108 protein-coding genes, 5 tRNA genes, 2 rRNA genes and 2 riboswitches (1 of these 117 running past the window's edge) are annotated in these 115,343 nt (G+C 46.0%); of the genes, 44 read left to right on the top strand and 71 right to left on the bottom strand.

Going from position 1 to position 115,343, the window contains the following annotated elements:
• Positions 1-38, top strand: the end of a protein-coding gene (locus AC6R00_RS11500) for a PglL family O-oligosaccharyltransferase (RefSeq protein WP_500640489.1). Its footprint begins 1,738 nt before the window's first position; the window shows 38 of its 1,776 coding nt (coding positions 1,739-1,776); its start codon lies off the left edge, out of view; the stop codon is at positions 36-38.
• 65 nt (positions 39-103) lie between these two features.
• On the opposite strand, the gene AC6R00_RS11495 is transcribed toward AC6R00_RS11500, so the two are convergent.
• Entirely contained in the window at positions 104-1,225 is a 1,122-nt protein-coding gene (locus AC6R00_RS11495; RefSeq protein WP_500640488.1) for a pyridoxal-phosphate-dependent aminotransferase family protein, read from the bottom strand.
• Between the two features lie 231 nt (positions 1,226-1,456).
• Positions 1,457-1,634, top strand: a riboswitch (Lysine riboswitch).
• 117 nt (positions 1,635-1,751) lie between these two features.
• On the opposite strand from AC6R00_RS11495, the gene lysC reads away from it, so the two are divergent.
• Positions 1,752-3,104 carry a lysine-sensitive aspartokinase 3 gene (lysC, locus tag AC6R00_RS11490; RefSeq protein WP_500640487.1) on the top strand — a complete coding sequence of 451 codons (1,353 nt, stop codon included), beginning with the start codon at positions 1,752-1,754 and terminating at the stop codon, positions 3,102-3,104.
• Between the two features lie 190 nt (positions 3,105-3,294).
• On the opposite strand, the gene pmbA is transcribed toward lysC, so the two are convergent.
• Positions 3,295-4,638, bottom strand: a complete 1,344-nt coding sequence (gene pmbA, locus AC6R00_RS11485) for a metalloprotease PmbA (protein WP_500640486.1) — start codon at positions 4,636-4,638, stop codon at positions 3,295-3,297.
• Positions 4,639-4,747: 109 nt separating this feature from the next.
• Between pmbA and yjgA the strand changes: the two genes are divergently transcribed.
• A complete protein-coding gene (gene yjgA, locus AC6R00_RS11480) occupies positions 4,748-5,275 on the top strand; it encodes a ribosome biogenesis factor YjgA (protein WP_486787228.1) in 528 nt (175 codons plus the stop codon).
• A gap of 243 nt (positions 5,276-5,518) precedes the next feature.
• On the opposite strand, the gene thiQ is transcribed toward yjgA, so the two are convergent.
• The 5 genes from thiQ to mpl all read right to left on the bottom strand — a co-directional run bounded on the left by thiQ (position 5,519) and on the right by mpl (position 11,038).
• Entirely contained in the window at positions 5,519-6,223 is a 705-nt protein-coding gene (gene thiQ, locus AC6R00_RS11475) for a thiamine ABC transporter ATP-binding protein (protein WP_500640485.1), read from the bottom strand.
• A complete protein-coding gene (gene thiP, locus AC6R00_RS11470; RefSeq protein ID WP_500640484.1) occupies positions 6,207-7,811 on the bottom strand; it encodes a thiamine/thiamine pyrophosphate ABC transporter permease ThiP in 1,605 nt (534 codons plus the stop codon). Before thiP ends, thiQ begins: the two co-directional genes overlap by 17 nt.
• A 9-nt stretch (positions 7,812-7,820) precedes the next feature.
• Positions 7,821-8,807: a thiamine ABC transporter substrate binding subunit gene (gene thiB, locus AC6R00_RS11465; RefSeq protein ID WP_500640540.1), complete on the bottom strand. Its 987-nt coding sequence runs from the start codon at positions 8,805-8,807 to the stop codon at positions 7,821-7,823.
• 67 nt (positions 8,808-8,874) lie between these two features.
• Positions 8,875-8,996, bottom strand: a riboswitch (TPP riboswitch).
• A gap of 48 nt (positions 8,997-9,044) precedes the next feature.
• Complete coding sequence (locus AC6R00_RS11460) at positions 9,045-9,671, bottom strand: flavin prenyltransferase UbiX (RefSeq protein WP_500640483.1); 627 nt, start codon at positions 9,669-9,671, stop codon at positions 9,045-9,047.
• Between the two features lie 14 nt (positions 9,672-9,685).
• The gene (gene mpl / locus AC6R00_RS11455; RefSeq protein WP_500640482.1) at positions 9,686-11,038 is read right to left on the bottom strand and encodes a UDP-N-acetylmuramate:L-alanyl-gamma-D-glutamyl-meso-diaminopimelate ligase; all 1,353 of its coding nucleotides are present in this window, start codon (positions 11,036-11,038) and stop codon (positions 9,686-9,688) included.
• A 305-nt stretch (positions 11,039-11,343) separates the two neighbouring features.
• Here mpl and fbp point away from each other — a divergent pair, with 305 nt between their 5' ends.
• Positions 11,344-12,360: a class 1 fructose-bisphosphatase gene (gene fbp, locus AC6R00_RS11450; protein ID WP_500640481.1), complete on the top strand. Its 1,017-nt coding sequence runs from the start codon at positions 11,344-11,346 to the stop codon at positions 12,358-12,360.
• A 50-nt stretch (positions 12,361-12,410) separates the two neighbouring features.
• Here fbp and AC6R00_RS11445 read toward each other — a convergent pair whose 3' ends face one another.
• Genes AC6R00_RS11445 through tamA form a run of 4 tightly spaced genes read right to left on the bottom strand, consistent with a single transcriptional unit; the run spans position 12,411 to position 18,671 of the window.
• Positions 12,411-12,770 carry a DUF2799 domain-containing protein gene (locus tag AC6R00_RS11445; protein WP_500640480.1) on the bottom strand — a complete coding sequence of 120 codons (360 nt, stop codon included), beginning with the start codon at positions 12,768-12,770 and terminating at the stop codon, positions 12,411-12,413.
• Between the two features lie 43 nt (positions 12,771-12,813).
• The gene (locus AC6R00_RS11440) at positions 12,814-13,161 is read right to left on the bottom strand and encodes a gamma-glutamylcyclotransferase family protein (RefSeq protein ID WP_500640479.1); all 348 of its coding nucleotides are present in this window, start codon (positions 13,159-13,161) and stop codon (positions 12,814-12,816) included.
• A gap of 30 nt (positions 13,162-13,191) precedes the next feature.
• Complete coding sequence (gene tamB, locus AC6R00_RS11435) at positions 13,192-16,959, bottom strand: autotransporter assembly complex protein TamB (RefSeq protein ID WP_500640478.1); 3,768 nt, start codon at positions 16,957-16,959, stop codon at positions 13,192-13,194.
• Positions 16,956-18,671 carry an autotransporter assembly complex protein TamA gene (gene tamA, locus AC6R00_RS11430; protein ID WP_500640477.1) on the bottom strand — a complete coding sequence of 572 codons (1,716 nt, stop codon included), beginning with the start codon at positions 18,669-18,671 and terminating at the stop codon, positions 16,956-16,958. Before tamA ends, tamB begins: the two co-directional genes overlap by 4 nt.
• A 117-nt stretch (positions 18,672-18,788) precedes the next feature.
• On the opposite strand from tamA, the gene msrA reads away from it, so the two are divergent.
• Positions 18,789-19,415, top strand: a complete 627-nt coding sequence (msrA, locus tag AC6R00_RS11425; protein ID WP_500640476.1) for a peptide-methionine (S)-S-oxide reductase MsrA — start codon at positions 18,789-18,791, stop codon at positions 19,413-19,415.
• Between the two features lie 24 nt (positions 19,416-19,439).
• Here msrA and AC6R00_RS11420 read toward each other — a convergent pair whose 3' ends face one another.
• The 3 genes from AC6R00_RS11420 to AC6R00_RS11410 form a co-directional block, all read right to left on the bottom strand.
• The gene (locus AC6R00_RS11420; RefSeq protein WP_500640475.1) at positions 19,440-20,720 is read right to left on the bottom strand and encodes an HD domain-containing phosphohydrolase; all 1,281 of its coding nucleotides are present in this window, start codon (positions 20,718-20,720) and stop codon (positions 19,440-19,442) included.
• Positions 20,721-20,734: 14 nt separating this feature from the next.
• Entirely contained in the window at positions 20,735-22,924 is a 2,190-nt protein-coding gene (gene amt, locus AC6R00_RS11415) for an ammonium transporter (RefSeq protein WP_500640474.1), read from the bottom strand.
• 226 nt (positions 22,925-23,150) lie between these two features.
• Positions 23,151-23,351, bottom strand: a complete 201-nt coding sequence (locus AC6R00_RS11410) for a DUF1107 family protein (RefSeq protein WP_500640473.1) — start codon at positions 23,349-23,351, stop codon at positions 23,151-23,153.
• A gap of 207 nt (positions 23,352-23,558) precedes the next feature.
• Here AC6R00_RS11410 and AC6R00_RS11405 point away from each other — a divergent pair, with 207 nt between their 5' ends.
• The 7 genes from AC6R00_RS11405 to AC6R00_RS11375 all read left to right on the top strand — a co-directional run bounded on the left by AC6R00_RS11405 (position 23,559) and on the right by AC6R00_RS11375 (position 28,995).
• Positions 23,559-24,110 (top strand): YtfJ family protein, encoded by a 552-nt coding sequence (locus AC6R00_RS11405; RefSeq protein WP_500640472.1) that lies wholly within the window; start codon positions 23,559-23,561, stop codon positions 24,108-24,110.
• Between the two features lie 79 nt (positions 24,111-24,189).
• Positions 24,190-24,480 carry a DUF2607 family protein gene (locus AC6R00_RS11400; RefSeq protein WP_500640471.1) on the top strand — a complete coding sequence of 97 codons (291 nt, stop codon included), beginning with the start codon at positions 24,190-24,192 and terminating at the stop codon, positions 24,478-24,480.
• Between the two features lie 82 nt (positions 24,481-24,562).
• Positions 24,563-25,276 carry a zinc uptake protein ZrgA gene (gene zrgA / locus AC6R00_RS11395; protein ID WP_500640470.1) on the top strand — a complete coding sequence of 238 codons (714 nt, stop codon included), beginning with the start codon at positions 24,563-24,565 and terminating at the stop codon, positions 25,274-25,276.
• A 57-nt stretch (positions 25,277-25,333) separates the two neighbouring features.
• The gene (locus AC6R00_RS11390) at positions 25,334-26,041 is read left to right on the top strand and encodes an ABC transporter ATP-binding protein (RefSeq protein WP_500640469.1); all 708 of its coding nucleotides are present in this window, start codon (positions 25,334-25,336) and stop codon (positions 26,039-26,041) included.
• Entirely contained in the window at positions 26,038-27,297 is a 1,260-nt protein-coding gene (locus tag AC6R00_RS11385; RefSeq protein ID WP_500640468.1) for an ABC transporter permease, read from the top strand. The genes AC6R00_RS11390 and AC6R00_RS11385 overlap by 4 nt, the downstream gene beginning before the upstream one ends.
• A 27-nt stretch (positions 27,298-27,324) precedes the next feature.
• On the top strand, positions 27,325-27,798 hold the full coding sequence (locus AC6R00_RS11380; protein WP_500640539.1) for a DUF3299 domain-containing protein: 474 nt from the start codon (positions 27,325-27,327) through the stop codon (positions 27,796-27,798).
• 300 nt (positions 27,799-28,098) lie between these two features.
• On the top strand, positions 28,099-28,995 hold the full coding sequence (locus tag AC6R00_RS11375; protein WP_500640467.1) for a TIGR03899 family protein: 897 nt from the start codon (positions 28,099-28,101) through the stop codon (positions 28,993-28,995).
• A 285-nt stretch (positions 28,996-29,280) separates the two neighbouring features.
• On the opposite strand, the gene pgi is transcribed toward AC6R00_RS11375, so the two are convergent.
• A complete protein-coding gene (pgi, locus tag AC6R00_RS11370) occupies positions 29,281-30,933 on the bottom strand; it encodes a glucose-6-phosphate isomerase (RefSeq protein ID WP_500640466.1) in 1,653 nt (550 codons plus the stop codon).
• A gap of 297 nt (positions 30,934-31,230) precedes the next feature.
• Between pgi and AC6R00_RS11365 the strand changes: the two genes are divergently transcribed.
• A complete protein-coding gene (locus AC6R00_RS11365; protein ID WP_500640465.1) occupies positions 31,231-31,656 on the top strand; it encodes a secondary thiamine-phosphate synthase enzyme YjbQ in 426 nt (141 codons plus the stop codon).
• Between the two features lie 43 nt (positions 31,657-31,699).
• Here the strand turns inward: AC6R00_RS11365 and AC6R00_RS11360 are convergent, their stop codons facing one another.
• From AC6R00_RS11360 to AC6R00_RS11350, 3 genes are read right to left on the bottom strand one after another with little or no spacing between them, the layout of a single operon-like run.
• Entirely contained in the window at positions 31,700-32,875 is a 1,176-nt protein-coding gene (locus tag AC6R00_RS11360) for a BamA/TamA family outer membrane protein (protein WP_500640464.1), read from the bottom strand.
• Positions 32,876-32,877: 2 nt separating this feature from the next.
• Complete coding sequence (gene alr / locus AC6R00_RS11355; protein ID WP_500640463.1) at positions 32,878-33,963, bottom strand: alanine racemase; 1,086 nt, start codon at positions 33,961-33,963, stop codon at positions 32,878-32,880.
• 3 nt (positions 33,964-33,966) lie between these two features.
• On the bottom strand, positions 33,967-35,379 hold the full coding sequence (locus tag AC6R00_RS11350; RefSeq protein ID WP_004747112.1) for a replicative DNA helicase: 1,413 nt from the start codon (positions 35,377-35,379) through the stop codon (positions 33,967-33,969).
• A gap of 215 nt (positions 35,380-35,594) precedes the next feature.
• On the opposite strand from AC6R00_RS11350, the gene AC6R00_RS11345 reads away from it, so the two are divergent.
• Positions 35,595-36,317, top strand: a complete 723-nt coding sequence (locus AC6R00_RS11345) for a DUF481 domain-containing protein (protein WP_050809771.1) — start codon at positions 35,595-35,597, stop codon at positions 36,315-36,317.
• Between the two features lie 84 nt (positions 36,318-36,401).
• Here the strand turns inward: AC6R00_RS11345 and rplI are convergent, their stop codons facing one another.
• From rplI to rpsF, 4 genes are read right to left on the bottom strand one after another with little or no spacing between them, the layout of a single operon-like run.
• Positions 36,402-36,854, bottom strand: a complete 453-nt coding sequence (gene rplI, locus AC6R00_RS11340; protein ID WP_004747108.1) for a 50S ribosomal protein L9 — start codon at positions 36,852-36,854, stop codon at positions 36,402-36,404.
• Positions 36,855-36,884: 30 nt separating this feature from the next.
• A complete protein-coding gene (gene rpsR, locus AC6R00_RS11335; protein ID WP_000090472.1) occupies positions 36,885-37,112 on the bottom strand; it encodes a 30S ribosomal protein S18 in 228 nt (75 codons plus the stop codon).
• 16 nt (positions 37,113-37,128) lie between these two features.
• Positions 37,129-37,431 carry a primosomal replication protein N gene (gene priB, locus AC6R00_RS11330; RefSeq protein WP_049844443.1) on the bottom strand — a complete coding sequence of 101 codons (303 nt, stop codon included), beginning with the start codon at positions 37,429-37,431 and terminating at the stop codon, positions 37,129-37,131.
• An 8-nt stretch (positions 37,432-37,439) separates the two neighbouring features.
• Entirely contained in the window at positions 37,440-37,820 is a 381-nt protein-coding gene (gene rpsF, locus AC6R00_RS11325) for a 30S ribosomal protein S6 (RefSeq protein ID WP_004747103.1), read from the bottom strand.
• A 407-nt stretch (positions 37,821-38,227) separates the two neighbouring features.
• On the opposite strand from rpsF, the gene AC6R00_RS11320 reads away from it, so the two are divergent.
• Both AC6R00_RS11320 and AC6R00_RS11315 read left to right on the top strand, forming a co-directional pair.
• Positions 38,228-39,847: a phosphoethanolamine transferase gene (locus AC6R00_RS11320; protein ID WP_500640462.1), complete on the top strand. Its 1,620-nt coding sequence runs from the start codon at positions 38,228-38,230 to the stop codon at positions 39,845-39,847.
• Positions 39,844-40,203, top strand: coding sequence for a diacylglycerol kinase (locus AC6R00_RS11315; protein ID WP_425666127.1), 360 nt, complete (start codon positions 39,844-39,846; stop codon positions 40,201-40,203). The genes AC6R00_RS11320 and AC6R00_RS11315 overlap by 4 nt, the downstream gene beginning before the upstream one ends.
• A gap of 56 nt (positions 40,204-40,259) precedes the next feature.
• Here the strand turns inward: AC6R00_RS11315 and bfr are convergent, their stop codons facing one another.
• The 7 genes from bfr to AC6R00_RS11280 all read right to left on the bottom strand — a co-directional run bounded on the left by bfr (position 40,260) and on the right by AC6R00_RS11280 (position 43,026).
• Complete coding sequence (gene bfr / locus AC6R00_RS11310; RefSeq protein WP_069667385.1) at positions 40,260-40,742, bottom strand: bacterioferritin; 483 nt, start codon at positions 40,740-40,742, stop codon at positions 40,260-40,262.
• A gap of 74 nt (positions 40,743-40,816) precedes the next feature.
• Positions 40,817-41,005: a (2Fe-2S)-binding protein gene (locus AC6R00_RS11305; RefSeq protein WP_004747097.1), complete on the bottom strand. Its 189-nt coding sequence runs from the start codon at positions 41,003-41,005 to the stop codon at positions 40,817-40,819.
• Between the two features lie 308 nt (positions 41,006-41,313).
• Entirely contained in the window at positions 41,314-42,498 is a 1,185-nt protein-coding gene (tuf, locus tag AC6R00_RS11300; protein WP_038550586.1) for an elongation factor Tu, read from the bottom strand.
• A 134-nt stretch (positions 42,499-42,632) separates the two neighbouring features.
• A tRNA-Thr gene (locus AC6R00_RS11295) sits at positions 42,633-42,708 on the bottom strand.
• Positions 42,709-42,721: 13 nt separating this feature from the next.
• Positions 42,722-42,796: transfer RNA gene (locus AC6R00_RS11290), tRNA-Gly, on the bottom strand.
• A 35-nt stretch (positions 42,797-42,831) separates the two neighbouring features.
• Positions 42,832-42,916, bottom strand: a tRNA-Tyr gene (locus AC6R00_RS11285).
• Between the two features lie 34 nt (positions 42,917-42,950).
• Positions 42,951-43,026 (bottom strand) — tRNA-Thr (locus AC6R00_RS11280).
• A 206-nt stretch (positions 43,027-43,232) separates the two neighbouring features.
• On the opposite strand from AC6R00_RS11280, the gene coaA reads away from it, so the two are divergent.
• The gene (coaA, locus tag AC6R00_RS11275; protein WP_004743326.1) at positions 43,233-44,156 is read left to right on the top strand and encodes a type I pantothenate kinase; all 924 of its coding nucleotides are present in this window, start codon (positions 43,233-43,235) and stop codon (positions 44,154-44,156) included.
• 269 nt (positions 44,157-44,425) lie between these two features.
• On the opposite strand, the gene AC6R00_RS11270 is transcribed toward coaA, so the two are convergent.
• On the bottom strand, positions 44,426-44,851 hold the full coding sequence (locus AC6R00_RS11270) for a DUF805 domain-containing protein (RefSeq protein ID WP_500640461.1): 426 nt from the start codon (positions 44,849-44,851) through the stop codon (positions 44,426-44,428).
• Positions 44,852-44,900: 49 nt separating this feature from the next.
• Positions 44,901-45,248: a 5-carboxymethyl-2-hydroxymuconate Delta-isomerase gene (locus tag AC6R00_RS11265; RefSeq protein WP_004743324.1), complete on the bottom strand. Its 348-nt coding sequence runs from the start codon at positions 45,246-45,248 to the stop codon at positions 44,901-44,903.
• A gap of 270 nt (positions 45,249-45,518) precedes the next feature.
• On the opposite strand from AC6R00_RS11265, the gene tpiA reads away from it, so the two are divergent.
• Together tpiA and AC6R00_RS11255 are read left to right on the top strand one after the other, a co-directional pair.
• A complete protein-coding gene (gene tpiA, locus AC6R00_RS11260) occupies positions 45,519-46,289 on the top strand; it encodes a triose-phosphate isomerase (protein ID WP_239852855.1) in 771 nt (256 codons plus the stop codon).
• 114 nt (positions 46,290-46,403) lie between these two features.
• Positions 46,404-47,747: an MATE family efflux transporter gene (locus tag AC6R00_RS11255; RefSeq protein WP_500640460.1), complete on the top strand. Its 1,344-nt coding sequence runs from the start codon at positions 46,404-46,406 to the stop codon at positions 47,745-47,747.
• 51 nt (positions 47,748-47,798) lie between these two features.
• Here the strand turns inward: AC6R00_RS11255 and rraA are convergent, their stop codons facing one another.
• The 3 genes from rraA to efp all read right to left on the bottom strand — a co-directional run bounded on the left by rraA (position 47,799) and on the right by efp (position 49,995).
• Complete coding sequence (rraA, locus tag AC6R00_RS11250; RefSeq protein WP_500640459.1) at positions 47,799-48,317, bottom strand: ribonuclease E activity regulator RraA; 519 nt, start codon at positions 48,315-48,317, stop codon at positions 47,799-47,801.
• Between the two features lie 76 nt (positions 48,318-48,393).
• Positions 48,394-49,311 carry a 1,4-dihydroxy-2-naphthoate polyprenyltransferase gene (locus AC6R00_RS11245; RefSeq protein ID WP_004743320.1) on the bottom strand — a complete coding sequence of 306 codons (918 nt, stop codon included), beginning with the start codon at positions 49,309-49,311 and terminating at the stop codon, positions 48,394-48,396.
• A gap of 117 nt (positions 49,312-49,428) precedes the next feature.
• Positions 49,429-49,995, bottom strand: a complete 567-nt coding sequence (gene efp, locus AC6R00_RS11240) for an elongation factor P (protein ID WP_004743319.1) — start codon at positions 49,993-49,995, stop codon at positions 49,429-49,431.
• Between the two features lie 32 nt (positions 49,996-50,027).
• On the opposite strand from efp, the gene epmB reads away from it, so the two are divergent.
• From epmB to AC6R00_RS11220, 4 genes are all read left to right on the top strand, one after another.
• Positions 50,028-51,050, top strand: coding sequence for an EF-P beta-lysylation protein EpmB (gene epmB, locus AC6R00_RS11235; protein ID WP_500640458.1), 1,023 nt, complete (start codon positions 50,028-50,030; stop codon positions 51,048-51,050).
• Positions 51,050-51,544, top strand: coding sequence for a type II secretion system protein (locus tag AC6R00_RS11230; protein ID WP_004743317.1), 495 nt, complete (start codon positions 51,050-51,052; stop codon positions 51,542-51,544). The genes epmB and AC6R00_RS11230 overlap by 1 nt, the downstream gene beginning before the upstream one ends.
• An 89-nt stretch (positions 51,545-51,633) precedes the next feature.
• Complete coding sequence (locus tag AC6R00_RS11225) at positions 51,634-52,128, top strand: MgtC/SapB family protein (protein WP_500640538.1); 495 nt, start codon at positions 51,634-51,636, stop codon at positions 52,126-52,128.
• A gap of 171 nt (positions 52,129-52,299) precedes the next feature.
• Positions 52,300-53,625, top strand: a complete 1,326-nt coding sequence (locus AC6R00_RS11220; protein ID WP_004743315.1) for an anaerobic C4-dicarboxylate transporter — start codon at positions 52,300-52,302, stop codon at positions 53,623-53,625.
• A 68-nt stretch (positions 53,626-53,693) separates the two neighbouring features.
• On the opposite strand, the gene pfkA is transcribed toward AC6R00_RS11220, so the two are convergent.
• From pfkA to AC6R00_RS11205, 3 genes are all read right to left on the bottom strand, one after another.
• A complete protein-coding gene (pfkA, locus tag AC6R00_RS11215) occupies positions 53,694-54,656 on the bottom strand; it encodes a 6-phosphofructokinase (protein ID WP_500640457.1) in 963 nt (320 codons plus the stop codon).
• A 258-nt stretch (positions 54,657-54,914) separates the two neighbouring features.
• Entirely contained in the window at positions 54,915-55,823 is a 909-nt protein-coding gene (fieF, locus tag AC6R00_RS11210) for a CDF family cation-efflux transporter FieF (protein WP_500640456.1), read from the bottom strand.
• A 107-nt stretch (positions 55,824-55,930) separates the two neighbouring features.
• Positions 55,931-56,431: a CpxP family protein gene (locus AC6R00_RS11205; RefSeq protein ID WP_004743312.1), complete on the bottom strand. Its 501-nt coding sequence runs from the start codon at positions 56,429-56,431 to the stop codon at positions 55,931-55,933.
• Positions 56,432-56,615: 184 nt separating this feature from the next.
• Between AC6R00_RS11205 and AC6R00_RS11200 the strand changes: the two genes are divergently transcribed.
• From AC6R00_RS11200 to trmL, 4 genes are all read left to right on the top strand, one after another.
• Positions 56,616-57,311 (top strand): response regulator, encoded by a 696-nt coding sequence (locus AC6R00_RS11200; RefSeq protein WP_239852846.1) that lies wholly within the window; start codon positions 56,616-56,618, stop codon positions 57,309-57,311.
• Positions 57,311-58,696, top strand: coding sequence for an envelope stress sensor histidine kinase CpxA (gene cpxA / locus AC6R00_RS11195; protein WP_500640455.1), 1,386 nt, complete (start codon positions 57,311-57,313; stop codon positions 58,694-58,696). Before AC6R00_RS11200 ends, cpxA begins: the two co-directional genes overlap by 1 nt.
• Positions 58,697-58,770: 74 nt before the next feature.
• Positions 58,771-59,379 (top strand): superoxide dismutase, encoded by a 609-nt coding sequence (locus AC6R00_RS11190; protein ID WP_500640454.1) that lies wholly within the window; start codon positions 58,771-58,773, stop codon positions 59,377-59,379.
• A 103-nt stretch (positions 59,380-59,482) separates the two neighbouring features.
• Complete coding sequence (gene trmL, locus AC6R00_RS11185; RefSeq protein WP_004743308.1) at positions 59,483-59,959, top strand: tRNA (uridine(34)/cytosine(34)/5-carboxymethylaminomethyluridine(34)-2'-O)-methyltransferase TrmL; 477 nt, start codon at positions 59,483-59,485, stop codon at positions 59,957-59,959.
• A 188-nt stretch (positions 59,960-60,147) separates the two neighbouring features.
• On the opposite strand, the gene trpS is transcribed toward trmL, so the two are convergent.
• From trpS to pilM, 12 genes are all read right to left on the bottom strand, one after another.
• Positions 60,148-61,185 (bottom strand): tryptophan--tRNA ligase, encoded by a 1,038-nt coding sequence (gene trpS, locus AC6R00_RS11180; RefSeq protein ID WP_500640453.1) that lies wholly within the window; start codon positions 61,183-61,185, stop codon positions 60,148-60,150.
• Positions 61,186-61,301: 116 nt separating this feature from the next.
• Entirely contained in the window at positions 61,302-61,982 is a 681-nt protein-coding gene (locus AC6R00_RS11175) for a phosphoglycolate phosphatase (protein WP_500640452.1), read from the bottom strand.
• A gap of 4 nt (positions 61,983-61,986) precedes the next feature.
• Entirely contained in the window at positions 61,987-62,658 is a 672-nt protein-coding gene (rpe, locus tag AC6R00_RS11170) for a ribulose-phosphate 3-epimerase (protein WP_500640451.1), read from the bottom strand.
• Positions 62,659-62,764: 106 nt separating this feature from the next.
• Entirely contained in the window at positions 62,765-63,592 is an 828-nt protein-coding gene (locus AC6R00_RS11165; protein WP_500640450.1) for a Dam family site-specific DNA-(adenine-N6)-methyltransferase, read from the bottom strand.
• 93 nt (positions 63,593-63,685) lie between these two features.
• Positions 63,686-65,206 (bottom strand): SPOR domain-containing protein, encoded by a 1,521-nt coding sequence (locus AC6R00_RS11160; protein WP_500640449.1) that lies wholly within the window; start codon positions 65,204-65,206, stop codon positions 63,686-63,688.
• Positions 65,207-65,298: 92 nt separating this feature from the next.
• Positions 65,299-66,387 carry a 3-dehydroquinate synthase gene (gene aroB / locus AC6R00_RS11155; protein ID WP_500640448.1) on the bottom strand — a complete coding sequence of 363 codons (1,089 nt, stop codon included), beginning with the start codon at positions 66,385-66,387 and terminating at the stop codon, positions 65,299-65,301.
• A gap of 28 nt (positions 66,388-66,415) precedes the next feature.
• Positions 66,416-66,934 (bottom strand): shikimate kinase AroK, encoded by a 519-nt coding sequence (gene aroK / locus AC6R00_RS11150; RefSeq protein ID WP_004743301.1) that lies wholly within the window; start codon positions 66,932-66,934, stop codon positions 66,416-66,418.
• 176 nt (positions 66,935-67,110) lie between these two features.
• Complete coding sequence (locus AC6R00_RS11145) at positions 67,111-68,808, bottom strand: type IV pilus secretin PilQ (RefSeq protein ID WP_500640447.1); 1,698 nt, start codon at positions 68,806-68,808, stop codon at positions 67,111-67,113.
• 13 nt (positions 68,809-68,821) lie between these two features.
• Entirely contained in the window at positions 68,822-69,325 is a 504-nt protein-coding gene (locus AC6R00_RS11140; protein ID WP_500640446.1) for a pilus assembly protein PilP, read from the bottom strand.
• Positions 69,315-69,902 carry a type IV pilus inner membrane component PilO gene (locus tag AC6R00_RS11135; RefSeq protein WP_500640445.1) on the bottom strand — a complete coding sequence of 196 codons (588 nt, stop codon included), beginning with the start codon at positions 69,900-69,902 and terminating at the stop codon, positions 69,315-69,317. Before AC6R00_RS11135 ends, AC6R00_RS11140 begins: the two co-directional genes overlap by 11 nt.
• Positions 69,883-70,452 (bottom strand): PilN domain-containing protein, encoded by a 570-nt coding sequence (locus tag AC6R00_RS11130; protein WP_500640444.1) that lies wholly within the window; start codon positions 70,450-70,452, stop codon positions 69,883-69,885. Before AC6R00_RS11130 ends, AC6R00_RS11135 begins: the two co-directional genes overlap by 20 nt.
• Entirely contained in the window at positions 70,442-71,437 is a 996-nt protein-coding gene (gene pilM, locus AC6R00_RS11125) for a type IV pilus assembly protein PilM (protein ID WP_500640443.1), read from the bottom strand. Before pilM ends, AC6R00_RS11130 begins: the two co-directional genes overlap by 11 nt.
• Positions 71,438-71,577: 140 nt before the next feature.
• Between pilM and AC6R00_RS11120 the strand changes: the two genes are divergently transcribed.
• On the top strand, positions 71,578-74,097 hold the full coding sequence (locus AC6R00_RS11120; RefSeq protein WP_500640442.1) for a penicillin-binding protein 1A: 2,520 nt from the start codon (positions 71,578-71,580) through the stop codon (positions 74,095-74,097).
• A 68-nt stretch (positions 74,098-74,165) separates the two neighbouring features.
• Here the strand turns inward: AC6R00_RS11120 and oxyR are convergent, their stop codons facing one another.
• Positions 74,166-75,056 carry a DNA-binding transcriptional regulator OxyR gene (oxyR, locus tag AC6R00_RS11115; RefSeq protein ID WP_500640441.1) on the bottom strand — a complete coding sequence of 297 codons (891 nt, stop codon included), beginning with the start codon at positions 75,054-75,056 and terminating at the stop codon, positions 74,166-74,168.
• 172 nt (positions 75,057-75,228) lie between these two features.
• Between oxyR and AC6R00_RS11110 the strand changes: the two genes are divergently transcribed.
• Entirely contained in the window at positions 75,229-75,960 is a 732-nt protein-coding gene (locus tag AC6R00_RS11110) for a glutathione peroxidase (RefSeq protein WP_500640440.1), read from the top strand.
• 66 nt (positions 75,961-76,026) lie between these two features.
• Here the strand turns inward: AC6R00_RS11110 and AC6R00_RS11105 are convergent, their stop codons facing one another.
• Positions 76,027-76,374 carry a RidA family protein gene (locus AC6R00_RS11105; RefSeq protein WP_500640439.1) on the bottom strand — a complete coding sequence of 116 codons (348 nt, stop codon included), beginning with the start codon at positions 76,372-76,374 and terminating at the stop codon, positions 76,027-76,029.
• Positions 76,375-76,439: 65 nt separating this feature from the next.
• Between AC6R00_RS11105 and AC6R00_RS11100 the strand changes: the two genes are divergently transcribed.
• A complete protein-coding gene (locus tag AC6R00_RS11100; RefSeq protein ID WP_239827332.1) occupies positions 76,440-76,700 on the top strand; it encodes a DUF3624 domain-containing protein in 261 nt (86 codons plus the stop codon).
• Positions 76,701-76,990: 290 nt separating this feature from the next.
• Here the strand turns inward: AC6R00_RS11100 and argH are convergent, their stop codons facing one another.
• The 4 genes from argH to argC all read right to left on the bottom strand — a co-directional run bounded on the left by argH (position 76,991) and on the right by argC (position 82,261).
• Entirely contained in the window at positions 76,991-78,865 is a 1,875-nt protein-coding gene (argH, locus tag AC6R00_RS11095) for an argininosuccinate lyase (RefSeq protein WP_004743289.1), read from the bottom strand.
• Positions 78,866-79,110: 245 nt separating this feature from the next.
• Positions 79,111-80,325, bottom strand: coding sequence for an argininosuccinate synthase (locus tag AC6R00_RS11090; protein WP_171325614.1), 1,215 nt, complete (start codon positions 80,323-80,325; stop codon positions 79,111-79,113).
• A 118-nt stretch (positions 80,326-80,443) separates the two neighbouring features.
• Complete coding sequence (gene argB / locus AC6R00_RS11085; protein WP_069667319.1) at positions 80,444-81,235, bottom strand: acetylglutamate kinase; 792 nt, start codon at positions 81,233-81,235, stop codon at positions 80,444-80,446.
• Positions 81,236-81,256: 21 nt separating this feature from the next.
• Entirely contained in the window at positions 81,257-82,261 is a 1,005-nt protein-coding gene (argC, locus tag AC6R00_RS11080) for an N-acetyl-gamma-glutamyl-phosphate reductase (RefSeq protein ID WP_500640438.1), read from the bottom strand.
• 153 nt (positions 82,262-82,414) lie between these two features.
• Between argC and argE the strand changes: the two genes are divergently transcribed.
• The 3 genes from argE (at position 82,415) to AC6R00_RS11065 (ending at position 87,644) form a co-directional block, all read left to right on the top strand.
• Entirely contained in the window at positions 82,415-83,551 is a 1,137-nt protein-coding gene (gene argE, locus AC6R00_RS11075) for an acetylornithine deacetylase (protein ID WP_500640437.1), read from the top strand.
• A 496-nt stretch (positions 83,552-84,047) separates the two neighbouring features.
• Complete coding sequence (gene ppc / locus AC6R00_RS11070) at positions 84,048-86,681, top strand: phosphoenolpyruvate carboxylase (protein ID WP_500640436.1); 2,634 nt, start codon at positions 84,048-84,050, stop codon at positions 86,679-86,681.
• Between the two features lie 423 nt (positions 86,682-87,104).
• Complete coding sequence (locus tag AC6R00_RS11065; RefSeq protein ID WP_004743283.1) at positions 87,105-87,644, top strand: PadR family transcriptional regulator; 540 nt, start codon at positions 87,105-87,107, stop codon at positions 87,642-87,644.
• Between the two features lie 223 nt (positions 87,645-87,867).
• On the opposite strand, the gene cysE is transcribed toward AC6R00_RS11065, so the two are convergent.
• From cysE to epmA, 5 genes are all read right to left on the bottom strand, one after another.
• Entirely contained in the window at positions 87,868-88,689 is an 822-nt protein-coding gene (gene cysE, locus AC6R00_RS11060; RefSeq protein WP_004743282.1) for a serine O-acetyltransferase, read from the bottom strand.
• Positions 88,690-88,750: 61 nt separating this feature from the next.
• Entirely contained in the window at positions 88,751-89,782 is a 1,032-nt protein-coding gene (gpsA, locus tag AC6R00_RS11055; protein ID WP_004743281.1) for an NAD(P)H-dependent glycerol-3-phosphate dehydrogenase, read from the bottom strand.
• Positions 89,783-89,954: 172 nt separating this feature from the next.
• Positions 89,955-90,422 carry a protein-export chaperone SecB gene (secB, locus tag AC6R00_RS11050; protein WP_004743280.1) on the bottom strand — a complete coding sequence of 156 codons (468 nt, stop codon included), beginning with the start codon at positions 90,420-90,422 and terminating at the stop codon, positions 89,955-89,957.
• Positions 90,423-90,580: 158 nt separating this feature from the next.
• On the bottom strand, positions 90,581-91,015 hold the full coding sequence (locus AC6R00_RS11045) for a rhodanese-like domain-containing protein (protein WP_049842983.1): 435 nt from the start codon (positions 91,013-91,015) through the stop codon (positions 90,581-90,583).
• Positions 91,016-91,162: 147 nt separating this feature from the next.
• A complete protein-coding gene (epmA, locus tag AC6R00_RS11040) occupies positions 91,163-92,134 on the bottom strand; it encodes an elongation factor P--(R)-beta-lysine ligase (protein ID WP_500640435.1) in 972 nt (323 codons plus the stop codon).
• Between the two features lie 403 nt (positions 92,135-92,537).
• Here epmA and frdA point away from each other — a divergent pair, with 403 nt between their 5' ends.
• The 4 genes from frdA to frdD are packed head-to-tail and all read left to right on the top strand — an operon-like array spanning position 92,538 to position 95,886.
• Positions 92,538-94,355, top strand: a complete 1,818-nt coding sequence (frdA, locus tag AC6R00_RS11035) for a fumarate reductase (quinol) flavoprotein subunit (protein WP_239827318.1) — start codon at positions 92,538-92,540, stop codon at positions 94,353-94,355.
• Positions 94,355-95,110 carry a succinate dehydrogenase/fumarate reductase iron-sulfur subunit gene (locus AC6R00_RS11030; RefSeq protein WP_239827319.1) on the top strand — a complete coding sequence of 252 codons (756 nt, stop codon included), beginning with the start codon at positions 94,355-94,357 and terminating at the stop codon, positions 95,108-95,110. Before frdA ends, AC6R00_RS11030 begins: the two co-directional genes overlap by 1 nt.
• Positions 95,111-95,112: 2 nt before the next feature.
• A complete protein-coding gene (gene frdC / locus AC6R00_RS11025; protein ID WP_239827320.1) occupies positions 95,113-95,496 on the top strand; it encodes a fumarate reductase subunit FrdC in 384 nt (127 codons plus the stop codon).
• A 12-nt stretch (positions 95,497-95,508) separates the two neighbouring features.
• Entirely contained in the window at positions 95,509-95,886 is a 378-nt protein-coding gene (gene frdD / locus AC6R00_RS11020) for a fumarate reductase subunit FrdD (RefSeq protein WP_069667309.1), read from the top strand.
• A gap of 82 nt (positions 95,887-95,968) precedes the next feature.
• On the opposite strand, the gene AC6R00_RS11015 is transcribed toward frdD, so the two are convergent.
• The 6 genes from AC6R00_RS11015 to priA form a co-directional block, all read right to left on the bottom strand.
• Positions 95,969-97,567 (bottom strand): BCCT family transporter, encoded by a 1,599-nt coding sequence (locus tag AC6R00_RS11015; RefSeq protein ID WP_239827321.1) that lies wholly within the window; start codon positions 97,565-97,567, stop codon positions 95,969-95,971.
• 277 nt (positions 97,568-97,844) lie between these two features.
• On the bottom strand, positions 97,845-99,179 hold the full coding sequence (gene hslU, locus AC6R00_RS11010) for an ATP-dependent protease ATPase subunit HslU (RefSeq protein ID WP_004743264.1): 1,335 nt from the start codon (positions 99,177-99,179) through the stop codon (positions 97,845-97,847).
• Positions 99,180-99,229: 50 nt separating this feature from the next.
• Positions 99,230-99,772, bottom strand: a complete 543-nt coding sequence (gene hslV / locus AC6R00_RS11005; protein ID WP_239827322.1) for an ATP-dependent protease subunit HslV — start codon at positions 99,770-99,772, stop codon at positions 99,230-99,232.
• Between the two features lie 355 nt (positions 99,773-100,127).
• Positions 100,128-100,676, bottom strand: coding sequence for a cell division protein FtsN (gene ftsN / locus AC6R00_RS11000; protein WP_239852797.1), 549 nt, complete (start codon positions 100,674-100,676; stop codon positions 100,128-100,130).
• A 118-nt stretch (positions 100,677-100,794) separates the two neighbouring features.
• Positions 100,795-101,802, bottom strand: a complete 1,008-nt coding sequence (gene cytR, locus AC6R00_RS10995) for a DNA-binding transcriptional regulator CytR (protein WP_239852794.1) — start codon at positions 101,800-101,802, stop codon at positions 100,795-100,797.
• Positions 101,803-102,158: 356 nt separating this feature from the next.
• On the bottom strand, positions 102,159-104,360 hold the full coding sequence (gene priA / locus AC6R00_RS10990) for a primosomal protein N' (protein ID WP_500640434.1): 2,202 nt from the start codon (positions 104,358-104,360) through the stop codon (positions 102,159-102,161).
• 283 nt (positions 104,361-104,643) lie between these two features.
• Between priA and rpmE the strand changes: the two genes are divergently transcribed.
• Positions 104,644-104,862, top strand: coding sequence for a 50S ribosomal protein L31 (gene rpmE / locus AC6R00_RS10985; RefSeq protein ID WP_004743259.1), 219 nt, complete (start codon positions 104,644-104,646; stop codon positions 104,860-104,862).
• Between the two features lie 256 nt (positions 104,863-105,118).
• The gene (locus AC6R00_RS10980; RefSeq protein WP_500640433.1) at positions 105,119-106,396 is read left to right on the top strand and encodes a malic enzyme-like NAD(P)-binding protein; all 1,278 of its coding nucleotides are present in this window, start codon (positions 105,119-105,121) and stop codon (positions 106,394-106,396) included.
• Between the two features lie 103 nt (positions 106,397-106,499).
• On the opposite strand, the gene metJ is transcribed toward AC6R00_RS10980, so the two are convergent.
• Positions 106,500-106,817, bottom strand: coding sequence for a met regulon transcriptional regulator MetJ (metJ, locus tag AC6R00_RS10975; protein ID WP_004743257.1), 318 nt, complete (start codon positions 106,815-106,817; stop codon positions 106,500-106,502).
• A gap of 219 nt (positions 106,818-107,036) precedes the next feature.
• Here metJ and AC6R00_RS10970 point away from each other — a divergent pair, with 219 nt between their 5' ends.
• From AC6R00_RS10970 to metF, 3 genes are all read left to right on the top strand, one after another.
• Positions 107,037-108,203: an O-succinylhomoserine (thiol)-lyase gene (locus AC6R00_RS10970; RefSeq protein ID WP_486795146.1), complete on the top strand. Its 1,167-nt coding sequence runs from the start codon at positions 107,037-107,039 to the stop codon at positions 108,201-108,203.
• Positions 108,203-110,614 (top strand): bifunctional aspartate kinase/homoserine dehydrogenase II, encoded by a 2,412-nt coding sequence (locus tag AC6R00_RS10965; protein WP_500640432.1) that lies wholly within the window; start codon positions 108,203-108,205, stop codon positions 110,612-110,614. The genes AC6R00_RS10970 and AC6R00_RS10965 overlap by 1 nt, the downstream gene beginning before the upstream one ends.
• 230 nt (positions 110,615-110,844) lie before the next feature.
• On the top strand, positions 110,845-111,735 hold the full coding sequence (gene metF, locus AC6R00_RS10960; RefSeq protein WP_500640431.1) for a methylenetetrahydrofolate reductase: 891 nt from the start codon (positions 110,845-110,847) through the stop codon (positions 111,733-111,735).
• 97 nt (positions 111,736-111,832) lie between these two features.
• On the opposite strand, the gene zapB is transcribed toward metF, so the two are convergent.
• Entirely contained in the window at positions 111,833-112,075 is a 243-nt protein-coding gene (gene zapB, locus AC6R00_RS10955) for a cell division protein ZapB (protein WP_171325587.1), read from the bottom strand.
• Between the two features lie 313 nt (positions 112,076-112,388).
• Here zapB and glpX point away from each other — a divergent pair, with 313 nt between their 5' ends.
• Positions 112,389-113,396 carry a class II fructose-bisphosphatase gene (gene glpX, locus AC6R00_RS10950; protein ID WP_500640430.1) on the top strand — a complete coding sequence of 336 codons (1,008 nt, stop codon included), beginning with the start codon at positions 112,389-112,391 and terminating at the stop codon, positions 113,394-113,396.
• A 46-nt stretch (positions 113,397-113,442) separates the two neighbouring features.
• Positions 113,443-113,745 carry a hypothetical protein gene (locus AC6R00_RS10945; RefSeq protein ID WP_500640429.1) on the top strand — a complete coding sequence of 101 codons (303 nt, stop codon included), beginning with the start codon at positions 113,443-113,445 and terminating at the stop codon, positions 113,743-113,745.
• Positions 113,746-114,022: 277 nt separating this feature from the next.
• Here AC6R00_RS10945 and AC6R00_RS10940 read toward each other — a convergent pair.
• From AC6R00_RS10940 to AC6R00_RS10930, 3 genes are all read right to left on the bottom strand, one after another.
• Positions 114,023-114,099 (bottom strand) — tRNA-Asp (locus AC6R00_RS10940).
• Positions 114,100-114,130: 31 nt separating this feature from the next.
• Positions 114,131-114,246, bottom strand: a 5S ribosomal RNA gene (gene rrf / locus AC6R00_RS10935).
• Positions 114,247-114,338: 92 nt separating this feature from the next.
• Positions 114,339-115,343: ribosomal RNA gene (locus tag AC6R00_RS10930) — 23S ribosomal RNA — on the bottom strand; the annotation flags it as partial.

The following is a 115,343-nucleotide window of genomic DNA, read 5'->3' as shown; positions in this document are numbered from 1 at the left end:
ATGCCTTAAAGGCGGACAGTGAAAAAGAGACTAACTAGAGTCTGTTGAAAATAATTAAGGCGACCACCTGGTCGCCTTATTAATTGATATGTTATTGAGACTGCTATTGCGTCAATGCCTCTTCGAGCGCTCGTAAGCACAACGCGACATTCTCGGCGCGGGCACCGTAACCCATCAAGCCAATACGCCACGCTTTACCTGCTAACGCGCCTAAGCCAGCACCAATTTCTAGGTTGTAAGTCTCTAGTAGGTGAGTTCTCACTTTAGCTTCATCAATACCTTGCGGAACAAAAATAGCGTTGAGCTGAGGTAAGCGCGAGTCTTGCTCGACAACGAACTCAAAGCCTAGCTTCTCTAAGCCTTGTTTAAGTTTTTCATGCATGTCTCGATGTCGCTGCCATGCATTTTCTAACCCTTCATTCTTAAGAATCAACAAAGACTCATGCAGAGCATATAAGCTGTTCACAGGCGCAGTATGGTGATAACTACGCTTTCCTTCACCGCTCCAATAGCCAAGCACTAAACTCTGATCTAGAAACCAACTTTGAACTGGCGTGATACGCGCTTGAATTTTCTCAATCGCAGCTGGAGAAAAGGTCACCGGAGAAAGACCCGGAACACAAGAAAGACACTTCTGACTGCCTGAATAAACCGCATCTAGTTGCCATTCATCGACCTTAAGCGGTACGCCACCAAGCGAGGTCACAGCATCTACAATGGTCAGCAAGCCATATTGCTTAGCCAACTTACCCAAGGCCTCTGCGTCACTGCACGCACCAGTCGACGTTTCAGCGTGAACAAAAGCTAGGATTTTCGCGTCAGGGTTATCTTTTAACGCTTGCTCGACTTTATCGACAGAGACGGGTGCACCCCACTCATCATCGACAACTTCAGCTACGCCCCCTGCACGTACAACATTTTCACGCATACGCTCGCCAAACACGCCATTGCGACAAACGATCACCTTTTCACCCGGCTCAATCAGGTTGACGAAACAAGTCTCCATCCCTGCACTCCCTGGCGCAGAAACGGCAATGGTAAACTCATTGTCAGTTTGGAAAGCGTACTTGAGCAGCGATTTAAGCTCATCCATCATGCCAACAAATAATGGATCTAAGTGACCAACCGTCGGGCGACTCAAAGCTTGCAACACTTGAGGAGATATATCTGAAGGCCCAGGTCCCATAAGAATACGATGAGGGGGGATAAAACTTTGAATCGTCATTGGCAGCTCCTTTTTAATATCAATATAATTTTTGTTCTATCTTTACTTCCTTAAACCCACCTTAATTCAATTCTTTGTTGGCAGCAATTAGCCCAAAGTATTGAGGTCAAACCAGTGTCACAAGTTTGTTAATTATAAAAAGGCATAAAGTTACAAATTCTCATTGACATAGTTCACAGAAAAACGTTCAATGCGGATATGTGGCGAATATTTATGCCACATAGCAAATTATTTTGCAGAAGAGGAGCACTGCCCAGGTAGACGTGTTGTGGAGCCACAAATCCGATACAACACATTGAGGGGGAGTAGTGCCGAGGTAGATCCGAAGTGTCGGTTTGGATCTGTCGGTTGCTAGGGTTGAATCCCTACAACTGTCATCAGCCCAGTCTGATGATGAGCTTCTGAGGAAAGTCATACATATAAAAGACCCCCTCTCTTTCGCTCAACTCTCTTCATCAAAGCAAAACACTGGATGTTGGTATAGCTACCAAAAGTTTTTATTTTAGGAAGTCGTGGGAGAAATGCTGTGAGCAGTTTTAATGTAGCTAAATTTGGTGGAACAAGCGTTGCTAACTTTGAGGCAATGAGCCGTTGTGCTGCAATTATTGAAAGTAATCCAAATACAAAACTCGTTGTGAGTAGCGCTTGCTCAGGTGTCACTAACCTTCTGGTCGAGCTCGCTAATGGCGTACAAGATCAAGTTCGTCGTAGTGAGATTCTGACTAAACTGGCGCAAATTCATGATGCGGTACTCGAACAGCTTGAAGATGGAACCCAAGCAGCGAACGATGTTTACGAGATTCTCGACACAGTGACTAGCCTTGCGGAAGCGGCATCGATCCAAGCAAGCCACAAACTGACAGACCACTTAGTCGCGTGTGGTGAGTTGATGTCGACTCACCTACTTACCCAATTGATGAAAGAGCGCGGTATCAATGCAGTGCGTTTTGATATTCGTGACATTCTACGCACCGATAGCAATTTCGGTAAAGCAGAGCCACAACTAGACCAGATCAGCGAGCTTGCTCAGCAATCACTGGTGCCACTCTGCCAAGATGCAGTAGTGATTACTCAAGGCTTTATCGGTTCTGACGCCAAAGGCAACACCACTACTTTAGGTCGTGGTGGTAGTGATTACAGTGCAGCCCTAATCGCCGAAGCCGTTGAAGCTTCTGGACTTGAGATTTGGACAGACGTTCCTGGTATTTACACCACTGATCCACGCATTGCGCCTAAAGCTTCTCCAATTCCTGAAATTAGTTTTAGTGAAGCGTCTGAAATGGCGAACTTTGGCGCTAAAATTCTCCACCCATCGACGCTTCTTCCTGCACTACGCCACGATATTCCTGTGTTTGTCGGCTCATCGAAAGAACCACAGAAGGGCGGAACTTGGATTCGCCATCAGGTAGAAAGCTCACCGCTATTCCGTGCTCTGGCTCTGCGTTGTAACCAAACCATGGTTACACTGCGCAGCGCCAACATGTTCCATGCCTATGGTTTCCTAGCTAAAGTGTTTGAGATCCTTGCTAAACACAAAATCTCGGTCGACTTGATTACCACTTCAGAGATCAGTGTATCTCTCACTTTAGACCAAACAGATACTGCTGGCGGTGCACCACAACTTCCAGAAGCCGCACGTGTTGAGCTAGAAGAGTTATGTACGGTCGAGGTAGAACACAACCTATGCTTGGTTGCTCTGATTGGTAACAATATGAGTGAGAGTAAAGGCTATGCAAAGCAAGTATTCAGCACTTTAGAAGATTTCAACCTGCGTATGATCTGCTACGGCGCGAGCCCACACAACCTTTGTTTCTTAGTTGATGAGTCAGTCTCAAAACAAGCGATTCAGAAACTGCATACAGAGTTGTTTGAGGAATAAAAGGGATTCGGGATTCGGGATTCGGCTGATATTTTAAAGGGTTGGCATTTTTGCCAACCCTTTCGTTTTGGAGAGCTGGAGAGCTGGAGAGCTGGAGAGCTAAAGCTTCAAGACATTGATAAATGAGTCAAGTCTAGTTCTCCAGCAGCGAAGCGGTCTAGCTATCCTTAGGACGTAGTCCGCTCCTTGTTTACTCCCCCGCAACCTTCATTGATTCAAGCAGGATTGAGCCTGTTTGGATCTGCGAGCGAGTCTCTACATCGTTGCCTACTGCAACAATCTGATTAAACATATCTTTGAGGTTACTTGCGATGGTAATTTCAGACACTGGGAACTGAATTTCACCGTTCTCTACCCAAAAACCTGCAGCACCACGAGAGTAATCGCCAGTCACGACATTAACGCCTTGGCCCATCACTTCTGTCACAAGCAAGCCAGTACCTAGCTCTTTCAGCATTTGCTCAAAGTTCTGACCTGTCGATTTCACAAACCAGTTATGAATACCACCCGCGTGACCTGTTGGCGTCATATCCATTTTACGCGCCGCGTAGCTAGTAAGCAGGTAAGTAGCAAGAACACCATCAGTAATGATCTCGCGATCTTGGGTAAAGACCCCTTCACTATCAAATGGGCTTGATGCAAGACCACGCAACACATGCGGGCGTTCAGAGACGTTAAACCACTCAGGCAGCACTTGCTTACCTAAGTGATCAAGCAAGAAAGAAGATTTACGGTAAAGGTTACCACCACTGATCGCCATCACTAGGTGACCAAGTAGGCCAGTTGCTACATCAGCAGCAAACATCACTGGATATTGACCTGTTTTTAGCTTTTGCGCATCAAGACGGCAAACGGTCTTCTCAGCAGCTTTCTGACCGACAGTTTCTTGCGTCCAAAGTTCATCTTTATGGCGCGCTACTGTGTAGCTGTAATCACGCTCCATTTCACCATTGTTGCCCTGGCCAATCACACAGCAACTCGTGCTATGGCGGCTAGAAGCATAGCTAGCGAGCAATCCATGGCTATTGCCATAGACTTTCAAACCATAGTGGCTATCGTAGCTCGCGCCATCACTTTGTTTGATCTTATCGCTGTAAGAAAGGGCCTGTTGCTCGGCTGCAATCGCTACTTTCGCGGCATAATCTGGATCTGGCGTATCAGGGTGGAATAGGTCGAGATCAGGCACCTCTTGCACCATTAGCTCTTTTGGAGCAGGACCAGCATAAGGATCTTCAGAGGTGTATTGCGCAATATCGAGTGCCGCAAGAACAGTTTGTTGGATCGCTTTATCACTCAGATCGGAAGTGGATGCACTGCCTTTACGCTGATTACGGTAAACGGTAATCCCAAGCGCGCCATCACTGTTAAATTCAACGTTCTCCACTTCGCACATACGAGTCGAAACGCTCAGGCCCGTGGTCTTGCTGATCGCGACTTCGGCGGCATCTGACTTCTCTGCTGCCATCTCTAGAGCTTTAGCTACTGCTGCTTCTAACTCAACTCGCTGTTGAGCAACTTGCTGTCTTACGTCCATATTTTCTTTATTTCTTAAGATCAATTGCCTTTAGAATAACAAGAATTTCGCTTTCTCCCCACGATTCTTGTTAAAATAGAGAAATAGATGTTCAAATTAAGGCAGAAAAATGGCACGTAAGAATCAAAAAGCGCCATGGGAAGAGGAAGAAGAGATCATTTGGGTCAGTAAGACCGAATTGAAACGCGACATGGAAGAGCTACAAAAGCTAGGTGAAGAACTCGCGAGCTTGAAGCCGTCCGTGCTAGAAAAATTTCCCTTAAGCGAAGACCTTGCAGAGGCAATTAAAGACGCGCAACGCTTCAAGAACGAAGCTCGTCGCCGTCAACTTCAGTACATCGGCAAGCTAATGCGTTTTGAAGATCCTGAGCCACTACAAGCAGCTCTGGATAAAGTGCGTAACAAACACTCACAAGCTACTGCCGAACTTCATAAGCTTGAGCAGCTTCGTGACCGAGTGGTAGAAGAAGGCGATAGCGCAATCGGTGATGTTATGGAACTTTACCCAGCTGCCGATCGTCAACGCTTACGCCAGCTCGCTCGTCAGGCAGCAAAAGAGAAAAAAGCAGGCAAGCCTGCAAAAGCCTTCCGCGAAATCTTCCAAGTGCTGAAAGAGCTAAACGAAGAAGAGATTTAAGCGAGAAGCGAGAAGCGAGAAGCGAGAAGCGAGAAGCGAGAAGCGAGAAGCGAGAAGCGAGAAAACTTTGAAGGGTTGGTACAATGTATCAACCCTTTCCTTTTATATTCAGGTAATTAACTCCAAAAAGAAATACCACTACCTGCGACTTTCTAGTTACTGACCACGAATACCTCTCGAAGGGCGAAGCCCGATCTCGACTCTCTAGCGCAGCGTTCCCGAGGACAAAGTCCGTTCCCTCTCCTACTCCCCCGCGCGAACAAAGTCACTTAGCGCTTGATTAGCGTGGCTCGATGACAGCTGTTCAATGTTATCTGAGACTTCGACTCGGCCATTGGCGACAAAGATAAAATCAGAGGCAATTGCCTTGGCATCACTGATATGGTGCGTCACCATAACCACTGTAATGTTTCTCTCTTCAGCTAACTTGCTTACCAAGTTAAGCATCTCTTCACGCAAAATAGGATCAAGGGCAGAGAAAGGTTCATCGAGCAGCCATATCTTATGCGGTTGGACAAAACAGCGTGCTAACGCAACACGTTGACGCTGACCACCGGAAAGTTGCTCTGGTAATCGATCAAGATAAGCTTCAACCCCGACTTGCTGCGCGGCTTGCTCTACTAGCGCCTGCTGATCGGAAGTGAGCTTTAAGCCAGGGTGCAAGCCAAGTCCAATATTCTGACGCACGGTTAAATGAGAAAATAGGTTATGCTCTTGAAACAGCATAGCGAATGGGCGTTGATGTGGCTCTTTACCAACAATATTGCGGCCTTCAACCTCAATGGTTCCCTCGGTCGGTTCAATAAAGCCCGCGACTAAAGCCAACAGGGTCGATTTACCCGCGCCGCTTGGCCCCATCAAAGCAACAATCGACTGTGGAGAGATCGAGGCATCAAAGTGAAACAGTTCATTGTGATAGTAGTAATCGACATTACTTAAGGTCAGCATGATTCACCTTCGAGTTGGCTTTTAATGAGGTTTCAATGAGCGTGAAACAGCCGACGCTCAAGAGTAATAGAGTCACAGATACTACTGCAGCAGATTCCATTTGATAGCTACCAAGCAGCTGGAATAGGTATAGTGGCAAGGTGCGAAATTCTTGGCTACCAAACAAAGCAATCGCACTTAAATCGCCAATCGCAAACATAAAGCTGATCGCAAAGGCATGAGCCATCGGTTTTTTCAGCGCTTTCCACTCAACCACTTTAAAACGATTCCAACCTTTCATTCCTAAACTGGCACAAACATATTGATATTGCTGCTCGACATGCAGCATTGGCTGAGACAGCGTTTTAATCACATATGGCAGACCCATTAAGGCATTCACGGCTACGACAACCACTAGAGCTAAGCTAAATACATCAGTAAATGAGCGCAGCAATAGAAACAGTCCGGTGGAAATCACAAGGCCGGGTGTGACAAGAATAATGGTGCCAATCAACTCAATATGATCCGCACTCTTCTCGCGATAGTTAAGGCGTAATCTTCGGCTGGTTAACAAGATGGCAATGCCAGCAATCACCGCAATCACACTTGCCATGGTTGCCACTTTCACAGACGCCCATAGTGCCTGCCAAAAACGTGCGTCGGTGAAAACATCCAGCGCATGACTGTTAAGACCACTGAGCAGCACCATCAGTAACGGAGGTAGCACCAGCAGCATTGAAAAGGCTATCCACCCCCAATCCCAACACTTAGAAACAAACGAGTCTTTAGACAAGTAAATAGTCTGACTCTGCGAGCCTGAGGTGACTGAGATCGGTTTCGCTAATCGCTGAATAGTCAACGCCATAACACCGCAAAGCATCATTTGCCAAATAGCCAATAGCGCGCCAGCTTGGAGATCGAAATCAAACTTAATAGCTTGATAGATTGCCAGCTCGATCGTGGTTGACTTAGGCCCACCACCGAGTGCCATTACGGTAGCAAAACTGGTGAAACAGAGCATAAACACCAAGCCGCTGACATGAGGTAATTGCTGACGTAGCCGCGGCCATTCTATCCAACGAAACTTATCCCAGTGTCCCATGCCGAGATGGGCGCATAGTTTATGCTGCTCTATTGGGATAGAGTCGAGCGCCTGCAACAATAACCGGGTCGCATAAGGAAGATTAAAAAACACGTGCGCCAATAAAATGCCATTGAGCCCATATATTGAGAACGGCAACTTGCTGTCTAAACTTTTGAACAGATCGGAAATCAAGCCGCTATTGCCATAAATGGCGAGCAGACCAAACACCCCGACTAAGACAGGCAACACCAGTGTGGTAGCAAACAGTTTGAGTAACAGGGATTTACCAGCAAACTGACGGCGAGATAATGCGTGCGCGACTGGGATGGCAAGGCCAACACTGAGCAAAGTAGAGAGAAAAGACTGATAGAAACTAAATTTGGTGACATGTCGATAGTATGGATCACTCCATACCTGACTGATATCTAACGATGGCGCGTTAACCAGTAAAGCACCGAGAGCAGAAACGACAAAGGTCGCGATGAATATCGCGACCCATAAGCCAATTTTTGGGGTATTACGCAAAAGAGCCTCTTAGAATGTCAGCGCACTTTGCCATTCGCGAATCCAAGATTTACGATTTTCGGCCACTTCGTCGGCGCTAAAGGTCAGAGCTTTGCTTGGTAGAGTCAGGCTTTCAAAACCTTCAGGCAGTGCAACGTCAGTGACTGGGTACATCCAGTTGCCTGTTGGCATTGCTGATTGGAACTCATCACTTAGAATAAAGTTCATGAACTCATCTGCTAGCTTTTGATTTTTAGACGCTTTTACTTTCGCAGCCACTTCCACTTGCGTGTAGTGACCTTCGGCAAAATCAGCGGCGGCATACTTGTTGTCACTTTCGGCAATCAAGTGATAAGCAGGAGATGTGGTGTAAGAGAGAACCAGATCAGACTCACCTTCAAGGAACATTGAATACGCTTCAGACCAACCTTTAGTGACGGTTACGGTTTTCTTGGCAAGATTTTGCCAAGCCTGAGTCACGTCATCACCGTAAACAGACTTCATCCACAGCATCAGACCTTGCCCTGGCGTTGAAGTGCGTGGGTCTTGATAGATCACTTTCAGATCATCTCGTGATTCCACCAGCTCTTTCAAGCTTTTGGGTGGGTTAGCTAGCTTCTCTTTGTTGTAAACAAAAGCAAAGTAACCGAAATCATAAGGGACGAAAGTTTTGTCCGCCCAGCCATTTGGCAATGCAACCTTGCTGGTGTCTACGCTATGTTCAGCCAACAAACCTGTTTTTTTCGCTTCCGCCATCAGGTTGTTGTCTAAGCCTAAAATAATATCCGCTTTGCTGTTATCGCCTTCTAAACGCAGACGATTAAGGATAGAGACACCATCATCCAATGCGACAAAATTAACATCACAACCACAATGCGCTTCAAACGCTTTTTCTACAACAGGACCAGGGCCCCAATCGGCAGCAAAAGAGTCGTAGGTATAGACAGTTAAACTGTTTTCTGCGGCTGTCGCTGGAACTGTCGCTAGCACTGCTAACGCAAGGGAACTTATTGAAATGGTGCTTAGAGTGTTTTTCACTGCTCGCTCTCTCCTTGTTTGAGCGGCACAGGTTTGAGAAGCGGAGTTCAAATCCAAACTCAATTCCTACGCCAGCATTATCTGGTTCAGGTACACGGGTCCCAAGCGATGGCTCGATCTCAGCTGACGCTAACATAAGTTAGGCCAATAGCTCCCCGATGAGTAACGGTCGAATTGTAATAGTTATGTGGCTCAATAGCTAGCGCCGTTCACATATCAGCTCTGACGGGAGTCATAGCCCCAGCGAGGAACCAATCCTTGATCTACTCCTAGGTGGTCGAGAATACGCGCGACCATAAAATCAACCAGATCATCAATCGATTTCGGTTGATGATAAAAACCTGGTGCAGCAGGCATGATGGTCACGCCCATTTGTGACAGCTTGTGCATGTTCTCAAGATGCAGGGTAGAGAATGGCGTCTCGCGAACCACCAACAGTAGTTGACCACGCTCTTTCATCACCACGTCTGCGGCACGTTCAATCAGGTTGTCAGACATACCGTGCGCAATCGCCGCAACGCTGCCAGCTGAGCAAGGACAGACGACCATCTGTTTCGGCGCAGCAGAGCCAGATGCAACCGGAGAGAACCAGTCATCTTTACCGCATACAATCAGCTTGTCTGGGTCGCAATTGAGATGCTCAACCAAAGTTTGCTTAGCCGAATCAGGATTGGCTGGCAGTTTAAGGTCATGTTCAGTTGCAAGCACCACTCTCGCAGCAGATGAAACAAGCAGATAAACTTGATAATCAGCAGCCAGAAGGCGCTCTAATAGGCGTAAACCATAAGGAGCACCAGAGGCACCGGTAAAGGCTAAGGTGATGGCTTTTTGTTGTTTAGTCATATTAAAAAACTACACTATTGCTCTAGCTTTGCCAGAAGCTTGTTGTGAATACCTTCGAACCCGCCATTGCTCATTACCAGAATCTGATCACCTGAGCTAGCACTAGCAACAATTTGCTCCACTAGCTCATCGACATTATCTGAGGTTTGCGCAGGTTGTTCACATTGAGCTGCAATATCTTCCACCGACCAATCAATCGAGTCGGGTTGATATAAAAACACCTGATCGGCTTTTTGTAACGAAGCGGCCAAAGTATCCTTGTGAACACCTCGCTTCATCGTAGCGCTGCGTGGTTCGAGTACCGCGATAATTTTGCTATCGCCGACCTTGTTACGTAGTCCACCGAGCGTCAGTTCAATCGCGGTCGGATGATGGGCAAAATCGTCGTAAACCGTGATGCCATTGACCTCACCTTTGAGCTCCAAGCGGCGTTTGGTATTGATAAATTTGGCTAAAGATTCACAGGCTAAGTCTGGGGTGACGCCAACATGGCGCGCAGCAGCTATCGCCATCAAAGCGTTATCTACATTGTGATCACCAACTAGACTCCAGTTCACGCGACCTACTTGCTCGCCTTGGAACAATACGTTGAACTGCGAGCCATCAATATTTATTTTCTCCGCCTGCCAGTCACCTTGCTCACCACTAAACTCAGTTTCGCTCCAACAGCCGCGCTCAAGCACATCTTGTAGTGCACTATCTTGTTTCGGTGCAAAAATACGCCCATTGCCCGGCACCGTGCGAACAAGATGATGAAACTGACGTTTTATCGCTTCAAGATCGTCAAAGATGTCGGCATGATCAAACTCTAGGTTGTTCATAACTAAGGTGCGTGGATGATAGTGCACAAACTTAGAACGCTTATCGAAAAAAGCACTATCATATTCGTCGGCTTCAACAACAAAAAACATGCTTTCACCAAGACGAGCTGAAATTCCGAAGTTACCCAAAACACCACCAACCAAGAAACCCGGCTTATAGCCACAGTCTTCTAAGATCCACGCCAACATACTAGACGTTGTGGTTTTTCCATGAGTACCAGATACCGCTAATACCCAACGGTCATGAAGTAAGAACTCTTGCAGCCACTGAGGACCAGAGGTGTAACGCAAGTTATGATTCAGCACATACTCGACACATGGATTGCCGCGGCTCATCGCATTACCAATCACCACTAAATCAGGTGCTGGTTCGAGTTGCGACGGGTCAAAGCCTTCTATAATTTCAATACCTTGAGATTCCAGTAGAGTACTCATTGGTGGATAAACATTGGCATCACACCCTGTGACTTTATGCCCCAATTGACGTGCTAATACAGCTGCACCACCCATAAAAGTGCCACAGATCCCCAGGATATGAATATGCATAGAAAAGCCTTGTTCTAAGCGGAAAATATTGTCCTCATTATGGCGACAATATGGCAAAAAGCGAACTACTTTAGCCACCTTAATAAAGAGAATTGACTCACTGATTACGCTTTGCTCACTAACTCATCTCTCATCGCTGTGAAAACTGTTGAAAGTTTACTAAAAAATTTGAGATCTAAGACAGTTAGTTCATTACCAATAAAAAGATCTAACTTTTACACTTATCTCGGGTAGTCATAAAAGCTCCGTTAGAGAACGAGACATCCCATTCCCCCTATCTATGAGCGACTTTTAAAGGAAAAACCATGTCTGGAATGCGCACCCTTGGCGAGTTCATTGTTGAAAAACAAGCGGACTTCCCCCACGCTAGCGGTGATCTATCATCCCTACTCTCTTCAATTCGCCTTGCTGCAAAAATTGTTAACCGTGAAATTAACGCAGCTGGTTTAGGTGATATTACTGGTGCAGTTGGTACTGCAAACGTTCAGGGCGAAGATCAGCAAAAGCTTGATGTCTACGCGAACGACAAATTTAAGGCCGCTCTTGAAGCCCGAGATCAAGTGTGTGGTGTTGCCAGTGAAGAAGAAGACGAGGCGGTAGCGTTTAATAAAGAATTGAACAAGAACGCAAAATACGTTGTGTTAATGGATCCATTGGATGGGTCATCGAATATCGATGTTAACGTTTCTGTTGGTACAATTTTCTCCATCTATCGCCGTGTATCACCAATCGGTACCCCTCCAACAGAAGAAGATTTTCTTCAACCTGGTCATAAGCAAGTTGCAGCGGGCTATGTCATTTACGGCTCATCAACCATGTTGGTATACACAACAGGTAATGGTGTTAACGGCTTCACTTACGACCCTTCACTAGGCACTTTCTGCTTGTCACATGAAAACATGATGATTCCAGAAGACGGTAGCATCTACTCGATCAACGAAGGCAACTACATTCGTTTCCCTATGGGTGTTAAGAAGTACATCAAGTACTGTCAGGAAAATGCACCGAGTGAAAACCGCCCTTACACTTCGCGTTACATTGGCTCTTTGGTCGCAGACTTTCACCGCAACCTATTGAAAGGTGGTATCTATCTCTACCCGAGCACGCAAAGCCATCCAAATGGTAAACTGCGCCTACTTTACGAGTGTAACCCTATGGCTTATATCATCGAACAAGCAGGTGGAGTAGCATCTGACGGTGTTCAGCGTATTATGGACATTAAGCCAACAGAGCTACACCAACGCGTGCCATTCTTTGTAGGTTCGAAAAACATGGTTAAGCAAGTCGAAGAGTTTTTAGAGCTAAATCGCGAAGAAAACTAATCTTCAAACGCTAAAAACAAAAGAGTCGCTTAATCGCGACTCTTTTAGGTTTAAAACGCTGACCCCGCAGTTGAGTGACGTCCAGAGATATAATCTTGCTTGAAAAATGGGTCAATCCGATCACAGATTCCAGCATAAGGTTTCCCTACTACCCCTAACATATATGCACTCTGTGAGCAGTACTCTAACCTACCTTGTTCGTAGCCATTGGAGTAAGCGAGATATAACTCTTGGCTGAAGACGCCACCTTGATCTAGTTTGGCGAGTTTAACTTCTGACTGTTTCAAAAAGCCTTGCTCGGCACGTTGTTTGCCATATTCTGACCAATCACTTTCCACATTGCTTAGTGGGGGTGGCTGTGTGGCACATCCTGCCAACAATAATACCACTAGAACAAATTGTACTTTCATCGTTCTCTCCTTAGTCAAATCACCCACTCGGTATAGGAAAGTATTACACCTTTTGGCACCAGTCACCGGAGGAAATCAACGTTTCCAATTGATCACCTTGCTGGTAGAAATAGATCCAAGCTAAACCAAATTGGGTTTCTATCTGCTCTCTACGATAAGTAACTGGTACATCTTCTAACAGGTCTAACTGTTGCAACGTCTTATCATCAACGCGATAAACCTCACCATAGAGAACACTATGCCCTTCTGTTACGGCCGGATAGGCGCCAAGATCATAAAGGCTGTATATTGGTGGGGTCGCATAATTTCCAAGCCATTCAGATTGTGCTAACAAGTGATGGTTATTTTGCCCTTGGCGCAGTGTGCCGTACACAAATACTAGCTGTTGCATTTCATCGACTCCTTTCAATGGTGTTACCAACTAATTAAACTCAAACTGATACAGAAGGTCGACCGCGTTCGTTGCACCAGATAATGCCTCAACATAGAGATCTTGCATCAAACGATAACGCACGGTGAACTCACCCACCGACTCAAATATACCGACCCCATATTGCACTTTGAGACCTGGTAGAATATATCCGCCCACCGTCACTTGAGACTCTTTCCCAGATCCTGCAGTATCGACCTGAAGATCTTGCACCCCGAAGGCTTCGCCAATTTCACCGACAACCTGGCCACTTTTCGCTAGGCTTAAACCAATTAATGTTGTCGTCATGGCATTACCACCTGATTCACCATCAATGTCTTGACCACGTAATAGATAGGAAAGCGCATTGGCTTGTGCCATCGCTGGGTTAGAGAAAATAGTCACAGTAGGCTCACTGACTGGGCCAGTTACTTTAACCCCAGCCGTCACATCATCTTTAGTGTTATCTGGGTTGCGAATCGCGGTAATTTGTAGATAAGGCAGATCCACAGGGCCATTCATCAGCACCTTACCTTCTTCAATTAGCAAGTCTTGGCCGAACGAACGGTATGAGCCATCAATGATATTGACTTCGCCAGTAACGAAAGGTCCTTTGTCTCGCTGTGCGACATTGAGATTACCAACTAACTCCCCCTCTAGGCCAAATGCAGAGAGCTTAAAGTCATCGCCAATCTTAATATTGATATTGGATTGCACCGTAAAAGGTACCGAGCTTTGCTCATCAACGGGCTCAAGCTGGTCATTAAGGATGACCTGATCTTTTGACACCCCTATCGCACTTGGCGGTAACTCTTCAACCACAATACGTCCCCATGGCAAAGCGATAGTCCCGTCAATTCGAGCAGACTTTGGTGACGCAGAGATTGTCATATCCGGTTGAACTTTAATCTTGACCATAGGCGGTACATTAACCAGCAACTCTTCAGCAAAGACGCGTACGTTGGTGTTCCAATCCTGCAAGTTATGCCAATCGGCAGCCCCAGCTAGCTCGAGTTTTCCGTCAGGAGTATGAATAGCCGCAGCCAGTGTCGCATCATAGCCTGTGAAGTTAATGGTTAAACGACCTGAGTCGACTTCAACAGGAGATATATCCCCCTGCAACAAAATATCATCGACAACAAACTGCCCATTCAATTTGGGCTGCATAGCCGGACCACTAATTGCGAGATCAGTAGTAATGTTTGATTTAAGCTTACTGAAATCCCCAACTACAGGTGCTAAAAAGTCTAAGTTAAACGTAGTGAGCTTCAAACGACCATCGATTTGTTTGTCTTCACTTAGCACATCCGGAATAGTGGCGCTGCCAGAAACATCACCATTATCAGTTACGTCGAGTAACCACTCTGCGCTAAGCTTATTGTCTGCAAGTTGCGCCTTCAGTGTCACACTCTCCCAACCCAACTCTAGAGGTTGTTCAAGCTTTTGAACCACCTCACCCTTAGCCAGTTCAATTTTAGCCTTTAGCTGAGGAGGTTGGTTGTCACCCCACTTTGCCCATACTTTAGCGTCAGCTTGCCCTTGCAACTGCGTTGTCTTGGGAAGAAAAGATATTATCTGCTCGAAATTAAACTGGCTTAATGCGAGCGCAGCTTCGCCACTTTGTCCAACCTTGATATCCTTCTCCAAGCAGAGTGATGAGTCAGCTTGCAACCAACAGTGGGCCGCGACAGAAACCTGCTCCGTCGCCATTTCAAAGCCTAGTGCCGTTGGCTGACTCAGTCGCCATTCACCTTGCGCTGAAGAAAGCAGCATACGCTTAAGCTTACCTTGCCAAACAAGTTCTGGCTTATCAGTCAGTGAGCCTGTCAGGGCTAAGCTCGTCGACACAATATTTGAGTTTACATCGAGGTTAAGTTGGTGCTCTTGCTGGGAACCCGCGAAGTTCAAGCTCACGTTTTCGATCACTTTGTCTTGATACTTAGTTTGATTGACCTTGAGCGCTAATTGACCACTTGGCGTTGGAAGCGGGGTGACATTACCCTTCAGACTTAACTGAGAAATCTGGGCCTGCTTCTGCCAATCAATACCTTTAGCGACTAGGTCTAAACCCACATCAGGAGTTTGTATGTCGCCACGCAGAGCAACATCACCGAAAACACGCCCGTTTAAATCTGGCACTGTTGTGTTTAAGTCAGGCAAATTGAGCGCCAGATCCATGCGCCACTGTTTATCTAGCTCCCCACTAGCTTTAATAGTGTTTGGGCCATGAGAAAGCACTAGCTGCGGCGTTTTAACACTGAGCGCATTTTTACCTGTTATGTCCGACGCAGTCACACTACCAACGATATTCAGAGGGTATTCACGCAGTACACCATCAATATCAAGCTTCGGTACATCGACTTGCCATCCACCTTGCTCTGTTAGACTTCCGGTTGTTGACACTTGCCCACTGATATTGCCTTCAGCTTCAGGCCATTGTAGACCGGGCTGAATGTGAGCCAGTGTCAAGTTTGCCGCCCAGTTAATCGGCGCTTGCCAATCCGCCATCACGTCACCGGAGATCGTTCCTCCTAGCGTGGCAATGTCCACTTGGCTCAACTTGATTTGGGAGAGATCACCTTTGCCTTGCAGCACGAGTGATACATCTGGAAGCTGTGAGCCTTTAAAGTCTGCATCTAGATCGAGGCTATAACCATTAAGAGAACCGTGAGCTTCGAGGTTATCTATCGAAGCAAAGTAGTCCCCTTTCCCTTGTAACGGCCACTGAAGATCAGCTTGGGTTAAGGAAAAATCAAAAGGTAGTTCAGATTTGAGTGGCTGCAGCTCGCCGGAAAGTGAAGCTTTAGCTAACCCAGCCAGTTGCGCTGACGCTTCTAATCTCGCCACACTGCCACTCGCTTTGAGGGACAAGGTTTGCCCTGCTGCTATCTCTTCTTTAACCGTTGCATCCAGCTGCAAGTCGAGTGGGTAGTCACCTTGCAGCTCAATATCCGTTTTGAGTTTTGCAGTCGCCTGCGGCATATCCAACTCAAGTGTTTTAACCACCACTCGAGAGTCTTTTGCATTGGCCTCTAAGCCTAAATGGTCGACGATAACCGGCGTTGTTTGATCAAGCTTAAAGTTGTAAATATCGAGGCGTACAAAATCTATTTGCAGCGGTAAAACGATATTAGGCAGGGCAATCTCTGCAGGCGTTGACGCTTGATTCACTGACGTAGCAGCCTGCTCGTTGTCAGCGCTACTTTCCGCTAACTTAACCCAAGGTGATTTAAGTTCGGTTGCATTGATACGTAGGCGATTACCTTGAAATGACGCCCCAGAGGTAAATGAGTCCCATGTAATCTGATTACCTAAAATATCCAGCTTAATATCGCTTAGCGCCAATCGACTTAACTTGATAGGAATTGGAGAGGTAATTTTAGCTGATGATGACGCCTCAGCTTGCTCTTGAGTGGCTGGCGAGCTTTCTGGTAACTCAGGCATAGCGAATGACAAACCATCAATCGCAAGTTCATCGATACAAACACCCGGCTCAGTAAAGCATGTCACATTGACTGCAAGCGTTAGTGACCTTACCTGAGTATCGACCTGCAAGTTGTCATCTTTAAATACAACATTGCTGAGGGTAAATCGAGGAAAAATCGCGCCTTGACTCGACTCAACTTTAAGCTGAGGAACAAACTTCTCGGCCCCCCACAATACAAGGTTCAAGCCCGGATTGGTAAACAGTAATCCGCCTAGCGCAACCAAAACGCTGAGGAGTAAAATGAGTAAAGTGAGTGAAAGCCATTTTGACCACTTAATCACAACACGGGTCATAGCTCTGGTCCTAAAGTAAAGTGGAGCTTAAATTCTTTGCCTTTACTAGCGTCTAGCCCCCAAGCGAAATCTAGGCGAATAGGTCCAACTGGCGATGCCCAGCGCACACCTACCCCTGTGCCTCGCTTGATATCTGGTGATTCATTAAATGCATCACCGACATCGTAGAAAGCGGCGCCCCACCAATCGCCATAAACGCGATATTGATACTCGATTGAACTGGTCAGCATATATTTGGCACCGGTTAATTTGTCATTGGAGTCTTTAGGGGAAATCGACTCATAACCATACCCACGAAGATTGTTGTCACCACCAGCAAAAAAGCGTAGCGATGGCGAGAGCTTGTTGAAATCTTCTACAAAGTTTGCACCACCATTCAGTTTGAAGATGGCCCGGTGGTTTTGACCAGCACTGCGAATCCAAGTCGTCGCACCAATCAATCGAGTCACTCTGGTTTCTGATAAAGCATTCGGATCGCCATATTCAAGTGTCACACTTTGGCGGTCTCCCCAAGTTGGCATTGCCCCCCCACGGACACGGCTGCGCGAAAAAGTAACCCCTGGTAATAGAAACTGAGCATTGTCATCTTGTTTACCTTGGGTATAGTTCTCTAGCAAGTAACGGACATAAAACGTTCGATGCCAGCCACTACCAAGCACCCAATGCCTTTCTAAGGCCAGGTTAGACTCAAGACTTTCCGTATCACGCTGGTTGACGTTTTTCATCCCGTATTGGATGCGATAATACTCATTCAACGCGTCTTCGAGTGGAATTTGATAACCGGCAGTGATCGTTTGTTCAGGCTTTGAAATTGAGAGACTGCTGTCGAAGCTATGTCCACGACTGTTTACCCAAGGTTTTTTCCACTTTAGTGAGCCTCGAACCCTAACATCCGTTGCGTAGCCAATACCCGTTTCGAGTTTGTTTCTAGCCTGAGGAGCAAGCGATACCTTCATCGGCAACTCTCGCCCTTGGCCTAATTGACTCAAATCGGGCTCAACAAAGACTGATGAAAACCAATCGGTATTGGATAGGTTTTGGTTATATTCCCCTACTTTGGTTGCCTGATAAGGGTCATTTGTTTGATAAGGGGATAATGACTCAACCCTATCTTGATCTATTTGACTGCCAGTAATCGTATTGGCACCAAAGTGATAACGCATTCCACTGTCATAGTGAAGGTGAACAAAAGCTTGATTGAGATCGGGAGCAACTTCTAAGCGATTGGCAGTAAAGTCGCCCTCAAAATAACCTTTTTGCAAAGCCAGATTTCGAATCGAAGATTTCAAACTGTCATACAAACTATGATTGAGTATCTCACCCTGTTTCAGACCACTGTTTTCAATAAGTGCCGTAAACTGAGGATCATGTTTAGCCTCACCTTCTATTTTAATGTCGACCTGCTGCAAGATAACCGCGGGCCCTGAAGTCACATTGACGATCAACTCTGACTCATCTTCTACGACAGTGAAGTCAATCTCTGGGTGGTAGTAACCCAACGCATTGAGCGCTTCTGTGATGCTCTTCTCTAGACGGGCTTGAAAGCGTAAGCTTGTTTTATAGTCGGCTTCAGGAATGGATGATAAATAGGCTTCAACATTATCATTTAGCTCACCCTCTAATCCTTCTATCGACAGTTCCACGTTTTGCGCCCATAGCGGTGGGGCAAAAGAAACAAGAGCGATTAGAACTGGTAAAGGTTTGCTGATCATGCTTAATTATCTGTCTACATCATGTAAGGGAATAATACCGCCACTAAAAAAATAAGTCTGTACGAAAACAGTGAATTAGGCGGTCTATATGAAAAATACTCTAACAAGGAAATCACGATGCTCGACAAACAAACCATGATTACCGCCCAGCAAGCACTCCCTGGACGAGAGACTCCACTTGCTCTCGATGACATTCATTTCGTCAATCAAACCCGTTTGACTGCAGAACCAGCAGAAGGTTGCGAGAAAATTCTACTGGGAATGGGCTGCTTTTGGGGTGCCGAGCGCCTGTTCTGGCAACTTGATGGCGTGGTAAGTACCTCAGTTGGCTACGCAGGAGGTTATACGCCTAACCCAACCTATGAAGAGGTATGCAGCGGACAAACTGGCCATACAGAGATTGTACGTGTCGTTTTCGACCCAAGTATCATCAGCCTAAAACAGCTATTGCAAACTTTCTGGGAGAAGCATGACCCAACTCAAGGAATGAGACAAGGCAATGACCGTGGTACCCAATACCGTTCTGCGATCTATGTATATAGTGACGAACAGTACCAAGCAGCGCTAGCATCTAAGCAGGCCTATCAAGCTCTACTCGGTGACGACAGTAGTGAGATCACCACAGAGATTTTACCCGCAGGTAAATACTACTACGCTGAAAATTACCACCAGCAATACCTAGCTAAAAACCCGAACGGCTACTGTGGTTTGGGGGGAACTGGAGTGTGTTTTCCACCTAGTTGATCATGCCAAGAATAACTCTCACGGCTAAACAACATAAGCAAAATAATGTTGATTTTGCTTCTCTAACCCTATTAAACGTTGCAGCATCTCATCAGTGAGCATGCTGCCCCGCTTGATCAACACCTGACCATTGGTCAAACGTACATCTCGTTTAAGTTCGTCTCCGACTTTAAGCTCGCGCAACGGAACAGAATATTCCATCGTATTGTCATTATTTTGCAGCTTTGTCGAAACCATTTTTAAGTAGGCTTTCACAATTGCAGCGTCATAGTGAACATCAGATAACTCTTGCAGTTTAAGAGCGGCTTGTGCTGGGGAGCAGCGATTTTTAGGCTGATGATGAGTCACCGTTAGAAAGTCATAATCCTTCACTACACGAACAATTTTGGCGATAAGCGGAATATCAGCTTGCGTGAGATGCTGTGGGTAACCCGTCCCATTGACATTCTCATCTTGATGCTTGATTCCCATAACCACCTCTTTTAAGTGCGAGCTGTCACTTAACACTTCATAAGCTATCGAGCCAAAACAGCATGGTGCTAGATGATGATTAGCGAAATTGGCAGGCACTTCACTCAAAGATGAGAACAACAAGCCAATCGGATGTAGTTGAGCACAACGATAAACCAGATTGACGATCTTAGGTGGCAAACACATGGAAAGCGCTAATTGCTTGGCATGTAAAGCGACGCGTTGCAAATCACACTCCTCATACCAAGAGTGAGCCACAGCTCCTGCTATTAGCACCCTCTGAGAGTCTTGGCTAATGCTCTGATAACGTGATAGAAGTTGATCATATCGCTGTTTTAGCTCAACTAACTGCATCTGAGTTTCGGTGGATGAGGTTAGCAACTGACTATTTTCTTCACTAAAAGTACGGTTTTCATGATCCAAATGTTGCGCATGCTGCTTTAGGCCTATATTCATCTGGTACTGAGTGGCCATTTTGCCCAGCAGCTCTTTGAGCTCATCGGTGTCCCAAGGCTTAGCAAGAACATGATGAATTTGTCCTTCATTAATTGCACTGACTAAGGTCCGATAGTCGACCCCACCAGAGAACGCTATACGTATCGCATGAGGTTGGATCAATACGGATTCGCTTAAAAAGCGGGCTCCTCCCATCCCAGGCATGCGCATGTCAGACATAATAATCGCAACTTCATTTTCACCAAGGTAAACCAAAGCTTCGAGAGGATTGTTAAAGGCGATAACTTGATACTCTTTTCTCAGTAAGCGGCTAAGAGATTTAGTAATATGAACCTCATCATCCACCACCAGTAGCTTCGTCAGTCCCTTATCAGCCATACGCCTCTCCTTTATCACTCATCAAGTGGCATTGGTAAGCGCAAGGTCACTTTGGTTCCTTTTGCCTGTTTACTCAATAAACTTAACGAGCCACCGTGATTGGTGGCGATTCCATAACAAATCGATAGTCCTAGCCCTGCATGACCTTGACTACCAAACGTTGTGAAAAATGGCTCAAACACCTTAGTTTGGTATTCTTCCTTAATGCCCACACCACTGTCGATAATCGACACAACCACATGATTACCTTCGTTGCTAGTGGTGACTTTTATTGCGCCACGATCTTCACCGATGGCCTGAATAGAATTCAAGAGAACGTTACTGCACAACTGCTCAATTTGATATGGGCTACAAGAGACCATAGGCAATTTTGCCTCATAAGACTCAAGCAATTTACAGCTCAGTGGCAAAGTAGCAGCGACTTTTTCCACCGCAGCAGAAACCAGAACATTGATGTCTTTAAGCTCAAATTTCTCATCTCCGAACTCTGAGAATGTGCGCACATTCGACAGGATCTTCTCTATTTTACTCGCCCCCTCAGATGTGGCATCGATTAGCTCTTCACTATCTTCGAGGACAAACTCTAAATCTTCCTCTTCGCATATTTTATCAATCCGTTGCAGCACTTCATTAGCCACCACAGGGTGTTGAGAAACGGTGGCAGCAAACGCTTTGTATTCAGTAACCAGCAACCTAAAAAATTTATTGTAGTCTTTAAGTGTTTTGATGTTACTCAACACATAACCAATCGGTTCGTTTATCTCCCGCACTAATCCCGAGCTTATCTGACCGAGGCTTGAAAGCTTTTCACTTTTTTGTACTCGTGATTCCATCGATTTAAGTCTTTGGTTAGTTTGCAATAATGCACTGTGTTTTTGGGTTGCTTTGACCAAAGCAGTTTCAAAACGAGAAAGAACTCGATTGTATTGGCGGGCAATCATGCCAATCTCTGACGTTGGGTCATAATCGACACGTTGGCTGAAATCACCGCTCTCTTCTTGATTTTGCATCACAGTAACCAAGTCATAGAGGTCGCTGCTGGCTTGGTGAGATGAAATATTCAGCCCGACGATCTCCTCTTCTTGTCCAACGCGAAGAGGAAGTACCTTGTTTATCAGAGAGAAAACAAGGTAACAGAGAGGAAATACAGAAGCCGCCACGACACTGACACCAAATACCTGGCTCCATAGCAACTCCATTCTATCGCTCATCAGCAAGGTATCTGTAATCAACGACTTAGGAACAAACAGCGCTAAGGCGATAGTGCCCCAGATGCCACTTGCTAGATGGACAGGCACTGCATCAACCACATCATCAATCTTTTTCATCACTAACAATCGACCAACCGAAAGTGAAATCAAAGCTCCAAGTGAGCCAATAAGTACCGATGAGAGGCCATCAACAAAATTACAGCTTGCGGTAATGGAGACTAACCCTGATAAGATGCCGTTGTAGAAGTTAGGAATGTGTACTCTATTGGTTTTATGTAAAGAGTACATTGCTGACATAAGACCACCAGCAGCCCCCGCTAGAATGGTATTGAGGACAATATTGAACACGTTAGCGTCAAAATGCAGCGAGCTACCCGCATTAAAGCCAAGCCAACCTATCCATAGAAAAACCACCCCTGCGACACTTTGTACTAAACTGCTGTGGTTAAAATTATGTCCTTCGACAAACCGATTCAGCCTAGGTCCAATAATCATGATCGCCGCTAACGCCGCCCAACCACCGACAGAATGGACCACTGTCGAACCAGCAAAATCAACGAAGCCTCGTTGTGCAAGCCATCCATTGTCACTCCACACCCAATGCCCAATAACAGGATAAACAACAGCGGCGACAAAAATGGATAAGGCAATGTAACCCTTTAAACTTCCTCTTTCGGCAATTGCCCCAGAAATGATCGTCACCGAAGTTGCACAAAACACCATTTGAAAGACAAAGAATGCTCCGTCATCTAAACCTTCAAAATGCCCAAGTAAAAAATGGCTAGTCCCTAGATAACCGTCCATCGATTCACCAAACATAACACCGTAGCCAACGAGCCAATAAAGGATCAGGACCACCGCCAAATCGATAAGGTTTTTGGCAGCCACATTAGCAGTGTTTTTTTTACGTACCGTGCCTGCCTCTAGAAACAGAAAACCAACCTGCATCAAGAGGACAAGTAGCGTACATAACAGAATAAAAAGAGGGTCCATAGCCACTAGTCACGTTTGATTGTCGTTTGTTGTTAATAAGCACAATGTTGCTTATTAACAATATAGCCGCAAATTCAACCTGTTGGCGTGAAAGTTTTACTCATTGAAGTAAAGAAGCGGCAAGTTAGAGGAAGGAAGGGTTGGCAATGTCATACCGGCTATAAACGACAAAAGCCGCCAATGAGGCGACTTTTCAATAATTCGTAATTTGGAAGAGAACCAAAACTTAGACTGGCAATAAAGCAATCGCCTGATTGATCTCTTTATAGGTAGTTAACTTTTGTGGATCTTTCACGTCTGGCAGTAAAACTTTTCCATTGTCGAAAGTAAACATTCCAACTCCAGAGATAACAAACTGTCCTTTAAACAAAGTCTTAACAAAACGAGCAACTTGACGAGGACGATAAATAGTAAATTCACGCAGCATAACGACTCCAATATCCTTTTGTGATGCAATTCGAACTGATTGCTTGGTTCTATTCCTTAGAACTCGTAGGTATTATACCGGATGCGTATTTAATGTATAGCATTTTGTTAACAATGTGACATCAGACCAGTGTTATCTGAGAGAGTTTTCTCCGCACCTTAAATTTGGGTATATACTTTTTGCGCACATTCAAAAGGAAATAACATAATGAAAAATAAAACCCTTCTTACTCTGGCAATCGCGTGCTCTCCAGCTTTCGCTTTTGCTCACAACATCACTGTCGGGCAAGCCGTGCCTGAAGTGGCGGTAGCAAGCCATGGTGAAATCGTTCTGCAAGGAGATAAAACCGCTTTCCAAGCTTGGGCGACGACCGATATGCAAGGCAAAGTTCGTGTCATTCAAGCTATTGCAGGGCGCAGCAGCTCGAAAGAACTCAATGCTCCGTTAATGGCGGCAATTACTGCGGCTAAATTCCCGGAGCAAAGCTACCAGACCACATCGATCATTAACCAAGATGATTCGATTTGGGGTACGGGATCATTTGTAAAATCTTCGGCGGAAGACAGCAAAAAAGAGTTCCCTTGGTCTTCAATGGTACTTGATGAGGACGGTACGGTAGCCAGCGCTTGGCAACTGGCTGAAGAGTCGTCTGCGATCATAGTGCAAGATAAACAAGGTAAAGTACTGTTTGTAAAAGAAGGCGCGCTAGATGAAAGCGAGATTCAACAAGTACTTACACTAGTCAAACAAAACCTTTAAACAAAGTTTAGTTTACTTCCCCCTTTGAAGTGGAGTTGTTATAGTATAACAACTCCACTTTCTGTATCGTGCTTTCATCGTGCTTCAAAATCGCTTTCTTCTCCAACGCATTTCAGCGCTTGCATTTTTAGCAATCGTCCTTGTGCTATGGCTCAACTTTGCGTTTATTGATCATCAGTACGATCTCTCTTCAGCACACCACAAAGAGCATCACTGCCAGCTGTTTGCCAGCGGACTACATGGTGCAGCTCCCGCATCCCTTATCATCACTGCACCGACAGTCAGTGAGTACTTTTCTCCATTTACGGCATATCACTACAATGAGGCAGTGAGTTTTGCTTACTTGCCACGTTCACCGCCACTGTCCTGATATTGATTCATCATTTGCAATAAATCGTATTCACATTAGGTGGATAGCACAACATTACTCAAATTTATAATCAGGACTTAAAATGAAAAACGTAACTCCAATCGCTCTAGGAATCACACTAGCAATTAGCTCAATGGCGCATGCAGAAGAAGGCTACCGTCAACACGGTGCGCATGTGCACGGTCAAGTGGAAATTAATATTGCCCAAGATGGCAATGAGCTGCTTATGGAGATCACTGCTCCAGGCGCCGATGTGGTTGGTTTTGAGCACGCTCCAAAAACGGATGAGCAAAAACATCAGCTTGAAGATGCTGTAGCAAAATTGGAGCAAGCTTCTAACATTTTCACGCTTGCTAAAGCAGCAGGTTGTAAAGTTGAACACCAATCGGTTAGCCATACACTAGGTGGTGATGACCATGACGATCACAAAGGTCACGATCATCATGACGACCACGACCACGACCACGACCACGACCACGACCACGACCACCATGATGAACATGCTCATGATAAAGACAAGCATGAAGATGGCCATAATCACGAAGGTCACGATCATGACCACGATAACCATAAAGACCATGACCACCACGAAGACCACGATCATGAGCACGGCGGCCATGGGGAGTTCACAATTGAATACCACTTCGATTGCAGCGACGTGACGAAACTAAGCAGCATTGAAACTCAGTGGTTCTCACAGTTCCCAAGTACAGAGTCATTAAAAATCAACGTGCTAACTGATACCAAACAAGCTGCTCTTGAGCTTGGCAAAGGCGAGACTAAGATTTCTCTTTAATAGACAAAGCGGCTTAGCCATGCTGAGCCGCTCCTCTCTCACGATTGGAAACAAATAATGGATACTAAATGCCATCGACCTGTGGTTGAGCTCAATCAAGTCCAATTTACTTGGCCAGGTAATGAGTCTGCCACACTAGAGATCCCCTCTCTAACGATTCAACAGGGCGAACACCTATTCATTAAAGGACCTAGTGGATGTGGTAAGTCAACGCTGCTTGGCTTACTAACAGGGATAAACACGGCTACTTCCGGACAAGTGGCTGTATTAGGCGAAAACCTGACGCAAATGTCAGGTAGCCGACGAGACAAATTTCGCGCCAACCATATCGGTTATATTTTTCAACAGTTTAACTTGCTGCCATATTTAAGCGTGATTGAAAACGTCACCTTACCTTGTCAGTTTTCTACCTTACGCCGTCAGCAAGTCGACGGAGATTTGCTCTCTAATGCTAAGCAATTGCTCGAAAAACTGCGTTTACCCTCTGAGCTGCTCGATAAACCTGTCGTTGAACTCAGTATTGGACAACAACAAAGAGTCGCGGCAGCGCGCGCCCTGATCGGTAAACCCAAAGTGATCATCGCAGACGAGCCAACGTCATCACTCGATTATGACAACCGTACCGCCTTTATCGAGCTGTTACTTGACCAAGTGAACCAAGCTGAGTCAACGCTACTATTTGTAAGCCATGACCCGACATTAGAACCGCTATTTGATCGCACCATTAATCTTCAACAGTTAAACCAAGCAGGAGGTCACCAATGACACCGACGCTTACCCTAGCTTGGAAAAGTGTGCGCAACCGTAAAGTCACCGCCATTCTTACTATCCTAACGGTGGCGATTTCGGTCATTTTATTACTTGGGGTCGAACGTATTCGCACACAAGCAAAAGACAGTTTTGCCAATACGATTTCTGGCACTGACTTGATTGTTGGTGGTCGTTCTGGTCAAGTGAATCTGTTGCTTTATTCAGTGTTTCGCATCGGTAATGCAACCAACAATATTGATTGGAAGAGTTATCAGGAATTTAGCCAACATCGCGCGGTAAAGTGGGCAATTCCAATTTCACTTGGCGACTCCCACAAAGGCTTTCGAGTCATGGGGACCAACCATAGCTACTTTGAGCATTATCGTTATGGTCAGAAGCAGAACCTCGCGTTTATCCAAGGCAAACCATTTGAAGGACTTTTTGACGCCGTGATTGGTGCCGAGGTCGCGCGTTCCTTGGACTACACCATCGGCAGCGAAATGATCATTGCCCATGGCATCAGCGATGTGGGCTTTAGTCGTCATGACAATACCCCATTTAGAGTGGTTGGAATCTTGGCTCCTACGGGGACACCAGTCGATAAAACCGTGCACGTTTCATTGGAAGCCATCGAAGCTATTCATGTGGGCTGGGAGTCAGGCGCAAACTTAGGTAACAACCCAAGCGCAGAACAATTGGAAGCAATGAACTTCCAACCAAAGCAGATCACCGCTATGTTGCTTGGTTTAAAATCTAAGATACAAACTTTCGCCTTGCAGAGACAAATCAATACTTATCCCAAAGAACCGCTCAGCGCGATTCTTCCAGGCGTTGCTCTACATGAATTGTGGGGCATGATGTCGGTGGCTGAACAAGCGTTAATGGCAGTATCGATATTTGTCGTTGTCGCAGGTTTACTCGGTATGTTGTCGAGCCTGCTCACTAGCTTGCAAGAGCGTCGTCGAGAAATGGCCATCCTACGCGCTATGGGGGCAAGACCAAGGCATGTATTTAGCCTGTTGATTTTGGAAGCGAGTGTCCTAACGTTTATAGGCTTACTGGTTGGGATTATCGGTCTATACGCCATGCTCACGGTTGCTGGGCCAATAATTCAACAAAGTTATGGCATTAACCTGCAGATGAGCGCTTTATCTCACTATGAATGGATGTTGTTGGCGGCAGTGCAACTGGCAGGTACTATTATCGGCTTTATTCCCGCATTTAGAGCATATCGCCAATCGCTCAGCGACGGTATGACAATAAGAGTTTAGATTATGAAAAGACTACTCATGATACTGATGACCTTGATGACCTTAGGTCTAGCAAGCTTCAGTACTCAAGCAGAAGACACACTTACCTTAGAATGGATTGATCTCATCCCAGAAAGTGAGCGCAACCAGTTTGATTCTTATGGAATGCCAGCTATCGATCACTCTGGCGGGAGTATGGAACAATCTATGGTCGGCAGTGTAAGGCAAGAGCTGAACGGCAGTAAGGTAAAGATCCCAGGCTTTGTAATCCCTCTTGAAGGGGATGCAAATATGGTGACAGAGTTTCTGCTCGTGCCATATTTTGGAGCATGCATCCACGTGCCACCACCGCCGCCAAACCAAATTATCTACGTAAACTTCCCTAAAGGCGCGCCAGTACAGCAGCTTTGGGACGTCATTTATGTAATAGGAACGCTAAAAACAGAAACAGTTAGCCATGAATTAGCACAAACAGGTTACGTCATACAAGGCACAGAAATCGCCGAGTACGATGACTACTAATTGTTAATAAAAATAAGCAGCCTGTTAATTGCCAATCTTAGGACAAATAGCTAGAAAGATAGCTCAGTACACCTAGGTAAACTAGTAACAGTAGGGCAATTGACAGGTGCTTTTTCAGTTTATTCTCATTGAAATACTTCATAAGCCCCTCAAAATTAATGATAACAATTTTAACAACTTGTTATCATTTATGATAGCGATATTTTTATAAACTGGCTCACAGTCTTTTTCTGGCAGGCTTACGCGTTCCGAGGTACAGTTTATACTTAACGTTAAGCATCTGATGGCTAAGGAAATAGCATGTCTGAGACGAGCAAGCCGGTAATCATTGATCACCAATCGGAACAATCTAACCGACACGAAAAAAAGTCGAGTTATATCAAAGACAGCGCCAGCCGCGTGCTTAACATTGCTCAAACCTATGGCTTAGATGCACTACTACAGAGTGAAAAACCTGAAAAAAGCATGCTTGAGCGGGCTTTGGTTCGTGAACGCAAGCGTAAAGAGCTAAGACAGAAAAATCTCGAGCAAATTCTTAAGCTTGCTCATATCTCTTGTAAAGATGAAACCGCAGGTGATCCTGACCAAGATTGGTTGTATCGCTTTTTCGATATGGCGCAAGAAGTCCACAATCACTCCATGCAGCGCCTATGGGCTCAGGTCTTAAAACGCGAAGTGACCAATCCTGGTTCAACCTCAATGAAAGCGTTGAAAGTCCTGCAAGACATGACACCAAAAGAAGCGCAAATTCTCCAACGCGCCGCCGCACTTGCCTGTAGTTTTGGTGGTGATAACAGCCGCAAGTTACTAGTCGGTTATCGAGCCCAAGGTGGTATCTTCAGTTTCGGTAAGCGCAACATCACCGGTAATATCAACGTCGGCAACTTTCAACTGCCCTACTCTAGCCTGCTAGTGTTATTTGAACTCGGTTTAATGCATGGAACAGAATTAGAATCGGGGGAAATTGAGCTCGATTCTCCACTTCCGTTAACCTACCAAGGTAAAAAGCTTTCACTTCAAGCCCACGGCAAAGGTGTACGCTTGCTTTACTATCGTTTCAGCCCAACTGGCAATGAGCTATGTAAATTGCTTGGTAACAAACCCAACATGCAATATTACGATCAAATGGTTGCCCTATTAAGCCAGAAATTTACCGCCAGCACAGACGCTCAGCCGAGTGTAGATACGACGGTTTAGGGGAAGCTGGAGAGCTGGAGAGCTATCATCGCTTGAGGTTAGCAGGATATCAACTCTCGTTTTCTAGCAGGACGAAGTCCGAACCAGTTATCCAGAAGCGCAGCGTTCCCGCTTTCCAAAACAAAAACGCCAACCCTAAGGTTGGCGTCATAAGATTTGGATAGCCTAAATAATTGGAGTGGCAGCTAGGCGACAAGTAAGTTCAGCCCAATGAGCATAGGGGCTCTATTCGATTTGGGTGAACTTACGCAGTCAACAACGCTGCCGCTTCAAGTATGACGGCTATTAGGCTTTGAACGCTTTAAATGCGTTAATCAGACCATTAGTCGAGCTATCGTGTGAGCTGATTGCCGACTCATCTGCAAGCTCAGGTAGGATTTGGTTAGCTAGCTGTTTACCTAGCTCAACCCCCCACTGGTCAAAACTGAAGATATTCCAGATAACGCCTTGAGCAAAAATCTTGTGCTCGTACATCGCAATCAAGTTACCTAGCGTACGCGGAGTAATTTGCTTCACTAGGATTGAGTTAGTTGGGCGATTACCTTCAAATACTTTGAACGGTGTTAGTGTCGCCGCTTCTTCTTCACTCTTACCTGCTTTGGCAAATTCAGCTTTCACTGTTGCTTCATCTTTACCAAATGCTAGTGCTTCTGTTTGAGCAAAGAAGTTAGACATTAGCTTCTGGTGGTGATCGCCCGCAGGGTTGTGGCTTAGAGCAGGAGCAATGAAGTCACATGGGATCAGCTTAGTGCCTTGGTGAATTAGTTGGTAGAACGCGTGCTGACCATTAGTACCTGGTTCACCCCAGATGATTGGGCCAGTTTGGTAAGTCACTGCGTTACCGTCACGGTCCACATACTTACCGTTAGATTCCATGTTGCCTTGCTGGAAGTAAGCAGCAAAACGGTGCATATACTGATCGTATGGCAAGATTGCTTCAGACTCAGCGCCGTGGAAGTTGTTATACCATAGACCAACTAGAGCAAGGATAACTGGAATGTTACTTTCTAGCTCAGTCGACGCAAAGTGGTTATCCATTTCATGAGCGCCATCAAGTAGCTCAATAAAGTTGTCGTAACCAACGGCTAGTGCAATCGAAAGGCCGATCGCTGACCATAGCGAGTAACGACCACCAACCCAGTCCCAGAACTCAAACATGTTGTCAGTGTCGATACCAAACTCAGAAACTGCTGGAGCATTCGTTGATAGTGCAGCAAAGTGCTTAGCTACGTGCGCTTCATCGCCTGCCGACTCAAGGAACCAGTCACGAGCACTGTGCGCGTTGGTCATGGTTTCTTGCGTAGTAAACGTCTTAGATGCAACCAAGAATAGCGTCGTTTCTGGGTTTACTTTCTTCAGTGTCTCAACGATGTGAGTACCATCAACGTTAGAAACGAAGTGTAGGTTTAGATGATTTGTGTATGGTGCAAGCGCTTCCGTCACCATGTAAGGACCAAGGTCAGAGCCACCGATACCGATGTTCACAACGTCAGTAATCGCTTTGCCTGTGTAGCCTTTCCACTCACCGCCGATAACACGATCAGTGAATGATTTCATTTTTTCGAGCACTGCATTGACTGCTGGCATCACATCTTCGCCACCAACCATCACTGGCTTGTTGCTACGGTTACGTAGTGCAGTATGAAGTACTGCACGACCTTCTGTTTGGTTGATCGCTTCACCACTGAACATCGCTTCGATTGCAGCTTTAAGTTCAGTCTCATTTGCTAATGCGAATAGGTGCTTCATGGTTTCTTCATTGATTAGGTTTTTAGAGTAATCAACTAGAATGTCATTGCCGAAACGCGTAGAGAATTTATCAAAACGTGCTGCATCTTGTGCAAACAGATCTTTTAGATCCATATCTTGTGCAGATTCGAAGTGCGCAGTTAGCGCGTTCCAAGCTTGTGTTTGCGTTGGATTGATATTTTTCAACATGGTTACTATCCCGATGTTACAGTAGGTTTTATTCCATACAGCCTAGCGAAAACTGGTGGAATCCCCGATTAAGCAAAATAATAATATTAGGTATGTTAGGGCAAAATGCCACAAAACAAGACTTTGTAATTTTTTTTCAAGCGAACATTATGACGTAGGCAACTCTCACTCACATTGAGTTAGGTCACGTTCCCTGCTTCAAAACTAAACAAACGTCATATGAGCGTTTAGGATTGTATCACTAACCTAGAGCAAGCTTAACGATAGCTCAAGTTCAATTTGTAAGCAGACATCCATATGTGGACTCAAAAAATCATTCAACTCCAAGCCAAGCAACGCGGATTTCATCTAATCACCGATGAAATTGAACAACAATTACCTCAAATATCTGGCTATTCTGTCGGTTTATTACAGCTATTTATTCAGCATACATCGGCAAGCTTAACCATCAATGAAAACGCTGACCCAACCGTGAGACACGATATGGAAAAGCACTTCAATCACTCTGTTCCAGAGCGTGCACCGTATTACAAACACACCTACGAAGGGGATGATGATATGCCAGCTCATATTAAAGCCTCGACATTAGGCTGTAGTGTGATGATTCCGATTAGTCAGGGCAGACTGGCACTCGGGACATGGCAGGGTGTCTATTTGGGAGAGCATCGCGATTACGGCGGCAGCCGGACAATTATCGCAACCTTACAAGGCGAGCAGTACTAAGCATATAAAAAACGGAGCCATCGGCTCCGTTTGATTAGTTGTCCTAAAAAGGCTGGTTGATCATCACCCTGAAAGTGCCTTCATCAGCGCCTTGTGCGTACTCTGCGCGTACAACGATCCCTTCTACTTGAAAGCGCACTGCTCCACCTAAATTCCATTTCATGTCTTTATGCAGCGTCTTAAGATCGTATTGATCAGCAACTCGACCCGCTTCGGCAAAAAATACCCATTGCCACCACGGTAAGTCATAATAATTGATCAGTGGAATCTCATCGAGAGGCTGCCATTCAGGGAGCACTCGATACTCTGCAGAATAATGCACAGCACTGCGCCCATGGAATCGCCCACTGGTATAACCGCGTAATCGATACAACCCACCTAAACTAACCTGTTCTTGCTCCGGGGGGCGTTCATTGTTCCAGTTGGGAGTATCAGCCGTATAAAAATCAAATGCGAGGACTTGTTGATCAAATAGGTCACCCAATGGACCTAACGCATAGTACTGGCTATTTTGAAACTCAACCTTGGTCCAGCGGTCTTCACTTTGCCAGCTTTGTGCCCCAACCGTCGTCGTCAGCGCCGTGTGTGAGCCTTTGGTTGGGTTACGTACACTATCGCGATTGTCCCAATCAAGAATCAGTTCAAATCCAGTCGATTTCTCGGTGGTATTGTTGATGTCTAGTCGGCGCGAGGAGTAAAAAGGAGTCAGGCTAATGGAGCTCACCCCGGACTCAAGTGGTGAGGCAAAGCTAACATCGCGAATAGGCTGAAAGACACCAAGTAGACCATTTTGTGCAACATTACCCCAGGGTAATAGGTACTTAAACTCTACTTCGTAGTTCTGCTCTAAGCCATTAGTGATCGTCTTATCACTCGCTACTGAATCGTTGTTGCCTTGATCACCTATGTAGTAGGGATTTTGATTAAATTGCGCTTTATATAGCTGAGAGCTAACTAATAGCTGATCAGTCAGTGCATAGTTGAAAGCGGAAAGAAACGTCACATAGCTTTGTTTGTCTGTGTACAAAGCCGCACCAAACAAGGCCGCTTGCGGTTGCCCTACCCCCTTTGCAACCCCTGCAATACCAACGGTATTACCTAGAGTTTCAGTACTGAAGTAAAATGGTAAAAAAGCCGAATCTTTCTCTTCACTAAACGCAGGGCTTGAAACAAAAAGGCTGGCACTTAAGGCCAGCACTGTCGTGATTTTTTGATACATAATCAGTTGGAGTATTCCATATCAACACGTGATGTTAGCTTGGTCACCAGTTCGTAAGCAATGGTACCTATATGGCGAGCTACCTCTTCTGCGGGGAGATCTTTACCCCATAGAATGGCCTCATCGCCAACTTTATCTTGTGCATCAACCCCCAAATCAACGGTGAGCATATCCATCGAGACTCGACCTGCAATCGGCACTTTACGTCCATTAACCAGTACAGGTGTACCATTTGGTGCGGTTCTTGGATAACCATCACCGTAGCCAATCGCAATCACACCAACTTTGGTATCGCGCTGGCTAGTCCAAATTCCGCCATAACCGACGCTTTCACCGGCTTTAACATCACGTACCGCTATGAGATGCGATTTCAGTGTCATCACTGGTTGATAGCCCATCTGCTCAGCAGTTTTATCATTAAACGGAGAAACGCCGTACATGATTATCCCAGGGCGAACCCAGTCTAGCTGGCTATCAGGCCAAGCAAGCAGTCCAGCTGATGCAGCCAATGAACGCTCCCCTTCACACCCTTCAGTCAAAGTCAGGAACAGCTCGGTTTGCTCATTGGTGGTCGCTTTATCTAACTCATCAGCACAACCAAAATGGCTCATATAGCGCAGTGGCTTAGCCACATTGCGGCATGCTTTTAAGCGAGTGACAAACTCTGTGTACTGCTCTGGTCTGACACCCAGACGATGCATTCCGCTATCAGTTTTGAGCCAAACAACCACTGGCGTCTCAAGCTCAGCTTGTTCAAGCGCTTGTAACTGCTCTTCGCAGTGAACCACGGTTTGAATATTGTTGGTAACCAGAACAGGCAGGTCGCCTTGAGAGTAAAAACCCTCAAGCAATAAAATGGGCTTAACCACACCGCACGCTCTTAGCTGAAGTGCTTCTTCAATACGGGCAACGCCAAAAGCATCAGCACCTTTGGCATTCTTAGCAATGTGGCGCAGGCCATGACCATAGCTATTAGCCTTCACAACCGCCATTACTTTGCTGTTTGGGGCTTGCTGTTTAATCTGTTTTAGATTGTGCTCTAACGCTTCGAGATTAATAAACGCCGTCGCTGCTTTCATGTAGCTCATGCGTTATTCGTCATCCATATCAAACGCAGGGCCTGCGTAGTTATCAAAGCGTGACCATTGACCTTGGAAGGTTAAGCGAACCGAACCGATAGGACCGTTACGTTGCTTACCAAGAATAATCTCTGCCGTGCCTTTCATTGAACTGTCTGGGTTATATACTTCGTCACGATAGATAAACATGATCAAGTCGGCATCCTGCTCGATAGAGCCTGATTCACGGAGGTCCGAGTTGACCGGGCGTTTATCAGCACGTTGCTCTAGGGAACGGTTCAACTGCGAAAGTGCCACTACAGGGACATTCAATTCTTTTGCTAGCGCTTTAAGTGAGCGAGAAATCTCGGCGATTTCCAAGGTACGGTTATCAGACAGCGCAGGTACACGCATTAACTGAAGGTAGTCGACCATGATCATTGATAGGCCACCGTGGTCACGTGCAATACGGCGAGCACGAGAACGTACTTCCGTCGGAGTTAGACCTGAACTGTCATCGATGTACATGTTCTTCTTCTCCATTAGGATACCCATAGTAGAAGAGATACGCGCCCAATCCTCGTCATCAAGTTGACCGGTACGAATCTTGGTTTGGTCGACACGAGAAAGCGACGCTAACATACGCATCATGATCTGTTCCGCAGGCATCTCTAGCGAGAAAATCAGCACCGGTTTTTCTTGCACCATAGCTGCGTTTTCACACAAGTTCATCGCAAAAGTGGTTTTACCCATAGATGGACGCGCGGCAACAATCACTAAGTCAGAGCCTTGCAGACCAGCAGTCTTCTTATTGAGGTCGGTAAAGCCGGTATCAACACCGGTTACACCATCTTGTGGCGTTTTGTATAGCAGTTCGATACGTTCGAGGGTTTTCTCAAGGATGTTATCGACGTTTTGCGGACCTTCGTTCTCGTTGGTTCTAGACTCAGCAATGGCAAAAACTTTACTTTCAGCAAGATCGAGCAAGTCTTCAGAACCACGCCCTTGAGGGTCATAACCAGCATCCGCAATTTCGTTGGCCACACCAATCAGGTCGCGAACCAAAGCTCGTTCAGCAACAATCTCGGCATAAGCATTAATATTGGCCGCACTCGGTGTGTTCTTAACTAAGTCAGCAAGATAAGCAAAACCACCTACATCTTCGAGCTGCTCACGCAGTTCGAGAAACTCAGACAGAGTGATGAGGTCGAGCGGTTTATTGTCTTCAAGGATAGCTTTAACGCCCTCAAAGATAAGTCGATGCGGACGACTATAGAAATCTTTAGCAACGACACGTTCTGCGACGGTGTCCCAGCGTTCATTATCAAGAAGTAGACCACCGATGACAGATTGCTCTGCCTCTAACGAATGGGGAGGAACTTTTATCGCATCAACTTGTGCATCGTTAAACTTTTTGTTTCGATTATCTACTTTCGCTTCGGCCATGGGTTTGCTCAACAACTTGCTATAGATCGCTAATTATAACGAGAATGCAGCGCTTGTCTTTACTAATGCGTTACTTTGTAGAGTTCTAATGTAGAATTAACCTATTGCTGACGGTATTCAGTCAATTTAAATCTACTATTGCGCCATTCGTTTCATCAATATAGAGGTAGTGAGTGTCTAAATTTTGGCTAATGAGTGCAGGTCTTATGAGCTCTATGCTCGCCCATGCCGATGATGAAGGACATAGCAAAACGGATATTGAACTTCCTTCCCCTTGGAGCTCAGAAGTTGAGTTTGGCTACCAGTCACACAGCGGAAACTCCGACTCCCGCTCACTGAACTCTCGACTCAGTGCTGAGTATGTTAAAGGCCGCCACCGTACTAACGGTGAGTGGAAGTACTACCTTTTGTACAAAGATGGTGAAGAAGATAAACGTCAATCAAGCTACAGCGCCCAGAGCGACTATAAGTTAGGCCCTAAGTCCTATCTTTATGGAAGTTTCAATGGTGTTGACTCACGTTACAGCGCTTACTTTAAAGATTACACCTTGTCAGGCGGTCTGGGTTATCAATTTGCCAACACAGAAACCTTCTTACTGGAGTTCGAGTTTGGCCCCGGTTTTCGCTATCAGGAGCCCAATAAAGATGAAATCGATGATGACGACATCATCTTTCCTGATACTGTTCAAGAAGGGATATTTCGTGGCAATCTCAACACAAAATGGCAAGCGCTAGAAAATCTTTCAGTGACTGCCTCTGTGACTGTCGTCTCGGGGCGAAGTAACACCCGAACAGATACCGACTTAAGCGTATCCAATAATATTACAGAAACGATCGCACTAAAGCTGGCTTACTCTCGCCAATACCACGATAAAGTACCAGAAGGACTGTTTAAAGCAGACAGCATGTTTTCGGTCAATCTACTATTTGCCTTCTAGTCTCAAAGACCCTGATTTTCCTATCCTACAGATATAAAAAAAGCACCTCTTAGAGGTGCTTTTAAAATACGTCTTGATACTGAATTATTCAGCAGCAACAACTTGTAGGTTAACTGACGCGAAAACTTCAGAGTGAAGTTGAACGCTGATCTCGAACTCACCGATGTTACGTAGTGCGCCTTCTGGAAGACGAACTTCGCTCTTAACCACTTCAACGCCAGCTGCAGTGATTGCATCAGCGATGTCGCGAGTACCGATAGAACCGAATAGTTTACCTTCGTCACCAGCTTTAGACGCTAGAACAACAGCTTCAAGAGCGTTGATCTTTTCAGCGCGTGCTTCTGCAGCAGCTAGTTGCTCAGCAGCTTTAGCTTCTAGTTCAGCACGACGTGCTTCGAACATTTCAACGTTAGCTTTAGTTGCCATAACTGCTTTACCTTGAGGGATAAGGAAGTTACGAGCGTAGCCAGATTTAACGTTTACAGTTTCGCCTAGAGCACCTAGTTTACCGATTTTATCAAGTAGAATAACTTGCATTGTTTAATTCCTCTTTATAAAACGAACCGATTACTGATGCTTGTCAGTGTACGGAAGTAGAGCTAGGTAGCGTGAACGCTTGATAGCGCGAGCTAGTTGACGTTGGTACTTAGCGCTTGTACCAGTGATACGGCTAGGTACGATTTTACCAGCTTCAGTGATGTAGTTTTTAAGAGTTGCTACGTCTTTGTAATCAATCTCTTGTACGCCTTCTGCAGTGAAACGGCAGAATTTACGACGACGGAAGAAACGAGCCATGGGCTATCTCCTGATCTTAAATTTGAGTAATGTTGTCGGCATGAAGCACTAATTTACCAACGCCATTTCGGCCGGTTTGATAAGTGACAAAGCCACCTACCTTAATGCTACTGCCTTGTACTAAATTCTGAGTTAATGCTTGTGACCTTTGCCCGCTAACAACAACCGGCATACGACAATAAACTTGTCTCGGTAAGTCAGCTTCGATAACAGTAGAGCGATGCTCTAACCAAAATCGACAGTGTTCTATGCCACTAGGGCTTTTACTACGAATGGGCGGTTTGGCAATGGTGCCAGAGAGCTCCATTCGATTGGTCATAAGATTTATTACTCAGCAGCTGCTTCTGGCTTAGCTTCAGCACGCTCTTCGCGACGAGGAGCACGCTCTTCTTTCTGCTTAAGCATGATAGATTGCTCAGTGATAGCCGCTTTAGTACGCATGATCATGTTACGTAGAACTGCATCGTTGAAACGGAAAGCAGTTTCTAGCTCATCAATTACAGCTTGGTCAGCTTCAACGTTCATTAGAACGTAGTGAGCTTTGTGAAGCTTGTTGATTGGGTAAGCCAGTTGACGGCGGCCCCAGTCTTCTAGACGGTGGATAGTACCGCCAGCTTCAGTGATTGAACCAGTGTAACGCTCGATCATGCCAGCAACTTGCTCGCTTTGATCTGGGTGCACCATGAATACGATTTCGTAATGACGCATTGGTTGCTCCTTACGGATTATTCAGCTTCCACAAATGGCCCGGTCGTCCAGAGGAAGCAAGGAACTAAAGAAAATTGACCGAGTTTTAAGGAGCACGAATAGTACAGAAAGAAAGCAGTTTAAGCAAGAGAAAAAGAAGCTCGCAAGTTTAACTCACCAATCTAAATCACCTTAGCCTGACTTCCTCATGGCAAATTAACGCCACTAGCGTTGAAATCACTCAATCTGACAGATATTTAGATAAAGCACCTATTTATGAGAAAGCATTCTTGATGACTCTAAATACTAACCATTTAGCAAAAATTTAACTTCAAACCATCTTCACTTTTTATCATTAATATGGATAATGGCGGCACATTTCATTTAGTACGACATCATACCTACTGGTGATAATAATGAAGATACGCATGAACAGCGTTACCTACACTCTGGTAATCGCACTATTTTTTACTCTATTCCAAAACATAGCGCTTTGGGAAAGAGTCAATTCAATCTTTGACACTATGCCTGACGCCTCATGGGGACTGAAGTTCACACTGCCAATTGTTGTCTTGGCGATCATGAATGTCCTCTTTACGTTGCTGACCTGGCCTTTCATCCATCGCATTGTTGTTAGCGTCATTATACTTATCTCCGCCGCTGCCACTTATGCGATGCATCAGTACGGAATCGTACTCAGCTATGGGATGATCGTTAGTGTTATAGAAACGGACACTCACGAAGCAACCAGTTATCTTTCTATGTCAGCCTTCATTTGGTACTTCGCTCTCGCGATATTACCGCTACTGCTGCTTAGCCGAGTTGAGGTTGAATTCCGTCACCTAGGTAAAGAGCTACTGTTAAAGCTCGCTAGCCTAGTGGTATCTATTCTAGTGGTAGCTTGCATTGCTTCGGTCTACTTTAAAGATTATGCATCCCTCCTACGTAACAACAGCGAGCTTGGCTCCGCGTTAAACCCAACTAACTATATAACGGCCACAACACGTGTGATAAACAAGCGCTGGTACGAAGCCAATCTACCTTATGTTCAAATAGGGACTGACGCTGTAAACCGTAACCAAGATAATCCGCGTAAAAATCTCGTCGTGTTGGTGATCGGAGAGACCGCCCGCGCCGAAAACTCCTCTTTTAATGGCTATGAAAAACAAACCAATGCCTTCTTAGCCAAGCAAGAGAGAGTGATCAATTACCCTAACGTCACCTCTTGCGGTACCTGCACTGCTGTATCTGTGCCATGCATGTTCTCCAATATGACTAAATCCTCTTACAACGCTTCAAAAGCACGCAGACAAGATAGCGTCGTGGATATCCTCGATCATGCGGGTGTCGATGTATTGTGGAAGAACAACAATAGTGGCTGTAAAGGGGCGTGTGACCGTATTACCTATGTTGATGGCCACGAACAAGTGAAAGTACAAGAGAAATATTGCCAGTGGGGAACTTGCTTTGATGGGGTTCTGCTTGAAGGGCTCGATGAGCACATTAACTCACTGGATACCGACGGAGTTATTGTCCTGCACTTGCTTGGTAGTCACGGCCCTACCTACTATAAGCGCTATCCTGAAGAGTTTAGAAAGTTTGCCCCAACCTGTGATACGGCAGACATCCAAAATTGTAGTCGCGAAGAGTTAATGAATACTTACGACAATTCACTGCTCTACACCGATTACCTACTAAGCCAGCTCATCGACAAGCTCAAATCACATGACGACAAGTTCAACACCGCCATGTTGTATGTCTCTGATCACGGTGAGTCTTTGGGTGAGAATGGTGTCTACCTCCACGGCATGCCCGCCTCTATTGCACCCAAACATCAGACTCATGTGCCCATGGTTACCTGGATGTCAGACAAATTTGTCACTAAACATCAGCTTGATGAACAATGTATGCAGAAAGTATCGAATGAAAAGCTATCTCATGATAACTTCTTCCACTCTGTGCTGGGATTGATGGATATCGATACCAGCGAGTACAACGCAGAACTTGATATATTTGCCACTTGTTTAACCCAAGGAGAAAACCAATGAAGCCAGGTGCAACCGGTATCAAACGAATTATTGACGCTACTGGTTACTCAATTAAAGGGTTAACGGCAGCATGGCGTTACGAAGCCGCATTTCGCCAAGAGGTGGTATTGCTGATCATTATGGCGACAGCGACCTTTTTCCTCCCAGTGACAAAACTTGAACAAGTGGTCATGATAGCGACGCTGTTCATTGTGGTTTTGGTTGAACTACTCAACTCAGCAATCGAGGCGGTTGTCGACCGCGTGGGCTCCGAGTATCACGAGCTGAGCGGACGTGCGAAAGATATCGGCTCTGCCGCTGTCTTTGTCGCTCTATCTCTTGTGGTGGTCAGTTGGGGGCTAATCTTATTTGGCTAACCAAAGTAAAAAATCCCTGACTGGTTCAGGGATTTTTTAATCACTTCAGGATGTAACTAATCGTCATCCTCATCCACGTACTGCGCTTGTAGGTAGTTTTGAATACCTGTCATGTCAATCAAGCCAAGCTGTGTCTCAAGCCAATCAACATGCTCTTCTTCGTCTTCTAGGATATCTTGGAACAGATCGCGGGATACGTAGTCGTGAATATCTTCCGCATAGGCAATAGCGTTTTTCAAATCTGGAATAGCGGCCATCTCAAGCTTTAAGTCGCATTCGAGCATTTCTTTGGCATCTTCACCGATCATCAGCTTACCAAGATCTTGCAGATTAGGTAGCCCTTCTAGAAATAGGATTCGCTCGATCAAATGATCCGCATGCTTCATTTCATCAATAGATTCGTGATATTCCTTTTCTGCTAAATGCTTAAGACCCCAGTCTTTATACATTCTTGCGTGCAGGAAATATTGATTGATAGCGATAAGCTCATTACCGAGCACTTTATTGAGATGTTGGATTATGATTGGATCGCCTTTCATGACATAAGCCCTCCTCTTTGGCTCTTTTAAATCTAGTTCCAAATAAGAAGGTGTCAAAAAGGCTCAGCGATAAATCAGCTGGCTTGTTTCACTTGTAAGTACTCTGTTTCAGCTAAAATTTCTTTGGTCATCTTAATGCACTTACCACATTGGCTACCCAGCGCGGTGCATTTCTTGATTCCTTTAATATCAGTTACGCCTTCATCAATCGCTAACTTCCTAATTTTCTTGTCTGAAATCCCATGACAAAGACATACGAACATAAAAAATACTTCCACTTACCACTTGCGAGAACAAATATAAACAAGAATTGTTATCGTTACTAGTTGTATTGAGAGAATCATCAGAACATTTTGTTATATCTGTCTAGCGAGAGGTGAAGAGTATCAAGGACTTAAACAGCAGAGAAATGAGCATAAAAAAATGATAAAGCCTTTTCAGTAAGTTAGAGGAGTTAAAGCACACCAATCCTTATAACCAAAAACGAAAAAGGGAAGCCGAAGCTTCCCTTTTCTAATGCGCGTTCTTCAAAAAAGAAGAAGTGTGCAAGATTTCAATTAATTCCGAAGAATTAGTCGAAGATCTTAGCAACAACACCAGCACCAACTGTACGGCCACCTTCGCGGATTGCGAAACGTAGACCTTCGTCCATCGCGATTGGAGCGATTAGTTCAACAGTCATCTTGATGTTATCGCCTGGCATTACCATTTCTACGCCTTCTGGTAGCTCGATGTTACCAGTTACGTCAGTTGTACGGAAGTAGAACTGTGGACGGTAGCCTTTGAAGAATGGAGTGTGACGACCACCTTCATCTTTAGACAGTACGTATACTTCTGATTCGAACTTAGTGTGTGGGTTGATTGACTTAGGAGCCGCTAGTACTTGACCACGCTCTACTTCGTCACGCTTAGTACCACGTAGAAGTGCACCAACGTTCTCACCCGCACGACCTTCGTCTAGAAGCTTACGGAACATTTCAACACCAGTACATGTTGTTACTGTTGTTTCTTTGATACCAACGATTTCTACTTCGTCACCTACAGTTAGGATACCGCGCTCGATACGACCAGTAACTACTGTACCACGACCTTGGATAGAGAATACGTCTTCGATAGGCATTAGGAATGGCTGATCGATTGCACGCTCTGGCTCTGGGATGTAAGAATCTAGTGCTTCTGCAAGCTCAACGATTTTCGCTTCCCACTGCTCTTCGCCGTTTAGTGCGCCTAGTGCAGAACCTTGGATAACTGGTAGGTCATCACCTGGGAAATCGTACTCAGATAGAAGTTCACGAACTTCCATTTCTACTAGTTCTAGTAGCTCTTCATCGTCAACCATGTCACATTTGTTCATGAATACGATGATGTATGGGATACCAACCTGACGGCCTAGTAGGATGTGCTCACGAGTTTGTGGCATTGGGCCATCTGTCGCAGCAACAACTAGGATACCACCGTCCATCTGTGCAGCACCTGTGATCATGTTTTTAACATAATCCGCGTGTCCTGGACAGTCTACGTGTGCGTAGTGACGAGTTGGAGTGTCGTACTCAACGTGAGAAGTTGCGATTGTGATACCGCGCTCACGCTCTTCTGGAGCGTTATCGATAGATGCGAAGTCTTTCGCTTCACCGCCGTACACTTTTGAAAGAGTAGTACAGATTGCAGCAGTTAGAGTTGTTTTACCGTGGTCAACGTGGCCGATAGTACCAACGTTAACGTGCGGTTTAGTACGTTCAAATTTTTCTTTAGACATGAGTTGTCCCTCTAGGTACGGATTTAGGTGGCTTGAATGACCACGCAACCAAAAAGTCTTGGTGATAAACTTCTCTCAATCACTAAACGTAGTTTAGTAAAGAGAAAGTATCAAAAGGAAACATTGCTTAGAGCTGGTGCTGATAGGCAGACTCGAACTGCCGACCTCATCCTTACCAAGGATGCGCTCTACCACCTGAGCTATATCAGCACTCAAATTAGAGTGGAGCGGGCAGCGGGAATCGAACCCGCATCATCAGCTTGGAAGGCTGAGGTAATAGCCATTATACGATGCCCGCAACACGTAACTCTGTGAGCTATTTCCTTAAGAATATGGTGGAGGGGGACGGATTCGAACCATCGAAGGCAGTGCCAGCAGATTTACAGTCTGATCCCTTTGGCCACTCGGGAACCCCTCCAAATTTTCAATCCATTTCTCTCATAAAGGAAAAATGGTGCCGACTACCGGAATCGAACTGGTGACCTACTGATTACAAGTCAGTTGCTCTACCTACTGAGCTAAGTCGGCATAAGTGGTGCGCATTCTATTGAATGATTTTCTGCCTTGCAATAGTAAATTTAAAAAAAAACTTCTTTTTCTACTGATTGGGCTTATTTGTTGAAATTTCGCGCAATTTATCGGCAAAAAATACGCGAATGTCGACGATGTCGTTTGCAATCTTGTTCGGTTGTTGTATTTTCGCTGCTCTATCGTGAAACCAAGTTAGGATGACTATGACTCCATATCTCTCATTTAATCGTCAACAATGGGCTGAATTACGCAATTCAGTACCGATGACATTATCCGAGACCGATCTGGTTGAACTTCAGGGTGTGAATGAAAGCCTCACGATGGAAGAAGTAGAAGAGATCTACTTACCTTTAGCGCGTCTGCTTAACTTATATGTTGCTGCAAGACAGAGCCGTAATTCCGTGCTCAATAACTTCCTCGGTAATCAAGGCACAGCGCCACCTTTTATCATTGGTATTGCCGGTAGTGTCGCGGTAGGTAAAAGCACCACGGCTCGTTTGCTTAAAGCCTTACTGTCACGCTGGGATAACCACCCTAAAGTTGAGCTCGTGACTACTGACGGGTTTCTTTACCCAAAAAAGGTACTCGATGAACGCGGTATTCTTCATCGCAAAGGCTTCCCTGAATCTTATGATATTAAGCGTTTAGTCGAGTTCGTTTCTGACGTTAAGGCCGGAAAACCACACCTCGAAGTACCTGTTTACTCGCACATCACCTATGACATTACCGAAGAGCTGAAAACCGTCGACCGACCTGATGTGCTGATCATCGAAGGATTAAACGTCTTGCAAAGCGGGATGGATTACCCCCACGACCCACATCGCGTCTTTGTTTCAGATTTCTTGGATTTTTCGCTTTATGTCGACGCAGAAAGTGAAGTGATAGAGCAGTGGTATGTCGAACGCTTCTTAAAGTTCCGCCAAGGCGCCTTTACCAAGCCAGGCTCTTACTTCAGTCACTACACGCAGTTGACCGAACCAAAAGCGATCGAGAAAGCACACAGTATTTGGCAGTCGATCAATGGGGTTAACCTAGATGCCAATATCCTGCCAACCAAAGGCCGCGCCCACTTAATCTTGAAGAAAGGTCAGGATCATCAAGTGGAAGAAGTTTTTCTGAGGAAGTAGCGTAGCGAGAAGCGAGAAGCGAGAAGCGAGAAGCGAGAAGCGAGAAGCGAGAAGCGAGAAGCGAGAAGCGAGAAGCGAGATAAATTAGGGGGTTGGCACTATGTGTCAACCCTTTGCTTTTACATCCAAACAATTACATCCTAAGAAAATATCACTGCCTGCAATTTTTGACTCACTTGCCACGAGCACCTCTCGAAGGCCGCAGCCCGTTCTCGCATCTCGGCGCGAAGCATTCCCGAGGACGTAGTCCGTTCATAACGCGAAGCGTTCTATCTCCCTTCCGGCCCATATTGATTTTCGCTATCCGTGCCTTTTAAGAAACCACATTCAACTAAAATCCATAGACCACAGACTAGAGCAGCAAATGACGTCGCAGCCTGCAACATAGACGGTTGACCGGCTAGTGAAGGATCACCGACTGGCACTGTCATACGTCCAATAACAAGTGGGATGTTAAGCAGCAGCCACCAGCTTGATTTACCACGGTCATGCCAACGTTTAGCGGTAATCGCTAGATCAGGAACCAGAATGACGATCAGAAACACAGGTAGAATCAGATGTGCGATCGAGGGAGCGAGTACATTCATCCCCATCGCAAAGCCGACAATCATCAAATAGTAAACCACGTTCCAAATCCAATAGGTTTTACGCCCTATTCGACCTTGAAACGAAAACAGTAAATCTTTCATCGACATCATCTATACCTAAAAAATAAAAAGTTAGAGCCTGTTTGCTCCAAAAATACTAGTTAATTACTTTCTGAAAACACGCTTTATCCATATCTCGAATGTTAACCGTTAAGCTATGAACATGACTCGCCTGATCTTGCAATACGGTCATCAACTGACGAGATAACTCTCTTTTCTGCTCTTCGGTTCTGCCATCAAGCAATTCAAAGCTGATATGAATAAAGTCAACGCTATCTCCCGCTTCACCGACCAGCCAATTATGGCAACGTAAAGAGCGGGATTTTACCGAATCCACATCGAACAACCCGCAAGTTAACGCGACATGATGTAAGTCTTCAAGTAAGCCTTGAACATTAACGCGTTCGTCAACAGAGTTGGAGTATTCCATTACTAGGTTCGGCATAGTATTCCTCAAATGTAAGAGAGTTTCACAATAAACAAAAAGTGCACAACACTATTACCAATTTCTATGCTGAATTCCGAGTGGGTTTCCACCAATCTGTTCAATGGATCACTGATAGAAAGCAGATTAAGGTGAGATATGAGCGATCACAGCTCCAACCAATGAGTGATATCCAATAAGACATGACGGTAATCATGATCTCCCCTATTTTATCTGTTATATTCTTACGAAGATTTTTTACATTAATTGATTAAATACGGAGATATTCCTATGCGTCGTCCTGTAGTGATGGGTAACTGGAAGCTTAACGGCAGCAAAGCAATGGTGAAAGAGCTGCTAACTGGTCTTAACGCTGAACTTGAAGGCGTTGAAGGTGTTGACGTAGCTGTCGCTCCACCAGCACTTTACCTAGATCTAGCTGAACAGCTAATCGCAAAAGGCGGTAACAAGATCATCCTAGGTGCTCAAAACACTGACCTAAACAACAGCGGTGCATTCACTGGTGATATGTCTCCAGAGATGCTAAAAGATTTCGGTGCTACTCACATCATCATCGGTCACTCTGAGCGTCGTGAATACCACAACGAATCTGACGAGTTCATCGCTAAGAAATTCAACTTCCTAAAAGAAAACGGTCTAAAACCTGTTTTCTGTATCGGTGAGTCTGAAGCTCAAAACGAAGCAGGCGAAACTGAAGCAGTATGTGCACGTCAAATCAACGCAGTAATCGACACTTATGGTGTTGAAGCGCTAAACGGTGCAATCATCGCATACGAACCAATCTGGGCTATCGGTACTGGTAAAGCAGCAACAGCTGAAGATGCACAACGCATCCACGCTTCTATCCGTGCACTAATCGCAGAGAAAGACGCAGCAGTTGCTGAGCAAGTAATCATCCAATACGGTGGTTCTGTTAAGCCTGAGAACGCAGAAGCTTACTTCTCACAACCAGACATCGACGGTGCTCTAGTTGGTGGCGCATCTCTAGATGCTAAGAGCTTCGCAGCAATTGCTAAAGCAGCGGCAGCAGCTAAAGCATAATTTTTCTTCTTATTTGAAAAATTCTCATTGAGGTCAGCGCAAGCTGGCCTTTTTTGTGTCTGGCACATCAATCAAGTATCCTACGCTTTTCCACACTAACGATAGTTGTACCGAATGCAGGATAAGCATGGCCTTCTAACAGGTTCGATTCCCCTAGTACTTAGACAGATGACCGTTCCGATGACCTTTGGCATGGTGGCGATCTTGATGTTTAACTTGGTGGATACGTTTTTTATCTCGCTGCTAGGTACCGAAGCTCTCGCTGCGATTAGCTATACCTTTCCCGTCACCTTTGCGGTCAACTGCATCACCATGGGTATAGGCATGGGGCTCTCGACCAATATCGGCCGCTTGCTCGGACAAGGTCAATCGATCGTCGCTGCGCGCTTTTCTTCTCATGGCTTACTGTTAGCCGTATTGCTGGTCGCACTCGCCTCTACACTTGGTCTGTTTACCATTGAGCCACTGTTTCTATTTCTTGGTGCAGAGCAATCGCTACTGCCACTTATTCATCAATACATGGATATTTGGTACCTAACGATTCCGCTATTAGTCGTCCCTATGGCTGGCAACAGTGCCATTCGCGCGACGGGGGATACCAAAACACCTGCCAAAATCATGATGCTTGCCGGGCTTATCAATGGGGTACTCGATCCGCTATTGATTTTTGGCTTCGGGCCTTTCCCAGAATTGGGCATTCAAGGGGCGGCCATTGCCAGTGCAATGAGTTGGTTCGGCGCCTTAATTGGCTCGCTTTACGTGCTGATTAAAAGAGAGAAATTACTTGCCCTACCTTGCTTTAAAACCCTCTGGCTCGACTGGCAACAAATCCTAAAAATCGGAACACCTGCTGCTCTGTCTAATGCTCTCACCCCCTTATCGGGGGCGATTTTGATGATGATGCTCTCGACTCATGGCACTGCAGCCGTCGCCGCTTATGGTGCGGCGCAGCGAGTCGAATCGATTCTTATCTTGGTTTTGATGTCTTTAACTTCAGCCCTAACACCATTTATTGCCCAAAACATGGGCGCCAATAACCCTGCACGTAGCTTTGCCGGGTTGTTTTTAAGCATGCGTTTCTCGATGGTGTTTCAGGCCGGCATTTTTATCATGATGGTGCCACTGAGCATTCCACTCGCAGCTTTGTTTTCACAGGAACAAGCGGTAAAAGATCTGCTTTGGCACTATTTGTTAGTCGTGCCTTTTAGCTATGGTTTCCAAGGCGTGATGATGATGTTGGTCTCTGGCTTAAACGCCCTGCATGAACCGCTTAAGGCATTCCAATGGAGCTTTATGCGTCTGTTTCTCTTTACCCTGCCTTGCGCTTGGATGGGTGGTCAGCTGTATGATATTGAAGGGCTATTCATTGGTATTGCGGTAGGCAACATTATTGGTGGCACAAGTGGTTACTTATATGCGTTAAAACTCCGGGCTCAACACCTTTCCCCGGCGGCATAAAACAAAACACCGACTCTTGGAGTCGGTGCAGTCTATCTTGAAAGGTAGAGATTAATCGACAATGGCTATCTCTTCTTCCACTTCTAAATCGACATCTAATGGCTCTTGAGAAAGAATCACACCGGTATTGTCAGCGTAGAGGTAATCTTCAGGAAGGAAGGTCACGCCACCAAAGTTGACTGGCACATCCACTTCCCCAATGCCTTGTGAGATAGCGCCGACAGGAATAGAAGCGATCGCTTGGATACCGATACTCATGTCTTCCAGCTCATCGACTTCACGAACACAGCCGTAAACAACAATACCTTCCCATTCGTTTTCTTCCGCAAGCGATGCGAGCTCGGCATCAATCAATGCGCGACGCAATGAACCGCCACCATCAATAAGCAGCACACGGCCTAAACCGTCTTGCTCTAGGATTTCACGAATCAAGCCATTATCTTCAAAACACTTTACTGTCGTGATTTGCCCCGCGAACGATGCACAACCACCAAAGTTACTGAACATAGGCTCTACAACATCTACTTGCTCTAAATAAATGTCGCACAAGGCAGAGGTATTGTATTCCATAGTATTCCTTCCCATACCGTTCGTTATCTCCATCGAGTATATAAGGTCATTAAGTCATTGCAATGACATGTATCATTTAACTGACCAGAGTTTGAGCTATAACCACTCCAGCAAACAATAAGTTAGTCACCATAGAGCACTTAACTATCACCGGCATCATTGGGGCGATTTGCGCTGGCTTTTCCGCCTGCCACACCGCTTTACCGTGTTTAAAGGTAACAAGCAGGCTAAGAAGAAATGGTAAGCTAATCCAAATGGGGCTCGGTTGATGGATTAAGTAAGCGGCAAAAGCCACGACAGCGCCGCTAAGCAGAGCAAAGTGATATTGCTTAGCGCGCTTTTGCCCGAGGCGGACAGCAACCGTTCTTTTGCCACACACCTCATCGTTCTCAATATCACGCATATTGTTGATATTAAGTACAGCGACAGCCAATAGCCCACAACCAACCGCAGGCAAGATAAGCAGAGGAGCGACAATGCCGGTATGAAGGAAATAAGTACCCGCTACGCCCAATAAACCAAAGAAGATAAACACGGAAATATCGCCTAAGCCAACGTAACCATAAGGTTTGTTACCCACGGTATATGCGATCGCTGCGACAATCGCTAAGACTCCTAACCCGATGAAAGCTAAAATGCTCTGTAGACTCTCTAGCGCATACATCACCAAGGTGAGACCCGCGATCACAGTCAAGACCACATTAATGATCATTGCCTGCTTCATGTCCTTTTGAGTCACGGCTCCAGACTGGATAGCACGCATAGGCCCGAGACGATTTTCGTTATCGGTACCTTTAACAGCATCGCCATAGTCGTTGGCTAAGTTAGAAAGGATTTGCAGCAGCGTTGCGGTCAGAAAAGCCAGCAAAGCAACCACAGGTGAAAACTGATGCGTGGAGTACGCCAATACACTACCCGTTAAGATAGAGACCAAAGCCAAAGGCAAGGTTTTAGGTCGAGCGGCGTCAAGCCATATTGTTAGAGACTGTTTCATGGATACCAGTTTAGCCACAGTTACTTGAACTAGAATTGTGGCACATCAATCCTATCGGTGAAAAACAAAAAAAGGTCACCGAAGTGACCTTTTTCCAAAACTTGACCTAAGTTAGGCTTATTTTACGCGACCTACGTACTCACCAGAGCGAGTATCAACTTTGATCACTTCGCCAATCGCGATAAATAGAGGAACGCGAACAACAGCACCTGTTGATAGTGTTGCTGGCTTACCACCTGTACCTTGAGTATCACCTTTCAGACCTGGATCAGTGTCTGTTACTTCAAGCTCAACGAAGTTTGGTGGCGTTACTACGATTGGGTTACCATTCCAAAGTGTTAGCATACAAGTGTTGTTTTCTACCAACCACTTAGCGTTTTCGCCAACCGCTTTTACATCCGCAGCGATCTGCTCAAATGTTTCGTTGTTCATAAAGTGGTAGAATTCGCCGTCGTTATATAGATAATCTAGGTCGATATCCATTACGTCTGCAACTTCACAAGTTTCACCAGACTTAAAGGTTTTCTCTAGCACTTTACCAGAAAGAAGCTTACGAATTTTTACACGGTTGAACGCTTGACCTTTACCCGGCTTAACGTATTCGTTTTCCAAGATAACGCAAGGCTCGTTATCAAGCATTAGTTTCAAGCCGCCTTTAAATTCATTGGTGCTAACAGTAGCCATTTTTTCCTCTTACATTCTTAGAGCTAAATTCAATGCCGCACATCATAACCCGAAAAGTTGTTTCTGTTGAGCAAAACTGGCTCAAACAGCTAGCGAATGGGATCTCTGATCCTGCAAAACTGCTTGAGCAGCTCGAAATAGATCCTAAGCCATGGCAAGACGGATTTGCTGCTCGCAAGCTTTTTGCGCAGCGTGTTCCGCAAAGTTTTATTGATAGAATGGAAAAAGGCAATCCTTACGACCCGCTTTTACGCCAAGTTTTACCGCTCAGCGAAGAGTTTGAAGTCCACCCTGGTTACTCCAATGATCCACTGGAAGAGCAAAACAATGCTATACCAGGTTTATTGCACAAATACCGCAACCGCGCGTTAATGATCGTCAAAGGTGGCTGCGCGATTAACTGTCGTTACTGTTTTCGCCGTCATTTCCCCTATGACGAAAATAAGGGTTCTAAATCGGCTTGGCAGCAAAGTTTAGAGTATGTAGCCCAACACTCAGAGATCAATGAAATCATCCTTTCTGGCGGTGACCCGCTAATGGCAAAGGATGAGGAGCTGTTGTGGCTTATTGATCATATTGCCGATATCAAACACATCAAGCGCCTGCGCATTCATTCCCGCTTACCTGTAGTCATTCCGGAGCGTATCACTCAAGCGCTGATTCAGATGCTAAACGAAACACGCCTGCAAGTGGTGTTAGTCACGCATATCAACCACGCTCAAGAGATAAATCAAGAACTGAGAGATAGATTAAGCCACCTTAAGCAAGCAGGTGTTACTCTTTTAAACCAAGGTGTTATGCTTAAAGGCGTCAATGACAGCATTGAGTCTCAGGTAGACCTTAGTGACGCTTTATTTGATGCTGGCATTTTACCTTACTACATTCACGTGCTAGATAAAGTACAAGGCGCTGCACACTTTTATATCTCCGACCAAGAGGCCAAAGCGATCATGGCAGGGCTAATGGAGCGAGTCTCAGGTTACCTAGTACCTAAGTTAACTCGTGAGATAGGTGGGCGCACAAGTAAAACCCCACTCGACCTACATTTAGAGTAATGATGAAAAATACACGCGGCTTTACGCTAATAGAACTAGTCATTGTAATCGTTGTACTCGGTATTCTTGCTGTTACAGCCCTGCCTCGCTTACTTGACCTACAAAGCGACGCCCGAACTTCTGCCTTGCAAGGTTTAAAAGGGGCAATGCAAGGCGCTAACGACCAGTTAATTGGCGTTTCTGCTATCGCAGGGCTCGACACCGCTGCCAGCGGCTCTGTCACTGTAGAGGGGGAAAGCGTCAGTATTGTTTATGGTTATGCTAAAGCAGACAACGCCAATGCTTGGTCTAAGATTCTTGATGCGAATATAGATGACGCAACATGGGGAGCGGATGGAGCGGATTGGTATTTCAGTAATACCAACGCCAATGATGGAATTATCTTGTACATGCCAGGAAGCCGCCGTCAATCTTCTCTTAACTGTTACCTGCAATATACCGAAGCAACCTCAAACGCCTCACCCAGTATTAACTTGACCACCACTGGTTGTTAATTTTGTCCTTAAGATAAAAATCTTTTGTTCGATAGGCAGGTCTAATCTATGCATACTCCGACGTTTTGGAGGTCACTATGCAACCAGACATGCAATCCACTATCGAACAATTCCTCGACCTAGGTCCATTCAGTTGGTGGGCCCTACTCTGTTGTGCCGTTAACGGCATTCTTATTGGTGTTGAACGGCAAACACGTGGTAAGCCTGTTGGAATTCGCACCTCGATTTTGGTGATTTCTGGCACCTACTTGTTTATGTCAATGGCAGTTTCGCTCTCACCCAATACGTTAGATCAAGCGCGAGTACTCGGTCAGATCATTACTGGGGTAGGATTTCTTGGTGCTGGGGTAATGATGACCCTTGATGGCAAAATCCATGGTGTCACCTCTGCTGCTGTCATATGGGTATTGGCTGCCATTGGCATGATAATTGGACTGGGTTACATGCAACAATCGGTGATACTCACGCTACTTGCGCTCACAGTGCTACTTGGCGTCGATAAAGCGGAAAATCGAATCAAAGCTCTACGCCGTGGTGTCCACCAGAAAATCCAAAAACGTAGAGACAACAAATTGAACTCGTGATCTCTACGGGCAAACCAACACAAAGCCTTTGTTTAAAGTGCAATTTTTGATTCGAAACAAGGAATAGCTCGATAGTCAATTGCTCTAGCAAGAGAAGCAAATAGGGTCACGTTTCCACCTACCACTTTTGGGTAGCATAGCTCTATGTTTATACCAATGTAGGGTTTGATTATGTTTTACGTGCATATGCTCCTGCTTCTGACGGTTATATTTATCGGTATCCGCCATGGAGGCATAGCTTTCGGTTTGCTCGGGGGCTTAGGTGTTTCGGTTCTCGCGTTTGTATTTGGTGTCGCACCGGGTTCGCCACCGATCAGTGTTATGCTGATTATTCTCGCTGTGGTCGCAGCCTCTGCGACTCTGGAAGCAACGGGTGGCCTCAAGCTGTTAGTGAAGTTTGCTGAGCGATTATTGCGTAAGCATCCAAGTCAAATCGTGTTTCTTGGTCCACTTTGTACCTATTCGTTGACGGTATTAGTCGGCACGGGTCACTCTGTCTACCCACTTCTGCCTGTTATCTACGATGTGGCCTACAAGAAAGGCATTCGCCCTGAGCGCCCGATGGCGATGGCAACCGTCGCTTCACAAATGGGGATTACGGCTAGCCCGATAGCCGCTGCCGCTGCGGTAGTAATGGCAACAGCAGCCGATAACCACTTGGATATCAGTCTGGTTAACGTGTTACTGGTCACCATACCTGCGACTTTAATTGGTGTGTTGGTTGGCTGTTTGTGGAGCCTGAAGCGCGGTAAAGAATTGGATCAAGATCCAGCCTTTATCGAGCGTTGCCAAGATCCCGAGTTTAAAGCTCAACTGATTGATGAAGTCCAGCAAGATGAAAGTGAGCCTGCCAGTCAGCAAGTGGCGAAACGCGGTTTAGGCATCTTCTTAGCAGGTATCGCTACAGTTATCTTTGTCGCCATGTTTGGTAAAGACCTCGGCTTGCTACCAGACGGTGTTAAAATGTCGGTCGCGATTCAGTTCTTGATGTTGTCCGTCGGTGCTTTGATCCTACTGACAACTAAGGTTGAGCCGAAGAAGATCGTCCATAGTAATGTGTTTATCGCCGGTATGACCGCGGTGATCATTATCTTCGGTATCGCGTGGATGAGTGACACTATTATCGGTTTCCACAAGCCTTACTTGATCAGCCTAGTGAGCGACATCGTTGCTGCACACCCTTGGACGTTTGCTATTGCCATGTTCGTGGTGTCGGTATTCTTGAAGAGCCAAGCAGCAGTACTGACCATCATGCTACCTCTTGGTTTTGCGATGGGCATTCCAGCACCTGTGCTAATCGGTGTGCTTCCTGCTTGTTATGCGTATTTCTTCTTCCCATTCTACCCAAGTGACCTTGCGGCAATTACCTTTGACCGCTCAGGCACCACTGAGATTGGTAAGTACGTGCTCAACCACAGCTTCTTGCTACCCGGCTTTATTGGCGTGATTACCGCAACAACAGTGGGTTACGTGCTATCGACCATGCTAGTCAACTAGCCTTATTCCAATAAACAAAAAGCCAGTTGGTCTCCCAACTGGCTTTTTTAGTTCAATATGAAGCTGGCTTAGAATAGCTCTTCAGCAACCTTGAATAGGTCTTCACGTACAGGACGTTTCATGTTCTCGATAGCGTCGATGATATCGTGGTGAACAAGTTGCTCTTTTTGAATACCCACACAACGACCACCTTGACCTTCCATCAATAGGTGTACTGCGTAGTTACCCATACGAGATGCAAGAACGCGGTCAAATGCAGTAGGACGACCACCACGTTGGATATGACCAAGAACGGTAGCGCGAGTTTCACGACCCGTCGCCGTTTCAATCTCTTTCGCTAGCTCGTTAGCATCCATCATTAGCTCAGTGAGAGCAATGATCGCGTGCTTCTTACCTTTAGCGATACCATCTTGGATATTGCCAATCAGCTTTTCTTTATCCAAGCCTGTTTCAGGAGTGATGATGTATTCACAACCACCAGCGATTGCAGACATTAGCGTCAGATCACCACAGTGACGACCCATGATCTCAACGATCGAGATACGCTGGTGAGAAGATGAAGTATCACGTAGACGGTCAATCGCGTCGATAACAGTGTTCAGTGCCGTTAGGTAACCAATCGTGTAATCCGTACCTGCAATATCGTTATCGATAGTGCCCGGCAGACCGATACATGGGTAACCCATTTCAGTTAGCTTTTTCGCGCCCATGTAAGAGCCGTCACCACCAACAACGACTAAAGCTTCGATACCATGCTTCTGCAGGTTTTCGATCGCTTTTTGACGCACTTCCACTTCTTTGAACTCAGGGAAACGCGCAGAGCCTAGGAACGTGCCGCCTTTGTTGATTACATCAGAAACGCTTGAACGATCTAGCTTTTCGATACGATCTTCGTAAAGACCTAAGTAACCATCGAATACACCGTAAACTTCTAGTCCTTCAGATAACGCCGTGCGAACCACGCCGCGAACTGCCGCGTTCATACCTGGTGCGTCACCGCCACTCGTCAAGACACCGATCTTCTTAATCATGCTCACCCTCGATTTTTGGGAATCTTATTTCAATTTTTACGTCAGTCGCTTTCAACAAGCCACCCACTTAATTCCTTTAACTGCGCAATATGTTACCTTTCCTAATTAGGATTACTACATTTATTTGCGTCAAATTATGTAACTTTTCTACTTATGTAAGAGTATTACAGCTTTGCTCATTGACATCATTGATACATATCAGGATCACAGTTAAAACTAGCATCGCTGAAAAGATAGCCAATAAGTGGCACTTTTGCGTTACCAATCTTGCGACTTCTGTCCTTTTTCTACCCCTAATACCACAGAATAAGGATCCTGATGGATCAGTACATCTGAATGTGGATAAAGCTCAAGCAGTTTATCTTCCACTTCGTCAGAGATTCGATGCGCTTCAATTAATCGAATATTGTCTTCCAGCTCTAAGTGTAACTGAATAAAACGTGTTGGCCCGGACATTCGGGTTCTCAATTGATGGACCCCCAAAACCCCTTCCACCTTCACGCAACATTCTCGAATTGCTTTCAGCTCTTCGTCAGGCAGTTTGCGGTCGAGTAAGGTTTGAATCGCCTCTTGCACCATTTTGAATGCGCTATAGAGGATGTAGACACCAATTGCAACGGCAAAAATTGAGTCTGCTTGGGTAATCCCAAACCAGCTCAAACCTAGCGCGAGCATAATGGCGGCATTCATATAAAGGTCAGATTGATAGTGCAGAGAATCTGCAGCTATGGCTTGGCTACCCGTTTTCTTCACGACATGTTTTTGGAAACGAACCAAGGCAAAGGTGACTAAGATGGCAAACAAGCTGACGTAAACACCGTATTCAGGGGACTGTAACTCGTGTGGTCTAAAGAAGCGCTCAATACCATTTAAGATCAGGAATACAGCGGAGCCAGAAATAAACATCGCCTGTGCCAACGCTGCTAGTGATTCGGCTTTACCGTGGCCAAAGGTATGCTCTCGGTCAGCAGGCTGAAGGGAGTAACGCACCACAACGAGATTAACCAGAGATGCCGCGATATCGAGCATTGAGTCAATCAAAGAGGCAAGTAAGCTGACTGAACCAGTCACCCACCAAGCCCCTACTTTAACCACCAATAGCAGCGTCGCTACAATGGTAGCTGTCCATGCGGCCATGGTGACTAAACGAGCATATTCTTGTTTCATAGTGCTTTGATTATTAAACAAACATCTTCTAAGTATAACCTTACAATTGTTGAATAAAAATGGCATAAAAAAGGCGGCTATCAAGCCGCCTTAATTCAATACTATCTCTAGCGAGTAAAACGCTCTTGCATTTTCTCTTGGCATTTTGCTGAACGCTCTTGTTGCAGCTCAACAAATTTTGTTTTCTGCTCAGGAGTTAAAATGCTCAACATTTGATGCTGTTTCTCTAGCATTTTCACTTTACGTTCCGTTTGCTTTTCAACCATTGACTTAGCAAGCTCGTTTGCCGCCGCTTGGTCAAAGTTATCCGCTAGAACCAATGCCTGAACTTTCTCTTTTTGTGCTTGCATCTCTGCATGGCGCGCTTCAAAGTTCTCTTTAAAGGCCGCTTTCATTTCCTGTTTGCTTGCCTCACGCATCTCTTTCATCTGGTCTTTTTGCGCATCAGTTAAGTCAAGTTGACGCATGATTCCGCGGTCAAAGCCACCACCACACTCGCCGTGACCACCTTTCTTACCATCTTTGCCACCGAAAGCGAACGCACTCGCTGTGCCAAGTGCTAGAGGAAGAACAACTGCCGCTACTACTAGTTTCTTTGTCATTTTCATAATCGTACCTTTCACTTTGTCTATTGGATTGAGCTGTTCTCACAGCGCTTGAGTGTAGAATACGACTTGCTGCGTAAAGCAACGTATTGAGAGAGTAAAGAATCGTAAAGAGCGATAATGACCCTAAATCAATTGGTCATTTAACAGTAATATATAGATATCCAACTTATGTAGAGACCTTGTTATGCCAAATATCTTATTGATTGACGACGATACCGAGCTAACCAGCTTACTTAAAGAAGTCCTATCCTTTGAAGGCTTTGATGTGTCTGAGGCAAATAATGGCGAAGAAGGACTGGCACTGCTCAATGACAAGATTGACCTTATCTTACTCGATGTCATGATGCCTAAGCTCAACGGAATGGAAACCCTCAAAAGACTGCGAGAAAATTGGGAAACGCCAGTGTTAATGCTGACGGCTAAAGGTGAAGAGATAGACCGAGTCATTGGCTTAGAGCTGGGCGCAGATGATTATCTGCCAAAACCCTTTAGCGACAGAGAGCTACTAGCTCGCATTCGCGCAATCCTACGTCGTACGCAAAGCACTGGTGCAAGCAAAAGCTCGAAAAACTCTGACTGCATTGAATATCAAGACATCCAAGTGTATCCCGGTAAACAGGAAGCTTACTGTCAGGGAGAGCAAATGGAGCTCACTACCACAGAATTTGCTCTGTTGAGTCACTTTATCCAAAATCCTGGACAAACCCTAACCAAAGAAGCGCTGAGTTTGGATGTTTTAGGTAAGCGTCTCGCCGCTTTCGATCGTGCTATCGATATGCATGTCTCCAACCTGCGTAAGAAACTGCCCGAACGAGAAGATGGCAAATCACGCATCAAAACCTTACGTGGACGCGGCTACTTACTGGTTGAGGAGGACTAATGCGCCTACCAAAGATCACTAGCTTGTATGGGCGTATCTTCGCCATATTCTGGTTTACCATGTTTTTGGTGCTGATGGCGGTACTGTCACTGCCACATCTCGATCCACGCAAAGCGCGAGATATTCCGGTTGAACACTACGATCGCATGATCGAGATGAAGCAGAATATCGAGAAGCGCTATGCCAAAGATACCAACCTTGCCCGCATTCTGTTTAAGCTCGAAGGTGGAAAACGCTCTTCAAGAGATCCTCGTCCGCGCTTCTTTGTTACTGACCTAGAAGGCAACTTGCTCACAACCCAAAACCACAAAGACTTTAAGTATCGCGCGCTACAAAACTTTATCACTAGCGTCGAAGTCGATAGCGAACCCAAGCAAAAACTTTATGGTCACTACATGCTTGCCGGTCCACTGCCTGTCACGTTAGCCAAGCAAGACTTGCTGCTCTACATCGGTGTGAAATGGAATCAACCACCGCCCTTCTTACTGCGCATGTTTGATAGACCATTCCAGTTGTTGTTTGCAGTAATGCTGGTCAGCACTCCTCTGCTACTGTGGCTTGCATGGGCACTCAGCCAACCAGCACGTAAACTGGAACGTGCAGCCAAACGTGTCGCCAAAGGGGAATTCGTGGTTGACCCTGAACTTGAAAAAGGCACCAGTGAATTCCGTCAAGCGGGGACCAGCTTTAACCAGATGGTGGAAGCGGTTAATCAAATGATCTCAGGCCAACAGCGCTTATTGTCGGATATTTCCCATGAGCTGCGCTCTCCACTGACTCGACTGCGGATGGCAAATGCCCTTGCAACTCGCAAACAGGGAGAGAGCCCTGAACTGGTTCGTATAGATACCGAAGCTCAGCGCTTAGAGCAGATGATTGGCGAGCTACTTGAGTTGTCTCGTATGCAGGTCGACAGCCATCTAACCCGAGAACCTCAGCCGATGGGTAGTTTGTGGGAAGCAATCCTTAGTGATGCTCAATTTGAAGCAGAACAAATGGATAAAACCCTTTCCTTCAATGAGATTCCAGAGCGCATCATTTCAGGTAATCCAAAGCTCTTGATGAGCGCCTTAGACAATATTGTTCGCAATGCTATCTATTATGGTACAGACCGCATCGAAGTTACTTTCACTGAATCTAGTCAGCAAATCATGATTGCGGTTGATGACAACGGCGAAGGCGTACCGGAGCAGGAACTCGATGCGATATTCAGACCGTTTTATCGCGTCTCAACAGCGCGCGATAGACACAGTGGCGGAACAGGTTTAGGCCTGACAATCACCGAAAGTGCAATACGCCAGCATAGCGGAACCATCGAAGCGAAGCGGAGTACACTCGGCGGTTTAAGAGTTGAAATCACTCTCCCACTCGGTGCGGAGCAATAACCCTACAAAAGAGACAGTTGATAATAGATCTCATTATCACTTAAAGTAAATCCTTCAATTATGGAGGATTTACTATGTCTCACACTTTCCCTGAACTTCCTTACGCTTACGACTCACTTGAGCCATACATCGATGCAAAGACGATGGAAGTGCATTACAGCAAGCACCATCGCACCTATTTTGATAAATTTATCGCCGCAGTTTCCGGTACCGAGTTAGAGTCCACCACACTCAAAGATATCTTTGCCAACATTTCTCAGCAGCCACCAGCGGTGCGCAATAATGGCGGAGGTTACTACAATCACATCCTCTACTGGAACTGCATGAAACCAAATGGTGGCGGTGTTCCTCAAGGAAAGCTCGGCGAGGATATTGTGTCTACCTTTGGTAGCTTTGAAGCATTCCAACAGCAATTTACAGATGCAGCGATTAATACTTTCGGCTCTGGTTTTGCTTGGCTGATCGTCAAAGGCGGACAACTTGTCATTACGTCAACCAGCAATCAAGACAACCCACTAATGGACGTGGCAGGAGCTCAAGGTGAGCCTATTTTGGCGCTCGATGTTTGGGAGCACGCCTACTACATCAGCTACCAAAACCGACGCCCTGACTACATTGAGGCTTGGTGGAATGTCGTAAACTGGGATGCCGTGAGCGATAACTACGCAGCAGCTTTGGCCTAGTCGCCTCAAAGCACAATACAAAACTAACAACGTCAGACTTGGCGGCTTTCAAGAGTCGCCTTATACTTTCTAGCCTTTGAACAATCAGCGTTAAGAGTTAGTCATGTTTGATATCGCCCTCTACGAACCAGAAATTGCCCCGAATACTGGTAACATTATTCGTTTATGTGCCAACTGCGGTGCCAACCTTCACCTTATCGAGCCGCTTGGTTTTGATCTGGAAGAGAAGAAAGTTCGTCGAGCGGGATTGGATTACCACGACCTAGCGCGCGTCACTCGCCATAAAGACTACCAAGCTTTTGTTGAGTACCTAGAGAAAGAACGCGGTGAGTACCGAATTTTTGCCTGTACAACCAAAACAACAGGTCATCACGTCGATGCTAACTTCCAGAAAGGTGACGTATTACTGTTCGGCCCAGAAACCCGCGGCTTGCCTGCTGAACTCATCGAAAGCATGCCAATGGAGCAGCGTATTCGTATTCCAATGATGCCAGACGCACGCAGCCTCAACCTTTCTAATGCTGTCGCCATTATCGCTTTTGAAGCTTGGCGCCAAATGGGCTTTGAAGGGGCGCAGTAGCGAGAAGCGAGAAGCGAGAAGCGAGAAGCGAGAAAAAATTAAAGGGTTGGCACAATGTGTCAACCCTTTCTCTTTCTGCGTAAACATCTAAGTCTTAACAAAAACTACCAACGTTTCTATCTCGAAGGGCAAAGCCCGTTCTCGATTCTCGGAGTGAAACGTTCTAGCATCTCGCTGTCCACTCTACCCTAAGGGCGTGCAACGAAACCTACTGCTTCATATGCTTTCTTCAGTGTCTCAGCAGCGCGAGCTGATGCCTTCTCTGCACCTTGCTTCATCACCTGATCCATATAAGCACGGTCAGCGCGGATACGGTGGTATTCCGCTTGAATAGGCTCAAGCATTGCAACGAGTGCTTCACCAACATCTTTCTTGAATGGGCCGTACATCTCTACGCCTTGGTACTTAGCTTCGATCTCTTCAAAGCTCATACCTGTCGCGGCCGAGTAAAGGCCCATTAGGTTTGAAATACCTGCTTTGTTGTCCCAGTCATGAGCAATGCGAGGTGGCGTTTCTGCATCCGTTTGAGCTTTGTTAATCTTCTTGATGATTGACTTAGGCTCTTCAAGCAAAGTGATCACATTCTTACGGTTATCGTCCGACTTAGACATCTTCTTGGTTGCATCTTGCAGGCTCATCACACGTGCATTCACTGTTGGAATGTACGGCTCTGGCACTTGGAAGATAGGCTGCTCTGGCGAGTAGATGTTGTTGAAGCGGTTAGCGATATCACGTGCTAGCTCAAGGTGCTGCTTCTGGTCACTACCTACAGGCACTTGGTGCGCGCCGTAGAGAAGGATATCTGCTGCCATCAATACTGGGTAGTCGAACAAGCCAACGTTCACATCACCAAATTGGCTAGATGCGTCTTTCGAGTAACGTGCCGACTTGTCTTTAAACTGAGTCATTCGGCCCAGTTCACCCATCTGGGTGTAACAGTTAAGAAGCCAACCAAGTTGAGCATGCTCTGGTACATGTGACTGAACAAATAGCGTGCTCTTTTGCGGATCAACACCAACTGCAAGACAGATTGCTAGTGCGTCTAGAGTCGCTTCGCGCAACGCTTTCGGATCTTGACGAACCGTAATTGCGTGAAGGTCGACAACACAGTATTGGCAATCGTAATCATCTTGCATCTGCTGCCATTGACGTAGAGCACCCAAGTAGTTACCGATACTTAGTTCACCTGATGGTTGAACACCACTCAATACGATGGGTTTGCTCATGGGAATAATTCCTTTGACTTCTTATGCTAAATAATGAAAAAAACCGCGTGGTTTCTATCCACACGGTTTACTCAGTGTACTCATTAACGAGTATTTTAAAAGATCTTTTGTCGCTATTAAGCTGAAACCGTTAAGAGTTCTGCTAAATCTGCGATGGTATCTGCGACATAATCCGGTTGAGAGGCAGAAATAGGCTCACCGTGGTTGTAACCATAGGTCAAACCAAACGAGTGACAGCCTGCGTTTTTCGCCGCTTTGATATCGTTACTTGAATCACCCACCATTAGCATTTCTTGTGGCTGACAGCCATGTTTCTCAAGCAGCCAATTTAGTGCCATTGGGTTAGGTTTTTTCTCTGGGAACGTATCACCACCGATCACATCAACAAAGTACTTATCAATGCCGTGCTTCGCCAGAACCTCAGGGACAAACTTCGATGGCTTGTTGGTCACTAGCGCCATTGTAAAGCCCGCTTCGTGCAGTTCTGCCAAGGTTTCCTTTACCGCTGGGTAGAGGTGGCTGAGCTTGTGTCCGCTTTGCTCGTAGTAGTCATCAAACAGAATACGCGCTTTGGCATGCAGTTCTGGATCTAAATCTGGTGAGACCGTTAGGCTGCGACTCAGCGAACGGCCAATAAGAACATCAGCGCCGTTACCTACATAGTCACGCACTTGCTCTTCTGTCACTGCTGGGTAGCCTAATGCTTGTACTGCTTGATCAGCAGCTACCGCCAAATCAGGCACGCTATCAAGTAGCGTCCCGTCTAAATCGAATGCGATTAACTTAATGTTGCTCATTGAATTAGTTAACCTTAGCCAGTTCTGCGCGCATTTCATCGATCACTTGTTTGTAATCTGGCTGGTTGAAGATAGCCGAACCTGCGACGAACATATCCGCGCCCGCTTCTGCGATCTCTTTGATGTTTTCAACCTTCACACCACCATCAATTTCCAAGCGAATATCGCGACCAGAGTCATCAATCATTTTGCGAACTGCGCGTAGCTTATCGAGTGTTTTAGGAATGAAAGATTGACCACCAAAGCCAGGGTTTACTGACATCAGAAGAATCATGTCGACTTTATCAATGATGTACTCAAGGTGAGACAGCGGTGTCGCTGGGTTGAGTACCACACCCGCTTTACAGCCATGCTCTTTGATAAGCTGAAGTGTGCGATCAACGTGCTCAGAGGCTTCAATATGGAAAGTGATCATAGACGCCCCTGCTTTAGCGAAGTCAGGAATAATGCGATCCACTGGCTTCACCATTAGGTGTACATCGATTGGTGCAGTAATACCGTAGTCACGCAGTGCCTGACAGATAGGCGCACCAAAGGTTAGGTTAGGTACGTAGTGATTATCCATCACATCAAAATGAACCACATCTGCCCCTGCTGCGAGTACTTTTTCTACGTCTTCGCCTAAGCGAGCCATATCCGCAGACAGAATTGATGGAGCGATAAGGAAATCTTTCATACCTGACCTCTAGTATTGATTGGGCATCATTGCACACTGAAGAAACTTTGCGCGCAATTCTACCTAAGCTAGAGGTGAGATGATAGAGAAGTGTGATGAAATGTGATTATTTGCTTTCAACAGGTTTAAATAGCGCAAGAAGTTCATCAACTTTGTTACGCCCTGCACCATTGCGGCTAATAGTACGTTTCACCTTGACGACATTGAGCTCAGCGCCATGATAAAGGCGGCGAGTCAAAGTGGTATCGTGGTTAGAAATCAGCACTGGAATTCCACGCTCAACCGCTGCTCTCTCAGCCACGTCGGCCAAAGCAGCTTGGTCATCAAGAGTGAAGCCATTACCTGCATACGAGGTGAAATTAGCTGTCGTCGAGAGCGGCGCATACGGAGGGTCACAGTAGACAACACTGCCTTTGCGCGCGCGCTTAAATGTCTCGTGGTAGCCTTCACAGACAAATGTCGCTTTCTTCGCTTTTTCAGCAAAAAACTCTAATTCGGCTTCCGGGAAGTAAGGCTTTTTATATGAACCAAACGGGACGTTAAAGCCGCCTTTTTTGTTGTAACGGCACAAGCCATTAAAGCCAAAGCGGTTCATATACAGGAACGCTAAAGAGCGATACATCACATCATCTGTGGCATTGAATTGGCTGCGAATATCGAGATAAGCCTCTTTGCGATTATTCCCAGGGCAGAACCAACGCTTCGCCTCAGTAATGTACTCTTGCGGATTTTCTTTAAGAAGGTTGTACAGGTTAATCAGATCTGGGTTGATGTCGGCGAGCAAATACTGATCATAATCAGTATTAAGAAATACAGACCCAGCACCTACGAACGGTTCTACCAGCTTACGAGCTTCTGGCAAGTGACGCTGAATATCTTCGACAAGTCCGTATTTTCCACCTGCCCATTTCAGGAAGGCTCGCTGCTTCTTCATCTACTGCTCTATCTATCAACCACAAATTAAGGCTGCGGAATGTAACATATTTTGTAATTAATCTCAGACAATTTTCAGGATTACACCCAGTTTCTAATTATCTTGATTGCCGCGATCAATCTCTCGTTGCACTTGGCTAAGAGACTTAGCCCAAGGCTCCAAGTTTTGCAGCTCAGTAGATAGCCCTTGTACCGCATCACGCGCCACTTGAATGGTTGGATAGTTTTGGTACGTCACTATGTACCAATCTACCCCGTTACGCTGAGTTGGATAGATAAATACCTGATTAGCGAGCTGGTGACGATCAATAAAATTCTGCACTTCCTCAAGTGAGTTCACCGCCGCTAACTGGAGAGTGTAACTACGTGGAGAAAAGCTTTTCAGCTCATCTTTAGTGAAAGAGAACTTAATCACGGTAGGACTTGGCGCCGCTTCCTCTTCAGCCGGGCTTTGTGCCACTGTCTCAGAATCTGAAGTCACTGTCGCTTGAGGCTCGGCAACCTGCTCAGTTTTCGATTGCTCGACAACTTGTTCGATTTTGCTAGTATCCGCCTGCTCAGGTTTGCCTTCCATCAGAGCATCAACCACATCAGAGGTAATCACTACGCGCTGATGATCCTCATCGGTATTGCCAACACTCGATATTTGCTCAGTCACATCCGGTGGTAGCGAGAGCGAGTCATCTTCAGCATTCGCCATGGTTGGATCAACCACGGGTTCAGGTTCAATTGTCGCTGCGGTACTTTCTTCGTCAGCGCTCTCTTCCGATAGTGTTGGTATTGCCGTCTGTTCGATAGATTCAGTGATTTGCTGAGCTTTGTCATCTGGCGACGGCTGCGACATCATCCACCAGTAACCGCCTCCGATTAACACCAGTAGCGTGATAACCAACAGTGCAATATTGATTGGTGAACCCACAATTGAGCGGATAATGATCCTTTTTTCCACTTTTTGATCCCCTAAAGCCATGATTTCGCCAGGACGACGAGCAACTGTTCGATACGCGTTTCGAACGCGCTTTTCCATGTCATCTTCGACAAACCGAATCACCAATTGTTCAAAGAATCGATCCGCTTCTTCTTGACTAAGTGGTTCAATTTCAAGATCAATTGGCTTGTGTTCTTGACCATAACCCAAACGAGTCAGCAATGCATCTAGACTGTTCGATTGAGCGAACAACAACACATTCACCGTCCAACCTGGGTTAACCTGAGCTTCAAGTACCAACATCCACAGTTCAGAAACAAAGGATTCAGTCAGTAAGTGCGCATCATCGATCGCAATCACGACATCACAGGTCTCGCCCTGCATGATGCGTGTGAAAGATTCGACGAGAGAATCAGCTGGATTAAAAAGAGGTTCGGAAATAAGTTGAGTGAGGATAGTTGAGCGACGTTGAGATTCATCTTGGTTAGGGTAACACATCAATAACGACTGGTTTTTATCTTGCGCCCAAGCTTCTAGATAATATTGTGCCAGCCAAGTCTTACCCGCACCTGATGCACCACCAAGTGTGACCAAATTCGAGCCAAAATTAGTCAACAGTTGCAAGCGTTCTAGCAGTTCTGTTTGTGAATCTAACTCCAACACACGTGGATCATGCGCCAAGCTCATTACGTTATCCCAATGAAAATACGAGTAATACCAAGCCAACGCTTTAACCTCGTGAGGGCAAAGGTCAGATTGGTACTACAAAACAAAAAGATTTAAACAGTGCGCGCGAAGTCGATAGCTTGTTCAATGATCGATTCTGGTACACCTTTAACTACTTCAGCAGTCCCTATACTGGTAGGGAGTACAAGGCGAAGCTCACCAGAGAGTACTTTCTTATCACGCATCATATGCTTCATGAAATCAGCAAATGACATCGTTTCTGGAGTATGTACTGGTAGCTGGGCTCTTTTCAGTATAGAGATAATTCGCTCAACTTGCTGCTCATTGATAAGGCCTTGAAGTTGAGCGGTTTTTGCAGCCATCACTGTGCCTGCCGAAACAGCTTCACCATGTAGCCAATTACCATAACCTAACTCAGCTTCGATCGCATGACCAAATGTATGACCTAGGTTCAGCAACGCGCGAATTCCTGACTCTTTTTCGTCCTGAGCAACCACTTCAGCTTTAATCTCACAGCAGCGAGCAATAGCGTAAGTGAGAGCTTGCTCATCAAGTTGATACAGTTTATCGAGGTTTTCTTCTAACCAGACAAAGAAATCTTGATCGTAGATGATGCCGTACTTGATGACTTCAGAAATACCGGCAGCAAACTCTCTTTGCGGTAAGGTTTTTAGACAATCAGTATCGATAACCACTGCTTTAGGTTGGTAGAAGGCACCAATCATGTTCTTGCCGAGTTTGTGGTTAACCGCCGTTTTACCACCCACAGATGAGTCGACTTGAGACAATAGCGTCGTCGGGATCTGGATAAAGTCGACACCGCGCTGGTAACAAGCAGCAGCAAAACCCACTAAATCACCAATCACACCACCACCGAGCGCAACCACCACTACATCACGGGCGTAACTACCTTCGAGTAGGAAGCTCATGATGGTATTAAAGGTGTCTAATGATTTGTACTGTTCGCCATCAGGCAGCTCAAGAACTGTCGCTTCACAGCCTTGTTGCTCGATAAGAGAGAGGATTTTATCCGCATACAGTGGTGCTACAGTGACATTAGAAATCACCACCACTTTCTGTTTTGCCGATAAGAAAGAAAGGTGGGCCGGATCATTAAATAATCCGGCACCAATTGAGATTGGATAGCTACGCTCATCTAAGCTGACCGTAATCCGTTCCATGGGTATTCTCCAGTTGCTAAAAAAAGTCTTAACGTTCTTCTAGCATTTTTACGATCTGGTTGGCTACCACTTTTGCACTTTGATCGTCTGTACGTACTGTGTAATCCGCAATTTCTTCGTAAAGTGGGTTGCGCTCGCCAGCTAGCGATTCAAGCACGTCACGTGGATTATCAGTCTGTAATAATGGTCGCTTCTTGTCGCGGTTAGTGCGCGCAAGCTGCTTTTCAATCGTTGTTTCAAGGTAAACAACAATACCGCGTGCAGAAAGACGATTGCGGTTTTCTTTGCTCTTGATTGAACCACCACCGGTCGCAAGTACGATACCTTGCTCTTCCGTTAGGTCGTTAATCACTTTTTCCTCGCGATCGCGGAAGCCTTCTTCACCTTCTACGTCAAATACCCAAGCGATATCTGCGCCAGTACGTTCTTCAATAACGGTATCAGAATCAACAAACTCCATATGAAGCTGTTGAGCTAGGTGTCTACCAATTGTGCTTTTGCCGGCCCCCATAGGGCCAACAAGGAAAATATTGCGTTTCTCAGCCATGTTTAGCAGTAATTTACAACGTTAATTCAATGACATCGCCACAAGAAAAGCCAGTGTGATACTAGCGATGGAGATGCTTGTGGCACCGATTCCTCACAGATAATTCGTGATAAGACCCGAAATTATCTAGATAAGGTGCCATTAATGCAAATTTATTTTCGTCCCTAACCAAAATCTTACTCAATCACTACCCTTGGGGTGACGAAAATTAACAGTTCGCTTTTGCCCATTTGTTGGTAAGAACGACGAAATAGCGCCCCTAGCAGAGGCAAATCACCAAAGAAAGGCACCTTGTCGACCGCATCTGTCACGCTATGTTGAAAGATGCCCCCGAGTACCACGGTTTCTCCATTCTCCACCAGCACTTGGGTACCGATTCTTTGGGTGTTAATCGCCACCGCTTCCCCGGTACCGGTTTTCACCACATCACCTGGCCTATCTTGGGTCACGCTCAAATCCAGAATTAGCCGATTATCTGGGGTGATCTGCGGCGTGACTTTTAAACTGAGCACTGCCTTCTTAAACGAGACGCTGGTTGCCCCGCTTGAAGATGACTCTAGATAAGGGATCTCGCTGCCCTGCTCAATATAGGCTGGCTTTTTATTAGTGGTGATCAAACGTGGGCTTGAGATGACTTCTGCTTTCGACTCTCTTTGTAATGCCGATAATTCAAGGTCAAGCAACATGTCGGAGCCAAGCTTGGCGACTTGAAATGCGATGGTCGAAGCATTGGCACTAGTTGCGCCTAGATTCACATTAAGCATGTCATCGATTGGCACCACATCGAATACGTTATCTTCAATACTGGCGCCAATAGAAGTACTGCCATTGGTGTTACTAAATCCCCAACGTACCCCAAGCTCTTCCAAGTTGCCTTCATGAACCGTGACAATCCTCGCCTCGATTTGCACCTGCTTAACGGGGATATCGAGTGATTCGACAATAGAACGAATAACATCGACATTTTGCTCTAAATCTCGAATCAATAGGGCGTTGGTGCGCTCGTCCACACTCAAAGAACCCCGAGAGGAGAGCATACTAAACTCACCACCACCATCGATTAAGTCAGCAATATCGGCCGCCTTGGCAAACTTAACTTGGATAATTTCCGACGACAGTTTCCCTAGCTGCTCCTTTAAACGCGCTTTCTCCAGCTTCTGGTGCTCACGAGCATCCAGTTCCGCTTTTGGCGCGACCAAAACAATGCTTCCTTCAACACGTTTATCTAACCCTTTGACCTGCAAGATGATGTCGAGCACCTTCTGCCATGATACCTCTTCAAGGCGTAAGGTCAGATTGCCAGTCACTGAATCGGAAACAACCAAGTTGAAATCATTGTAATCGGCGATCAGTTGCAACACATTTCTAACCGGAATATCTTGAAAATTAAGTGATAGCTTTTTGCCTGACTTATCGAGAAGACTCGTTTTATCTACCAGTTGTTCGGCACTACTACTGCTCTCCACAGTGACTTGCAGTCGCGTCCCTTCAAGTTGATCGTGATAACGAAAGTCCCCATCAATTGCCGCTATCAGCTCGACCTTGTCAGGATGGCGAAAAACTTCAATGTCACGCACTACCGTACCAAACTCGGTCACGTCAAATACCTTGATTAACGCTTCTATCACTTGAGTTTGAGGCAGAGTAATGCTTAACCCCTGCTCCACTTTTTGTATATCGACCACCGCACGTGAGTCGGACAAGGTTAGGATAATTTGCGCGTTGCGCTGCTCATCGAGTTTGAAATCCAAGCCTTGCAGCAGATTGTCATTTTGCTCTTGGGCATAAACAACACTATGGAAGAGGACCACAAACAAGCTGCTCCATTGCAAATAGCCTCTAGCAAAAGCCAGCATACCTTTTATCCTATTCATCTCTATCCGTTCTCTACTTAAGCGCTAATTTGGTTTCACGTAACTGCCAGCATCCGAGGCCGTCTGCTATGGCTTCTTGCACAAATAAATAGTCATCCGCGACCTTGGTGACTTTGCCATGATTCAGCCCCAGATTACTGCCCGAGTTAACCTGTACTAAGCGGCCGGTTGGAGCCTCAATAAGTGCTGATTTTCTCCCATCTCGGCTCATCACACCTTTTAGTTGTAATTGGCTTAACGGAAAAGTCGCCAACTGACTCGTGTTGCGTTTAGGTTGCCAACAATCTTTTGTTAACGCTTGCTGATTTATAGACAAGGCCGCTTGAGGTAGCTCGAATGGCTGCCTAACTTGGTGGGCAGTATATTTGGAGCTTTGAACATCAATGAGCGGGGCAAGTTCATACACCTCCACTTCAGCATCACGCTTAAGTTGCACTAGGTATTCCTCAAGCGGAGCTTGATTTGCCTTGCAGCCAGAAACCAAAGCAATCAAAGGCAATAGCCGATTAATTTTCATCTTTGACCTCACTTTTAAGCTGATAGGTGTAGGCTCGAGCGCGTAAATGCAGCGTGCTGCTTTCTAAACTGACACGATGCCAATAGACATCATCAAAATTTATAATTCGCGCTAGCGAGGCAATCGCCGCAGAAAAGTCACCGATATCGTGATAGTCACCGGTCAATTCAATGTTAAGTGGAAGCTTGTACAGAAACGTTTGATCGTGCTTTTGTCCCCAATCAATTCGAGTAAAGGTCAGGGAGTTTTGTAAGCCGACCTGATTAACTGACGCCAACATAGAAGCGAGCTCTTTTTGCGCGGGTAATTGTCGCGATAGATAGTCATAGCGCTGTGACAGTTCATCAAGCTGAGCCTTCATTCTAGGTAACAACACCACTTTTTTCGTTTTCAATGCTATTGAGGTTTTGTGCTGCTGCTCGTGCTGTTTAAGAACATCGAGTTGTTCAAACTCAGGCTGAACCAAAAGCCAATAACCGCCTGCCTGTAACATCGCCATCAACACCGCTATCACGACTAGTTGATAAGTAAGTGGCCACTCGCCTATCTCTTCAATATCAAGGTTTAAGCGATTCACTCTGACCTCCTAAAAGAGAAAAAGAGACGCGATATGATTGGTACTTACTGGCAAATCGAGCAGTACCATGAACAATGGAATGCATCTCAACGTTAGTTACAGCAGGTGATTTTTCTAGGTTATCTAGCATGGTGGCAAGATGAGAAGTTGAATCGCTGATCCCAGCAAGCTCAACCTGTAGACCATTCATCTTTAACTTGTCGATGTAAACACCAGGCGGGATCAGCTCGGGCAATAAATTCATAAAGTCTGTGGTTTTATTGCGCTCTTTCTGCAACCCCTCAATAACCGACAATCGGGTCAAGAGGGCTTGATGTTCTTGTTCAACGATTTTCAGCTGGTTAAGCTGTTGGTCCAATTGTGTGCCATAACGCACAAGATATTCATTACGTTCAGATTGCCGATCCTGTTGCTGCTCTATGTGTATGCCGATGCCCCACTGGATAACTACAGCAATGATTAGCGTAAGCATCATCAGCAGTCCAAAACGCTTGTGGCGATAATCTCGCAGCTCTTCACGCCACGGCAGCAAATTGATGCTATGCAGCATGACGACTCTCCAACCAAGTGAGCGCGCGTAGAGCAATCCCAGCCGCCGATGCGAACCTATGCCCATTGGTCAACAGATTTTCGGACGCCTGTTGGCTCGTTGTTGCAAAAAGAGTCAGTGGATTGAGAAGCTCACACTCAATGGCAAAGCGCGTGCTGATTTCATTCGCAAGAGCAGGCATGGTAGCCCCTACACCTGACAGCCAAATCCCTTTAACACTCTTGCCGTGCATTGAAGCAATAAGCTGTAAATTGCGTTGGATTTTATCTAGTAACTCAGCGGTGAACTCTCCACGGCTTTGCGCCAGACTTAAGCAAAGGTTTGAATCCACCTCTTTTTCATGGATTGCCAAAACGATGTCTTTGCAAAAAGGCGCTTTATCAGCAAGGTCCATACACAACGAAGCGTGATCAAAACCAACATCAATCATAAGCCAGTCGGCTTTAACCTGTTGTCGTGCAGCAAGCTGCCAAATATGCACTAAAGCATGGGCACGTAAATCAACCACTACGGGTTGAAAGGCAGCGCTTTTGAACACTTCTACTCTAGGGTCAACCAGCTCTTTTTTCGTCGCGTATACTTGGTAGTGAGTTTGCGATGACTGTCTATCCGCGGTCAGCGGGACATAATCTAAGTAGAGTTCATCAATTGAAAACGGAGTTTGATGGGAAAATGCGTCAGAAATAGCATACTCAATTTCATTGTCGCTAAGCCCGCTATCTATCTGTAATACCTTACTTATTACCGCATTATCTGGTATCGCCAATGCAACTTTCGTACTAAATCGCGGCAAACTCTTCCTTAGTTCTTTGAGTTTCTTTACAATTTTCTGATAATTTGACATATGGTTATCAGAGAAAATGCCCGCTTCGATTGGCAATTCTCGATAGTCGACAAGAGCAAATGTGCCCTTGTTTGGCTTGAGAACTACCGCTTTAATACTGTGGTGTCCAATTTCAATGCCTGTAACTAATGATTTACCCATGCAGCTTAGCTCCGTACTTTTTGCTTAGCTCATTTGCTTAAATTGATGGTTAAATAAGCACATAGACAAAATGAGCTAGATTTTTAGCTTAAAGTACAAGGGTTTACATTTAGTGAACCCAATCAATCAGGGAATCTCCGGTGAAGTTCATAAAGCGACTACTTATATTCACATTGATTTGCATAATTCTTGGGGTCGGTACGATATTCGGCTTCTACTTGTATGTGAAGCCAGAGCTACCAGACGTAGCAACATTGAAAGACGTAAAACTGCAAACTCCAATGCAGGTGTTTAGCCAAGACGGTAAACTGATCTCCCAGTTTGGTGAGAAACGTCGTATCCCCGTTGCTTATGACGATATTCCACAGCATCTGATCGAGGCGCTAATTGCAACAGAAGATAGCCGCTTTTACGATCACCCAGGTATCGACCCGATCGGTATCACTCGTGCGGCCGTAGTGGTTGCTCTTTCAGGCTCGGCCAAGCAAGGTGCAAGTACCATTACTCAGCAGCTAGCTCGTAACTTCTTCCTTTCCAATGAAAAGAAGATCATGCGAAAAATCAAAGAGATCTTTATTGCTATCCATATAGAACAACTTCTTAGTAAAGAAGAGATCATGGAGTTATACGTCAATAAGATCTTCTTAGGCTATCGCTCTTATGGCTTTGGTGCCGCAGCGCAAACCTATTTTGGTAAAGAGCTTCAAAACCTCACACTAAGTGAAATCGCGACGCTTGCCGGCATGCCAAAAGCGCCTTCAACCATGAACCCTATTTACTCACTCGAACGTGCGACGAACCGTCGTAATGTCGTGCTACTGCGTATGCTTGACGAGAAATACATAACTCAGGCGGAGTATGATGAGGCTCGTGGTGAAGAGATCGTTGCTCGCTATCATGGTGCAGAAATTGAGTTAAGTGCTCCATACGTTGCAGAGCTAGCGCGAGCTTGGATGGTTGCTCGCTATGGTCAGGAAGAAGCGTACACTTCAGGCATGAACATCTACACCACGGTAGATTCAAAGCTTCAAGCAGCCGCAAACAAATCAGCAATCAACAACTTGCTGGCTTACGATGAGCGTCACGGCTATCGCGGTGCAGAAAAGGTTCTTTGGCAGCCAGGTAAACCTGCGCTTGATGAACAGCAGATAGATAAGACGCTCGATAACGTTCCAACCTATGGTCAGCTCGTTCCTGCTGTTGTCACTGCGGTTGATAACAAGCAAGCAACCATTTGGGTTAAGGACCAAGGGATCAACACGTTAGAGTGGGATGGCATCAAGTGGGCACGTAAATTCCTGACTGATGATCGCCAAGGCCCACCACCAAGCAGTGCCAAAGATGTCTTAACTGAAGGTGAGCAAATTTGGGTGCGTGAAGTTGAAAGCACAGTTGAAGGCCAAGAGCCAAGCATCGCTTGGCACCTAAGCCAAGTACCGAATGCGAACACCGCATTTGTTGCTATGAACCCCGAAAACGGCGCAGTACTCTCGTTGGTTGGTGGTTTTAACTTTGTTCATAACAAGTTTAACCGTGCCACTCAGTCGGTACGCCAAGTTGGTTCAAGTATTAAACCCTTTATTTATGCCGCTGCAATCGATAAGGGGCTAACACTTGCGACCCTGATCAATGACGCTCCGATTAACCAATGGGATAAGAGTCAAGGTACAGCTTGGCGACCAAAGAACTCGCCACCAACTTACATTGGCCCTACTCGCTTACGTATTGGTTTAGCACAATCGAAGAACGTGATGGCTGTGCGCGTGTTACGTGAAGTCGGCCTTGATGAAACGCGCCAATACTTAACACGCTTTGGTTTCGATATAGACCAAGTGCCGCGTTCAGAAACCATTGCTCTTGGTGCGGGTAGCTTAACACCAATGAAAATGGCTCAAGGCTACTCAGTGTTCGCGAATGGTGGTTACTATGTAGAACCCTTCTATATCAGCCGAGTAGAGGGCCCATTTGGTGACCTAGAATTCGAAGCATCACCAAAAGTCGTCTGTCATCAAGACTGTACTCAAGCTATCACGAGTGACAATGAATTTGCCGAGCAAGATGTGACAACTGAAGTCACTGAAGAGCCTCAATATGCTCCACAAGTGATCTCAGAGCAAACTGCATTCTTGATGCGCGAAATGATGTACAGCAATGTCTGGGGTGGCGGTAACTGGCGTGATGGTACAGGTTGGAACGGTACCGGTTGGCGCGCTCAGAAGCTACAACGTCGCGACATTGGTGGTAAAACCGGTACTACTAACGACTCTAAAGATGCTTGGTATAACGGTTATGGCCCAGGAATGGTCGCTATCGCTTGGGTCGGTTTCGATGATCACACGCGTAAGCTAGGTCGAACCAAAACGAACAGTAATCTAGGCAAAGATCAGATTACTGGCGCTGAAGCAGGGGCAAAAACAGCCCAGCCAGCCTGGGTCGACTTTATGCGTACAGCACTTGCGGGTGTTCCTCAGCAAAGCAAAACGATTCCACAAAATATCGTACGAGTTCGAATTGATCGAGACTCAGGTCTCTTGACCAATAAGTTCGACTCTAGCTCTATGTTTGAATACTTCTTAGAAGGTACTGAACCTACCGAGTACGTCACCAGTGAGATTACGGACAGTATCTACACTTCTGATGGCGGCGAAGAGCTGTTCTAACGTATTACAGCACGAAAAGAAAAGAGGTTGATGCTTTCACATCAACCTCTTTTTTTACCTGTAACTTATCAGTTGTCTTCAAGCTGAGTTTTAATAGCTTGAGCTAACTGTTCAAAGCGAGATCTTAGCGGAGAGCCTGGTCGATATGCCAAGACGATACTGCGTGAAGGGACCGGATTGGTAGCTGGGACATAACATACCCCATCTTTCTCTTTTTCTTTCGGTAACGACAACTCTGGCAACAAAGTAATACCCGCGCCTGCGGCCACCATATTACGCAGGGTTTCTAAGCTAGTCGCTTTAAAGCGTTCATCGTCTTGCGCGCCAGCAGCAAAACAGAAGCCTAATGCTTGATCGCGTAAACAGTGCCCATCGCCAAGCGCTAGTACTGTTTTACCATTGAGCTCGAGCATATCAACTTGGTCTAGCTTAGCCCATTCATGGTCACAAGGCACTGCAATGCTCAGTGGCTCATTGTAAACTTCAATCTCTCTGAACTGCGTGGTTTCCGCAACCGACGCCAACACCAAACAATCTAACTTACCATCTTCTAACTGGCGCACCAGTTGATGAGTTTGCGCTTCATGCAAAAACAGCTCTAGATCAGGGAAAGCTTCTTTAAGCATAGGAATGATTTTCGGCAGTAGATAAGGGCCGACGGTCGGAATAAAGCCGATATGCATAGGACCAACCATTTCACCTGCTTGACCGCTTGCCATATCCTTGAAGGTTTTCACTTCTGACAGAATACGTTTAGCTTGATCAACCAGCTGTAAACCCGCATCGGTGAACAGTACTCGGCGACTACTACGCTCTAAAAGTGCCGTGCCTAGTTCATCTTCCAATTTACGAATTTGACCACTTAGTGTTGGCTGGCTGACAAAGCAGGCTTCTGCTGCTTTACGAAAATGTTTGTGCTCAGCAAGCGCGACCAAATACTCAAAATCACGAATGTTCATTACCTCTACTCCCCACCATTAAGATAGAAATCATCTATCAAAACCATAACATTAAACGATTAGAGCTATCAAAGAATTTCTTCAATAATACACCCATCGAGACAGAGCACAGTCACTACACTGATAAGACTCCATAATAAAATTACAATAATCCGCTATTAAGGAAACCAATATGTTTGCATCTAAAGAAGGTCAAAACGTACCACAAGTTACATTCCCTATTCGTCAAGGTGACGCATGGGTTAACGTCACCAGTGACGAGCTATTTAAAGATAAAACCGTGATTGTGTTTAGCTTACCGGGCGCTTTCACTCCGACTTGTTCATCTAGCCATCTGCCACGTTACAACGAGTTGTTCTCAGTTTTTAAAGACCACGGCATTGATGAAATCATCTGTATGTCTGTTAACGATACTTTCGTAATGAATGCTTGGAAGTCAGACCAAGAAGCAGAAAACATCACTTTTATTCCGGATGGTAATGGCGAATTCACTGACGGCATGGGTATGTTGGTTGACAAGAATGACCTAGGCTTTGGCAAACGATCATGGCGTTACAGCATGCTAGTTAAAAATGGCGTGGTAGAGAAGATGTTCATTGAACCAAACGAGCCGGGCGACCCGTTCAAAGTGTCTGATGCGGATACAATGCTTAAACACGTAGCACCAGAATTCAAAACTCAAGAATCGATTACCGTATTTAGTAAGCCGGGCTGTCCGTTCTGCGTCAAAGCTAAACAAGCACTGATTGACAACGACCTTCAATATGAAGAGATCATTCTAGGTAAAGACGCGACAACAGTAAGTTTGCGCGCTATTTCTGGCCGCACAACAGTGCCGCAAGTATTTATCGGTGGTAAGCATATTGGTGGCAGTGAAGAGCTAGATGCTTACTTGGCTCAATAGTAGCTGAGCAATAAATATTCAAGAAAAAACGAGCTGAGTAGCTCGTTTTTTTTCGTCGTTCTTGGGTTACTTTTCTGCAGCAATCACTGAGATTTCAACTAATAAAGCTTCACGTGCCATATCTGCCGTTACACATGCGCGAGCAGGTGCATGACCTTCCGGAACCCAAGCATCCCAAACAGCATTCATTTCTTGGAAATCTTTCATATCCTTGATGTAGATAGTCGCTGAAAGCATATGCTCTTTATCACTGCCCGCTTCTAGCAGTAACCCTTCAACCTTATCTAGCATTGTTTGAGTCTGTTCAGTAATGCCTTTCGTTGCGTCTGCGCAAACTTGGCCACAAAGGTAGATAGTTCCATTGTGCTTTACAATACGGCTCATTCGTTGTTTGGTTTGTTGACGTTCGATCATGTTTATCACTTTGAGGTTAATTGAGATATGCTAAGACCTCGTATGTTACCCAATTAACCGCAATCATGACATGTAAATACTGCAAAAATAGTGACTGGTTCTGGAAGAAAATAGGCCGATGCCAACGCTGCATGGATCAGCTCACTGTCTTATCCGTGTTATGTTGGATCGTCTGGTGGTTCGCTTTTCGTGACAACCCTCAGAGCATCGAGTCTATCGCGCTCATTATGGCAGGCTTTGCTTTCAACGGTTTGCTGTTCCTTCATCTCTGGATGCGATTTGTCATCTTGCCTTGGCGAAAGCGTAAAAAAAGAAACAATAGTTAAAACGGACTTGCTCAAAATAATCGGTGTCAGGGCAAGGAGGATAAAAAAACGAATCCTATGAGCATAGCTTGCCTATTCGATTAGGTGAGTTTTTTTTGACAACGAAGCTATGGCATCGATTATGAAGAGCAAGAAAGAAAAAAGCCCCAAAACCAATATCTGGTTTGGGGCCTTCTTAGATTCTTCTAAGAAAAAGCAGTGGTACTTTAATAGACCGGGCTTTTTCTTAATAGTTCCCAAAAACTTCGATCTTTTTTGATCTTTTATTTGGATCTTTCTGAATCAGTTACTTAGGCAACGTTTACCCGTGCTATTGCTTGCTCCGCAAGGTTCACTTCCAGAGCCACCTCATCACATGCGTGTTGTCTTGGGCACTGATCACAATCTTTAAGCACTTTCTCAGGTAACAAGGACTTCGATGTTGGCAAGAAGGATTGCTTCATAAAGAACTCAGGAGTACGAGTCAAAACGAATACTTTCTTAATCGCCATCTGACGCGCCTTCTCAACCAGATACTGAACAATTGCACTGCCCTGTCCTTGCCCTTGCCAGCCTGCTTCAACACCTAGCGAGCGAACTTCTGCTAACCCTGAATCATAGACATACAAAGAGGCGCAACCAGTAATTTCTCCGTTGTGTTCTGCCACGGCAAAAGATCCGATATCACGCACTAACTCACTACGTGAACGTGGTAGGTTTTCACCCATGTTCGCCCAATAAGCGACCATACCTTCTAATGATTCGATATCGGTTAAACGAGCCGGACGTACATTCACTGCTGAAGCGTCGCGCTTAATCAGTCGGCCTTCGGCCTGTTCTACTGCGTAAGCAACCTGTTTTGGCGATACGCCACCAAGCGCACTACGTTTCTCTAAGCAAGACTCAATGGTTAATATGTCGTAGACATCCTCTTCAATCACTGGCGAGAACTCTTTTAGCTCAGCAATCGAAAGTTCTTCTAGTGCACAACCTTTAGCTATCGCACCAACAACCGCTACACCCACAATATGGTGCGCTTCGCGGAACGGAATCTTTTTCGCGACTAGGTAATCTGCAAGTTCAGTAGCATTAGCATAGCCTTGCTTAGCCGCTTCTAGAGTACGCTCGCCGTTGACCTTGATACCATCGAAACATAACGCTGCCATTTCCATACAGTCGTTCCAAGTATCTAGGGCATCAAACAGGCCTTCTTTGTCTTCTTGCATATCTTTGTTATATGCAAGCGGCAAAGCCTTCACTGTCATCATCATGCCAGCTAGAGAGCCATAAACGCGTCCTGTTTTACCACGGATAAGCTCAAGAGCATCTGGGTTTTTCTTCTGTGGCATCAGTGAAGAGCCCGATGTTACTGTATCGGCTAGCTCAATAAAGTTGGATTCACCCGAATTGTAGAAGATCATATCTTCAGCAAGACGAGATAAATGCAACATCGAGATTGACGCCACTGACATCAGCTCCATCACATGATCACGATCTGACACTGAATCCAGCGAGTTACGAGTCGCACGACGGAAGCCAAGGTTATGGGCTACTTTTTCACGGTCGATTGGATACGCAGTACCCGCCAAGGCTCCGGAACCTAAAGGACACGTATCAAGACGAGTAATGGCATCTTCTAAACGTGAGTAGTCACGCTCAAACATTTCTACATAGGCGAGACACCAATGGGCAAATGTAACCGGCTGAGCACGCTGCAAGTGGGTATAGCCCGGTAAAACCGTGTCTTGATGCACTTTCGCTACAGAGACCATTTGTGCTTGAAGACGATCAAGCGCCATCAATAACTGCTGACCTTGTTGACGACACCAGAGTTTTAGGTCGGTTGCCACCTGATCATTACGTGAACGCCCAGTATGAAGCTTTTTACCAAGATCGCCCACTTTGCCAATTAACTGCTGCTCGACCCAAGAATGGATATCTTCGGCATCAGAACGCAGTATTTGGTGCGGGTCTTCCATCACTTCAAGCTTAAGCTCATTTAGAGCAAGCTCTAGTTTCTGCTGTTCTTGTTCCGTTAAAACATCAACAGAGAGTAAAGCCTTTGACCAAGCGATTGAACCCACGATATCTTGTTCAGCTAATCGGTAATCGAAGCGCAATGAGTCGTTAAAATCTTTGAATCTCGTATCTGCTGCTTGGGTAAATCTTCCGCCCCATAATGCCATCGCGTTTCTCCTGATTACCTGTGCTCACTAGTCGTGCTGGTTAGTAAAATTGCTTTCGTTAACTCTGAATTAGATTCAGTATTGTTTGATGGTTCAAAGTTACGGCAAATGAGAACAAAAATAAAGTATTAATTCACTTTTTTAACATATTTATTCAAATCATTATTTATTAGCCTAACACCACTCAAAAAGCAAAAAGCCCACTTGGCTAACCAAGTGGGCTCTAGATTTCTAACCGTCAGTGGTTATTTCTTCTGACTATTCAGAGCACGAATACGGCTTGATAGCGAGTAAAGGCGGATAAAGCCTTCAGCGTGGCTTTGGTCATAAACTTCATCTTCACCAAAGGTCGCAAACTCTTCGCAGTAAAGGCTGTTGTCTGAACGCTTCTGAGTCACTGTCGCTTGGCCTTTGTATAGCTTAACCACGACTTCACCATTCACGTCTTGAGCAAGCTCTTCTGATGCCGCCAGAATTGACTTACATAGCGGAGTAAACCAACGACCGTCATAAACTAGGTGAGAGGCTTTTACACCAAGCTCTTCACGGAACTCAAATGCAGTTTTATCTAGCACAAGTTGCTCTACTGCGCGAAGCGCTTCCATCATGATAGTGCCTCCCGGAGTTTCGTAACAACCACGAGACTTCATCCCTACTAGGCGGTTTTCAACGATATCGATACGTCCAACACCATGCTTCACACCTTTGTCATTCAAGTACACAAGTGCGTTATACGGTGTCATGTTTTCACCATCAACACCTACTACTTCGCCTTTTTCAACTTTTAGCGTTACGTATTCAGCTTCATTAGGCGCTTGCTCTGGATCGACTGTCCATGCCCAGCAATCGTCATTTGGTGCATTCCAAGTGTCTTCTAACACACCACCTTCTGTCGAGATGTGCCAAGCGTTCGCATCACGTGAATAAATTTTCGTTAGAGAGGCTGTACAAGGGATATTACGCTCAGCTAGGTAATCAAGACACTCTTCACGGCTGACAAGATCCCATTCACGCCAAGGGGCAATCACATGCAGGTCCGGTGCGAGTGCCGCAAATGCACCTTCAAAACGAACTTGGTCATTACCTTTACCAGTACAGCCATGACAAAGCGCATCCGCACCAACTTTACGTGCCACTTCCACTTGCGCTTTAGCTATGATTGGACGAGCCATTGAAGTGCCTAGTAAGTACTTACCTTCGTAGTAGGCACCTGTTTTTAGAGTTGGGTAGATGTAGTCTGCCACCATCTCTTCTTTCAGGTCAGCAATGTAGCACTCCGATGCACCAGAGGCTTTGGCTTTTTCTTCAATGCCTTCTAGCTCTTCCGCGCCTTGACCGACATCGGCAACGAAAGCAACCACTTCACAATCGTAATTCTCTTTTAGCCATGGAATGATCACTGATGTATCCAGACCGCCAGAATATGCGACAACTACTTTATTTACTTGAACTTTGCTCATTTTTCTTTCTCCAAATCCCGGCGCTGCGCGTGGCGGTCAGTGCTGCGGGTTACTTCCTGTTTAATCTGTTTTTATCACTCAATGCGCTATGCATTCAGCTCTAATTCTTTACTACCAACTACTGTGGTAAAAACTGGGTTCCAATGCTCTGTCCGGCAAATAGCTCGGCGAGCTTTTCTGGATAACGCCATGTTGCAACTTCAATTGGTCGACCCAAATCATTAGCTGCTTCGAGTGCAGCGTTCACTTTGACGATCATGCCGTCAGTAATCACATGACCATTGATGAGGTTCTGCGCTTCTTTCTCATCAAGGCTTTTAATCAGATGACCTTTGCCATCCAGTACACCGCTAACATCTGACAGTAGAACCAATTCAGCATCTAAGGCTCCAGCCACAGCTACCGCAGCTTGGTCTGCATTAACATTCATCATCTGGCCTTGCTCTGTTAGGCCAATAGAGCTGATGATAGGCAGCGCGCCCGTTTGTAAAATCGCTTGCAGCACGGTTGAGTCTCCCGGTGTCGCCTTACCTACCGCGCCCAGCTCTGGGTCAAGCTCTTTGACATGACATAAGCCGCCATCCGCTAAACTCAAACCAACTGCATTAAGACCATCTTTGATCGCTTGACCTTGCAACATCTTGTTGGCTGTTCCAGCTAGAGCGCCAGCAATGACTGGGATTTGCTCATAAGGGGTTACGCGAAGACCTTCTTTCTTGATTGTCTCAAGTTGCAGTTTCGCCATTAGATCGTCCACCAGATAACCTCCACCGTGAACGATCACAATTCGTCGCTGAGCTTGCTTTTGGTATTGGGCTATCGCACCAAATACCTGGCTTAATGTCTCAGTACACGACAGTGCAGCACCGCCTAATTTGATCACTAATGGAGTAAGTTTGTTATCTGTCATTACTTTTCCTTCCCTGCTCAATTAAACAAGAGCAGTCAGCTCTGGAAATCCGTAGTGGATGTTTAAACATTGCATCGCTTGACTTGATGCACCTTTCAGCAAGTTGTCTATCGCTGAAACAACGATGACGTGCTCGCCTTGAACCTTCCAACCTAAATCGCAGAAAGGTGTATTTTCTACATTTTGAATGTTCGGCAACGCTGACTCTAAAAGACGCACTGCCGATTTATTTTCATAAGCCGCGCTAAACGCAGCGTTAACCTGTTGTTCAGATGTGCCAGCCACCAGCTTGAGCGTAATAGTGGCGAGAATGCCACGCTTAAAATTGCCAAGATGCGGGGTAAAAATCACATCTGTGCCTAAGTGGCTGGCGATTTCGGGCTGATGACGATGATTAAAGACACCGTATGGCTGTAAGCTGACCTCACAAAAGCTATTGGTCATCGATGCTTTTCTGCCTGCACCGGAAACACCGCTAGTGGCATTAATCACAGGCCATTGAGCCGTATCCACCAAACCCGCTTCGAGTAAAGGCTTAACCGCTAACTGTGAAGCTGTTGGGTAGCAGCCTGGCACCGCTATAAGCTGACTCTGTTTAATCGCTTGTGCATTCCATTCAGCCAATCCGTAGGCTGAGTTGTCTAACCAAGCATCATGCTGGTGTTCAAAACCATAAAACTCGCTGTAGAAGCCTTCTTTCTTAACGCGGAAGGCGCCAGACAAATCAAAGACCTGGCAACCTTGCGCCAAAAACAGCGGCGCTAGGTCATGGCTCACTTCATGTGCAGTGGCAAGAAAAACCACATCCGTTTGATTAGCCACAGCTTCAACATCTTTGAGAGGAAGTACAGGTTGACTAATAATTCCAGCCAGCTTGCCGTGAAGCTGTGCGATGTCTTTACCTGCATCAAGGCTATTGGCGGAAACATATAAACCTGATAGCGTAAGTTCAGGGTGTTTATGTACCATCAAAGCAAGCTCTGCTCCGGTATAACCGCTTGCGCCTATGATTGTGGTTTTGAGCATCTCAGACATCCATTTTGAGTAAAAAACGTCATTTCGATAATGACTATAAATTTAAATTATTCAGCTTTTATTGGTTTTTTATTCAATAAAAGTGATTTAATATGTGTTTTACCTTCTTAGCCGAACTCTGTCAACAGGGAATGTAAACTAAATATGCAATTACCAAGTTTTATTGAGGTCTACAGCGGCCTGATTTCTACCTCTTCTATAAGCTCAACGGACTCCAGTTGGGATGAAGGCAATGCAAAAGTGATTGAAAAGTTAGCGACTTGGCTGAAAGACATAGGCTTTGAAGTCAACTTAACTGAAGTAGAAGCGGGCAAATTTAACCTAATCGCCAAAAAAGGCTCTGGTGAAGGCGGACTGCTTTTGGCAGGGCACAGTGATACCGTGCCGTTCGATGAAGGGCGTTGGAATTTCGAGCCACATGCGTTGACGGAAGCGAACAACCGATTTTATGGCTTGGGTACAGCGGATATGAAAGGCTTTTTTGCCTTTATTATAGAAGCGGTTAAAAAAGTTGATTGGAGCACACAGACCAAACCTCTCTATGTGCTCGCAACATGTGATGAAGAGACAACTATGCTCGGCGCACGCCACTTCACTGAAACCGCCCCATTTAAACCGGATTACTGCATCATCGGCGAACCAACTAGCCTAGTACCTATTCGAGGTCATAAAGGTCATGTTGCCAATGCGGTGCGAGTGACCGGTAAATCGGGCCACTCATCTGATCCTGCTTTAGGGGTTAATGCTATCGAAATCATGCATGAGGTTTTATTTGCCTTAATGCAGCTACGTGACAAGCTGATTAAAGAGTATCACCATCCAGGATTTGCCATTCCTAGCCCGACGTTAAATCTAGGCCACATTCATGGTGGTGACAGTGCTAACCGTATCTGCGGCTGCTGTGAACTGCATTACGATGTTCGTCCTTTGCCGGGCATCAGCCTAGATGGACTAGATAACATGCTGCGCGGCGCACTCAAAGAAATCGAAGCCAAGTGGCCGGGCAGAATCTCGATCACGCCACTTCACGAGCCGATCCCCGGCTACGAATGTCAGCATGACCATCCATTTATCGGTGGCGTTGAAGAGATCTGTGGCACCAGCTCTGAGACTGTAAACTACTGTACTGAAGCCCCATTCTTGCAGCAGCTATGCCCGACACTGGTTCTAGGCCCTGGCTCCATTGACCAAGCCCACCAGCCAGACGAGTTCCTCGCCTTTGAATTTATCGAACCGACCATCGATGTATTGTCGAAAGCGATGCATAAGTATTGTTTTTGAATACAGAGCGAGAACGCTTTGCTGCGGGATAAAGGAAGCGGGATAAAGGAAGCGGGAACGGGCTACGCCCTATGGATAGCTGGAAAACGGGAAAACGGGAAAACGGGAAAACGGGAAAACGGGAAAACGGGAAAACGGGAAAACGGGAAAACGGGAAAACGGGAAAACTAAAGTTGCTCCACTATGGTTAAAAATCAAGTCTAGTTTTCCACAAGGGCGAAGCCCGCTCCAGTTATCCAGTAGCGCAGCGTTCTATAGGGCGCAGCCCGTTCTCGTTTTCCACAGGACGAAGTCCGTTCCTATAGGCGAAGCCTCTCTCATTCTGTAAGAAAGTTTCAACATAATTAGTCAATCGGATAGCTCGCAAAGCGTTACATTCATTTGCATAATATTTGCAAACTTAGCCTACAGTATTTGACTCGAAGCGATATTTTTCGCTAGATTGTCTATCTAACAAGGAACATTGGATGTAATTTTTTTACAAGGCAGGATGACAATGAACGAGAAATACTCTGCGCTCAGAAGCAATGTGAGCATGCTAGGACACTTGCTCGGTAACACCATCAAGGATGCACATGGTGACGTACTTCTAGAGAAAGTAGAAACCATTCGTAAACTTTCTAAGTCCGCCCTCGCAGGCAATCAACAAGACAGAGATAGCTTGATTGATGAGATTAAAAGCCTGCCAAATGAGCAATTAACCCCTGTTGCTCACGCATTCAACCAATTTCTAAACCTGACTAACATGGCAGAGCAGTACCATACCATCTCTCGCCACTGTGATGCTCATGTTTGCGAACCAGACGCAATTAACTCCCTATTCTCTAAACTTGCTCAAAATGACATTAGCAAGTTAGATACAGCGCAAGCAGTGCGCGATCTTAATATTGAACTAGTACTGACAGCGCACCCGACCGAAATTACTCGTCGAACCATGATCCACAAGCTCGTGAAGATCAATAAGTGCTTATCTAAGTTAGAGCTTGGTGACCTTTCAGCGAAAGAGCGTCAGAAAACAGAACGCCGCCTAGAGCAATTGATTGCCCAAAGCTGGCACTCAGACACCATTCGTAAGCAACGACCAACGCCGCTTGATGAAGCGAAATGGGGCTTTGCTGTCGTCGAGAACTCACTTTGGGAAGCGGTACCTGACTTTTTGCGCGAACTTGATCAGCGCCTTGAAGGTTACCTTGGCGAAGGTCTGCCGATTGACGCGCGACCAGTGCATTTTTCTTCTTGGATGGGCGGTGACCGCGATGGCAACCCATTCGTAACGCACACCATTACTCGTGAGGTTCTGCTCCTTTCGCGTTGGAAGGCGGCTGACCTTTACCTAAATGACATCAACGAGCTAGTTAGCGAACTGTCGATGACTCAGTGTAATACTGCTGTGCGTGCTCTGGCTGGTGAAAATGAACATGAACCTTACCGCGCTGTACTGAAAGAACTACGCGCCCTGCTCAATGAAACCAAAGAGATCCTTGATGCGAAGATCCACGGTCAGAAGTTAGCGGTAAAAGCACCACTGCAACGCGTCGAGCAGCTTTGGGAACCACTATACGCATGTTACCAATCACTGCACGAGTGTGGCATGGGCATTATTGCTGACGGCTCACTGCTGGATACATTACGCCGTATTAAAGCGTTTGGTGTCCACCTAGTTCGTCTCGATGTTCGCCAAGAAAGTACTCGTCATTCAGATGTCCTATCTGAGCTGACTCGCTACCTCGGCATTGGCGATTACGATCAGTGGAGTGAGCAAGACAAAGTTGCTTTCTTAACTAATGAATTGGCATCGAAGCGCCCGCTACTACCTAGAGACTGGCAACCGTCAGAAGCGGTTAAAGAAGTGCTCGATACTTGTAAAATCGTTGCTGCTCAGCCACGTGAAGCGTTTGGTGCTTATGTTATCTCAATGGCCCGTACAGCTTCTGATGTCCTTGCTGTTCACCTGCTATTGCAAGAATCAGGCTGCCCTTACCGCATGGACGTATGTCCACTATTCGAAACACTCGATGACTTGAACAATGCTGAGTCCGTTATCAAACAGCTGATGGGCATCGACCTATACCGTGGCTTTATCCAAAACCACCAAATGGTCATGATCGGCTACTCTGATTCAGCCAAAGATGCTGGTGTTATGTCGGCAGGTTGGGCTCAGTACCACGCAATGGAATCACTGGTCAAAGTGGCAGAAGAGGAAGGCGTTGAACTGACTCTATTCCACGGCCGTGGCGGTACCATCGGTCGTGGTGGTGCTCCTGCACACGCGGCACTGCTATCTCAGCCACCGAAAAGCTTGAAAGGTGGTCTACGAGTGACTGAACAAGGTGAGATGATACGCTTTAAGCTTGGCCTTCCTGAAGTGGCGGTCAACAGCTTTAGCTTGTATGCAAGTGCGATCCTTGAAGCGAACCTGCTACCACCACCAGAGCCAAAACAAGAATGGCGTGACTTGATGAACGTATTATCAGAAGTCAGCTGTGAAGCTTATCGCAATGTGGTCCGTGGTGAAGCAGACTTTGTTCCTTATTTCCGCCAAGCGACACCAGAGCTAGAACTGGGCAAACTGCCGTTAGGTTCAAGACCTGCAAAACGTAACCCGAAAGGCGGCGTAGAAAGCTTACGTGCAATCCCTTGGATCTTCTCATGGAGCCAAAACCGACTGGTGCTTCCTGCTTGGCTTGGTGCCGGTGAAGCCATCCAATATTCAGTAGATAAAGGCCATCAAGCGCTACTAGAGGAGATGTGTCGTGAGTGGCCATTCTTCTCGACTCGCCTAGGTATGCTCGAAATGGTTTACACCAAATGTAATCTAGAGATTTCTCGTTACTACGATGAGCGCTTGGTCGACAGCAACTTACTGCCTCTGGGTGACCGCCTGCGCGGACAGCTGCAAAAAGATATCAAGTCTGTGCTGAACGTAGAAAACAACGAAAACTTGATGCAAAGCGACCCATGGGGCCAAGAGTCTATTCGTCTGCGTAACATCTATGTTGAGCCATTGAACATGCTTCAAGCTGAACTGCTCTATCGTACGCGCCAAGATGAGCAGGCAGCGCCAGAGTTAGAAGAAGCCTTAATGGTAACCATTGCCGGCATTGCGGCGGGTATGCGTAATACAGGCTAATTTCCCGTAAAATGTAAAGAAGGTTGGTGTGAACTCACCAACCTTTTTTTATGTCTTCCAGAGCATTTCTTATAGAAAGTCGAACCACAGGTGCGACATTTATACTCAAATTACAAAATATTTCTCTGAATGTGGCGCACTATTGAGATTTTTGTCAGTTTTTTGGGATATTTTGTCCTTCTATTCTACTTTATGCTTATTATTTAGATATACTACTTCACCGCTGTGGCGACTTATATAAAATCAACATGCTGCAGCTCTTCGATATCTTAACTATCGATCCTAGGTGATAAACGGCTTTTTTAGGTGACATGACCAACATTGTTGGTGCCACTTTTTCTACTGATGATCAGTGCCATTAAGAAGCACGACAGAAATTAAGTGGTTGTATTTAGTAGTTTATTGACCATTTGGATTGAAGACATGTCATTACCACACGTTATCTTAACCGTTCTAAGCACACGCGATGCGACTGGATACGATATCACTAAAGAATTTTCAGCCACTATCGGCTATTTCTGGAAAGCGAGCCACCAGCAAGTTTATCGCGAGTTAAACAAGATGGCTCAAAACAACCTAGTAACCTGTGTACTAGAGCCTCAAGAAGGCAAACCAGACCGTAAAGTATATTCAATTACTGATTCTGGTCGTACTGCACTAGGTGAATGGTTTGACCAACCAACCTCTCACCCAACCGTCCGTGACGAGTTTTCAGCTAAGCTTATGGCTTGTGCCGTTCAGCCATCTGCGCCATACCGCGCTCAATTGGCCGAGCTAGTTGAAGAGTCGCGAAAACTGGTTGCTCACTACCAAGAAATCGAAAACGCGTATTACTCAACAACTGCGACTTTAGATAAGCAGCAACGTTTAGAGCGCCTAACGCTACGTAGAAACCTGCTTATCCGCCAAGCGTGGATCGAATGGGCTGAAGAAGTTCTTACTGAACTTGATGCTCTAGGTTAAGCGAGAAGCGAGAAGCGAGAAGCGAGAAGCGAGAAGCGAGAAGCGAGAAGCGAGAAGCGAGAAGCGAGAAAAATTAAAGGATTGACACCAAGTGTCAATCCTTTTTATTTAGGAGCAGTTCTCCATGGATTCGGGATGTGCTAGCGAAAAACTCTCGAAGGACGAAGTCCGGTCTCGACTCTCGAAACGCAGTGTTCTCGGAAGACGAAGTCCGTTCTAGTTCTTAAATCCCATCCCCACCAATAAAGCTTTGTGAACGACCATTAAATTGTTGGTCCATATCCAAAGATGGCTTATCGGTCTTAGGTCTACCAACAATCTTAGCCGGAACCCCTGCGACTGTGGTATGAGCGGGAACAGCTTGAAGTACTACTGAACAAGAGCCAATCTTAGCCCCTTCTCCAACTTCAATATTACCGAGAATCTTAGCACCAGCACCTATCATCACACCTTCACGAATTTTCGGGTGACGATCGCCGCACTCTTTACCAGTACCACCTAATGTCACGTCCTGTAGGATAGATACATCATTCTCTACAATGGCCGTTTCACCAATCACGATACCCGTGGCGTGGTCTAGCATGATACCGCGACCAATTTTAGCCGCCGGGTGAATATCCACCTGACACGCGACTGAGATTTGGTTTTGTAGGTAAGTAGCGAGCGCAATACGTCCCTGCTTCCACAGCCAGTTTGCTACTCGATAACCTTGCAAGGCGTGATAACCTTTTAGGTACAGCAGCGGCATTGAATACATTGCAACAGCAGGGTCTCGGTTTACCGTGGCACATATGTCACAAGCGGCAGCAGCGCTGATACTTGGGTCTGAGTTTAGGGCTTCTTCAACCACTTCCCTGACCGCCATCGCCGGCATTGACGCTGTATTAAGCTTATTCGCTAAAATATAGCTTAACGCCGCGCTCAAACTATCATGCTTAATAATAGTGGCATGATAGAAGCTTGCTAACATTGGCTCTTGTTCAGAAAGCTCTCTTGCTTCCTTAACAATGGTTTGCCAAACCTTCTGTTTCTCACAATGTTTCATGAATTTTCCTAGTACTGAATCCCTAGTATCTAGATACAAAGTCCAGTGTTGCTATTGTTCTTTATGCTTCCGCTTTCTTATCGCGAGCGAGCAAATCTTTCGCCGCTAAGTTTGCATCCTTCCCTTGATACAATACTTGATATATTTGGTCAACAATTGGCATCTCGACACCCATACGCTCAGCTAACAGGTAGACCTCTTTAGTGTTGCGATAACCTTCGACAACTTGACCAATTTCATCTTGGGCGGTATCGACATCTTTACCCTGACCTAGTGCTAAGCCAAAGCGGCGGTTACGAGATTGGTTATCGGTACAAGTTAATACCAAATCACCCAATCCTGCCATGCCCATAAAGGTTTCTGGCTGTGCACCTAGCGCAGCACCCAATCGGGTCATTTCTGCTAAACCGCGAGTGATCAAAGCCGTACGCGCATTGGCACCAAACCCAATGCCATCAGACATACCTGCGCCAATCGCAATCACGTTCTTAACTGCACCGCCTAATTGCATACCAATGAAGTCACTGTTTGCGTAAACACGGAAAGTTTTGCTGCAATGGATTTTTTCTTGTAGATCAGCCACAAAGTCGTTGTCTGGTGACGCAACAGAAATCGCTGTCGGCATTCCCATTGCAAGCTCTTTCGCAAACGTAGGTCCAGATAAAACCGCCAGAGAGTAGCCTTCACCTAGCGCTTCATTGGCGACTTCTTTCAATAGGCGGCCAGTTTCTGGCTCTAGCCCTTTGGTTGCCCAACATATACGCGAGTCGTCTCTCAAGTGCGGTTTAACATTGTTTAGCACAATGCCAAACACATGACTTGGCACAACCACCAGCAGATCACGACTTGCTTGCACTGCCTTCTCAAGATCAGATTCAACAATCAATGATTGAGGAAACTCAATTCCAGGTAGAAACTCGTGGTTGGCACGATCTGCTTCCAGACGAGCCATATGCTCAGGTTCATGGCCCCAAATTACTACGTTGGCACCATTTCGTGCTAAAGAGATGGCAAGCGAAGTACCGTAGGAACCGGCACCAAGTACGGTCATTGCAATTTCTTTCCCGTAGGCATTGTTGGTCTTATCTTTCATTATTCCGCCTGATTGTCATTAGGGTGACTAGAATCTTGCCGCTAACTATTAGTATTGCTACTAAATATCAGTGGCAAGAATCCAATCCTATAAACAAAAAATGCACATCGCATCAAATAGAGACGCTCTGTGCATTTTATACCGCACCTCTGTCACACAGAGGAATCAGTCATTACGCTTCAGCTTCACCTTCTTGCTGAGCTTGCTGCTGTAGGTAGTTCATAAACAGAGCATCAAAGTTAACTGGTGCAAGGTTTAGTTGTGGGAACGTACCTTTAACCACTAGGCTTGAGATAGTTTCGCGAGCGTAAGGGAATAGGATGTTCGGGCAGAATGCACCTAGACAATGCGCTAGTTGGCCAGCTTCCATCTTATCTGCAGTAAAGATACCACCTTGTTGCACTTCACATAGGAACGCAGTCTCTTCAGCGTTCTTAACCGTTACTGTCAGACGTAGAACAACTTCGTATACGCCTTCACCTAGCTCACGGCTTTGAGTGTCAAGATCTAGCTTAACATCTGGATTCCACTCTTTTTGGAACATGTCTGGTGAGTTTGGAGCTTCGAAAGATACGTCTTTAAGGAAGATACGTTGAATTGCGAAGTTTTGTGCTTCTTGTTGTGGTGCTGCTTCAGCCATTTTAAAAATCCTTTAATCCTGCGATAAATAGTCTGATTGGAGACTAACTGAGAGAGCTTGCTATGACTAGGGTTCCAATGAATTTCGTGGAACTCTTCACATCTCTCTAAAACAAACGCCGATTTTTCAATCAGCGTTTAAGGCATTCGGTGTTTGAATTACTTCTTACCTTTCACTAAAGGCATGTTTGCTTCACTCCAAGCAATCAAACCATTTTTAAGCAGACTTACATTTTCGAAGCCCGCTTTAGCAAGAAGGTTAGCGCTCTCTTGAGCCGTTTGACCTGTCTTACACACTACAATGATTGGGTCTGATTTGTGGTTTTCAAGGCTTCCGAAGTTACCTGCTTTGATATCAGACGGCAAAATGTGAAGTGCATCGGTAATGTGTCCTTTACGGAACTCATCTTTACTGCGGATATCAACGACTACACCACTTTGATGGTTCATTAGCTGAGTAGTCTGTGCTGCGGTGATTTCTTTGTATGCAGCTGTCGTTGATTTAACGATATTCATGATAAGGGCGACTAGTAGACCAACCCATACCAGAGATAGAATCATGTTCTCTTGAAAAAATGCGATGTACTCTTGCATGTCCTGTGCTCTTTGATGATAGAGCTGCCACTTCAACAATGAAGGGAATAGCAGCTCTAGACTAAAAATTCAGATTGGAAGTATAGCGAGGTTAAGATGCCTACGCGAGTCAATTACACTCAGAATAAGAATCTGTTGCACATTTCCTTACGCTATCGGAAACGGAAACGCCGTGACCTGATCAATATGATCGCAACCGATCGCGAGCATGATTAAGCGATCAACCCCTAGTGCCACTCCGGCACATTCAGGTAAACCTGACTTGAGTGCTGCTATCAAATGATGATCGATAGGCTGAGCTGACAACCCCATCTCAATGCGCTTGGCGTTATCTTGTTCAAATCGCTTTAGCTGTTCTTGTGGATCATCAAGCTCATGGAAACCGTTCGCGAGTTCTATACCTTTAAAGTAAACCTCAAAGCGATCAGCAACACGTGAGTCTTGCTTATTGATCTTCGCCAGTGCCGCTTGGGAAGCCGGGAAGTCGTAAACAAAAGCCGGGGCACTTTGGCCTATCTTACCTTCGACACCAATACTAAACAGTAGCTGAAGCAAGGTATCACGGTCTTCCTCTGGCTGCGCAATATCACTTAAACCTAGCTTCTCGGCTGCTAGCTTTAGCTCTGCCATTGTGCCTTCTAATGGGCAGACGCCAAGTACATCAATAAAAGCTTGTTGGTAGGTCATTCGCTCCGCTTGACCACATTCAAGAACGACTTGCAGTAAAGCGTCCATTTCATCCATCAGTTTATGGTGATCAAAGCCGACTCGGTACCATTCAAGCATGGTGAACTCTGGGTTATGGAAACGGCCGTTCTCTTCGTTGCGAAACGCTTTGTTAATCTGATAGATACAACCACTGCCCGCTGCCAGCAATCGCTTCATATGAAATTCAGGGCTAGTCATTAAATAGAGTTTGCTGCCATCCGCATATCCCGGACCTACAAACTCTGTCTGAAAAGTATGTAGGTGAATATCCGTCACTGTCGCATGGCTCATTGCCGGAGTATCGACCTCCAACACCTTTCGCTCAGCAAAGAATTGCCGTATCTGCGCAAGCACGTTCGCGCGCTGTCTAAGTTGCTTTATCGACGCTGTGGGTTGCCACTGATCACTCATAACTCAAATCTCACTGCTTTATCTGGCTGAGAAAATATCAAGTTTCCTGCTATTTTCCTAGCAAATTACCACCGCTCAACAAGCTTACATGTGAAGCAAGATTTCAACGTATTACAGAACAAAAATTCGCCTAGCCTGTATTAGATATTGCCCAAGCTAATGTCATGTAACAGCGCCTTAACAAACCTCTACTATCTACTGCTCTGTCAATCATTTCTTGCCGTGATTGCAATCACATAACCTATATTTTTTATGCTCTTGAATGCATTACCGGAGCAAAAACCTAAATACATCAATTTTTCTGCAAACTAGCTCTTCTACACTAACCCTACCACTTTTGGGGAATTACCCCATTTAACTATAACAAGCGGATTACTCCGCAAATTCACACTGGAGGATAACTGTGCAAACTATCACCACAGATATCGCAGTCATCGGCGCAGGCGGCGCTGGTCTTCGCACTGCTATTGCAGCAGCTGAAGCAAACCCTGATTTAGAAGTCGCACTCATTTCTAAAGTTTATCCAATGCGTTCTCACACGGTCGCAGCGGAGGGTGGCTCGGCAGCAGTTATCAAGGATGAAGATAGTCTAGACAACCACTTCAACGACACTGTTGGCGGTGGTGACTGGCTATGTGAACAGGACGTTGTTGAATATTTTGTAGAAAACGCGACTCGCGAAATGATCCAAATGGAGCAATGGGGCTGCCCATGGAGTCGTAAAGAAAACGGTGAAGTCAACGTACGCCGATTTGGTGGTATGAAAGTTGAGCGTACATGGTTCGCGGCTGATAAAACTGGCTTCCACATGCTTCACACCCTATTCCAGACATCAATGAAGTACGACAACATCAAGCGTTTTGATGAGTACTTTGTGGTGGATCTGCTTGTCGATGAAGGCGAAGTGCAAGGCCTTATCGCTATCCACATGTCAGAAGGTGAACTCGTTACGATTAAAGCCAAGTCTGTTGTTTTAGCAACAGGTGGCGCAGGTCGTGTTTATCACTGTAATACTAACGGCGGTATCGTAACCGGTGATGGTATGGCAATGGCTTACCGCCATGGCGTACCTCTACGTGATATGGAATTCGTTCAGTACCACCCAACAGGTCTTCCAGGTACAGGTATCCTGATGACCGAAGGCTGTCGTGGTGAAGGTGGTATCATCGTTAACAAGAATGGCTACCGTTACCTACAAGACTACGGCATGGGCCCTGAAACTCCAGTTGGCCAGCCAAAGAACAAATACATGGAACTAGGTCCTCGCGACAAGGTTTCACAGGCTTTCTGGCACGAACAGCAGAAAGGCAACACCATTAAACATCCTCTAGGTGATGTGGTTCATCTAGACCTTCGCCACCTTGGTGAAGAGTACCTGCAAGAGCGTCTACCGTTTATCTGTGAGCTAGCGAAAGCATACGTTAACGTTGACCCTGCGAAAGAGCCGATTCCAATTCGTCCAACGGTGCACTACACCATGGGTGGTATTGAAACTAACGGCGAATGTGAAACGCGCATTAAAGGTCTATTCGCAGTAGGCGAATGTGCTTCTGTTGGTCTTCACGGCGCTAACCGTCTAGGTTCTAACTCACTGGCTGAGTTTGTGGTATTCGGCCGTGTTGCTGGTGAACAAGCAGTGAAGCGTGCAGCGGAATTCAAGGGCTGGAACGAAGAGTCTATTGCAGCTCAAGTCAAAGATGTTGAGCAGCGTATCGCAGCATTAATGAACCAAGAAGGCGATGAAAACTGGGCAGATATCCGTACTGAAATGGGTCATACCATGGAAGCGGGCTGTGGTATCTACCGCCAAGAAGATTTGATGCAAGCGACCATTGATAAAATCACTGAGTTGAAAGAGCGTTACAAGCGCATCAGCATCAAAGACAAAGGCAAAGTGTTCAACACTGACCTTCTGTACGCTATCGAAGTCGGTTACGGCCTAGAAGTCGCAGAAGCTATGGTTCACTCTGCGATCCTACGTAAAGAGTCTCGTGGTGCCCACCAGCGTCTAGATGATGGTTGTACTGAGCGTGATGACGTAGAGTTCCTCAAACACTCGCTGGCTTTCTTCCAGCCAGATGCTGCGCCAACTATCGACTACAGCAAGGTGACTATCACTAAGTCACAGCCTAAAGCTCGTCTATACGGTGAAGCCGCAGAGAAAGCAGCCGCTGAAGAAGCAGCAAAAGCGGCACAGAAGAACGCAGAGGAGCAAGCATAATGTCAGCAAATCGCATCCAAAAAGTAGAGATTCTGCGTTATGACCCAGAGAAAGACGCAGAACCGCACTTCCAGACCTTTGAAGTGCCATTCGATGAAACTATGTCGACCCTTGATGCACTTGGCTACATCAAAGATAACCTAGATAAAGACCTATCTTACCGTTGGTCTTGTCGTATGGCGATCTGTGGTTCATGCGGCATCATGGTTAACGGCGTGCCGAAACTAGCGTGTAAAAGCTTCCTGCGCGATTACCCAAACGGCGTGAAGATCGAGCCACTGGCAAACTTCCCAATCGAGAAAGACTTGATTGTCGACATGACGCCATTCATTGAACGCCTTGAAGCTATCAAGCCTTACATCATCGGTAATGATCGTAAACCTGAAGATGGTACTAACCTGCAAACGCCAGAGCAAATGGCCAAGTACAAGCAGTTCGCAGGTTGTATCAACTGTGGTCTATGTTACGCAGCATGTCCGCAGTTTGGTCTAAACCCTGAGTTTATCGGCCCTGCTGCACTGACTCTTGCCCATCGTTACAACCTCGACAGTCGTGACAATGGTAAAGCAGAGCGTATGGCGATGATCAATGGTGAAAACGGCGCTTGGGGCTGTACCTTCGTGGGCTACTGCTCTGAAGTATGTCCGAAGAACGTCGATCCGGCGGCTGCAGTAAACCAAGGTAAAGTCGAGTCTTCTATGGACTTCGTGATTGCTATGCTGAAGCCTGACGGCACACCAGCAAAGGAGGCATAAGAATGAGTAACCGTAAACCTTATGTTCGTGAAGTAAAACGTACTTGGTGGAAAGATCATCCTTTTTACCGCTTCTACATGCTTCGCGAAGCGACTGTACTGCCTCTGATCCTATTTACTGTCTTCCTGACTTTCGGTTTAGGTTCACTAGTGAAAGGTCCTGAAGCTTGGCAAGGCTGGCTTGAGTTTATGGCCAACCCAGTGGTCATAGCGATTAACATCGTTGCGCTAGCGGGCAGCCTACTGCATGCTCAAACGTTCTTCAGCATGATGCCTCAGGTAATGCCGATTCGCTTAAAAGGTAAGCCAGTGGATAAGAAAATCATTGTGCTTACTCAATGGGCAGCCGTGGCATTTATTTCTCTGATCGTGCTGGTAATCGTTTAAGGAGCTATGACTATGAAACCTAACTTTTCTGTAGATAGAGCCCCTAAGCGTTCTGATGAGCCAATTTGGTGGGGGTTATTTGGCGCTGGCGGTACTTGGTTTGCCATGATTACCCCTGTGACTATTCTGGTTCTAGGTGTACTTGCTCCATTGGGCATTATCAATGCGGAAGCCCTAAGCTACGAGCGAGTGGTTGATTTTGCAACAAGCATCATTGGCGCTCTATTTATCATTGGTACGCTAGCGCTACCGATGTGGCATGCAATGCACCGTGTCCATCATGGTATGCATGACCTTAAGTTCCATACTGGTTTGGTTGGCAAAATCGCCTGTTATGCATTTGCAGGCTTGATCTCTGCCCTCGCAGTGATCTTTATCTTTATGCTTTAATCTAGCTAGCACTAATGATAAATCCCTCGCCTAAGCGAGGGATTTTTTTATCGTACCAATCGGGATAAATCTCTGCTTGGTATCAAACTAATTTCTGTTGCTTGGCCATCTCATGCGCTAACTGCGGTGCCGCCCACAGTGAGGGCAAGATAATAAACGAAGCAGGCACAGCGGTAATGACGATAAAAGATTGCAGTGCAGAGATACCACCTTCCCCCATAGAGATCAGCACTATCGCAATCACCCCCATGACCAGCCCCCAAAATGAGCGAATTAACGCATTCGGTTGACTGTCACCCGTCATGACCATGCTAATGGTATACGTCATTGAATCGCCAGTGGTGACGATAAAGGTAGTGGTCAAAATCAAAAATAGAATGGAAATCAGCGTAGAAAAAGGCAATTGCTGAGTCATGGCTAGCAATGCGCCAGGAAGATTAAAACCGTCAAAGCCTGCTTTCATACTGCCCGGGTTAGCCAATTCAAATGCTAAACCACTGCCACCGACAATGCTAAACCAGAAGCAAGTAATCAAAGGTGCAGCAACGCTGATCGCTAAAATCAATTGGCGAATGGTACGGCCACGGGAAATTCGCGCGATAAAGATCGCCATCATAGGCGCATAACCGATGAACCACCCCCAGAAAAACACCGTCCACCAGCTCAGCCAGTTTGTATCACCGCGATAGAGCGCCATGGCGACAAAGTTGTCTGCCAGATTACCCACACCTTGAATATAGCCATCGATGATAAAGCTAGTTGGCCCGGCAAGCAGGATAAAGACGACTAATGCCAATGAAAGGATGATGTTGTAACGGCTGACTATCTGAATACCTTTGCTCAAACCGCTTAGCGCTGACAAGGTATAGGTGGCCATTGCCAACAATACAACTAAGGTTTGCGTCATCAGACCATCGGGAATACCAAACAGTGCATTAACTGCATAGCTGATTTGTAAGCCTAGAAAGCCAATAGGACCGATGGTTCCCGCGGCAACCGCGATGATACTCAAAGCATCCACTATATTGCCCAGCTTGCCATCAATCACTCGCTGGCCAAAGATCGGATAGAGCAAGGTGCGCGGTTTGAGCGGTAGCCCTTTGTCATAATGAAGGTGCATCAATACGATTGAAGAGAGCGAGCCTAAGATCGCCCAAGCAAGAAAGCCCCAATGCATAAAAGACTGTGATAAGGCATTGATCGCCATATCACGAGGTTGAGATTGGCCAAAAATTGGCGGCGCCGAGACAAAATGCGCAATTGGCTCAGCTGCAGCCCAAAACACACCACCGCCAGCTAATAAAGTACAGAGCAAAATCGACAACCATTTAAAAGTACCGACCTCAGGTGCTGGCAATCCACCAAGACGAACATAGCCTGTTTGACCAAGCGCGAGATAAAGCCCAATCGCAAAGTTGGCCAGCATCAACATTTGCCAGTAGCCACCAAAGTACTGGGTCGCGTAGCCAAAACCACTGTTCACTAGCGAGGTGAGCAGTTGGGCGTCCAGCAGCGCGAGCAAGACAAACAATGTAAGAAAACCACCGCTGAGCCATAACACTGGATTTGAAAGCTCAAGCTGAGCGGCAATTTTGGATTTATTCGATAGAGAATATGAAGAGGTCGAATCATCGACATTAGATGTGCAGGGGTCGCCTGCTGCCAAACTGGCTCTAGACATGTAAGTCTCGCTTTTGCTGCCCGAATAACTCGGGTAGACGAATTTACCTCAACAGTTGCATTAGAATGTGAGGACGGTCATAAAAGCGCGCCATCATACAGACAATAAAACTAAATTGACACCTCAAGTCGATGCTTTTATATACAAGCCCGGGGTAGATGCAGCAGCTTATACGCTCAAACCTCGAACAGCGATAAGAGAGAATACTCATTCAAACATAGAGTTAGATATAAAAAAGCCCGCTCGTATTGAGCGGGCTAAACAAGCTATTGGTGATCTAAAGAATAAAGCGGCTTAGATCTTCATCTTCAATAGTATCGCCTAGTTTACCTTTCACGTACGCAGCATCAATGGTCAACTTAGAACCAGACTTGTCTGTGGCTTCGAATGAAATCTCATCCATCAGGCGCTCCATTACTGTGTGTAAGCGGCGAGCACCAATGTTTTCTGTTGTCTCATTCACTGTCCAAGCCGCTTCTGCGATTTGAGTGATACCATCTTCAGTAAACTCAACATCGACATCTTCTGTCTTCATTAGCGCAACGTATTGCTCTGTCAGTGATGCTTTAGGCTCAGTCAGGATACGTTTGAAATCATGACTTGAAAGCGCTTCTAGTTCGACACGGATCGGTAGTCGACCTTGCAGCTCAGGGATAAGATCCGATGGCTTAGCCACTTGGAATGCCCCTGACGCAACAAATAGAATGTGGTCTGTTTTCACCATGCCGTGCTTAGTTGAAACTGTGCTACCTTCAATCAGTGGTAGTAGGTCACGTTGCACACCTTCACGAGAGACATCAGGGCCAGAACTTTCGCCACGCTTACAAATCTTATCGATCTCATCGATAAACACGATACCGTTATTCTCAACGTTAAAGATCGCCTGCTCTTTCAGCTCTTCTTGGTTCACAAGCTTAGCTGCTTCTTCTTCGGTCAATGCTTTGAAGGCATCTTTGATCTTCAGTTTACGCTTCTTCTTAGTATCGCCCGCTAGGTTTTGGAACATACCTTGAAGTTGGTTAGTCATCTCTTCCATGCCCGGAGGAGCCATGATCTCGACACCCATTTGCGGAGCCGCAACATCGATTTCGATCTCTTTGTCGTCTAACTTGCCTTCACGAAGCTTCTTGCGGAAGATTTGACGTGTATTAGAAGCGCTATCATCTTGCTGCTCGTTTTGACCCCAAGCATCGCGAGCTGGCGGTAGCAGAGCATCAAGAATACGTTCTTCAGCTTGCTCTTCAGCACGGAACTTTACTTTTTCCATCGCTTGTTGATGAGTCATCTTAATTGCAACATCAGTAAGGTCACGGATAATCGTTTCCACTTCCTTACCAACATAACCGACCTCAGTAAACTTAGTCGCTTCAACCTTGATAAACGGTGCATTCGCCAGTTTCGCTAGGCGGCGAGCAATTTCAGTTTTACCGACACCAGTAGGACCAATCATTAGAATGTTTTTTGGTGTCACTTCAACACGCAAGCTCTCTTCAAGCTGCATACGGCGCCAACGGTTACGCAGCGCAATCGCCACTGAGCGCTTTGCGTTCTCTTGGCCGATAATATGGCGGTTCAGTTCATGGACAATTTCGCGGGGAGTCATTTCAGACATAGTCAGTTTCCTTAAATTCTTATAGCCACTATCTTTGCTTGTTCAGCCGTTTACTCAGCTTGAGCGGCTGGGATTTCTAGTTCTTCGATAGTGTGGTGATGGTTGGTGAACACACAGATATCACCCGCGATTTTGAGTGATTTTTCTGCAACTTCACGTGCATCTAATTCGGTATTTTCTAATAGTGCAGTAGCCGCAGCTTGGGCAAAGTTACCGCCAGATCCAATGGCAATCAGATCGTTTTCAGGCTGTACCACATCACCGTTACCAGTAATGATCAATGATGCAGTTTCATCAGCGACTGCCAACAGTGCTTCTAACTTACGTAAAGCACGGTCACTACGCCAGTCTTTAGCTAACTCTACTGCCGCCTTAGTCAGGTGACCTTGGTGCATTTGCAGTTTACTTTCAAACTTTTCAAACAGCGTGAAGGCATCTGCCGTACCACCAGCAAAGCCAGCGAGCACCTTATTGTTATACAGGCGACGCACTTTACGAGCATTACCCTTCATTACTGTGTTACCCAGAGATACTTGTCCATCACCAGCGATGACGACTTTGTTGTTACGACGTACAGATACAATGGTAGTCACGAGTAGGGCCTCATAGTTGTTTTAATCTTAGTGTTAAGGATTATATGAGGTTATAGCGAGAGGAATTCAAGGGGTAATGGAGCTAGAGAGCTAGAGAGCTAGAGAGCTAGAGAGCTAGAGAATCTTGAAGGACTGACGTATTGCTTCAATCCTTTTTCATTTTGGATAACTGGATAACTGGATAACTGGATAACTGGATAACTGGATAACTGGATAACTGGATAACTGGATAACTGGATAACTAACGTTGAGCCGCACTTCAATAAGGAGTCAACCTAACTATCTAGAAGGGCGAAGCCCGCTCCAGCTATCCACACAAAAAAAACGAACCCATCAGGGTTCGCTTTTAATATCTTTATTGCGCTTCTTTCCAGATTGCACAAGGCTCGATTTTGGCGCGCTGAAGTTTATGCTTATCGCGTTCAGCATCACGCTTAAACTTGTATGGACCTAGAACGACACGGTACCAACTGCTGCCTTCCTTTTTACGAATTTTGCTGTTGATACCTTGGAATGCGATATCCAGTTTACGTGTTTCAGCTTGCTGAGCGGTTTTGTAAGCGCCACACTGCATAATGTATGGGATTTCCGAAACGACCTGTTCTTTCGCTTTTACCTCAACTTCACGGCTTGGCAAGGTATCGACGTAATCCCACTTCTCTTCTGGAGGAGGTGGCAGCTTCGCTTGTGGCTTTGGTTTAGGCTTAGATTTTACCGGCTCTGCAACAGGTGCAGGCGGCTCTGGATCGTTACTTAGAACATACAACCCATAGCCAAATACACTCGCCAATAAAATGGCAAGTAAACCACTTCGCCATGGTTTGCGTCGCGGGGCAGACTTTTTCTTTGCAGGCTTACGGCTACTTCCGCCACGGCCTCTTTTTACGTAATCTCGATTCGCCACTAGTAAACATCAATACCATCAATTACCACTGCCGATATGTTAAATCAGATTGCTCAGTTATGACAGAGTAGAAATGGAAGCGGCGCATCAAAAATGCGCCGCTTACAAAGGTTAGAATCTAGAGCACTCTTGGTGGCGCAGCGCTTTCACGTACCACGAGTTTGGTTTCAAGCAACCTCGAACCAGCGCGAACATCATGCCCACGTAGCAGTTCAAGCATCATAAGCATTGCTTGACGACCGATCTCATAACGAGGCTGAGAAATGGTCGTTAACGGCGGATCGCAGTATTGAGCAAAGTGAATATCATCAAACCCTACAATAGAAAGGTCTTGAGGAACACGTAAGCCTAGCTTCTTCGCCTCTTGGATCGCACCAATGGCCATCGCATCGTTATGACAGAACACTGCCGTTGGAGCATCTGGCAATGACAATAGTTGACGGATCGCTTTTGCTCCAGCCTCAAAGGTGAAATCACCGGTAGTACAGTAATTCGGGTTCATGGTGATCCCAGCGCGTCGCAGCGCTTGTTGATAACCTTGATGACGGAATTGACATAGAACCGCTGTTTCAGGGCCAGAGATTTGTGCAATTCGCTTGTGGCCCATTTGCGTTAAGTAGTTCACCGCTTCAAAGGCAGAGGTCAAGTTGTCGATATGTACTGTGGGTAGTTCTAACTCTGGTGCAAACTCACAAGCCATTACCATAGGCGGTAAGTTCTTTTGTTCAGGTTTACTAACGTCAAATGGAAGATCTGTACCAAGCAGCAACATACCATCCGCTTGCTTAGTAAATACTAGGTTTACAAATGAGCTTTCACGCTTCTTCTGTTGCCCACTATCACCAAGTAAAACGATGTATCCGTGCTCCATTGCCGCATCTTCAATTCCGCGAATGATCTCGGTGTAGTAAGGATCACAAATATCAGGAATGATTGCGATGATTGTTTTTGATTCGTTACGACGCAAGTTACGCGCTAACGAGTTTGGTGAATAACCAGCTTCTAAAACAGCATCTTCGACTCTTTTCCTTGTCGCTGACGATACCTTTTCTGGATTCATTAGCGCTCTAGACACTGTCGCTGTTGAAACTCCCGCAAGCTGGGCAACATCCTTCATTGTCGCCATATATAATTAACCCTCTTCATTTCCAAATTGGCAGCTCAAGCGCCACCTAAGCCTCTAGTTGAAATGCATCTCATCGGTTGAACGGCCAAATTGATGTCGACTTGTAGGCTAAAATACCTATCTTCTCATTTATTTGCACTGAGCAAACGTTTAACTCACACACAATGACCTGAGAGCAACATATTGCACAAGACCTAGTTTATTCATTTCAAAACACAAAGTTACGGGAGATTTAACAAAATCGGCAGTCAATAGGCGATCTGAATCACAAATAAATGAAAAAGGTGTGAATGTGAAGAAACTCAATAGCCTCCAATGGCACGAAGTATCAAAAACTAGGGTAGGTTTTCACACCGTTAACTCAGATCCTGAGGCTCAATGTCTAAGCTCCAACGCACTTTCTTCGCATTCGGCAACATTTGGATTGCAGGCTTAGCGCTTGCAAGTAGCTTTTGCATTACGGGGCGACTTTGTGTTTGCAGTAGAAGCTGCCAACGATACTTACCAGCGCGTTTTGCTAGCGGTGCTGGCGTCGGTCCAAGTACTTGGCAATGATCATCAAACAGAGGATGCGCCTCTAGCGTATGACGGACCTGGCGTAAAAACTCCTCGACTGGCTGAGAATGATTCGCTTCAGCCTTAAACAGAGTCAGAAACGAATACGGTGGTAACTGCGCTAGCTTTCTCTCTTGTAACGCTGTTTCTGCAAAGTGGCGATAACTCTTAGTTAATAACGCTTGCAGTAGGCTATGTTCTGGGTGGTGGGTTTGCAGCACCACCTCTCCCGGCTTGCTTGCGCGTCCTGCTCGTCCCGCTACCTGTATAAACAGTTGTGCTAGACGCTCGGACGCTCGGAAATCACTGCTATAAAGAGAACCATCCACATCTAATAGTGCCACTAGAGTCACGTCTGGGAAGTGATGACCTTTGGCCAACATTTGCGTACCAATCAAAATTTGATACTCACCATTACGAATCGCCCCTAACGCAGTCTCTAGGCTGCCTTTTCGACGCGTGCTGTCTCGATCAATACGGATGGTTTTAAACTCTGGAAAAAGCTCAGCAAGCTGTTTTTCTAACTGCTCAGTTCCAACACCTACTGTTACCAAGTGCGTTGAACCACAACCCTGACATTGATGAATAATCGGTTGTTGGGAGCCGCAATGGTGGCAGCGAATTTCATTGCTGTTCTGGTGATAGGTATAATAAGCATCACAACGTTTACATTCCGCAATCCAGCCGCATTCATGACACATCAATGCCGGAGAAAAACCGCGTCGGTTTAAAAACAGCATCACTTGGTTGCCTGCCTTTAAATGGCGACGCATTTCGGCGATGAGTGGCGCAGAAAGACCACTCTCTAGGTATAGCCCTTTAACATCTAGCACTTTGTTGGTTGTTGGCGTCGCCGCTCCCGCACGAGAAGAAAGCACTAGATGATGGTACTTGCCACTTAAGGCGTTATGTAGAGTTTCTAAAGCTGGCGTGGCTGAGCCAAGCACAATTGGGATCTGCTCTTTGTTAGCACGCATCACCGCCACATCACGCGCATGGTAGCGCAGACTATCCTGCTGCTTGTACGAAGCATCATGCTCTTCATCAACGATAATAATGCCAAGATTGGCAAAAGGCGTGAGCAGTGCAGAGCGAGTACCAATCACAATGCCAGCGGCGTTATCACGCGCACTAAGCCAAGCATTAAGTCGCTCTGTATCATTTAAACCCGAGTGCACTACCTCAACCGGAACATTAAAGCGTTTCCTAAATCGGTTAATGGTTTGCGGCGTTAAACCTATTTCAGGCACAAGAACTAACGCTTGTTTGCCTTGCTCAAGCGCAGGTTTAATCAGGTTGAGGTACACTTCCGTTTTACCAGAACCCGTTACCCCTTCTAGCAGGTAACAAGCGAAACCTTCATTGCTATTAACCGTCGCAATCGCCACTGCCTGCTCAGAGTTTAGCTTTGGCTTATCGACATCAGCTTCAACGTCGTGTTTCCACTCACGAATCACTGGTCTTTTCTCTATCGATTCAATCCAGCCTTTTTCTGCCAAGGTCTTTAGTACAGATGAACTGATCTCTTCATCGACAAAACGTTGATGCGAAATCGAGCCTGACTCCAGCATATGCATCACTTTGGCTTGTTTAACCGCGCGGCCGAAACCTATCATCAGTTGGTCTCGACCACTTGCGGTGAGCTGCCATTCCACCAGCGTCGCGAAATCGGCGTCTTTACCTTTTCTCAGCGCACTCGGCATGGCATTAAACAAAGTGTCACCAAGCGGATACTGATAAAACTGACTGCACCAAAATAGCAAGGAGTAGAGCTTTTCTGGCCACACAGGCTGGCTATCCAACACGAGCTTGATCGGCTTAAGCTTATCTAGGCTGAACTCTGACTCATTCACCAGCGCAGTGACAATGCCAACCAGAGTTTGACGACCAAAAGGGACAGAGACACGCCCACCAATGATAGGAAATAGGTGGTTGGGAATCTGATAATCAAACTGTTTATCGAGAGGCACAGGCAATGCCACGCGCGCAATTGTTGGTCGCATAATAGGCTATACAGCTAAATGAAAGGTTACGTGAGTTAGTCTAAGGGAAAAGCCTAGCAGTGGAAAGAGAGCGCAATTCAAGCCTGAAGAATAACTTAGGCTAAAAAAGTAGCGATTTCGGATCTAAACTGGTTGATCCTAAGTCAGGTATTCATTACTATATCGCGCCTTAGTGATATGGCTAGCTTTACAGCAGCGGTATCCGAAAAGGTTTTTTATTAACTACGTGTGGTGTCCGGCTTAGAATCGGATAGCGACACGGCCTATATTTAGAGGTTCTCCCATGAAAGCTGGTATCCACCCAGAATACAAAGCAGTAAAAGCGACTTGTTCTTGCGGTAACTCTTTTGAGTTCAACTCAACTCTAGCTAAAGAGTCTATCCACCTAGACGTATGTGACAAATGTCACCCATTCTACACTGGTAAGCAACGTATCGTTGATACAGGCGGCCGTGTTGATCGCTTCAACAAGCGTTTCGGTGCTCTATCAAGCAAGAAGTAATTTCTTCTTAGCCGAATCTAAAAAGGACGCTCAGGCGTCCTTTTTTGTTATCTGTCACTCACGCAATATCCATTTTGCAGAGTAATCTATTATTAATTTTAATATTCGCTAGCCATATCTCTGTTCATCTGGTCTTATCTCCAGTCATTTACTACTTTTTATTGCTTCGGCTCGCATTCTGACCTAGGCAGCTTGACTTAGTTACTCTAGAATGGATTTCCCCATTCCATATAATTATTAATGAGTACCTACACCTATGTCAGACGACAATCGCCAAGAAGTATCCCCAGAAGAACAGTTTCGTCAGCAAGCTTTGGATTATCATGCTTACCCAACTCCAGGTAAAATTGCAGTCGCACTGACCACACCAGCAGAAACGGCAAAAGATCTTGCTCTAGCCTATAGTCCTGGTGTGGCAGAGCCTGTACGTGAAATCGCACAAAACGCTGACAACGTCTACAAGTACACATCAAAAGGCAACATGGTTGCTGTTATCTCAAATGGTACGGCGATTCTTGGTCTTGGCAACTTAGGTCCTCTTGCATCTAAACCTGTAATGGAAGGTAAATCACTGCTTTTCAAACGCTTTGCGGGTTTAGATTCAATTGATATTGAAGTAAAGCACCGTACTATCGAAGAGTTTGTCGATACCGTTGCTAACATCGCCGATACTTTTGGTGGTATTAACTTAGAAGACATCAAAGCGCCAGACTGTTTCGAAATCGAAAAGCAGTTGATTGAGCGTTGTGATGTACCTGTTTTCCACGATGACCAGCACGGTACGGCGATTGTTACCGCAGCAGGTATGCTTAATGCCATTGAACTTCAAGGGAAGAAGTTAGAAGACACAACGATTGTGTGTCTCGGTGCAGGTGCAGCAGCAGTAGCATGTATGGAGCTACTGATTAAGTGTGGCGCGATGCGTGAGAAAATCTACATGCTTGACCGTAAAGGTGTTATCCACACTCGTCGTGACGATCTTAACGAATACAAACAACTATTCGCCAACAACACAGATAAGCGCACACTAGAAGACGTTATCGAAGGTGCTGACCTGTTCCTTGGTGTATCAGGCCCTAACCTACTCTCACCAGAAGCTCTTCAGTTGATGGCAGACAAACCTGTGGTCTTTGCGTGTTCTAACCCAGATCCAGAGATCAAACCTGAACTTGCTCACGAAGTACGTAACGATCTGATCATGGGTACTGGTCGTAGTGATTACCCTAACCAAGTAAACAACGTGCTGTGTTTCCCATTCATCTTCCGCGGTGCATTAGACGTACGCGCAAGTGAAATCAACGATGAGATGAAACTGGCAGCGGTAGACGCTATTCGCCAACTAGCGAAAGAAGAAGTACCAGCCGAAGTCCTAGCAGCTGCTGGCGTTGATGCACTGTCATTTGGTCCTGGTTACATCATTCCAAAACCAATGGATCCACGACTATTGCCTCGTGTTGCTAAAGCCGTTGCTCAGGCCGCTGTTGACTCAGGTGTTGCTCGCATTGAAATGCCAGAAAATTATATGGCCGAGTAAATTGGCTAAATAGTCTCTTCGAGAACGAAAAAACCGCTGTTAAGACAGCGGTTTTTTTAATTCAATTTCGTCAGCGTGCGAAAATTAGGTGCGACTATTTTTATTATTCGTCGAAAGATTCGAACTCAATTCCCATCTCTGTCATCAGTTTTTTCACTTCAGCAGGGAGATCGTCTGGGCGGTCTTTACGTAAATCTTCATCAGTCGGCAGTGGCTGCCCGGTATATGCATGCAAAAAAGCTTCACACAATAGCTCGCTGTTTGTTGCGTGGCGCAGGTTATTAATCTGGCGGCGAGTACGCTCATCAGTCAAAACCTTTAATACTTTCAATGGAATAGAAACTGTAATCTTCTTTACTTGTTCGCTTTTCTTTCCATGCTCAGCATATGGGCTAATGTATTCGCCATTCCAATCTGCCATTGCGCACCTTTCGTTATTTATTATGGTTGAAAATAGAATCCCTAATTTTAGCGGTATTTATAGCCACAAGCAAAGACATATAGACGTCTAGAAGTGTTGACGTCCACAAAAATGATAAGTAAAGTGGAAAGGCATGGGATTGGAATAACATATATCTAACAAGATAAAGGTATAGCGTATTCCCAAATAGAAGTCACTAAAGTTCGAAAGGAAACACTTATGAGCACCCGCAAACCAGCCACAATCGCGGTACGTACTGGTATCGAGTCCGACACTCAACATCACGCAGTTGTTCCACCTATTTACCTCTCGACGAATTATGGCTTCCCAGCCTTTGGTGATGTACCAAAGTACGATTACACCCGCTCAGGCAACCCAAACCGCGGGCTACTCGAAACTGCTCTATTTGAACTTGAGTCAGGTAAAGGCGCGGTCGTGACCAATTGTGGTACTTCAGCGCTGAATCTATGGGTATCCGCTTTCCTTGGCCCAGATGACCTTATCATCGCACCTCACGATTGCTACGGTGGTACTTACCGTCTATTCAATACCCGTGCAAATAAAGGTGATTTCAAAGTTCTATTTGTTGATCAATCTAACGAGCAAGCCTTTGCTGAAGCCCTAGCTAAAAAGCCTAAACTGATCCTATTGGAAACACCATCTAACCCGCTAGTTCGTGTCGTCGACATCGCAGACGTATGTGAGAAAGCCAAACAAGTTGGCGCTCTAGTGGCTGTCGACAATACCTTTTTGACACCCGTGTTCCAAAAGCCTTTAGACCTTGGCGCCGACTTTGTTATTCACTCAACCACTAAGTATATCAATGGTCACTCTGATGTTATTGGTGGTGTTGTCATTACCAAAACAGAAGAACACGCGGAAGAGCTCGCTTGGTGGGGTAACTGTATTGGTGCGACAGGCACACCATTTGATAGCTATATGACATTACGCGGCATCCGAACTCTGGGGGCGCGAATGAAGGTACATGAAGAAAGCTCTCGACAAATTTTAGGCTTCTTACAGACCCAAGATTTAGTCGGTAATATCTATCACCCTAGCCTACCTGAACACCCAGGCCATGAGATTGCTAAAAAGCAGCAAACTGGCTTTGGGTCTATGCTCAGCTTTGAATTCGCAGGTAGCTTTGAACAACTTAAATTCTTTGTTGGTGAACTAGAACTGTTTTCCCTTGCAGAATCTCTTGGCGGTGTAGAGAGCCTAATCTGTCACCCAGCGTCAATGACGCACCGAGCAATGGGAGAAGAAGCACTTGCAGAGGCTGGCGTTTCTCAACAACTGCTGCGCCTGTCGGTTGGGCTTGAAGATGCAGAAGATTTAATTGCTGACCTTGAACAAGCTTTCGCAAAAGCTAAGGAAGCCTTCTAATGTCTACTCAACCTCAACTCCATAAGTTTGGCGGAAGCAGCCTAGCCGATCCTGAATGCTACCGCCGCGTCGTCGGTATCTTAAAAGAATATTCACAATCAGAAGATCTGATTGTTGTTTCAGCCGCAGGTAAAACGACCAACCGTTTGATTGCATTTCTCGAAGCCCTCAATAAAGATGGCCGTATTGCTCATAAAGAACTCCAAGCACTACGCCAGTTTCAAACCGAGCTGATTGAAACGCTTATTGAGGGAGAAGTAAAACAGCAGCTACTCGCTACTTTAAATGATGAGTTCAGCACCTTGGGCGAGTTGACTTATCCACTCAACGAAGCAGAGAAAGCAGCTGTTTTAGGTCATGGCGAAGTTTGGTCTTCACGCCTATTGGCAGCGCTGCTCAATCAACACTCCCTACCTGCTGTGGCTCAGGATGCTCGCGCATTTTTACGTGCTGAAGCGGGTACTCAGCCTGAAGTCGACTTTGGTGCTTCTTACCCGCTAACTAAAGAAGTATTGGTACAACACGCTCACCATAGAGTGGTGATCACTGGCTTTATGGCTCAAGATAGCCAAGGGCATACCGTGTTACTAGGGCGTAATGGTTCTGACTATTCAGCAACCGTTATCGGCGCGCTGGCAGAAGCGAAACGCGTAACCATCTGGAGTGACGTAGCAGGTGTATACAGTGCAGACCCAAGATTAGTATCCGATGCCTGTCTTCTACCGTTGTTACGCTTAGATGAAGCCAGTGAGCTTGCAAGACTTGCTGCCCCTGTACTGCATAGCCGTACGTTACAACCCGTCGCTCAAAGTGCGATGGATCTACATCTTCGTTGCAGCTACCAACCAGAATCTGGTTCTACACGCATAGAACGTGTGCTTGCCTCTGGTCGCGGTGCAAAAATCATCTCATCACTAGATGAAGTGCTATTAATTCAACTCAATTTCACCTCTGGTCATGATTTCCAACGAGTCGAAAATGAGGTACTTGCAAGCCTCAAGCGAGCGCAGCTTGAACCACTGACTTATGAAGCTCAAGCAGACCAACATTGCTTACGTCTCGCTTATACAAGTGAAATAGTGGGTGGCGCTTTAGAGTATCTACAAGACGCAGCAATTGAAGCGGAGATTAAGCTTAAAGAAGGTTATTCGATGGTAGCCGCGGTAGGTGCTGGCGTAACCAAGAATGCCAACCACTGCTATGGTTTCTACCAGCAACTGAAATCTTCACCTGTCGAGTTTATTTCAGAATCATTGTCCGGGCTTAGCTTAGTTGCCGTTTTACGCACAACCGATACAAAACCCTTAGTTAAAGCTATTCATAGCCAATTGTTCCAAGCCCAGAAACGTGTCGCTATTGCCCTGTGTGGTAAAGGCAATATCGGCTCAAGCTGGTTAGAACTGTTCACCGAGCAAAAGAGCGAACTTGAAAAGCGTCATGGTATGAACTTTGAGTTAGTGGCTGTGATTGATAGCCAAACTTATTGGTTCGACCCGAAAGGAATTGATGCAAGCCAAGTTGGTGTTCATTTCGATGACGAAGCGATTAGCCACGAAGGAAACGACTGGATTGAAAAACTCGGTGCTATTCAAGGCTATGATGATCTTGTTGTGTTGGATGTGACTGCCAGTCAAACCTTAGCCCAACGCTACTTAGAAATTGCGGAGCAAGGCATGCACTTGATCTCGGCAAATAAAGTCGCGGGGTCAGCTTCTAGCCAATACTACCATCAGGTTCAAGACGCCTTCGCAAAGATCAATCGTCACTGGCTTTACAACGCTACCGTTGGTGCAGGGCTGCCAATTAACCACACAGTTCGAGACCTACGAGAAAGCGGCGATGACATTATCGCATTATCAGGTATTTTCTCAGGCACCCTCTCGTGGCTATTCCAGCAATACGATGGCAGTGTTCCTTTCGCCGAGCTGGTAGACCTAGCGTGGCAACAAGGTTTAACTGAACCCGACCCGCGCAGTGACTTAGACGGTTCAGACGTTATGCGTAAACTCGTCATCCTCGCGCGCGAGTCAGGCCTTGCATTGGAGCCAGAAGCGGTAAAAGTTGAAAGTTTGGTGCCTACAGAGCTCGCAGAGCTATCTCTAGATGAATTTCTTGATAGGAGTGCACTATTAAGCGAACTGCTCGCAGAACGCCTTGAGAAAGCTCAGCGCGAAGATAAAGTGCTTCGCTATGTCGCAAGATTAGAGAAAAATGGCACCGCAACGGTAGGTGTTGAAGCTCTAAGCAAAGAACATGCTTTAGCGAACTTGCTGCCATGTGACAATATATTCGCTATCGAGAGTAAGTGGTATAAAGATAACCCGCTTGTTATTAGAGGCCCAGGCGCAGGCAAAGAAGTCACCGCAGGTGCGATTCAATCTGATTTGAACCTCCTCTCAAGTTTAATCTAACTCACAAAGGCGCTGATCTCCTCAGCGCCTTTTTACTCTATTCTCTTTCAAGCCTGCATCAATTTAATTCAACTAAACTTGAAGTCAGCTCATGGTTAAGTTGAAAAATATTCATAATCACATTATTGACATTAAATCGTATTCATTACATTCTGTAGACATATAGACGTCTAAACGTCGATTTGAAATTTTAGAGTTTTATGGCACGGAGTGGCCACAGGGAGAGTAAGATGGGATACACGCACGCGAGTCATATCGACGCCTTAAATCAAAATATCGCTGAACTATCTGACAATATCAACGTGTCATTCGAGTTTTTTCCACCTAGTAGCGAAAGGATGGAAGAAACACTTTGGAACTCTGTGCACCGCCTTAAGACTCTACAACCAAAATTTGTTTCGGTTACCTATGGTGCTAACTCCGGTGAGCGAGATAGAACACACTCGATTATCAAAGAGATCAAAGATCAAACAGGTCTGGTTGCCGCACCGCACTTAACCTGTATAGATGCCTCACGCGAAGAGCTTATCCAAATCGCCGATGACTACTGGGCAAATGGTATTCAAAGTATTGTCGCGCTGCGTGGTGATATTCCCCCAGGTGGTGGTAAGCCTGAAATGTATGCTTCTGATCTCGTCACGCTACTAAAAGAGCGTCATGACTTCGATATCTCAGTGGCGGCTTTCCCTGAAGTTCACCCAGAAGCAAAAAGCGCTCAAGCTGACCTACTTAACCTAAAACGTAAGGTAGATGCAGGTGCGAACCGAGCTATCACTCAGTTCTTCTTTGACGTAGAGAGTTACTTGCGATTCCGTGACCGCTGCGTGGCGGCAGGAATTGATGTTGAAATTGTTCCTGGTATTTTACCTGTTTCGAATTTCAAGCAAGCTTCTCGCTTTGCAGCGCAGAACAACGTTAAAGTTCCGGGATGGATGGCTAAGCAGTTTGAAGGTTTGGACGATGATCCAACGACAAGGCAGCTAGTTGGAGCAAGCCAAGCGATTGATATGGTGCGTACATTGAGTCGTGAAGGGGTTAAGGATTTCCATTTCTACACTCTAAACCGTGCGGAAATGACTTACGCCCTGTGCCACACTTTAGGCGTTCGCCCTAAAGCATAGGCAATATTCAAAAATGACCAATTATTGCTTGGTCATTTTTGTACATAGAAAGCAAAAAGGCTGAACCTGAGTTCAGCCTTTTTTATTCGAGTAGTGATTACTCTACTTCATCCATTTTGCCAAGTAGGCTACGGATGCGCTCTTGCCAAGCAGAGTGCTCTTGCTGCATTTGCTGAGCTTTTTGTTCTAGCTCTTCACGATTGCTACGTAGTTCGTTTGCTTCAGTTGCTAGCTTTTCTTTCTCTTCTTTCAGTTCTTCAACTTCCATTTGTAGAAGAGCAATTGTATCTACTGCAGTTTGGATTTTTGCTTCTAGTTGTTCTAATACTTCAAAAGACATCTTAGCCTACCTATCTATTATTCGGAGAAGGTTTCGGTCACCTATGTTCCAAAACCATTTGCAACCATTCTACTCAGCCGAGAGCGGATAAACACGCCCTATATTGTAGTTTTTTTGCCATTCGATTAAAAAAACAGCGTAAATTGACAACGGCCTTACATCCCTCAAGCGAGCGACATCTATTTGTTAATTTAACCTGTTAGATTGATCCAGTTCAATGGCTGTTCGAGCAAAAAGGCAAACGTTTCCTTTCTGATATGATAAGATCCTGCCGTTTTTGTTTTTCTCTCTTTCCTAACACTTTGGAGTCTTCATGAAACGCGATTTAGCAATGTCATTTTCTCGAGTTACCGAGGGTGCAGCTTTAGCAGGTTACAAGTGGCTTGGCCGCGGCGATAAGAACGCAGCAGATGGCGCTGCTGTTGAAGTCATGCGCAGCTTACTTAATAAAACCGAGATCAGTGGAGAGATCGTGATCGGTGAGGGCGAAATCGACGATGCGCCAATGCTGTACATTGGTGAAAACGTAGGTATTGGTGGAGACGAAGTAGACATCGCCGTCGATCCTATTGAAGGCACGCGTATGACTGCAATGGGTCAATCTAATGCTTTAGCAGTGCTAGCTGCCGGTGAAAAAGGCAGCTTCCTTAAAGCTCCAGACATGTACATGGAGAAGTTAGTTGTTGGCCCTGGTGCAAAAGGCTGTATTGACCTCAATAAACCCCTCAAAGAAAACCTAGAGAACATCGCGCAAGCGCTGAACAAGACTCTAGATACACTTGTGGTCATTACCTTAGCAAAGCCTCGTCACGATGAGGTTATCGCAGAAATGCAGGCAATGGGTGTTCGCGTCTTTGCTGTGCCAGATGGCGATGTTGCTGCGTCTATTCTAACTTGTATGCCTGATAGCGAAGTCGACGTCATGTACTGTATCGGTGGCGCTCCTGAAGGTGTTGTTTCAGCAGCTGTCATTCGCGCTTTAGACGGTGATATGCATGGTCAACTACTACCTCGCCATGAAGTGAAAGGTGATAGTGAAGAAAACCGCATCTATGGCGCTGCAGAGCTTAAACGCTGCGAAGAAATGGGCGTGAAAGCGAATGTCGTACTTAAGATGGAAGACATGGCACGTAGCGATAACGTTGTATTCTCTGCAACTGGCATTACTAAAGGAGACCTACTTGAAGGTATCTCTCGCCAAGGTAATATCGCTACGACTGAAACTCTGTTAATCCGTGGTCGATGCCGTACTATTCGTCGTATTAAATCGACTCACTACCTTGAGCGTAAAGATCCTGAAGTAAGAGATATCATTCTTTAATAGGTGAACATCAAAATCATAGAAGGTCAGCTGCTGCTGGCCTTTTTTGTTTGGTAAAGAGCAGGAGGCGGGAACGGACTTCGTCCTACGGAGAACTGGAGAACTGGAGAACTGGAGAACTGGAGAACTGGAGAACTGGAGAACTGGAGAACTGGAGAACTGGAGAACTGGAGAACTGGAGAACTGGAGAACTGGAGAACTGGAGAACTGGAGAACTGGAGAACTGGAGAACTGGAGAACTGGAGAACTGGAGAACTGGAGAACTGGAGAACTGGAGAACTGGAAAATTGTGTCTTTTAGGAGACGAGTGCTGTCAACACCTTCTAAATCATCGGCTCTACCAACTTAATTTCAACAGTTACCTCTCGTAGGGCGAAGCCTGTTCTCGCATCTATAGCGAAGCGTTCCCGAGGACGCAGTCCGTTCCATCTCTCCCATAAAAGCAAGAAGCCCGTTGCGATAGCAACGGGCTTCCAAAACGACGAAAGCCTAGTCGTAAGACTAGGCTTTCTTAATAAGTGGCGGGTCGGCCGGGCTTGCGGGCAAGCGGGACTCGTTGGTCGCAGACCAAAATAATCCCGTAGATACAAAAAGACCTCAGCATTGCTGCTGAGGTCTGGAATAAGTGGCGGAGCGGACGGGACTCGAACCCGCGACCCCCGGCGTGACAGGCCGGTATTCTAACCAACTGAACTACCGCTCCGCACTGGTTAGACCTAAAGTCTAAATTTAAAGCCTGGCGATGTCCTACTCTCACATGGGGAAGCCCCACACTACCATCGGCGCTAATTCGTTTCACTTCTGAGTTCGGCATGGAATCAGGTGGGTCCAAATCGCTATGGTCGCCAAGCAAATTCTTTAATTCGGAAAGCTGTTATTAAGTTCTGTAGTTACACATTCAAAGTTCTTGCTTTGAGTCCATCAAAACCCTTTGGGTGTTGTATGGTTAAGCCTCACGGGCAATTAGTACAGGTTAGCTCAACGCCTCACAACGCTTACACACCCTGCCTATCAACGTTCTAGTCTCGAACAACCCTTTAGGACCCTCAAGGGGTCAGGGAAGACTCATCTCAGGGCTCGCTTCCCGCTTAGATGCTTTCAGCGGTTATCGATTCCGAACTTAGCTACCGGGCAATGCGTCTGGCGACACAACCCGAACACCAGAGGTTCGTCCACTCCGGTCCTCTCGTACTAGGAGCAGCCCCCTTCAATCTTCCAACGCCCACGGCAGATAGGGACCGAACTGTCTCACGACGTTCTAAACCCAGCTCGCGTACCACTTTAAATGGCGAACAGCCATACCCTTGGGACCGACTTCAGCCCCAGGATGTGATGAGCCGACATCGAGGTGCCAAACACCGCCGTCGATATGAACTCTTGGGCGGTATCAGCCTGTTATCCCCGGAGTACCTTTTATCCGTTGAGCGATGGCCCTTCCATACAGAACCACCGGATCACTATGACCTGCTTTCGCACCTGCTCGAATTGTCATTCTCGCAGTCAAGCGGGCTTATGCCATTGCACTAACCTCACGATGTCCAACCGTGATTAGCCCACCTTCGTGCTCCTCCGTTACTCTTTGGGAGGAGACCGCCCCAGTCAAACTACCCACCAGGCACTGTCCTCAACCCGGATAACGGGTCTAAGTTAGAACATCAACACTACAAGGGTGGTATTTCAAGGACGGCTCCGCCGATACTGGCGTACCGGTTTCAAAGCCTCCCACCTATCCTACACATGTAGGGTCAATGTTCAGTGCCAAGCTGTAGTAAAGGTTCACGGGGTCTTTCCGTCTAGCCGCGGGTACACTGCATCTTCACAGCGATTTCAATTTCACTGAGTCTCGGGTGGAGACAGCGTGGCCATCATTACGCCATTCGTGCAGGTCGGAACTTACCCGACAAGGAATTTCGCTACCTTAGGACCGTTATAGTTACGGCCGCCGTT

The organism is Vibrio sp. R10-SF1-ISO8 (assembly GCF_059833805.1).
The sequence above is the reverse complement of the archived record's forward strand: the minus strand, read 5'-3'. Positions and strand labels throughout refer to the sequence as shown.

What these genes read in the sequence shown, in the direction of transcription:
- AC6R00_RS11495 (WP_500640488.1), bottom strand. Translation starts at nt 1,225, where the DNA reads ATGACGATTCAAAGTTTTATCCCCCCTCATCGTATTCTTATGGGACCT.
- pmbA (WP_500640486.1), bottom strand. Translation starts at nt 4,638, where the DNA reads ATGGACGTAAGACAGCAAGTTGCTCAACAGCGAGTTGAGTTAGAAGCA.
- yjgA (WP_486787228.1), top strand. Translation starts at nt 4,748, where the DNA reads ATGGCACGTAAGAATCAAAAAGCGCCATGGGAAGAGGAAGAAGAGATC.
- thiQ (WP_500640485.1), bottom strand. Translation starts at nt 6,223, where the DNA reads ATGCTGACCTTAAGTAATGTCGATTACTACTATCACAATGAACTGTTT.
- AC6R00_RS11460 (WP_500640483.1), bottom strand. Translation starts at nt 9,671, where the DNA reads ATGACTAAACAACAAAAAGCCATCACCTTAGCCTTTACCGGTGCCTCT.
- mpl (WP_500640482.1), bottom strand. Translation starts at nt 11,038, where the DNA reads ATGCATATTCATATCCTGGGGATCTGTGGCACTTTTATGGGTGGTGCA.
- fbp (WP_500640481.1), top strand. Translation starts at nt 11,344, where the DNA reads ATGTCTGGAATGCGCACCCTTGGCGAGTTCATTGTTGAAAAACAAGCG.
- AC6R00_RS11445 (WP_500640480.1), bottom strand. Translation starts at nt 12,770, where the DNA reads ATGAAAGTACAATTTGTTCTAGTGGTATTATTGTTGGCAGGATGTGCC.
- AC6R00_RS11440 (WP_500640479.1), bottom strand. Translation starts at nt 13,161, where the DNA reads ATGCAACAGCTAGTATTTGTGTACGGCACACTGCGCCAAGGGCAAAAT.
- tamB (WP_500640478.1), bottom strand. Translation starts at nt 16,959, where the DNA reads ATGACCCGTGTTGTGATTAAGTGGTCAAAATGGCTTTCACTCACTTTA.
- tamA (WP_500640477.1), bottom strand. Translation starts at nt 18,671, where the DNA reads ATGATCAGCAAACCTTTACCAGTTCTAATCGCTCTTGTTTCTTTTGCC.
- msrA (WP_500640476.1), top strand. Translation starts at nt 18,789, where the DNA reads ATGCTCGACAAACAAACCATGATTACCGCCCAGCAAGCACTCCCTGGA.
- AC6R00_RS11420 (WP_500640475.1), bottom strand. Translation starts at nt 20,720, where the DNA reads ATGGCTGATAAGGGACTGACGAAGCTACTGGTGGTGGATGATGAGGTT.
- amt (WP_500640474.1), bottom strand. Translation starts at nt 22,924, where the DNA reads ATGGACCCTCTTTTTATTCTGTTATGTACGCTACTTGTCCTCTTGATG.
- AC6R00_RS11410 (WP_500640473.1), bottom strand. Translation starts at nt 23,351, where the DNA reads ATGCTGCGTGAATTTACTATTTATCGTCCTCGTCAAGTTGCTCGTTTT.
- AC6R00_RS11405 (WP_500640472.1), top strand. Translation starts at nt 23,559, where the DNA reads ATGAAAAATAAAACCCTTCTTACTCTGGCAATCGCGTGCTCTCCAGCT.
- zrgA (WP_500640470.1), top strand. Translation starts at nt 24,563, where the DNA reads ATGAAAAACGTAACTCCAATCGCTCTAGGAATCACACTAGCAATTAGC.
- AC6R00_RS11390 (WP_500640469.1), top strand. Translation starts at nt 25,334, where the DNA reads ATGGATACTAAATGCCATCGACCTGTGGTTGAGCTCAATCAAGTCCAA.
- AC6R00_RS11385 (WP_500640468.1), top strand. Translation starts at nt 26,038, where the DNA reads ATGACACCGACGCTTACCCTAGCTTGGAAAAGTGTGCGCAACCGTAAA.
- AC6R00_RS11380 (WP_500640539.1), top strand. Translation starts at nt 27,325, where the DNA reads ATGACCTTGATGACCTTAGGTCTAGCAAGCTTCAGTACTCAAGCAGAA.
- AC6R00_RS11375 (WP_500640467.1), top strand. Translation starts at nt 28,099, where the DNA reads ATGTCTGAGACGAGCAAGCCGGTAATCATTGATCACCAATCGGAACAA.
- pgi (WP_500640466.1), bottom strand. Translation starts at nt 30,933, where the DNA reads ATGTTGAAAAATATCAATCCAACGCAAACACAAGCTTGGAACGCGCTA.
- AC6R00_RS11365 (WP_500640465.1), top strand. Translation starts at nt 31,231, where the DNA reads ATGTGGACTCAAAAAATCATTCAACTCCAAGCCAAGCAACGCGGATTT.
- AC6R00_RS11360 (WP_500640464.1), bottom strand. Translation starts at nt 32,875, where the DNA reads ATGTATCAAAAAATCACGACAGTGCTGGCCTTAAGTGCCAGCCTTTTT.
- alr (WP_500640463.1), bottom strand. Translation starts at nt 33,963, where the DNA reads ATGAGCTACATGAAAGCAGCGACGGCGTTTATTAATCTCGAAGCGTTA.
- AC6R00_RS11350 (WP_004747112.1), bottom strand. Translation starts at nt 35,379, where the DNA reads ATGGCCGAAGCGAAAGTAGATAATCGAAACAAAAAGTTTAACGATGCA.
- AC6R00_RS11345 (WP_050809771.1), top strand. Translation starts at nt 35,595, where the DNA reads ATGCTCGCCCATGCCGATGATGAAGGACATAGCAAAACGGATATTGAA.
- rplI (WP_004747108.1), bottom strand. Translation starts at nt 36,854, where the DNA reads ATGCAAGTTATTCTACTTGATAAAATCGGTAAACTAGGTGCTCTAGGC.
- rpsR (WP_000090472.1), bottom strand. Translation starts at nt 37,112, where the DNA reads ATGGCTCGTTTCTTCCGTCGTCGTAAATTCTGCCGTTTCACTGCAGAA.
- priB (WP_049844443.1), bottom strand. Translation starts at nt 37,431, where the DNA reads ATGACCAATCGAATGGAGCTCTCTGGCACCATTGCCAAACCGCCCATT.
- rpsF (WP_004747103.1), bottom strand. Translation starts at nt 37,820, where the DNA reads ATGCGTCATTACGAAATCGTATTCATGGTGCACCCAGATCAAAGCGAG.
- AC6R00_RS11320 (WP_500640462.1), top strand. Translation starts at nt 38,228, where the DNA reads ATGAACAGCGTTACCTACACTCTGGTAATCGCACTATTTTTTACTCTA.
- AC6R00_RS11315 (WP_425666127.1), top strand. Translation starts at nt 39,844, where the DNA reads ATGAAGCCAGGTGCAACCGGTATCAAACGAATTATTGACGCTACTGGT.
- bfr (WP_069667385.1), bottom strand. Translation starts at nt 40,742, where the DNA reads ATGAAAGGCGATCCAATCATAATCCAACATCTCAATAAAGTGCTCGGT.
- AC6R00_RS11305 (WP_004747097.1), bottom strand. Translation starts at nt 41,005, where the DNA reads ATGTTCGTATGTCTTTGTCATGGGATTTCAGACAAGAAAATTAGGAAG.
- tuf (WP_038550586.1), bottom strand. Translation starts at nt 42,498, where the DNA reads ATGTCTAAAGAAAAATTTGAACGTACTAAACCGCACGTTAACGTTGGT.
- coaA (WP_004743326.1), top strand. Translation starts at nt 43,233, where the DNA reads ATGACTCCATATCTCTCATTTAATCGTCAACAATGGGCTGAATTACGC.
- AC6R00_RS11270 (WP_500640461.1), bottom strand. Translation starts at nt 44,851, where the DNA reads ATGTCGATGAAAGATTTACTGTTTTCGTTTCAAGGTCGAATAGGGCGT.
- AC6R00_RS11265 (WP_004743324.1), bottom strand. Translation starts at nt 45,248, where the DNA reads ATGCCGAACCTAGTAATGGAATACTCCAACTCTGTTGACGAACGCGTT.
- tpiA (WP_239852855.1), top strand. Translation starts at nt 45,519, where the DNA reads ATGCGTCGTCCTGTAGTGATGGGTAACTGGAAGCTTAACGGCAGCAAA.
- AC6R00_RS11255 (WP_500640460.1), top strand. Translation starts at nt 46,404, where the DNA reads ATGCAGGATAAGCATGGCCTTCTAACAGGTTCGATTCCCCTAGTACTT.
- rraA (WP_500640459.1), bottom strand. Translation starts at nt 48,317, where the DNA reads ATGGAATACAATACCTCTGCCTTGTGCGACATTTATTTAGAGCAAGTA.
- AC6R00_RS11245 (WP_004743320.1), bottom strand. Translation starts at nt 49,311, where the DNA reads ATGAAACAGTCTCTAACAATATGGCTTGACGCCGCTCGACCTAAAACC.
- efp (WP_004743319.1), bottom strand. Translation starts at nt 49,995, where the DNA reads ATGGCTACTGTTAGCACCAATGAATTTAAAGGCGGCTTGAAACTAATG.
- epmB (WP_500640458.1), top strand. Translation starts at nt 50,028, where the DNA reads ATGCCGCACATCATAACCCGAAAAGTTGTTTCTGTTGAGCAAAACTGG.
- AC6R00_RS11230 (WP_004743317.1), top strand. Translation starts at nt 51,050, where the DNA reads ATGATGAAAAATACACGCGGCTTTACGCTAATAGAACTAGTCATTGTA.
- AC6R00_RS11225 (WP_500640538.1), top strand. Translation starts at nt 51,634, where the DNA reads ATGCAATCCACTATCGAACAATTCCTCGACCTAGGTCCATTCAGTTGG.
- AC6R00_RS11220 (WP_004743315.1), top strand. Translation starts at nt 52,300, where the DNA reads ATGTTTTACGTGCATATGCTCCTGCTTCTGACGGTTATATTTATCGGT.
- pfkA (WP_500640457.1), bottom strand. Translation starts at nt 54,656, where the DNA reads ATGATTAAGAAGATCGGTGTCTTGACGAGTGGCGGTGACGCACCAGGT.
- fieF (WP_500640456.1), bottom strand. Translation starts at nt 55,823, where the DNA reads ATGAAACAAGAATATGCTCGTTTAGTCACCATGGCCGCATGGACAGCT.
- AC6R00_RS11205 (WP_004743312.1), bottom strand. Translation starts at nt 56,431, where the DNA reads ATGAAAATGACAAAGAAACTAGTAGTAGCGGCAGTTGTTCTTCCTCTA.
- AC6R00_RS11200 (WP_239852846.1), top strand. Translation starts at nt 56,616, where the DNA reads ATGCCAAATATCTTATTGATTGACGACGATACCGAGCTAACCAGCTTA.
- cpxA (WP_500640455.1), top strand. Translation starts at nt 57,311, where the DNA reads ATGCGCCTACCAAAGATCACTAGCTTGTATGGGCGTATCTTCGCCATA.
- AC6R00_RS11190 (WP_500640454.1), top strand. Translation starts at nt 58,771, where the DNA reads ATGTCTCACACTTTCCCTGAACTTCCTTACGCTTACGACTCACTTGAG.
- trmL (WP_004743308.1), top strand. Translation starts at nt 59,483, where the DNA reads ATGTTTGATATCGCCCTCTACGAACCAGAAATTGCCCCGAATACTGGT.
- trpS (WP_500640453.1), bottom strand. Translation starts at nt 61,185, where the DNA reads ATGAGCAAACCCATCGTATTGAGTGGTGTTCAACCATCAGGTGAACTA.
- AC6R00_RS11175 (WP_500640452.1), bottom strand. Translation starts at nt 61,982, where the DNA reads ATGAGCAACATTAAGTTAATCGCATTCGATTTAGACGGGACGCTACTT.
- rpe (WP_500640451.1), bottom strand. Translation starts at nt 62,658, where the DNA reads ATGAAAGATTTCCTTATCGCTCCATCAATTCTGTCTGCGGATATGGCT.
- AC6R00_RS11165 (WP_500640450.1), bottom strand. Translation starts at nt 63,592, where the DNA reads ATGAAGAAGCAGCGAGCCTTCCTGAAATGGGCAGGTGGAAAATACGGA.
- AC6R00_RS11160 (WP_500640449.1), bottom strand. Translation starts at nt 65,206, where the DNA reads ATGAGCTTGGCGCATGATCCACGTGTGTTGGAGTTAGATTCACAAACA.
- aroB (WP_500640448.1), bottom strand. Translation starts at nt 66,387, where the DNA reads ATGGAACGGATTACGGTCAGCTTAGATGAGCGTAGCTATCCAATCTCA.
- aroK (WP_004743301.1), bottom strand. Translation starts at nt 66,934, where the DNA reads ATGGCTGAGAAACGCAATATTTTCCTTGTTGGCCCTATGGGGGCCGGC.
- AC6R00_RS11145 (WP_500640447.1), bottom strand. Translation starts at nt 68,808, where the DNA reads ATGAATAGGATAAAAGGTATGCTGGCTTTTGCTAGAGGCTATTTGCAA.
- AC6R00_RS11140 (WP_500640446.1), bottom strand. Translation starts at nt 69,325, where the DNA reads ATGAAAATTAATCGGCTATTGCCTTTGATTGCTTTGGTTTCTGGCTGC.
- AC6R00_RS11130 (WP_500640444.1), bottom strand. Translation starts at nt 70,452, where the DNA reads ATGCTGCATAGCATCAATTTGCTGCCGTGGCGTGAAGAGCTGCGAGAT.
- pilM (WP_500640443.1), bottom strand. Translation starts at nt 71,437, where the DNA reads ATGGGTAAATCATTAGTTACAGGCATTGAAATTGGACACCACAGTATT.
- oxyR (WP_500640441.1), bottom strand. Translation starts at nt 75,056, where the DNA reads ATGAACATTCGTGATTTTGAGTATTTGGTCGCGCTTGCTGAGCACAAA.
- AC6R00_RS11110 (WP_500640440.1), top strand. Translation starts at nt 75,229, where the DNA reads ATGTTTGCATCTAAAGAAGGTCAAAACGTACCACAAGTTACATTCCCT.
- AC6R00_RS11105 (WP_500640439.1), bottom strand. Translation starts at nt 76,374, where the DNA reads ATGATCGAACGTCAACAAACCAAACAACGAATGAGCCGTATTGTAAAG.
- AC6R00_RS11100 (WP_239827332.1), top strand. Translation starts at nt 76,440, where the DNA reads ATGACATGTAAATACTGCAAAAATAGTGACTGGTTCTGGAAGAAAATA.
- argH (WP_004743289.1), bottom strand. Translation starts at nt 78,865, where the DNA reads ATGGCATTATGGGGCGGAAGATTTACCCAAGCAGCAGATACGAGATTC.
- AC6R00_RS11090 (WP_171325614.1), bottom strand. Translation starts at nt 80,325, where the DNA reads ATGAGCAAAGTTCAAGTAAATAAAGTAGTTGTCGCATATTCTGGCGGT.
- argB (WP_069667319.1), bottom strand. Translation starts at nt 81,235, where the DNA reads ATGACAGATAACAAACTTACTCCATTAGTGATCAAATTAGGCGGTGCT.
- argC (WP_500640438.1), bottom strand. Translation starts at nt 82,261, where the DNA reads ATGCTCAAAACCACAATCATAGGCGCAAGCGGTTATACCGGAGCAGAG.
- argE (WP_500640437.1), top strand. Translation starts at nt 82,415, where the DNA reads ATGCAATTACCAAGTTTTATTGAGGTCTACAGCGGCCTGATTTCTACC.
- ppc (WP_500640436.1), top strand. Translation starts at nt 84,048, where the DNA reads ATGAACGAGAAATACTCTGCGCTCAGAAGCAATGTGAGCATGCTAGGA.
- AC6R00_RS11065 (WP_004743283.1), top strand. Translation starts at nt 87,105, where the DNA reads ATGTCATTACCACACGTTATCTTAACCGTTCTAAGCACACGCGATGCG.
- cysE (WP_004743282.1), bottom strand. Translation starts at nt 88,689, where the DNA reads ATGAAACATTGTGAGAAACAGAAGGTTTGGCAAACCATTGTTAAGGAA.
- gpsA (WP_004743281.1), bottom strand. Translation starts at nt 89,782, where the DNA reads ATGAAAGATAAGACCAACAATGCCTACGGGAAAGAAATTGCAATGACC.
- secB (WP_004743280.1), bottom strand. Translation starts at nt 90,422, where the DNA reads ATGGCTGAAGCAGCACCACAACAAGAAGCACAAAACTTCGCAATTCAA.
- AC6R00_RS11045 (WP_049842983.1), bottom strand. Translation starts at nt 91,015, where the DNA reads ATGCAAGAGTACATCGCATTTTTTCAAGAGAACATGATTCTATCTCTG.
- epmA (WP_500640435.1), bottom strand. Translation starts at nt 92,134, where the DNA reads ATGAGTGATCAGTGGCAACCCACAGCGTCGATAAAGCAACTTAGACAG.
- AC6R00_RS11030 (WP_239827319.1), top strand. Translation starts at nt 94,355, where the DNA reads ATGTCAGCAAATCGCATCCAAAAAGTAGAGATTCTGCGTTATGACCCA.
- frdC (WP_239827320.1), top strand. Translation starts at nt 95,113, where the DNA reads ATGAGTAACCGTAAACCTTATGTTCGTGAAGTAAAACGTACTTGGTGG.
- frdD (WP_069667309.1), top strand. Translation starts at nt 95,509, where the DNA reads ATGAAACCTAACTTTTCTGTAGATAGAGCCCCTAAGCGTTCTGATGAG.
- AC6R00_RS11015 (WP_239827321.1), bottom strand. Translation starts at nt 97,567, where the DNA reads ATGTCTAGAGCCAGTTTGGCAGCAGGCGACCCCTGCACATCTAATGTC.
- hslU (WP_004743264.1), bottom strand. Translation starts at nt 99,179, where the DNA reads ATGTCTGAAATGACTCCCCGCGAAATTGTCCATGAACTGAACCGCCAT.
- cytR (WP_239852794.1), bottom strand. Translation starts at nt 101,802, where the DNA reads ATGGCGACAATGAAGGATGTTGCCCAGCTTGCGGGAGTTTCAACAGCG.
- priA (WP_500640434.1), bottom strand. Translation starts at nt 104,360, where the DNA reads ATGCGACCAACAATTGCGCGCGTGGCATTGCCTGTGCCTCTCGATAAA.
- rpmE (WP_004743259.1), top strand. Translation starts at nt 104,644, where the DNA reads ATGAAAGCTGGTATCCACCCAGAATACAAAGCAGTAAAAGCGACTTGT.
- AC6R00_RS10980 (WP_500640433.1), top strand. Translation starts at nt 105,119, where the DNA reads ATGTCAGACGACAATCGCCAAGAAGTATCCCCAGAAGAACAGTTTCGT.
- metJ (WP_004743257.1), bottom strand. Translation starts at nt 106,817, where the DNA reads ATGGCAGATTGGAATGGCGAATACATTAGCCCATATGCTGAGCATGGA.
- AC6R00_RS10970 (WP_486795146.1), top strand. Translation starts at nt 107,037, where the DNA reads ATGAGCACCCGCAAACCAGCCACAATCGCGGTACGTACTGGTATCGAG.
- AC6R00_RS10965 (WP_500640432.1), top strand. Translation starts at nt 108,203, where the DNA reads ATGTCTACTCAACCTCAACTCCATAAGTTTGGCGGAAGCAGCCTAGCC.
- metF (WP_500640431.1), top strand. Translation starts at nt 110,845, where the DNA reads ATGGGATACACGCACGCGAGTCATATCGACGCCTTAAATCAAAATATC.
- zapB (WP_171325587.1), bottom strand. Translation starts at nt 112,075, where the DNA reads ATGTCTTTTGAAGTATTAGAACAACTAGAAGCAAAAATCCAAACTGCA.
- glpX (WP_500640430.1), top strand. Translation starts at nt 112,389, where the DNA reads ATGAAACGCGATTTAGCAATGTCATTTTCTCGAGTTACCGAGGGTGCA.